Source organism: Metabacillus herbersteinensis (genome assembly GCF_042433335.1).
Lineage (GTDB): Bacteria > Bacillota > Bacilli > Bacillales > Bacillaceae > Metabacillus > Metabacillus herbersteinensis.
This window is the reverse complement of record NZ_JBHLVO010000008.1, coordinates 1-115,343: the sequence shown is the minus strand read 5'-3', so window position 1 is coordinate 115,343 and position 115,343 is coordinate 1. Positions and strand designations below refer to the sequence as shown.

Below are 115,343 nucleotides of genomic sequence, written 5' to 3'. Positions count from 1 at the left end.
TCCTTTGATATTTCAAGCTTTGAAGACAAAAGTGTACCATCTAAATCAATTGCAATTAGTTTTCTCATAATGTACTCCTTTTACTGAATTTATTTCCAGTATTTATTATGCCATATATCACCTCTGTAAATCATTAAAAGGACACTAAGATTAGACGGTTTTGGAAGATTGTTTTATTTCATAAAGATATATATACTTTCTATATAGATTAGGAGGTTTTGCAGTTGATACGTTTTGGTGTTATTGGGACCAATTGGATTACAGAAAGCTTTATTGATGGGGCCAGAGAAGTAGAAGATTTCTCCTTAACAGCTGTTTACTCTAGAACAGAGGAAACAGCAATGAAATTTGCAGAAAAACATGATATTCCTTTTACCTTTACTGATTTGAATAGCATGGCAAGTAGTCAAGAAATTGATGCAGTCTATATTGCAAGCCCAAACTCATTACATTCAGAACAATCGATCCTTTTGATGAATAAAGGAAAGCATGTAATTTGTGAAAAGCCGATTGCTTCTAATTCCGCAGAATTGAAGGTTATGATTGAGGTAGCGAAAAAGAATAAAGTTGTGTTAATGGAAGCAATGAAAACGACATTATTACCGAATTTTAACGCCATAAAAGAAAATTTACATAAACTAGGGAAGGTTCGTCGATACGTTGCAAGCTTTTGTCAATATTCCTCAAGGTATGATGCGTATAAACAAGGAACTGTACTAAATGCATTTAATCCAGCCTTTTCAAATGGCGCTTTAATGGACATTGGAATCTATTGTGTGTATCCGTTGGTCGTTTTATTCGGAGAGCCTGATAGTGTGAAAGCAAATGGCATTATGCTAGATTCGGGTGTAGATGGGCAAGGAAGTGTCCTATTAAATTATAGAGACATGGAAGCAGCGGTTATGTATTCGAAAATAACGAATTCATATACTCCGTCTGAAATTCAAGGTGAAAATGGAAGTATCATTATTGATAAAATCAGTACACCAACAAACATTCAAATTCGTTACAAAGATGGCACAACAGAAGACATCACACAGGAACAAAAAAGTAAAAGTATGTATTATGAGGCAAAAGAATTTATGGAGTTAATCAAAAATGGAGAGTTAGAGTCCACGGTTAATTCCTACGAAAATTCAATGATTACTGCTGCAATCTTAGATGAAACAAGAAAGCAGATCGGGCTCACCTTTCCAGCAGATCGAAAGGAATAGAATCAAAATGAATGGCGCCTCTGGCGTCATTTTTTTGATTCGTCAATTGTTGAAACCATTAAATATCTACAATTACAAAATATTCCGAGTATTAATTAAAAACCCTGCCTATGATCCATTTTCTATTTCCGTACGTTAGCTTTTTAATCAACAAGTCATATCAAATTTTCCTACCTTTTCGATTGTATGATATTCTTATAATTAGCTAATTACAAAAGATAAAGGGGATCTGTATGCTCGAGAAGGATGATGCACTACTTTATGAAGAAGTCATGATTAAAGATCGAGTCGCTTTTGAAGCATTGTATGATCGTTATGAAAAGCTTTTATTTTCATTTGCATACCGAATGGCAAAAGATGCAACTGTCGCTGAAGAAGTGGTTCAAGATGTGTTTATGAAACTATGGAACGGCTCAAATTTATACGATCCAAGTAAAGGTAAGTTTTCTTCATGGCTCTTAACGATAACGAGAAATAAAGTAATTGATGAAATTCGCAAACGTGGGCGACATGATGCTGTTGATATTATGGAAAAAGATGGCCTGGTACAAGACGGGAAATCTGTTGAAGAAAAGATTGAATGGGCTGAACAGAAAGAAGTCATTCGAAAAGCAATGTCTCAATTAAAAGAAGATCAACAACATATAATCGAGTTGTTTTACTTTAAAGGATTAAGTCAACAAAAAATATCAGATCAATGCGATTTGCCACTGGGAACTGTGAAAGGCCGAATCCGCATTGCCCTAAAACATCTAAGGAAAATGCTCGATCAAGAAGGGAGGTCATCTCATGTCTAAAGTACAATGTCATCTTTTAATTGACTATTTTAACCAGACATTAACACCAGAAGAAGCGTCAGTATTTAAAAAGCATCTTGTGGATTGCCCAGAATGTCGGGAAGAATTAGATGAATTAAACGAGTTAACACTTGACCTTCCTTATTTGTCAGAATCGGTTCCTGTCCCAGAAGGTATGAAAGCGCGCATCCTAGAAGCAGCTTATCATGAGGATACATTGAAGGAGAAATCGAGTGATTACAGACAAAACGTCGTATCATTAGACACTATCACAGATCAGCAAAATAAACCTAAGCTAGAACAAAATACGTCTGTAGAAGAATTTAGATCACGTAGAAAACGAACATTTTTAATACCAAGTTTAGCTGCTGCTCTCTTTTTATCGTTGGCATCTAATGCGTATTTGTATTATGAAGGAACAAAGCAAAATGCGCCTGTAGAGGTAGGATTAATTCAAAATCAAGTAACGTTAACTCCAGCTGATCAAGTCGGAGAACATATTGCAATCGCATCCTTAATCAAGGAAAACAACAACGATATTTTACAATTACAAGCTTCAAAGCTTCCTGAACTAGAAAATGGTGAATATTATCAAGTGTGGTTAATTGAAGGTGATCAACCGTACCCAACAGGTTATTTTCAACCAGACAAGTTAGGTCAAGGTACAGTTAATTACCAAATTGAACTCGAAGATAAAAAATGGGATACCATTGCGATTACGATTGAAAAAGAACCGAACCTACCAGCCCCAGAAGGTCAAATTGTACTTGCGGGGAAAATCTAGACAGAGGGGATTGTGACCTTTGTCTTTTTTTAAGAAAAAAATAAAGAAGGTGCTATGATGTTTAAATCAAAAAAACGTGTTGTATATATGAAGCTGTTTCTTAGTATGCTGTTTTTATTCCTGTTTTTAACCTTTCCTAACGCAACTAATGCACATACGTACTTAAAAGACTCAACTCCCGCAGAGGGTGAGGTCGTAAAAGAGGATCTTAAAGAGATTAATTTACAATTCGAAACGAAAATTGAATCTTTAAGTAAAATGAAGCTGCTGATTGATGGAGTAGAAATACCATTGAGTGTAGAGGTAAATGAATCAGAAATGATTGGTACGTTAGAAGAACAGATAGAAAATGGCGCTTATCTTATTCAATGGGATATTGTTGGAGAAGATGGTCACCCAATTTCAGGCGAGGTTTCTTTTACAGTTGAAAAAGACGAAGTAGAAGAGGAAAAAGTGGAAGGAAATTCTGAGGGTGAAGAATCGACAACAGAAGAAGATGAGAACACTTCGACAGAAAATGAAGATAACTCAACAGAAGATGAGCAATCAGCGCCTACTGAAACGGAAGGCGACCTCAATGAACAAACTGAAAACAATGAAACAGTGAACGAATCTTCAGGAATATTTACGACGCTATTAATTGTTGTTCTTGCAGTCATTTTAATAGCAGGGATTTTATTAGTATTTAAGAAAAAGAGGTAGGCTATGAGTGCGCTTATTCCAATTACTGAGTATTTAAATTACGTTTTGTTTTCAATTCTTGTTGGTCATATTGTCTTGCAATTTATACCGGAATCTAAGAAGCCTACGATTGTTATTCCGAAATCGACCCTGTTACTTTCAATACTAGGAATTATTCTTTGTTCTTTTGCTCCAGCACTACAGGTAATTTTATATTTTTCAGAAGGACTAGGATATAGGGCGGCATTCTCCATATTGACTGATTTTCAAGTGGGGATTTCATGGATTTTTATCGGCTTTATGGCAACCTTTCTTTGGATGACGATCTATGTTGAGGGTTCTAAATATCTTCAAGCTGTCTGGATACTGCTAATGATTTTGGCAGTCGGCTATTCAAGTCATGTTGCGTCCCTCTATTTTTGGGAAGGTTTAATTACACATTCTCTGCACTTTTTAGCTGTAACTCTTTGGACCGGGCTGCTTTTGCATGTGGCTTGGTTGTCCAAGGACTTAAAAAATTGGTTTTCTTTCTTAAAATGGTTTACTCCATTTGCAATTGGCTGCTTTGTTTTATTAATCACAACCGGACTTCTTGTCATGTTTTATGTAGTTGAACCTAGAGATTATATGAATTCGTGGGCACTACCTTACGGCCAAATGTTATTACTAAAGCATATTAGCATTATTCCACTCTTGTTGTTTGCGTTTATAAATGGTTTTCTAGCAAAAAGATCACTTCAAGACGAAACATTTAAACCACGTCCTTGGCTTCAAGCTGAAAGCATACTATTAATGATCGTGTTTTTTATAACTGGTGTCTTAGGAACCCAATCTCCACCGCACCAAGTGAATTTTACCGTTAAATCAGAAGGTGCTGCGACTTGGGTAGAATCGTTGATTGGAAAAGAAATAATTCCACCATTCTTGATTCAAGTAGCCCCGTCTTTGCAGGGTATTTTATTGGTGATCTTTAGTTTTATGTTTTTGATACTAATTATCATCAGTTTTAATAAAAAAATTAAATCAACTGTCGCATTGCTCTTTGCCAGCTGTTTTATTGTTTCACTTTATTTAGGATTAATGATGAACGTTACATCTGTTACACAGTAATGAAATATTAGGAAAGACGTCAATTAAATGGCGTCTTTTTTGTACTTAGAATCGCTTACTCTCTTCGTGTTTCCTTTCTTCTTACGTCGCTAAACGGGCGCTTGCTCCTTTTTTAAAAAACTTGTCCCAACAACGTTTGTAAGCCCTTGGATAAGCATTTTTTTGAGTTATTAGGTATAATAAAGTTCCATTCAGATTGGATTAACCATCGATAACACTATATACGTGCTCGGTTTAATTATAAATCAAAAAGGGGGAGTATTATGACAGAGATACCATTAGCTGGGAAAGAGGAAATGAAAAAACATCAAGCACAGCCAAAATCAAAGGTTTTTCGAAGAGGCTTGTTTATTTTTATTGGTGCTGTACTTATGGCTGTAGGTTTAGAAATCTTTTTAGTACCCAATAAAGTCATTGATGGTGGAATTGTTGGAATTTCGATCATGCTATCCCATCTCACTGGAGTCGGACTTGGACTTTTCATCTTCTTATTAAATATTCCATTTTTCTTTATAGGATATAAACAAATAGGAAAAACGTTTGCATTTTCTACCGTTTTTGGCATCACGATTTTATCGATCGCGACTGCACTCCTTCATCCAGTCCCAGCGTTTACAGAGGATCTTCTTTTAGCGACTGTATTTGGAGGAATTGTATTAGGGGTTGGTGTTGGAATCGTCATTCGTTACGGTGGTTCTTTAGATGGTACAGAAATCCTCGCAATACTAGCAAATAAAAAACTACCATTCTCCGTTGGTGAAATCATTATGTTTTTTAATCTTTTTATCTTAGGAAGCGCTGGATTTGTGTTTAGCTGGAATCGGGCAATGTATTCGCTCATCGCTTATTTTATTGCGTTTAAAACAATAGACGTTGTGATTCAAGGTCTTGATGAATCAAAGGCTGCTTGGATCATTAGCGATCAGCATGACGAAATCGGGGACGCCATTTTAGCGAGACTTGGTCGTGGAGTTACGTACTTAAAAGGTGAAGGTGCCTATACAGGTGACGATAAAAAAGTCATTTTCTGTATCATTACTCGACTCGAAGAAGCAAAACTGAAAACAATTGTTGAAGATATAGATTCTACAGCGTTTCTGGCAGTAGGCAATATAGCCGAAGTGAGGGGCGGAAGATTTAAGAAGCGAGATATTCATTAAAATAGAGGGTTAATTTTCCTTTACACATCATACAAATGAAGTAATGGACAAGTAAAATGGTTGTGTAAAGGAGTAAGGGATGAAAGAACTTTTATTTTCATTTTTAGAAAATCTCTCAGATCTCGGTTATGTTGGGATTGCTCTTGGTCTCATGATTGAAGTGATTCCAAGTGAAATTGTCCTTGGTTACGGTGGCTATTTAATTCTGCTAGGTAAAATTCATTTTTTTAGTGCATTTCTTGCTGGTGTCGTTGGCGGAACGCTTGCACAGCTTTTCTTATATTGGATGGGTTATTATGGTGGTCGGCCGTTTCTTGAGAAATACGGAAAATACCTACTCATTGATCAAAAACATCTCGATGTTTCAGAAAAGTGGTTTAAAAAGTATGGAACGGGTGTGATCTTTGGTGCAAGGTTTATCCCTGTTGTGAGGCATGCGATCTCAATTCCAGCAGGTGTGGCAAAAATGCCTCTTTGGAAATTTACAGTTTACACGGTTGCAGCAATGATACCCTGGACGTTGTTCTTTTTATACCTAGGAGTCGAGTTGGGAAGCAATTGGATGACAATAAAAGAAGTCGCGCAACCTTACCTCATACCGCTAGCAAGCATTGCACTAGTAGCAGGGGTTATGTATGTACTAGTGAAAAAGCATAGTAAACCGAAATATAGTTAATTAAGTATAAAGAGGTTCTAAGAAGTCAAACTGACTTTTTAGGGCTTTTTTTTAAAAGAAAAACTATGCCAACTAACGTTTTCCTTCTTTCAAACTTAATCTGAAAATTTGGGCACATTATAATTGACAAAATATTTATAACAACATAAACTAATAATCAAATAAGTATTTGAATGAAGTTGGTGAAGCGATGAAAAATGAGGATGTTTGTGAAGTAGTGTGTGTTGATGCTGAAAAGGTATCAAGAGTAAAAAGTGAGATTGAAACGATACAGACTCAGGAAGTGGCAAAAATATTCAAAGCATTATCAGATGATACGAGGGTGAAGATAGCTTATTCATTACTACAAGAATATGAACTATGTGTATGCGATGTGGCGAATATTGTGAAGTGTACAACAGCTACAGCTTCACACCATTTAAGGCTACTACGGAATCTAGGTTTAGCGAAGTATCGAAAAGAAGGTAAGCTCGTTTATTACTCTTTAGATGACGATCATGTAAAACAGCTAATCTCAATTGCATTTGCTCATCAAAAGGAGGTCGAACTTCGTGCAGGAAGCTGAAAAAACGGTATATCGTATTCAAGGTTTCACTTGTGCTGGGTGTGCGACAACGTTCGAAAAAAATGTGAAATCCTTGAATGGTGTAGCAGATGCAAAAGTAAACTTTGGTGCAGCAAAATTAACGGTTTATGGAGAGGCAACCATTCAACAACTTGAAAAAGCAGGTTCATTTGAAGGTTTAAAAGTTACCTCTGAACATGAGAAGATTGAGTATAAAAAAGAACCCTTTTATAAAAGGCATGGAGCTATTTTAATATCGGCCTTGTTTCTATTAGCTGGGTGGTTTGTAGCTTATCAATCAGGCGAAGAGAGCACCTCGTCTAATCTACTGTTCGCTGCGTCAATTGTCGTGGGGGGATATCGTTTATTTCAGACGGGAATTATTAATCTTATTCGTTTTCAGTTTGATATGAAAACACTGATGACTGTTGCGATTATTGGTGCAGCGATTATTGGAGAATGGGGGGAAGGTGCGACGGTTGTCATCCTTTTCGCGATTAGTGAGGCGCTGGAATCTTACTCGATGGACAAAGCAAGGCAATCCATTCGTTCTTTAATGGATGTTGCACCAACAGTAGCATTAGTCAAAAGAAACAATCAGGAATTTTTGTTAGATGTAGATGAGATTGTAGTAGGAGATATAATTATTGTAAAGCCTGGTCAGAAAATTGCCATGGACGGTGTGGTCGTAAACGGAGCATCGACAATAAATCAAGCCGCGATCACAGGAGAATCAGTACCAATTTTAAAAGAACAAAACGATGAGGTTTTTGCAGGAACACTAAATGAAGAAGGTCTACTTGAAATTAAAGTAACAAAACGTGCGGAAGATGCTACAATCGCGAAAATCATTCATTTAGTAGAAGAGGCACAGGCAGAACGAGCACCTTCTCAAGCCTTTGTTGATAAATTTGCTAAGTACTACACCCCAGCAATTATGTTTGTGGCACTATGTGTTGCCATTTTGCCACCCCTTTTCCTTGGAGCTGCATGGAGTACTTGGATTTACCAAGGCCTTGCCGTATTAGTTGTAGGTTGTCCTTGTGCACTTGTCATTTCCACCCCAGTCGCGATTGTAACTGCAATTGGAAATGCAGCAAGAAATGGCGTTTTAATTAAAGGTGGTATTCACCTTGAAGAAACAGGTCAATTAAGAGCAATTGCTTTTGACAAGACGGGAACTCTAACAAAGGGTTTACCTATTGTAACTGATTTTCAAACACTAAGTAACCACAGTGAATCGGAGCTGTTAACGATTATTGCAGCCTTTGAAAATCGATCCGCACACCCTCTGGCATCAGCGATTGTAAAAAGAGCGGATTTGGAAAAATTGAATTACCAGAGCATAAATGTAGAGGACTTTTCATCAATTACAGGCAAAGGAATAAAGGGACTTGTGAATGGTGAACTCTATCTTATAGGTAGTCCTTCTTTCATAAAAGAAGCATTGGGTGAACTTTTGTTAGAAAAGGTATACCACGATATAACTGAATTACAAGAACAGGGAAAAACCGTAATTGTAACAGCGAATACTAAGGAGATTGTCGCAATTATGGCAGTCGCGGATGAAGTAAGAGAGAGCAGCAGGGACGTCGTTAAAAGATTAACTGAATTAGGTATTGAAAAAACAATTATGTTAACTGGTGATAATCAGGCAACTGCTTTAGCGATTGGAAACCAGGTGGGTGTTTCTAATATTGAATCTGAGTTATTACCGCAAGATAAATTAACGTATATAAAAGATCTAAGAAGTCGCTTTGGGAAGGTTGGCATGGTTGGTGATGGAGTAAACGACGCGCCAGCAATGGCTGCATCTACTGTCGGAATTGCAATGGGTGGAGCTGGAACAGATACTGCGCTTGAAACAGCTGATATTGCTCTAATGGGAGATGATCTAAAAAAACTACCATTCACAATAAAACTCAGTCGCCAAGCCTTAAAGATTATTAAGCAAAATATCACCTTTTCGCTAGGAATCAAGTTAGTTGCATTATTACTAGTTGTACCTGGCTGGTTAACACTCTGGATTGCAATCTTTGCGGATATGGGTGCAACACTTCTGGTTACCTTAAATGCCTTGCGATTGTTAAAGTTGAAAGATTAATTTACATCGAAAAAACACCTCATAACTGTGGTGTTTTTTTGATTTGATTTATCCTTATATTTACAATGTATTTACAGGGCTGAAATCCCTGTTATATAGATTTCGATTTAGTAACATTGCACGAAGAAGGATTGCTTTTTTAATAAAAAAGACATATAATCTTTATTGTTAAGTATCTTTACTATCAAGATATTACTTTAGTGAAGCATTGCAAGAAAGAAGGTTGACAATGAATGAGCAACGAAAAGAATTGATTGAAGCTCTTGCCGGGTCTTTCTTTAAAATAGGACGTTCTGTAAATCAGCAACTTTTTCAATCGAAAAATAGTCACTCTCTAACTCCACCACAATTTTATATTCTCTTTGTTTTGAAAAAACAAGGTAGGATGACCGTTTCACAGCTTGGCCAGCTATTGGAATTAACATCTGGAGCGACAACTACAGCCACTAATCGATTAGAGGAAGTTGGCTATATTTTGCGTACACGTGACCTTGAAGACCGTCGTGTTGTGTGGTTAGAAATTACGAGAGAGGGTATCGTAATGATTGAGTCCTCATTAGATAAGAGAAATGAAATATGGGGAGAGTTTTTGGATGAGCTTGACCTTTCTGAACTTAAATCATTGCAATCGTTACTCGGTAAAGTAAAAAAGGAATTGTAGATTGAAGGGAGAGATATTTGTGCCATCTATCGACGAAATCACGAAGCGATTAAGAGAAAAAGGATTACGCGTACAAAAGGTATTGTCTCGAAAAGAGCTTGTTGAAAAGTTAACAAAAACCATTTATCTTCGTCCCACAACTACATTTACGTCAGATATTAAGAAGATATAAGTGCTAGAGGTTGTTCAAAAAAGTCACCAAACGATAAGTTTCTAATCTCTACTGTGTTGTTGTTTGAACACCATTTCTAGTGGATATTCATCTAATGAAATCCGCTTTTTATTTTAATATCACCAGAATTTATATAATTTTAGACTCAGTATGCGTTTCTGAATCCAGCTCCAGCGCCTAGCCCCTCGAGGTCATAAGTCAATTATAAATTGAAGGCAAAGAACGCCTTCTATTTATAATCGTCTTATGCTTGTCGGGGCTGAACAAGGCACTTGCGCTTTTTTTATTGTATATACTTAACAAGATTAACCGTTTACAAGATTAATATACTACCAAATGAAGATGATAACAGAGGTGAAAGTATTGGAACATTTAAGTTATAAAGAAAAAGTGACAATTATGATTGCGATAATAGGAGCGATGTTTTTTGCAGCTGTAAACCAAACGATCGTTGGGAATGCGCTACCAAAGATAATTGCAGATCTTGGTGGGTTGGATTACTATAGCTGGGTATTTACAATTTATATGTTAACTTCAGCCATTACAACAATTTTAGTTGGAAAACTTTCTGATATATATGGACGGAAACCATTTATATTAACAGGAATTTTCATTTTTATGATCGGAGCATTTCTATCAGGCCTGTCAACAGATATTTTTCAATTGATTACTTATCGAGGCATACAGGGATTAGGTGCAGGTATGATTATGTCAACAGCATTTACAGCTGTTGGTGACTTGTTTGCTCCTCGTGAGCGTGGTAAGTGGCAGGGAGCAATGAGTGCAGTTTTTGGACTTTCAAGTGTTTTTGGTCCAGCGCTTGGGGGGTATATTGTTGATAATCTTGAGTGGAAATGGGTATTTTGGGTATTCCTCCCGCTAGGCATAGTTGCTGCGGCCTTGATTTGGAAACTTTTTCCTAAGCAAGAGAAAAAGCAAGGGGAGACGGTGGATTATTTAGGATCTATCTTTCTGACTATAACGCTAGTTGCGACATTGCTAGGCTTTTCTTGGGCTGGCTCAAAATATGCTTGGAGTTCAATCGAAACTATTGGTTTGTTTAGTGGGGCAATTCTTTCGCTATTGCTTTTTATATTTGTCGAGAAAAAGGCGAAGAGCCCAATCTTACCCCTGTATTTATTTAAAAACAGCATTTTCACGATTTCAAATGTGATTGGCTTTGCGATTGGTGTGGCGATGTTCGGTGGAGCGATGTATATTCCTTACTTTGTTCAAGGGGTTTTAGGATTTACCGCTACACATTCAAGTTTTATTACGATGACAATGACGCTAGGATTAGTTTTTGCTAGTGCAATTGGCGGACAAATTATTAGTAAAACTGGCAAGTATAAATTGCAGGCAATTATTGGGTTAATGATCACAACGGCTGGCATGTTTTTATTTTCAACAATGAATGCTGACACATCCCAATGGCTTTTAATTGTTTATTTAGTTCTTGTTGGTGTAGGTTTAGGTGTGGGAATGACTGTGTTCACTTTAACGGTCCAAAATGCTGTAGATCAAAGTCTTCTAGGTGTTGCTACTGCTACGACACAGTTATTCAGATCAATTGGTGGTACAGTTGGTGTTGCTATTATGGGAACCGTTTTAAATCAACGTATGAGCGATAAAATGGCGGAATCATTTGAGGCAGCCAGTGGGCAAACTGCTGTGCCAGAAGGAATGCAAAGTCAAATGCAAGCACTACAAAATCCACAACTACTGTTAGATCATACGAAGCTTGAGCAAATTAAGCAAAGCTTGCCACCTGAAATGGTAGAGTTATTTGAAAAAATGGTTGTAATGCTTCAAGATTCTTTAAGCTTTGCGTTATCTGGAGTTTTCTTAACTGCAACATTTATTATGATTGTAGCTGTTGTGTTAACGTTCTTCCTGAGAGAGATACCACTTAGAAGTGCGTATGATGGGAAAGAAGAGGAGAAGACAGGTGCTGTGAGAGCTAGATTGAACAAGAAACCAGCAGTGGAGTAGGTGGCGGCGTTTGAGAGATAATTTAAATTCTCGACAAATTAACAGCCTTTTTCGCTTAATTCACTTTGAATTTAAATTAATAATCGCTAAAAACCTAAAATTTGGAGAGAATTCTTTCCTTCTTTCATAGGACAGACTAAGAAAGGAAGAAAGGATGATACTCGTGACTGAAGAAGATAATAATTTCTACCAAGATGACGTTTTCAAGCAAGCACAAGTTGTTCAGCATCCAAAGGAAGCAACTGGGTCCGCATTACTACTGACTCAATCCTTCAATTTGTTATCTGGAAAAGATTTATCGAGTAGAGTTGATGAAGAATAAAAATAGACCCAGTGATTTCAAATCACTGGGTCTATTTTTTAATGATTCGCCATTTTAGCGTTTGGTTTATCATAAACGGCTAATTTTTTTACTAAATGTGAGCTATCATGATTTAGGCCAACTATGTTAACAATCGTATCGTTTTTCTTGAACTTCATAACGATTTTATCAACAGCACCTACAGCTGAGTCATCCCATAGATGAGTATGACTGAAATCAATTTCGACGTGCTCAATTTCTTCTTTAAAATCGAACTTTGCAACTAAATCTGTTACGGATGCAAAGAATAATTGTCCCTTAACTATATAAATCTTCTTGTTATCATTTTGATCATAAGTTGTATCAACTGCAACCTTTGAAATTTTAGCTGCAAAGAAAATGGCACTTAATAATACTCCAGCTAAAACACCTTTAGAAAGGTCATGTGTAACGACAACTGTTGCTACGGTTACAATCATAACAGCAGTATCTGTGATTGGCATCACAGGTAGCTTCTTCAATGAAGACCAATCAAAGGTTCCAATTGAAACCATAATCATTACTCCGACTAAAGCTGCCATTGGAATTTGAATTAAGATATTATTTAATAGAAGTATGAGGACCATTAAAAAGGCACCAGCAACTAGTGTGGATAACCTTCCACGTCCTCCTGATTTAACATTAATGACAGATTGACCAATCATCGCGCAACCGGCCATGCCACCGAAGAAACCTGAAACGATGTTTGCAATTCCTTGCCCTTTTGCTTCTCTATTTTTATCACTTTCTGTATCTGTCATATCATCAACAATTTGAGCAGTTAACAGAGATTCTAGTAACCCAACTAATGCTAATGCAATAGAGTAAGGTAAGATAATTTGTAGTGTTTCAAAATTCAAAGGAATTTCAGGAATGAGAAACAACGGTAAAGCTTGCGTTAATTCTCCCATATCTCCAACTGTACGAACCGAAACTCCTGAAATAACTGCAAAGATCGTCATCACGACAATTGCAACGAGTGGTGATGGGACTACTTTTGTAAAACGAGGTAAAATATAAATAATAGCTAATGAACCAACAACCATTGCATACATCACCCAAGTTTCGCCAACAAAGTGAGGCAATTGGGCCATGAAAATTAATATGGCAAGTGCATTCACAAACCCAACCATAACCGATCTAGGGATGAATTTCATCAGCTTCCCAAGCTTTAATACGCCCATAATAATTTGGATAATACCGGTTAAAATCGTAGCAGCAAGTAAATATTGTAAGCCGTGATCCGCGACTAATGTTACCATTACTAACGCCATTGCACCTGTAGCAGCTGAAATCATCCCAGGTCTGCCACCAATAAAAGCAATTACAACGGCAATACAAAATGAAGCGTATAATCCAACCATTGGATCTACCCCTGCAATAATAGAAAAGGCAATCGCTTCAGGAATTAAAGCTAAAGCTACGACGATTCCAGCTAAAACATCGCCTCGCACATTTCCAAACCATTCTTGTTTAATTGTTTGTACGTTCAAAACAGCACCTCTTTCTCCAATATTTTATGATGATGACTTTCAACTCTCATGAAAGTCGGGTCCGTTATTAACGTAGATGATTATACCACCGATTTTCATTTTTATGTAGTCTTATGTAAGCGCATAAAACATACGGATGCTTTAAATAGCGGATAAATGCTTAAACTATGTGGAAGATTGTCACAAAGGAAAAATAAAAAACGATGCATTGTTAAGCATCGTTTTCTCAACTATTCCTGATGATGTAAATCCTTTTCCTTAAGTGTAGTAATAATACTATAGGAGATATGTTCCCATAATGATTCATCTTGGCTATAGGTTTTTGTTAACCGTTGAATAAACTCCAGTTGTTTTTCTTTAAAGTTTTGTGCATCACTTGGAGGGAGAGTAGCTTTTTCTTGTTCAACTAGCTTTTGAACTTTTTGAGCTCGCGGTCCCCATACAGCTTTTTCATTACCTTCTTGATCAATGAAGATGAAAATTGGAATCGAACGCGCAGTTCCGTTTGTTAAGTATTGATCCATGAGTTCTAAATTTTGATCGCGGAGTAGGAAGCGAACCGCCATGTTAGCAGCTTCAGCAATTCGAACTAAAATCGGATTATTTACAAGTGCATCTCCACACCAATCCTCAGTTAAAACAATCACCTTTAATTGTCTTGCTTGAATTTTTTCTAGAAATGAAATGTCATCTTCATTTAACGTGAATCGTTCATATATTGAAAGCATAACTTCTTTGTTAACGGTCATTTTTTCACGGTATTGTTCAAATGTTAGTCCTTTTGAATACCAATCATTAAGGTTCATCTCTTTCACCTCGTAAAGTTAGAATATGTTCTACTTAAAATATCAAATCTTGATTAGAAAAGCGAGAAAGATGCCTGATAAATTGCTTTTTGCTCATTCTTCCTTCAAGAGGATAGAATAATGTGTAATTCGTAAAAGATAAAAAAGGGAGTTTGGATAATTGTGAAGAAGTGTACTTTAAAAACTCACATAATTAAACAAGTGGAACCCGTATCTTTTTACGTTCGTAAATCGTTACTATATTGAGAGCTCTCACAAGGGGTGTTATAAATGACTACCAAGCTTGGTCAAAAATTGGTTAAAGGAAATACTCACCAGTCATTGGATATGAATGAGTTTTATCCTTCATTGATGAAATATTGTTATTGGTTAACAAAAAACAGTTGGGATGCTGAGGATTTAGTTCAGGATACGATGGTAAAAGTTTTCAAGAAATTGGACCGTGAAAACGTGGGTGAAACAACAGTGACTAAATCCTTCCTACGTAAAGTAGCTTATCACCAGTGGATTGACACATTAAAAAAGGTCAAAAAAGAAACACTTCAAGCCGAAATTCCTGAATTGTTTTTTCAAGAATCGACTCAATTTGAAGAGATCGTTGAAGCAATCGAAACACTAACGAATTGTTTAACACCAAAACAATGTACGGTTTTTTTACTAAAAGAGTTCTTTGGTAATCAGCTAGATGAAATTGCTGAAACTTTGAAAATAAACGAAACAGCCGTAAAAACGTTACTATTTCGATCTCGTCAAAAGCTGAAAAAATACTCGGAAGTAGAAAATCCAGAAATCAAAAGCGTTGATTCTTACTGGATTGATACTGATAAGAAGCAATTTATTGATTTGACAATAGAGTCAATTAAACAAAATAATCCGAACATCATTCTTAGAAAAGTGCGTGGTTCAAAACAGACGATAAGAGCAAGAGGCATTCAACCTTACGCTCAATCTAGTATGAAGGTAATGTCTCTTGCTTCTTAAAAATAGGAGGCAATACCATGACAACCATTCCTTATGTAATCGAACAAACAAAATCAGGTGAGCGATCATACGATATTTACTCAAGACTTCTGAAGGATCGGATCATCATGATTGGCTCAGAAATAAACGATCAAATTGCCAACACAGTTGTTGCACAGCTGTTATTTTTAGCTGCTGAAGATCCAGAAAAAGATATTTCTCTCTATATTAATAGCCCAGGTGGTTCGACTTCAGCAGGGTTTGCTATTATGGATACGATGCACTATATCAAGCCTGACGTGCGAACAATCTGCACGGGAATGTCTGCTTCAATGGGTGCAATGCTGTTGCTCGCAGGAAAGAAAGGTAAGCGATATGCATTACCAAATAGTGAGATCATGATTCATCAACCTCTAGGTGGTGCACGTGGGCAAGCGACAGATATTGAAATCTCAGCAAAACGAATTATAAAGCTAAGAGAGCATATCAACTCGATCATCTCCGAACGAACAGGTCAACCACTGGAGCGAATCGCGATAGATACGGACCGAGATTATTTTATGTCTGCACAAGAAGCCAAGGAATACGGGATTATTGATGAGATAATCGAATAGCTTTAACTGAAAAAACCTAAAAGGTGATACGCAGGCCTTCTAGGTTTTTTTCGTTATTTAAAGGAAAATGAACACAACAAGTAGAATTTAATGATCTTACAACTTTACATAAAGGAATGATCTAGCATGATTCAAAGAAACCTCGTCTTAAAAGGGGAGCGTGTTGAGTTAATTCCAATGGAAACCTCACATGCACACGACCTATTCGAAGCGTCTCAGGATGACAATATTTGGACTTACTTACCAGCGAAGGTGACAACCTTAGAACAAATGCATGATGTAGTTGAACAAGCAATTATTGAACGAGAAAAACGTACACAGTACCCGTTCACGATAAAGGATCTTAAAACCAATAAAATAGTAGGAAGCACTCGTTATCTCGTGCTCTCTCCTGAAAACAAAAGTCTTGAAATAGGTTCGACATGGTTAAACTCAAGCGTGTGGAGAACGAGAGTGAATACTGAAAGTAAATATTTACTGTTGAAGCACTGCTTTGAAACTCTTGACCTTAATCGAGTGGAAATCAAAACAGATGCGAGAAACCAGAGGTCACAACAAGCAATTGCAAGATTAGGAGCACAGAAAGAAGGAACATTACGAAAAAATAGGATTCTACCGAATGGTTTTGTTCGAGATTCAGTTATTTTCAGTGTTATTGCAAAAGAATGGCCAGATGTGAAGCATAGATTGGAAGGTTTTTTACATCGTTAATAGAAAAAGTAGCCAAAGTCTCGACGAAAGCTACTTTTTTTAAATATCGAAAGTATATAATTTGATACTAAGTCTGTGTTGCTGAATCCAGCTCTAGCGCCTAGACCCTAGACCCGCTTCCTTTCTAACTAAGCCTTCAGAAACTATATATATTCGGTTACTAAATGTAAATTCCTGTAAATTAATGATGGGAGTTAGCAAGATGTTAATTGTTTTCTATAAAATAGTACAAATTTCATGTTTACATAAGATTCAGATAACTTATAATGAGGGTAACTTTTCAGAAGGAGGGATACCACAATGGGAAAAGGTAGAATCCGAGTAGAAGAGAGAATTAAGGCTGAAACAGACGAAGAAATGTATGAAGCACAATTATTAGCTGATGATCATAAAGACGAGAGAGAGTGATTTTTCGCTCTCTTTTTTTAAATTGAAAAAAGAGAGAGGCATAACCCTCCCTACTTAAAGATCATCAAACCCATTATCTACTGAGTTCACCTTCGTATATTGTCTGGACTTTTGCTCGAAAAAGTCAGATTTACCAAGATCAACATCTTCGTACGCTTTAATCCACTTTAAAGGATTAGTACGATATCCTTCAAAAGGTCTGTCATAGCCAAGCTGAACACACCTAACATTTGCATAAAACTTAATATAGTCCTCTACATCCTTCATGTTGATGCCATCGATTTTATTTCCAAGTATAGAACGGCCCCATTCGATTTCTAATTCCGCTGCTTTTCTAAATGTTTGTTGGATGAAATAGGCTAGCTCAGGTGTATCATATTCTGGATATTCATTTAGAATTTCTTTGAAAATTTTTACGAATAAATCCACATGGATCTGTTCATCACGATTAATGTAGTTAATCATTGTGCTTGTTGCGACCATTTTTTGATTTCTGGCCAGATTGTAGAAAAAAGCAAAGCCGGAATAAAAGAATAATCCTTCTAAAATGACATCATAGACGATCGACTTTAATAGGTTTTCGACATTAGCCTCTTCCGCAAAAGCTTGATAGCCGTTCGTGACAAAGTCATTGCGATCTCGTAAAGTCTGGTCAGATCGCCAATAATTAAATACCTCGTCTTGAATATGCTTCGGAACGATGCTTGATAAAACATAGGAATAGGAATGGTTATGGACCACTTCCTGCTGTGCGAGAATAATCATCAGCGCATTTACACTGGAATCAGTAAGGTAGTCGGCAACTTTTCCAGCATAATCTGTTTGAATGCTGTCGAGTAATGCGAGCAGTCCAATGACTTTTAAAAAGGCATCTCGCTCATCGACACTTAGCTCTTTGAACTGCTTAATATCTTGAGACATATTAATCTCAAATGGTGTCCAAAAATTCGAAAGCATTTTTTTGTATTTTGGATATGCCCATCCGTAGGCAGTATCATCCCAGTTAAGAATATTTGAACTTTTTCCGTTAATGATCCTTGTCGAACGATTTGGAGCGGTTGGATCCATGAGAACGCGTTTTGTTAACGCCGTTTTTGTCATTGTGTTACCTCCCTTTTGATCAACTAGCACAGGATTCGCATTCTTCAATCGCACTGGAAGTAGAACGGACGTAATATGTCGTTTTTAAGTCTGCTTTCCAGGCGGCAAGGTGCAGGTCTAGGAGCTCTACTGCTTTAATCGTATTTTGAACATAAAAGTTAAAGGAAATAGATTGATCAATATGACGTTGTCTTGCTGCATTTTGTTTGATACTCCAGTGTTGGTCGATAAAATAAGCTGATTTATAATACCATGTTGTTTCTGCGTTTAAGTCAGGCGCTGTGACTGGAATTTTGTAATCCTTTTTTTCTTCGGAGTACACTTTTTGAAATATAGGGTCGATGCTTGCTGTGCTTCCTGCGATAATTGAAGTAGAAGCATTTGGTGCAACAGCCATCAAGTAGCCGTTGCGAACGCCAAACGTTTTTACTTTATCGCGAAGTTCATCCCATGGGAGGCTACTCCCTGCTGTTTTGTAATTTCTCTTTGTAAAATAGGAACCATTTTCCCAATCTGAACCATGAAAAACAGAGTAAGCACCCTTTTCTTTTGCTAATTCCATGCTAGCTTGGATCGTATAATAAGAGATTTCCTCATAAAGCTTGTCCGCATAAGCGACTGCTTCATCACTTTCCCATTTTAGTTGCCTTAATGCTAGAAGGTGATGCCATCCGAAGGTTCCCAACCCAATCGAACGGTATTTCTGATTGGTTAGTTTTGCTTGTAAAACTGGGATGTTATTGAGATCAATGACATTGTCTAACATCCGAACTTGAATAGGAATTAATCTCTTTAGAACGGAATCGGTTACAGCTTTGGCGAGATTAATAGATGAGAGATTGCAAACAACAAAATCACCAGGTGTTTTCACTGTGATAATTTTCCCGTCTTCTGTGTACTGCTCGTCCTGAATCGTTGGGCTTTGATTTTGAGTAATTTCGGTACAAAGGTTGCTACAGTAGATCACTCCAACATGAGAATTTGTATTTTTTCGATTTACTTCATCGCGGTAAAACATATAAGGTGTGCCTGCCTCAAGTTGACTAATCATAATCCGCTTCATGATATCAATGGCCGGAATAGTTTCTCTTGAAAGAGTAGGGGTGTTCACACAATCCCAGTATTTTTCTCTAAAGCTTCCATTGCCTTTTTCCTCATCGAAATAGTCTTCTAAGCTGTATCCCATTACTCGACGAACTTCATGGGGATCAAATAAATGCCATTCACCACGCTTTTCGACCTGTTCCATAAATAAATCAGGAATACAAACGCCTGTAAACAAATCATGGGTCCTTAGACGTTCATCACCATTGTTCAATTTTGCATCTAAAAAGGAAAAGATATCTTTGTGCCAAACATCAAGATAAACCGCGATTGCTCCTTTTCGTTGCCCAAGCTGATCAACACTTACAGCTGTGTTGTTTAATTGCTTCATCCAAGGAATGACACCAGAAGATACTCCTTTGAAACCTTTAATATCACTGCCACGACTTCTCAGCTTACCTAGATACGTGCCAATTCCGCCACCTGCTTTTGATAAATTCGCAATATCAGTGTTGCTATCAAAGATTCCTTGTAAACTATCATCGATCGTATCGATAAAACAGCTTGATAGCTGTCCGATTGGTTTTCCTGCGTTGGAGAGAGTAGGAGTTGCGACAGTCATATATAGATTGCTCATCGCCCAATATGCTTCTTTAACTAGGTATAAGCGTTTTTCTCTCTCCTCATTTGCAAGCAAAGTCATCGCAATGATTAAAAACCGTTCCTGTGGGAGCTCGTACACTTGCTTGTTGAAATCTCGGGCTAAATAACGGTCGCTTAAGGTACGAAGTCCAATGTATGTAAATAGCTTGTCGTTGTCGGGGTTGATGATTGCACCTAGCTCTTCAATTTCATCCTTCGAATAGGAGGTTGTTAAGAATGTGCTATAGATTCCTTTTGATTCCAAAGCTGTGAGAAGCTCATAAAAGGGGCCGTATTTTTCTTCCTTTGGATAGTGACGAGCGTGTGCAGACTCTGCATAAAGTTTTTTCAGAAAAAGCTGTGCACAAAAGTACGTCCAATCGGGTTCTGTTTCACTAATATGTGATAAACCTTCTAAGATTAGTAGATTGGTTATTTGTTCGGAGGAATACATTTCCCTTTGTGAGATGGATAGAAGAACTCGTTCAATGAAGTTCTCTAATGGGAGAGCAAGGAAGTCTTGTCCAAGGTTTTCGAGAGAGCGCTGCAATTTTAAAGAATCAAATTGAGTTACAGTTCCATCGTTACTATTTTTTATCAACGTCTGGGTCAATTGTGTTGTCATTGTCATCCTCCTGTTTAACAAAAATAAAAAATCCACTCGTAGATTGAGTGGATCAAACGATAGCACAATGAAGAAGGTAACCCAAATAACCTTCATTTTATCCCATCGTTTCATCTTCTCAGGTCCCCGAAGAATTCGAAACTTTGCAAGTTACAGGCAGGTCTACTGACTTGTGCTTAATCCTACTTAGAGTCCTTCCCATACGATATCTTGATGTATTGTACAGTGGCTTTTCTCAGTTCGTCACACTTACAGTTGCGGGGACAGCTCTGGAATTTCACCAGATTCCCTATTATGCCAACTTGGCACCTGTTCTTACAGTTAATACTATATATAGTTACTAACGTTATTGTTAATTCAATATGTAGTGTGTATCTTATATAAACATCATATAGGACTAGTCGTTTCTTTTCAACTAAAAAGTGATGATTGTCGAAAAGAATTGAATATGATCATTCTAAAAAGTTCTCAGGGTTAGCTCTTTAATAAAATCTGTAACCATGTCATACTAGGGAAAAGATTGTTAAAATTCCGATTCGAAAGGGAGTAGAATATGCGCGTTTTATTACAAGATCAACTGTTGAATAGAGATGAAGTGGCAATTGATATAGAAGACCGGGGTTATCAATTTGGCGATGGCGTTTACGAAGTGATGCGGGTGTATGAAGGACAACTGTTCACTATAAATGAGCACTTAGAAAGACTTGCGAGAAGTGCAGATCAAATTAGAATGAAACTACCACTACGTCTTGATGTATTAAAAGAGAGACTTATAGAGTTAGTGAGTGAAAACTCAGTGCAAAATGGTGCTGTATATGTACAGGTTTCTCGAGGTGTAAGTTTAAGAAATCATTCATTTCCGGGCGATAAGGTTACACCTGTATTAATCGCGTATCCGTTACCTGGAAAAAAACCTGCTCAAGAGCAACAAAATGGTGTTCAAGTGAACCTTGTTGATGACATGCGCTGGCTTCGCTGTGATATAAAGAGTTTAAATTTATTGTGGAATGTTATGGCAAAGCAAGAGGCCTTAGATAAAGGGACATATGAGGCACTTCTGCATCGTGATGGCACAATCACTGAAGGATCTTCAACAAATTTCTATGCAGTGAAGGATGGAACTGTTTATACACATCCAGCGAATAACCTGATTTTGAATGGAATTACAAGAATGAAAATTATAGAGCTTTGTAGTGAAAATGGAATACCTTTTATGGAAAAAGAACTCTACATTAATGAGCGAACTTCTTTTGATGAAGCATTTATTTCTTCAACAACGATTGAAATTGTTCCTGTAACAAAAATTGAGGAAGATGTAATTGGTGAAGGGAAGCCTGGTGAAGTAACTAAAAGGCTCCAGGAGTTGTTTCGGAAAATCACACCTTAGGGAAAATTTAATAAAAAGAGCCGCATAAAAATCATTTCAACGATTTTTACGCGGCTCTTTTTGTATTATCCTTTCGCTCTAAATCCAAACAAAATCGTAAATAAAGGAGAGATATATAGAAAAAAGGCGAATGGCAAGTAGTCGATAACTGAGACACCTAATGTTTGAGCGAAAAATGCTCCGCTAACGCCCCAAGGAACGAGCGGGTTAATAAGTGTGCCCGAATCTTCGAGGGATCGAGATAAGTATTTACGATCAATCGCCATTTTTTCGTACAATGGTTTAAATGTTTGTCCAGGTATTAAGATCGATAAGTATTGTTCTCCTGTTAAGAGATTTACACCTAAAGAGGAGGCGACAGTTGAGAGAATCAGTTGGCCACGAGACTGAATTCGTTCAAAAAGCCCAGTTAATAACGTTGTAATGATCTGTAATTTTTCTAAAAGTCCACCTAAAGCAAATGCGATCATAATCAGCGAGATCGACCACATCATCGATTGTAATCCACCGCGATTTAAAATATTGCTTACCTGTTCGTTCTCAACGGTGAAGGTTGTGCCGTTTTGTAAGGTTGTTAAAAATTGTCCTATACTCGCATCCTGAACGAGTATGCCTGTTATCCCAGCAGAAATAATTCCAATTGTAAAAGCAGGGATAACAGGAAACTTCCGAACAGCTAACACTATGACGAGTAGAGGAGAAAGTAGTGTCCACATACTAACTGCCACATGCTGATTTATGACGGCTACCATTTCACTCATTACTAAGAGTGATGCTTCATTAATAGGAGTTGAAAACCCAAGCATTAAAAATATGATCGCAGTAATGATAATGGCTGGGACAGTGGTTTTTGTCATGTGCCTAATATGAGTAAACAAAGGAACCGAAGATACACCAGATGCGAAATTTGTTGTGTCAGACATCGGTGACATTTTATCACCAAAGCATGCCCCACAAATTACAGCCCCTGCTACCCACTCAAGTGGTAACCCAGTTGCAATTCCAACACCCATTAGTGCTACACCAATCGTACTAACTGTTGTAAATGAACTACCAACTAATGAAGAGATGACCATACATGAAAATAATGCTGTAATTAATAGATAGGTAGGATTTATCACAGACAAAGCATAGACAATAACAGTTGGAATTGTCCCACTGAACATCCATGCTCCAATTAAAAGACCAATGAGTGCTAAAAGAATAATTGGCTGTACACCACTTTGTATTCCTTTTACCATTCCATCTTCTAGCTCTTTCCATGCGACTCGTTTCGTTATTCCAACGAATGACACCATTAGAATACAAGCAAGAAGAGGAATATGCGGCTCGGTCTTAAAAATAAACAAACTGATGAAAATAATTCCTAGAATGCCTATTGTCGTCAAGATTGCTTGACGGTATGTGAAAAGATTCTGGTTGTTTTGCACTGTTTATACCATCCTTAAACCCTCTTTGGGAGCTAGAAGCTAGCATTAGAGGGAAATTAATTTATCACTTAAACGCTTTTATGCTTTTGTGTATAAAAGTATTATATCAATCTAATATTCTGTGTCAATGAGTGAGAGAGTAGTTTAATTATTCTGGAGAATTCAATGTGGGTGTTCGGATTTATCTAAGAGCCTGTGGCTTCAGAAGTTTTTTTTTAGGGAAGAAAAAAAGACTACTAAAAGCAGTCTTTTCATTTAGCAATTAATACTGGAATGTTGGAGTGCTTTGAAACCTTCTCACTTACACTTCCATAGAGTAATTTCTTTAATCCACTGATGTCGCGACTACCCATTACGATAAGATCTGCTTTATGTTCCTCAGCGAAAAAGACAATGGCTTCAGAGGCATCACCTTCGAGTAGCTTGATATCTGCGGCGCTATTATTATTTTCTAATATTTGTCTAGCTTCAGACGTTAACTGTATGGCCGTATTTTCAGTGATGTCAACATTCTCTTGTTCGACATTATCATGAACGTATCCAGTTGTAGGGGAATTCAGAAGTCCATCTGTACCATAACCACCTATTGGTATTACCTGGATATTATCAGCTGATCGGTATGCAGATCGTTTCTTTTCTTGAAGTACATGAACGACTGATAAAGTAGAAGATAATTGTTTGCTCACATTTATGGCAAGTTTTAATGCATCCTTACTGTTTTCTGTTCCATCATATGCACATACGACATGTTCAAAGGTACTCATAGTTTTCAATCCCTTCATAATAAGAGTTTACTATTTTATACCCTAAATTTAGCACCATAATCATTTCCTTGAGAAAAGCCCATTAATCAGCTCCACCGCCGTCACCTCCACCACCACTGTCACCACCGTATGAGTCTCCATCACTTGAAGATGAAGAGCTGCTAGTTGGCAGGGCGCTCCATTTCCATGTGTTGACTAAATATTCCACGGTTTCCTCGTCAATTAATAAGAGACTGGTAAGTGGTAGGGAGGAAACAACTAAATCTTTTCCAGACTGCTGATAGGAGTGTACTGCGCGTTTAAAAGGAACTTTTACTTTAAGTAATAATGCGCGTGTCGCCCATTGCTCAAGTTCGCTGCTTGATACATGTTTGGGAATGCCCTCTTTTTTCTGAAAAGACACCGGAAGATAGTGCACTTGTGCCCTTTGCAACAATAAATAAAAAACTCAGCTGTTTAACACAGCTGAGTGAAAGGTTAGTTGAACATTGGTAAAATATAACTGATTAAGAACCATATAATTCCGAAAAAAATGACTAGATATGCTGCATATTTGATAAAAGTTGCACCAACTAAACTATGATTTGTTTTATTTTCCTCTTTTTGTTCTACATTAACTCGCTTATATTCTGCCATGATGATGCTCTCCCTTCATCACATTTTCGTGCACTTTACGATTTTAAAATAAGCTAATTAACCAACCGATCACAACAATTGCTCCAACGACCATTAAGATTGTACGTAACATAAGACATACTCCTTTTTGACTAATATTTTTTTAAAATTCATAGGTGACCAAACATTTGTTATATTTTCACCTTAACTGCAGGGTGCCATACTTGTTTTGAAAATCTTACTGATCTTATAGCATATATTTCTTCTAACTCCTGCATCATGCTTGCTGGGTTGTAGCCATCAATAATAATTTTTAATGGCTGTCCATTTTTTAGTGTAAGTAGAAATGCCATAAGAGAAGGTAATTTTGAGGCATCAACAATGTGTTTTTTGTTAGTTAGCAAATAGATCTGCCCACTATAGGATTTTGCTAACTGATTAATTTTTAATACTTGTTCCATTCTTAATTGCTTTTGAATATGTAAGTCAGTTGTCATTAATTCACTCATTGTTTTCCCCTCCAAAGTTATACGTTGTTTTGTTACTTCTTAATTACCTCCCCTTATGAAATTCGAAACTCTTTAGCTGATAAATAGTGAGATAGTCCTTCTTCATCATCGATTTAAAATAAAAAAACTATTCATTTGAAAAATAAACTAGTCTTTTTGGACTGAAATTAGCTTTGAGATACTTAATTGGAAAAAGGTATACTATTAATAAAGGATAGAAGAAAAGGAGTACGAGGATGGAAGCACTGAAATATCTTTGTTTAATTACGGCTGTTGTGACCCAATTGACTGGTATTCTTTTTTTGTTTATTAACATTCATATAGCAGCAATTTTGTTTATAATTTATGGAATAGCACTTATTGGACTACTGATTGTGTTCATAAAAAATCGGTACGATGAAAAAAAGGAGGATGATGAACATGATTATCGTGACTACTGAATCTGTTCCAGGAAAAGAAACAAAGGAATACAAAGGGTTTGTAAGAGGGAGTACTGTTCAATCGAAACACATAGGCCGTGACATAATGGCTGGGTTAAAAACAATTGTCGGTGGAGAAATCAAGGAATACACGGAAATGATGGAAGAGGCAAGGCAGAAAGCGATCGGTAGAATGGTGGATGATGCAAAGTCAAAAGGCGCCAACGCGATTGTATGTATGCGACTAGAATCTTCAGCTGTAATGCAGAATGCTTCAGAAATCATTGCGTATGGTACTGCTGTTACAATTGGTGAATAACTCACTTTATTGCTAGTTCAAGCTTAGAAAAATTTGTAAAATATCAAATGTGCTAATTGACAAAATAATGAAAATAGTGGTAATCTAGCTAAGAGTTTAAAACTACAATAATTTGGTAAAGGAGGTTGCGTTATGAAAAAATTAATTGTTGATACAGTTGTTCGTTCAATCGTTAAAAATACTAACGTGGCCCTTCCTTGCCTTTCAATGATTTAAGTTTGCATTAAATCACCAAGGCACAGGTCACGTTTCCACGCGTGATTTGTGCCTTTTTTGTGTTAATTAGGCATATCGCTAAGGGCGGTATGCCTTTTTATATAAGAAAAAACAAGGAGGAAAAATTATGATTGTATTCATAAACAATAAGACAACTCTTACACAAGGAGATCCAGAAAGCGGCTAGTGAACGTTATTAAGAAGACAACAGGGAGATGTATATATGTTTTCAGTTTTGAAAAAGTTAGGCTGGTTTTTTAGACAGTATTGGAAGAGGTATTTGATTGTAATCATCCTGTTACTTATTGTAAACGTCATTGAAATCCTTCCACCTAAGCTACTTGGAACGGTGATAGACCACATACAAGTTGGAAATTTAACAAGCGAATTACTTCTTCAATACATTATTTCGTTTATTGTTTTAGGGGTTGTGGCATATACGCTTACGTATTATTGGATGTACAATCTTTTCGGTGGTTCACATCTGATTGAGAAGATCCTTCGTTCAAAATTCATGGGTCAGCTTTTACTGATGACACCGCGCTTTTATGAAAAAAATCGCACCGGGGACTTAATGGCAAGAGCTACCAATGACTTAAAAGCCATCTCTTTAACAACGGGTTTTGGAATTTTAACACTAGTGGATTCGAGTATGTATATGCTAACCATTCTTTTAACGATGGGAATTCTCATTAGTTGGAAGCTTACCTTAGCGGCAATTATTCCACTTCCAATAATGGCAATAGCTATGAAAATCTATGGGAAAAGAATTCATAAGCTCTATACAGAAGCACAGGATTCATTTGGTGATTTGAATGATCAGGTGCTTGAATCGGTTGCAGGTGTTCGCGTTATCCGTGCATATGTGCAGGAGCGAGAAGATGTGAATCGCTTTAACAAATTAACTGATACAGTTTACAAAAAAAATGTCGCAGTAGCGAAAATTGATGCGCTGTTTGAGCCAACGATCAAGCTACTAGTTGGAATTAGTTATTTAATTGGACTTGGATATGGTGCCTATCTTGTATTCCATAAAGAAATCACGTTAGGTGAGCTTGTTTCATTTAATGTCTATTTAGGGATGATGATTTGGCCAATGTTTGCAATAGGTGAATTAATTAATATCATGCAACGAGGAAACGCGTCCTTAGATCGTGTAAATGAAACACTCTCATATGAACCAGATGTCAAGGATTCGTCTACACCAAAAGATGTAAAGGTTCCAGAAACAATTTCTTTTAACTCAGTAACCTTCCAATATCCAACATCTGAAGTAAAGAACTTAACTAATGTTTCTCTTACTGTTAAACAAGGTGAAACAATAGGGATTGTCGGAAAAACAGGTAGTGGAAAAACGACGATTATCAAGCAGCTTCTTAGACAATATCCCAATGGGATGGGGAATATTACTATTTCGGATGTGCCAATTGAGAACATTCCAATGAATACATTACAAAGATGGATCGGTTATGTGCCTCAGGATCATGTTCTTTTCTCGCGAACTGTGCAAGAAAATATCCTCTTTGGAAAAAGTGATGGCAGTGAACTCGAACTGAACAAGGCGATTGATCTGGCATTTTTCAGAAAAGATCTAGAGCTTCTCCCAGAGGGATTGAACACACTTGTCGGTGAAAAGGGTGTTGCCTTATCAGGGGGTCAAAAACAACGGATCTCAATTGCTAGGGCACTACTTATTAATCCTGAAATTCTTATTTTAGATGATGCGTTATCAGCGGTTGATGCGAAAACAGAAACGAATATCATTAACAATATTCGAGGCGAGCGTTTTGGAAAAACAACGTTTATCACAACTCATCGTTTATCAGCAGTCGAACATGCGGACTGGATTATTGTCATGGATAACGGTGCAATTGTCGAAGAAGGAACACATGAACAGCTATTAGCACAAAAGGGTTGGTATAAAGAACAATTTGTACGTCAACAAATTGAATCAGAGAATGAAGGGGGCGTGTCAGCATGAGTACAGGCCGAAAGTTACTAAATTATGCCCTTCAATATAAGAAAACGCTCATTATCGCACTCGTTATGCTTACAGCTGCGGTAGCCGCTGAATTAACGGGACCGTTTATAGCAAAAAAAATGATTGATGATCACATTTTAGGAATTGAACGAACATGGTATGAAACGGATGAAACATCAAATGCCGTCTCATATAATGGGTCTTGGTACACACGTACGGATTATCTTGAATCATCAGAAGAAAAACAAGATCCAATTCGCATTCTGCAGGTCGATAGAGAATATTTCTTTATCCCAGAGCAGATTGAGTTTGATGGCGAACGAAGCTTTAATGATGGAAGCATGATTATTAAGCGTGGAGAGGAAGAAACAAGCTACGCTGCAACACCATTGTCAACTGAAGAGTTAGTTCAGTTTTATGAGCCAGGAATAAGAGGGCTCATCCAATTAATTTCGATTTATTTTGGACTATTAGTGGTTGCATCACTTTTCCATTATGGACAGAGCTATTATTTACAGGTTACTTCAAACCGAATCATCCAAAAAATGCGTCAAGATGTGTTTGAGCACATTCAGCGTTTACCGGTTAAGTATTTTGATAATTTGCCTGCTGGAAAAGTCGTCGCTAGAGTAACCAATGATACAGAAGCAATTCGTGAACTATATGTCGCAGTACTTGCAACATTTTTCACAAGTGCCATTTACATTACTGGAATTTATGTTGCTTTATTTCTACTAGATGTAAAAATGGCGTTGATCTGTATGACGATATTACCTTTACTCGTCGTTTGGATGATTGTCTATCGAAAGTATGCTTCAACATATAATCACAAAATTCGTTCACTAGTGAGTGATCTAAATGGAATGATTAATGAGTCCATTCAAGGAATGACGATTATTCAAGCATTCCGTCGACAAAAAGAATCAAAAGCAGAATTTGAAGCGATAAATGAATCGCATTTTCATTTTCAAAACAAGTTATTGAACTTGAATTCACTACTTTCGCATAATCTTGTTGGGTTGCTTCGAAATATTACGTTTGTCGCGTTAATTTGGTATTTTGGAGGCGCTTCAATAGGTGTTGGATCAATCGTTTCACTAGGTGTACTTTATGCATTTGTCGACTATTTAAACCGCTTATTCCAACCAATCACAGGCATCGTTAATCAGCTTGCACAGCTTGAGCAAGCAAGAGTGGCATCCGAACGAGTTTTTGAGCTCCTGAATGTAGAGGGTACACCTGTTAATGAAGAAAGATTGCCTCGTTATCAAGGGAATGTAACATTCGAAAATGTTTGGTTTGGCTATAAAGAAGGAGAGTATGTGTTAAAAAATATTAACTTTGAAGCTAAGCAAGGAGAAACAATAGCCCTTATTGGTCACACGGGTTCCGGGAAGAGCTCAATTATGAATTTGCTTTTCCGTTTTTATGATATAGAAGAAGGAAAAATATCAATAGATGGAAAGAGCATTATGGAGATGCCAAGACAGGCGGTCCGTCAGCATATGGGAATTGTTTTGCAGGATCCGTTTTTATTCACCGGTACGATTGCTTCAAATGTTAGTCTTGAAAATGAACATATTTCTAGAGAAGAGATCGAAAAAGCGTTAAAAGATGTAGGTGCGGAAACATTATTGAAGCATTTACCAAAAGGATTTGATGAACCGGTTATTGAAAAAGGAAGCACACTTTCCTCTGGTCAACGTCAGCTCATTTCCTTTGCTCGTGCACTTGCTTTTAACCCGGCTATCCTAATTTTAGATGAAGCAACAGCGAGTATCGATACAGAAACTGAAGCAATTATTCAAGATGCACTTGAAGTGCTGAAAAAAGGAAGAACAACCTTTATTATTGCTCACCGTTTATCAACGATTAAAAATGCGGATCAAATATTAGTCTTAGACCGAGGAGAAATCGTTGAACGTGGTAACCATAACGAATTGATGAAGGAAAAAGGCAAGTATTATCAGATGTATGAGTTGCAAAAAGGGAAGCAGAATTCTTTAGCAATGTGAAAGTAGAAGAGGCTAATCATTTGATTTGGCCTCTTTTTTCTGGAATTATTAATAGGACAACCCAACTCGCTGACGGTTAAATTTACTTAATATAAGCTGAGAAAAAGCAAAATGTGCAGTATCCTGAACAGAAATGCTCTTTCCTTCAAAAGGAAGAAATGTCACTTCGTATCGATAATTTTTGGTTAATATACCGTCTGGCAGATAAGTTGGACAAATGATTGTCCAGTCGAGATTGCTTTCCTTCAGTGCTTCGTACATTTTTAAATGTTCTTCTGCAGCTCTCGTGCTTCTCTGTTTTGATTCAGACGATTGAAAGCGATATATACTTGGGTCGGTACGAGACTGAAGAATCCCTGCAGTTCCAATAGTAATGATTCTTTGGACGCGCTGTTCTTGCATCGCTTTAATAATATGCAAAATTGACACCGACAACGTATCATCGCTGTCGGTGTTTAGTGCACTTACAACAAGATCACAGTCTTCAATGGTTGGCAAAACATCATGAAATTCACGAGCGTTACCTTTATGTAATTCCAACAAAGCAGAGTTAAATTCAATTTTCTCAGGTGAACGAACGAGTGCTTTCACTTGGTATCCATCGCTTATTACAAAGTTTAAAAACTCTTTCCCGACTCGTCCTGTACTTCCAAATAGGGCAATTTTCATTGAACATTCCACCTTTATTTTTCTCTAATTCATCTTACTTGATAATAATGAAAGAATAAAATAATATTACGCTCTAGAAGGGTTAAACTATGCGTAAACAACTTAATTGACTTAAAAAGCGTTCTCGTATAATATTCATACATGTTAAAATCAATTCCGATAGAATTAGTGGGGGCTATAATAATGAAGAAACTTGGATTATTATTTACAATGATTATGAGTATTGTATTTGTGATTGCAGCATGTGGGACAGCTGAAAAAAACGACCAAACAACGCAAGAAAATACATCAGGTAGTAATGATGAAACAGCCGAACTATACGACAAAGTAAAAGAAGATGGTGTATTAACAGTTGGTACAGAAGGAACCTACCCTCCCTTCACATTCCATGATGATAGTGGGAAATTAACTGGCTTTGATGTTGAAATCGCTGAAGAGGTTGCAAAGCGTTTAGATGTTAAAATTGAATTTAAAGAAACGCAATGGGACGCAATGTTTGCTGGTTTAGATGCTAAGCGTTTTGATATGATTGCGAACCAAGTAGGAATTAAACCTGAGCGAGAAGAGAAGTATGATTTTTCGGATCCGTATATTTCTTCAGCAGCTGTGCTGGTCACACACGCAGAAGACGACACAGTTAAGAGCTTTGAGGATATTAAAGGGAAAAAATCTGCACAATCACTCACAAGTAACTACGGTGAAATTGCAAAAGAATATGGTGCCGAATTGGTTGGGGTAGAAGGCTTTAACCAGGCAATCGAGCTAATCAACTCAAAGCGTGTTGATGTAACTATTAACGATAAGCTTTCTGTATTGGATTTTAAAAAACAACGTGAAAATGCTGCCATCAAAATTGTTGACGAAAGTGAAGATGCAGCTCATAGTGGCTTAATGTTTAGAAAAGATAGCGGCAAATTAATTGAAGAGGTTAACAAAGCATTACAAAAAATGAAAGACGACGGTACGTACACAAAAATTTCTGAGAAATGGTTTGGTGAAGATGTATCTAAATAATATTTTTGCCGATCCAGAACGTTTAGAAAGGTTAATGACAATTGCACAAAGTTCCCTGCTCCCTTTGGTGAAGGGAGCTTTGTATTATACATTGCCATTAACCCTTATTTCTTTCGTAATCGGCATCATACTCGCTATTTTAACGGCATTGGCTAGAATTTCGTCCACAACGGTACTGCAAATGATTGCACGAATTTATGTGTCAATTATCCGTGGAACGCCATTGCTTGTGCAATTATTTATTATTTTCTATGGACTGCCTAGTGTAGGAATTACAATTAACCCGTTTATTTCAGCGGTTATTGGTTTTTCTTTAAATGTTGGTGCATATGCCTCTGAAATTATTCGAGCTGCTATCTTGTCCATTCCAAAAGGTCAGTGGGAAGCAGGCTATTCAATCGGTATGAACTATAGACAGGCACTAAAGAGAATTATTTTGCCACAAGCGGCAAGGGTATCGATACCACCGTTATCGAATACGTTTATTAGCCTAGTAAAAGATACATCACTGGCTTCACTAATATTAGTTACAGAAATGTTCAGAAAAGCACAGGAAATCGCAGCAACAAACTATGAGTTTTTGTTACTTTATACTGAGGCGGCATTATTGTATTGGATCATATGCTTCATACTATCAATCGGACAGCAGAAAATTGAAGGAAAACTTGATCGCTATGTATCAAAATAATTGATATGGGCGACCAAAGGAGTAATTAAATGATTACTATAAAAGGTTTAACAAAAAAGTTTGGAGACCTAGAAGTCTTAAAGGGTATTGACCTTGAGATTGAAAAAGGAAAAGTTGTTGTGGTTATTGGCCCTTCTGGCTCGGGGAAAACCACTTTATTAAGATGCTTAAACATATTAGAAACGCCTACAACAGGTGAAATACGAATTGACACACAAGGACTTGATTTTAACACAAAGGTCATAAAAAAAGAGATTGGTGCCTTTCGTAAGTTGACCGGTATGGTGTTTCAAAACTATAATTTATTTCCACATAAAACCGCACTTGAAAATGTCACAGAAGGTCCAATTATTGTAAAACAAGAGTCGAAACATAATGCGATTGAAAAAGCAAAGTTGCTTTTGTCAAAAGTGGGATTAGCGGAAAAAGAAGACTTTTACCCACATCAATTATCAGGTGGACAGCAACAGCGTGTAGGAATTGCTAGAGCACTAGCGATGGAACCGAGTGTGATGCTGTTTGATGAGCCCACCTCGGCACTAGATCCAGAATTAGTCGGCGAAGTTCTTCGTGTCATGAAAGACCTAGCGAACGAAGGAATGACAATGGTCGTTGTTACACATGAAATGAGATTTGCAAAAGAAGCCGCAGATGAAGTGATTTTTATAGACAATGGTGTAATTGTCGAAAGAGGAAAACCAAAAGAACTTTTTGTTCAACCAAAAGAAGAAAGAACAAAACAATTTTTACGGATGATTCAAGAGTAGGCTAAATGATAGCTTGCTTTTTTTTGTTGTGGGGGAATATATAGTCAGACGAATCTATTCCTTCATACTCTTTTTCGCAGCTTGGTTCCAATAATAAATCTGTGGATAACGAATATGGACAATATATTCATGAAATAGGGAATAGCTAATAAATGTAATTAATCTCCAGTCAATTGCATCAAACATACTTATCCTCTCCTTTCCATACTATATGGTGTGAGGGGCTTGTTTGATACAAATAAAGAACAAAAACACGACGTGTCAATCGCCATGACTGCACTAGCACGTCCTGTGCGTCGGGGCTAGGGGCGGTAGTTGGATGCAAATACGGACACTTATTCCCAATAAAATTTTGGATATAAAAGAGACCTCAGCAATACTGAGGTCTCAGAGCCAGTTGTATAAAGTTGTTATTGTTGGTATCCGCCCATAGATTGTTGAGCCATTGATACTAAACGCTTAGTTATTTCTCCACCAACAGATCCGTTAGCACGAGAAGTTGTTTCTGGTCCTAGGTTTACACCGAACTCAGAAGCAATCTCATACTTCATTTGATCAATTGCTTGTTGTGCTCCTGGTACTAGAAGTTGGTTAGACGAATTGCTGCCTGAACTGTTTTGTGCCATCTGACATTCATCTCCTCATAATAGTTTAATGGTTGGGTTAGTTGGAATTGCACCAACAAATGAGTTCGCTATGGAATCATCGCCTGCTCGGCTTAACCCAGTGTCAGTAGTTGCTTTTTAAAAGTGTGTTGCATTGTGTTGTTGTTACTAGGTATTATGGATCTTTTTTAGGTTTCTATACTTTTTTAGTTTGGTAATTTTTTCATTGTGCTTTTATTACTTACATAAATCATTTTTTGATGAGAAAGATAGAGGTATGAAGATGAAAAGGGGTTGGTGAGATGAATGTTTGTCCGTTATGTAATGGTTTAGATGCATGGAGCGTTCAATGTCCCAATTGTCGTACAATCATGGAGGATAAGGGGAAGATTACGGATTATTTGGATGATTATAGTGCTTATATGGATATTGATAGTATGAAGCTATTTGATGGGGCCAAGCAATCATTAGAAGAGAATCAATGTGTCCATTATTACTATTGCACATCTTGTATGCATGAAGAAGTGAAATCAATAAATGAGTAAAAAAGCGCAATATAATTCTGATACGATAAAAAAACGACATTGGAGCATGAAACTCCAACGTCGCTTTTAACAGATTATCTCTCTCCAGCAGGGCGAATACGTTGCTCACTATCTTTATCAAAGAAATGAGCTTTGTTCATATCTAGTGCTAGTTTAATCGTTTGTTGAGGTTTGATGTCTGAACGAGAATCAACACGTGCAACAAACTCTTGACCATCAATTTGCGAGTAAAGCATTGTTTCAGCACCCATTAATTCAGCTACTTCAATTGTAGCGTCGATTACAGAGCCTTGAGATGCATCAATGAATACTGGCTCGTCATGCATTTCTTCCGGACGAATTCCCATGATAACTTCTTTGTTTACATAGCCTTGTTCACGAAGATATTTCATTTTCCCTTCAGGAACTGCTACGGATATATTACCAATCTGGAATTTACCTTCTGTAAGAGTACCTGTGAAGAAGTTCATTGAAGGTGATCCGATAAATCCTCCAACAAAAACAGTTTCAGGTTTTTCATATACTTCTTTTGGTGCTCCAACTTGTTGAATAACACCGTCTTTCATTACAACAAGACGAGTTGCCATTGTCATAGCTTCTGTTTGGTCATGTGTAACATAAATTGTTGTTGTTTGAAGACGTTGGTGAAGTTTAGAAATTTCAGCACGCATTTGTACACGTAGTTTTGCATCTAAGTTTGATAACGGCTCATCCATTAAGAATACTTTTGCATCACGAACGATTGCACGTCCTAATGCAACACGTTGACGTTGTCCACCAGAAAGTGCTTTTGGTTTACGGTCTAAATATTGATCAAGACCTAAGATACGCGCAGCATCTTTTACACGACGATCAATCTCATCCTTAGGGAATTTACGTAGCTTTAATCCAAATGCCATATTGTCATAAACGTTCATATGTGGATATAGGGCATAGTTTTGGAAAACCATTGCGATGTCGCGATCTTTTGGTGCAACATCATTCATACGTTTGCCGTCGATACTGAAATCACCTTTTGAGATTTCTTCTAAACCAGCTACCATACGAAGTGTCGTCGATTTACCGCAACCAGAAGGACCAACAAATACGATAAATTCCTTGTCTTCAATATGAAGGTTAAAATCTGTTACTGCTGTAACTTTATTATCATAAATTTTATATATATTTTCTAAGCGTAATTCAGCCATTGACTAATTCCTCCCTTAAAATGAAAGCGTTTAACTTGTGTCTAGTGTAATGCATCTCACTAAGGAAAGTATATGTACAGGTTGCACAAAAAAAAGGATGAGACTTTCGTGCAACACATACAAAAGTGTTCTATGAATTAGCCAGCATCTGTTTCAGAAACATGGATTGCAAGATATGCAAAGGTTGCATTTGAAAATATTCGAATATCCAAGCCTGTTTTTTCGATAAACTTATCAATCCGATATTGCAGACTATTTCGGTGGATATATAACCTTTTGGCTGCGAGTGAAGCATTAAGATTGCATTGCAAGAAAACATTTATGGTATGCACCAATTCATGATCTTGAAAGCTCTCAAGCAAATATTCAGAAAGTCCCCTTTTGGAAATCATTGTTGATGCTTTGACAAGTAGTAAGGGGAAAGCTTCATAAAAAGTGACAGACTTTTCACGATAAGTAGGTTGGAAGGTTTGAAAACAAGAATATTCGAGTATGAATTTTTCTTTTAGTGACGTGTCGTTCTTATGCAGCTGCCCCACATATGTACATATATCCACAAAAAAGTCGCTCGTAATTGTATCTATCATTTGTTCAAATGCGGCTTGTTCAAAAATAGAAAAGGGTTGTTCTTCAATAATTACGCCATGTGTTTCATTGATCCAAAGAATGATAGAATCCTGAATCGTCCCTTGAATGGCCTCCTCGAAGCTGACTTTTTCCTCAACGGCTTGCTTCAAAAAGAAATAATAAAAGCGGCAAGACTCTTTGTAAAAAGGTACTTCTGTCGACGATTTAAATAAATAACGATGCCACTTCTTTTCTTTTTCTGTAAAGGATTCGCCGGAGTCAGACAATTGGATGTGTTCAAATAAGGATAGTAAAAGGTGTTTTTCACTTTCTGTTAAAACACTCTTCAATACCCCGAAAAGTTCTCCACTTTCTGTTTTAAACCATTCGTATGAAGTGTTGGCTGATTCGTATTCTCTGCAGAAAGCATCTTGATAGTGTGCTGATAGTTTATCTAGCATTCGTTTCTCCTTTATGGAAGTTCAAATATGTCTGTAACTTTATTATAAGGAAAAGAGTTAGGATATTAAAGAATTAACATGAGCGAGTTTGACAAGTTTGTAAGGAAGAGTAATAAGAGGTGAGGATTATTGTGAATATTCCGTTAATTATGTCCGGGGAATAAGGAAGATGTTCCAACAGAGGGAGAACTGAATAAGATTGCTAATTCAGTTCAGTTAAACGTGAAGGATTGACGAAAAGCAAATTCAGCCAAACAGTGAAATATTATTTATCAACCGTATGTGGAGGTTCTTCATTTTCAAGTGGCCGCGCTTCTTCAATATTGGTGTGCTCTTCTCGCATATGAACTGAGCCCCCAGATAAGCCTTCATTGATGATTCGATCAATATCCTGATAGGACTCATCACGACCTTCATAGCTTACATCTTGTTTTGCTGCTTTTTTATGCTTTGTCAAAAGTATCCCTCCTTACTAATAGTATGTGAAGGAGGGCTCGCTTTCATACGTAATACCAGTTTTCTCAGTCATAAACATGAAAAAGCATCAATTCATGAATCTTGGAATGAATAGAGTTTTCTTCTTCTTTCGGTGGAGCGGTGGTTCCCCATTCAATTTGTCCTGTTTTATGGTAGAGACCATCGTAGTGAGTTCCATTGAAGTAAAAAGAAATTTGCCAGCCTGGCAGATTCGCTTGTTTAAATAGTGGCTTGAATTGAAAATGTGTGATCATTTTATTGCTCCTTTCCTGCTTGTATCTCTTTAAAAATAATTGGTGTATGAATAAGCATTTCATACAAGTTAAATACGGCAACCAAGCAGGAAATTCCTCTATCTCATTTTTGGTAGTTTATAGAAGACTTCTGCTGAAAAAGTGAGACAAGGTGATGAAGTCTGGGTTGTTGGATATCCTCTTCATCAAAAACCATCGGCTTTGAGTTGACTTCAAACAGGTAAGGTGTGCCAAATAAGTCAATTCCAATGTCCATAGAAAACTCTCCAATAAATCCGTAATACTTCTCTAAAATTTTTCCAACTTTATCAGCAAGCCATTCTAGTTGCACCTGATCAAATTTATCTTTTACAAGATGTAAGGGAACAATGCTTCCACCATTTGGGACATGTGTTGTAATCCGTCCAGCACTTGCCACCCTAACACCAATCCCTCTAATAACATAAATTCCATCGTTGTAAATGCAGAGAACTCGTAAATCATATTTGTGACCTTCAATAGTATCGGTATGAATTTCTTCTTGAAGAAGATAGGGTTCGTTTTCTGCCAATTGGGTGATATTTCGTAAAAAATTGGCTTTAGATAACGAGAGTCGCTTTCCAGTTTTATCAATTATAATATACTGTTGTTTTTGACAGGAAAGCTTATAGATTCCTTTTCCCTTCGAACCTTGATGTGGTTTAAAGTAAATAGCAGGAAAAGTGTTTAACATATATAGAAGTGATTGCTCTCCTGAATAGTGAATGGTTTTCGGCAAGTATGGTTTTAGTGCCTCGTTTTCACTTAAAAGTTTGTAGGTATCCCATTTATTAAAAAAAGATGGATTGGTGATTGTAATCTGCTTTTTTATAGCGATTTTTGAGATTCTCTGAAAATCTGTACTCTGTTCTTCTTGCCTAGTTGAGAGTCGATTATAGATAATCTGCGGCAAAGGTAAAACAATTTTGGCCCACTTACTTTGACCTTTAATAAAAACATAGCCATCTACATATGTTGAGTGGAAATCCTCTAGTGTAAAAATAAAAGACAAACCACCTTCATTATGAAGTAAAAACTGTAGTTGTTTAAAAGTATGGGAATCGCCTCGAAATGTATTTTCTTTATTCCCTTTGCTCGCAAGAATTCCGACTAAGGGAAAAAGGTCATCTGCTTTCATTCGTTGAATTCCTCGGGTTCTTTAATGGCTTTTTCTGATAAAAATAATCCATATAATAGTGAGAGTTTTCTAGAAGTAAGATCGGCTTCTTTTAGTTCAGGATGTGAAAAGATCGATCTTCCTGGTTTCGAGTTCGCTTCAAACATCCATACTTTTCCATTTTGATCTATTCCAAAATCAAAGCCAATTTCACCAACAAACCCTTTAATTTTGCTATCAATTGTTTCACTTAGCATAATGGCAGCTTCTGTTAAATCATGAAGAGCTTTAATTCGATCACGTGAATCTTCATATATCTCTTCAAGTGTTTTTACAACACCTCCGTTATTCAAATGTGTCGTTACACTGCCTTTTCCTGCAACCTTGGCCCCGATGGCCGTTACCTTCCATTCACCATTTTGATCTTTATTGGTATGAACTCGAAAATCAATTGGATTTTGATCTAAGCGGATTAGTTTAATTCCTTGTTGCGCGAGATAGTCCGAGAGTTTTCTGCCTTTAAAAGTATTTTTAAAAAAATGCTCAAGAGAAGGATATTTACGTAGTCGATTCATTTCATCGTCATCTCTGTAGCGGAAATAGTATTGGTTTTCTTCTCGAGAGTACATGAGCTGAAAAACTCCTAAACCTAAGCTGCCATTTGCAGGCTTTAAGTAGACACTTTGATAGGTGCTTAACATCTGCTCCATTTGTTGAATAGAAGGTGTGTGATAGGTTTCTGGTAAAAACTTTGCTACTTTTTCATCACCAATTAATAGCTGATGAATCGACCATTTATTAAAGAATCCAGGGTTATACCAAGGAATTGAATACTCATTGATTAACCGATTCTTAACCGTTTTTAATGCAGAGTGATTTTCAATTCGTCGGTTAGGCAATCGATCATAAACAACGTTAGGAAAAGGAAAGATCATCTGCTTCCAGCCTTCTTTTCCATAAACAAGCCCCTCAATTGTTCCCTCATCCCAATTAATATGATGAGCACCAAATACAAACGTGAAAATGCCAATCGTGCGCTCAACTGTTAGGAATTTTGCAAAAAACAAAGATCGTTCACCAATCGGTCTGAGAGTGGATTCAGTAAATCCTGCTGTGAAAATTCCAACAAGTGGACCGAGATGAAGAGTTTCTTCATGAATAATTAAATGGGTTTTTCCATTTTGCGGGAGCTTGAGAAGAGCACGAACATTCTCTGGGATGACGATTTCCTGCTCCATTTCTTCTCTATATTCAACCTCACAAGGAAGGATCATTGTGCCAAAAGCAACAGAGGTGATCGTGCCGTAAGCCTTTTTTGCTAACGGAAGGAGAATAGTAGGTTCGCTTCTAGTTGATGTTTGAATGGTGTATAAATTATTCAATAGGTTCGACTCCTTTTAGACTGGATTGCTTTTTTAAAAATCTGCAGTAAGTAAGAGGTGCTTCGTACAACGTATCTTCTAAGTTAGGCTTCGTTTGAAGGATTACTTTTCTTCCAGGCTTGGAGTTTATGTCCAGTATCCATAGAGAACCATCTTTGGCAAAACCGATATCCACACCGAGCTCGAATAAATTCGGGAAATTGCCCTCAAGGATAGTTGGCAATCGATCACTGATTGTTTTTAGTTCATCATTTACCAAAACTTGATTGTGTGCAGTTAAAGAGTTAAACCAGTCTTCAAATATAAGACTTTCACCACCAGTATTTAAGTTTGATAGAAAAGATCCATAGTATCCCTTACGAATTCCTTTTCCTCGTAAACACCAGTTGCCTTCTTCGTTCTTTTGGAGAAGTAACCGAATATCAAATGGATAGCCTTGTGTATCTTGCAGAGAGAGAAACGGCTGTAGTAAGTAATCATTTTGTTGTAAAAGCTTCTGACACCAATCTCCAAATTCTTGAAGTGAGGGGAATTTTCTATTTTGTTTGTCACGGCCAATATGATAGGTTAGCAAAATGAATTTTTTTTCGAGTTTTACTGCAAATATTCCAAGTCCTTTAGAGCCATTTATTGGCTTTAGTAGACAAGCGCCTTGTGCTGCTAATTGCTGTTGAATTTGAACGGAATCTTTAACTAAGATAGTTTGAGGAAGATAGCATGATAGAATTGAATCCTTTTGAAGTGCTTTGTGAATTTTCCATTTATCGGGCAATCCCTGACCTAAAAAGGTCGTTTTATGATAGTTTTTCAACCATTCAACGATGGGTTTACTTTTTTGAGAAAGCTGATTTTTTTGATAAAAGCAGCGATCATAAATGAATGGAGGAATGCTGAAAACAGAAGACATCCACTCCTTGGCACTGTGATCATAGTGCTCACCTTTAACCTCTAAATTAGCTGGTGAGATCGAAGTAGGTTCAAACCGAACGCACTCAATTTTATAATGAAGACTTCGTTTCGCAATTTCAGTGACATATTTGTTTTCGTGATTAAGGTTCAGAGTTAAAAAGCCTAATGTAGTTGAGTCCATTTGTTCACTCCTTTTTTGTGGAACGAATTTGCACGCCTATATACTGGGTGTTTAGAATTTACAGCTCGTTAATGCGGGCCAGGAATTCACAATAATCAATCACTGCACGAGCGGATGGTCGGGTTGTTTTTTCTTGGCGATCTTCATCTGACTTCGATGGTTTTGTATTGACTTCGATAATCCAAGGTTGACCATTTTCGTCTAGTGCCAGGTCTATTCCAAATTCACCAAATTCACCGCCTGCATGTAAGCAAATCACATTGACAATTTCTATGGATAGTTCTGCTAGTAACTTTTGAATGTGACGACCTTTGTCTGTTCCGTAAAGATCTGTAAGAACTTCTTTTATTTTTTGCAGTTCACCACCGCGAGCTAAGTTCGCCACAAACTGATCTACACCAGATACTCTTGCAATAGAGGATGAAACCTTCCAGCTGTAGAAGTTTTTTTTATGACATAAAAACCTGAAGTCCATTGGTCGATTTTTATAAGGTTGTAAAGGAATTGTTTCTTGAACGAGAAATCCTTCTTTTTTTACCCTCGGGTATAGTGTGAGAAACAAGTCATGAAATGTTTTGAAATGTTTTTCGAGATTACCTGAAAATGTTGTGTAATCAAGCTTATAAGAATCAGCTTCTTTAATGACTCTGAAAATTCGTTTTCCTTGACTACCATGTAATGGTTTGATGAATATGTCCTCTTTTATTTGTAGAAAGTTTTCTAATTGCGTCTTTGAATGAAGGCGTTCGCTATCAGGTAAGTAGGGGTGCAAGTGCTCATTTGCAAGTAGAATTTGATGAATTTCCCATTTGTTTAAAAACCGGTCGTTAAAATAGGGTACTTTTTCTTCAATAAAATCCGATGTTACATCTGAAAAAGCCTTTGAACGTTCTGTTACACGTGAATGAATGCGGTTGTGTACAACATCAGGGTATGGAACGCGGAACTTCTCCCATTGTTCCTCCTCTGTAAAAAAATACCCCATCATCTCATCTTTATTGTAAGTTGAAAGGGAAAATACATAAAAGAGTAGCGCTTTTGAATGGCAATAACGTGCAAGTTCAACGCAATAGTCATGGATAGATCCAAAGTAAGCCTGCTGATTTCTATTTTTTATTTCAGTTAAAACACCAAAGATTGGACCAAGCTTGAGATGCTTTATTTGTTTCAAACATCCTTGAATGTTAAATGCGATGGAAGGAAGCTGTAAGGCATCAAGTGCATCTTCACTAATCGATAATGCCAGACGATCCTCGTTTATAAATACGAGATAACATGTCACACTATGCCTCCCGCAACTAATTTTCAATGAATTAAGTGAGGTCGGAATTTCAAGACGCAGTCGCAAAGCTTCACTCATTTCACAATAAATAGACCTCTGAATATCTGAATCAGTAGGGGTGATTTCTATTTTTACATAATCCAAATTGAATCCCTCATTTGATCGATGTGCTATCAAGCACTATAATGTTTTCATAGGCAAATACTGATATGGCATCGTATGTTTTGACTTAAAATAAGGTGAAGTTTGGAAGGTTGATTTAGCATGGATAGTTTAGTAATGGTTTTGTTTATGATTGCAATTGGGGCAGCAATTGGTGGGGTTACGAATTCATTGGCAATTAAGATGCTCTTTAGGCCTTATAAGCCCTTATACATAGCAGGGAAAAGAGTCCCATTTACACCTGGTCTGATTCCGAAAAGACGCGATGAACTGGCTAAGCAAATGGGACGGATGGTTGTCGAACATTTGCTAACACCAGAAGGGATTAAGAAGAAGTTTCAACAGGAGACATTCCGTAAACAGCTTCTGGATTGGGGATCCGTTGAAACGAAGAAGCTCATTCATACAGAAAAGACAGCAGAACAGCTATTAGGTGCGTTTGGTTATCATGATGCTTCAGTTCGTGTTGAAGGACAGCTACGAACGTTTTTAAACAAAAAGTATGAAACACTTCTATCTGAATACAGTGATAAAACCATCACAGAAACCCTTCCAATAGATGTTCTAGAAAATGTGAAGCTGTATCTTCCAAAAATGGCCGATATTATTACAGAAAAAGGCATTCAATACTTTGAGAGCAGTGAAGGAAAGCAACGACTGCGTAACATGATTGACGATTTCTTAGCAACTCGAGGCATGCTTGGAAACATGGTTCAAATGTTTTTAGGAAATAGTAGCTTGATTGATAAAGTACAACCCGAGGTAACAAAGTTTTTACGTAACGAAGAAACAAAGCGCTTGCTTGTCTCATTATTAGAGAAGGAATGGATAAATGCGCAAGAGCTGACTGTCAATAAACTGACTTCAACATTGAATTTTTCTAAGCTAGGAGCAGTTGTAATCGATGCTGCTGTAAAAAACGTGCAAGTAGGGGAGCTGCTAGGCAGGCCGTTATCGAACTTTTTGAAGCCTAAAGAGCACCATATTCTTGAGGAAATACTTCCGATGCTGCTAAATAAAGTAAGTGAATATCTGGAAACACATCTTGAAGAAATGATGAAAAAGCTGAGGCTTGAAGAAATAGTCACAGAGCAGGTTGGAACATTTGGGGTTGATCGCCTAGAAGATATGATTTTGTCAATTTCTCGAAAAGAATTTAAAATGATTACCTATTTAGGTGCCCTTCTTGGGGGTATAATTGGTGGGTTTCAAGGTTTTATCGTGTTGTTATTTTCGTAATGTTATCATTATAAGTGATAGATTATAAGAGCACACTCTAATGCAATCTTTCATATAGTTTGTTATAGTTGGATAGTGCCTACACGGGTTAAAACTAGAAAGGAGGCTCATCATATGTCTGACAATTTATATGATGTTGCATACAATTTAGAAAAAGCACTACGTGAGAGCGATGATTACAAAAATTTAAAACAACTTTATAGTGATGTAAATTCTGATGAATCTGCTAGTAAAATGTTTGAAAACTTTCGTAATCTTCAATTGAACTTACAACAAAAACAAATGTCTGGGGAAGAAATTACCCAAGAAGAAATTGAACAAGCACAAAAGTCCGTACAGCTTGTTCAGCAACACGAAAAAATTGCACAGCTTATGGACGCTGAACAACGCATGAGCATGCTGATTACAGAGCTCAATAAAATTATCATGAAACCATTAGAAGATATGTACGGAAGTATGCAGTAAATCTTAAATTGATATCGGAGTAGGAAGGAGCAGAGTGAACCCAAGTGGTTGCTCTGCTTTTTTGCATGAATTTAAAGCTTCGCAAGGTGTTCTTTGCTCGCTGAGTACGCTGTGTTCTAATTTTTCTAAAAAGGACATATTCTCATAGTAGGTAAGGCATCAGCAGAAGGGGGACCCACTGTGACTTTATATCGGTTACTTGCTTTAAATATTGACGGCACATTGCTTCGATCGAATGGTCGCCTCCAACCCTCAACAAAGGAAGCGATTGAATTTGTTCTAGAGAAGGAAGTGTATGTGACTCTTGTGACAAACAGGCACTTTCAATCTGCGAAAAAGCTTGCAAAAGCTTTGAAATTAGATTCCTTGTTAATCACACATGGTGGCGCATTTATTACAAACAATCTTGATAAGCCTTTTTACGAAAACAGACTATCTGAAGAAAAAACGTTTAATCTAATTCAGGTGCTAGAAAATTACAAATGTAATGTTAGGGTTGTACATGAACGATTTTCTATAGGAAATCGCAAAAAGATATCTCCTTCCATTCTTAGTAAAACTCTTATAAATACATCAGACTCGATCTTTTATCCAGTGCAGTTTGTAGATTCATTAAGTGATACATTAAGAGATGAGCCTGTAGCGGCTACTCGGGTAGAAGCGTATTTTTCACAAGAAGAAGACAAGGAAGAGGCGGCAAGCACCATTCGAGACGCATTTGAAGGTCTTGAGGTGAAAAGTAATCAACCACATAAGCTTGAGCTTATATCAAAGGGAGTTTCAAAAGAAAACGGATTGCGCATGTTAGCTAAGCATTTGAAGATTCCATTAGAACAAGTAGTCGCCATTGGTGACTCAACAGATGATGTGGAGATGATTGCCTCTGTTGGTTTAGGTGTGGCGATGGGTAATTCAACTTTCGAAGTAAAGCACGCTGCCGATTGGGTAACTCGTTCAAACAATGAGCAAGGCGTTGCTTATATGGTGAAGGAGCATTTCAGGAAACAGCAACGAATAGACTTTTTGCGGAAGATTAAAGTAGATCAATAAAAGTGAAATAAAGAGGTTGAGCTTGCATTTCTGTGTGAATCAACCTCTTTATTGCTGGGTTTGTTCTGTTTTAGTTTCAACATTAAAGAGTCTTTTATTTAATACTTGAATTTGGCTTTCTTTCGTCTCGACTTGCTTTTTTATATGGATTAACATTCCCAGAACAACTTCTTCTTGGGTGTTTTCAATACGATGCACATTTTCTTTAATGGTAGAGACATCACTTTGCAATGAGTTTAATTGCTTTTCAGTTCTGTCTTGGACACTTTGCATTGAATATAATTGCTTTTCAGTTCTGTCTAGTCCATCAAGAATTCTTTCAATAGTATCTATTCACTTAAATCTCAACATTAAAACATCAATTCCCTCGATATAGTTTGACCTACACCCAGTCATTCTGTACACTTGGTTTGACTAAAAGAAACTAAGGATGATCATGATGAAAATTTATATAAAAGGAATTAACGATGAGCGTTTTCATCGACCAATCCGTCTGATTTCAAATTTATTTTTTGAAGAAACCGAACTGTCATTTACGCCAGAGGATACAGAGTTTGAAGTGGAATTTTTGATTGAAGATACTCTGGATTCTGTTGTCATCACTACTCGGTTAATTGGAGCAGATGATCAAGTTTTTCAAGCAAAGAGACAAAAGAACTTACAACAGATTCAGGATGAAAAAGAGCGCTTTAAGCAAATAAAAAACACGGTCTCATATGTTTATTTAACGATTCTTCAAAACTATACCGGTATTATTCAAAAGTGGGGGATTTTAACAGGTATTCGCCCAACAAAGCTTTATCACAAAAAGCGCCAAGAAGGGTTAACAGAACAGGAAATTCACCGTATGTTCAAAGAAGAGTACCTCATTCATGACGAAAAAATAAGTCTAATGCAGCAAATAGTTAATCGCCAACTTGATGTTATTCCAGATCTATATTCTTTAAAAAATGAAGTAAGCATCTATATCGGAATACCGTTTTGCCCTACAAAATGTGCGTACTGTACATTTCCAGCATATGCAATTAACGGTAGACAAGGTTCTGTTGAATCGTTTCTAGGTGGACTTCATTTTGAAATGAGAGAGATTGGTCTTTGGCTTAAGGAAAAGGGAATTAAAATAACAACTGTCTATTATGGGGGAGGAACTCCTACTAGTATTTCCGCTGAAGAAATGGACATGTTGTATGAGGAAATGGTTCAGTCTTTCCCTGATGTTGAAAATATACGTGAAATTACAGTTGAAGCAGGTCGCCCAGATACAATCACCCCTGAAAAACTAGACGTATTAAACAAGTATAAAATTGACCGTATCAGCATTAATCCACAGTCCTACATTCAAGAAACGTTAAAAGCGATAGGACGTCATCATACCGTCGAAGAAACAATTGAAAAATATCACCTTGCAAGAAGCATGGGTATGAACAACATTAATATGGATTTAATTATTGGCCTACCTGGTGAAGGTATTGACGAATTTGATTATACGTTAGCAGAATCAAAAAAACTGATGCCAGAATCACTTACGGTTCATACTCTTTCCTTTAAACGAGCATCTGAGATGACGAAAAACAAACATAAATACAAAGTGGCAAACAGAGAAGAAATTACCACGATGATGGATCATGCCGTGGAGTGGATGAAGAAACACGAGTATGCTCCATATTATCTGTATCGTCAAAAAAACATCCTTGGAAATCTTGAAAACGTAGGGTATGCCTTAAAAGGTCAGGATAGCATTTATAACATTATGATTATGGAAGAACAGCAATCAATCATTGGCATAGGCTGTGGTGCTGCAAGTAAATTTATCGATCCTAAGTTCGGAAAAATAACGCACTTTGCAAATCCGAAAGACCCTAAATCCTATAATGACGGCTTTAAGCATTATACAGATGAGAAGATTAGAATATTAGACGAGCTTTTTGCCAGTTCACCCTCCCTCTAATTAAGTGGGAGTTTTTTTGTCCTTAGGCAGGATTTTAACGTCTTTTGAAGGAATAGTAGGGGGACAAGAAAAAAGCGCAAGCGCCTTGTTCAGCCCCGACAAGCATAAGGCGATTCTAAATAGAAGGCGTTCTTTGACTTCAATTTAGAATTGACTTATGACCTCGAGGGGCTAGGCGCTGGAGCTGGATTCAGAAACGCAGACTTAATATAAAATTATATACGTTCTGATAAAAGAACAAGGGGGGAAAAGGATGAACTATCAAACTGTAGAATTACATGTAGACGGTCAGGCAGCTTATTTATATTTAAATCGACCAAATTCATTGAACGCAATGGATGTTCAAATGATTTCTGAATTAACTGGTGCATTGAAGGAAGTCGTCACTTCAGGTGCAAAGGTATTATTTATCAGTGGTCGAGGACGAGCGTTTTCATCTGGTGGAGACATTAAAACAATGCTCTCAAACAATGACCCAGAAGCATTTTTCCCGATTATGGAAAAGATTAAAGAATTAATTTTAACTCTATACACAATGCCAGCCATAACAGTAAGTCTTATTCATGGTGCAGCAGCAGGATTAGGACTAAGCTTTGCATTAGCAAGTGACTATGTATATGTACAAACGAACTCAAAGGTTGCGATGAACTTCATTAAGATTGGTCTTCTTCCTGACGGCGGTGGTCACTATTTCATGAAAAAGAGATTAGGTGAGCATCAGGCTAAGCACGTCATTTGGGAAGGTGAAAATCTAACACCCGAAAAAGCTCTTCAAATAGGTTTGGTTGATGCAGTTTTTGAAGGAGAACTAGAAGATCAAATTCAAGAAGCGAAACAACGTATCGAAACACGACCATTACAAGCAATGATTGCAACGAAAGAAATTTACACGAAACAGGGTTTAGCAGAATTAAAAGAAACACTTGATCTCGAAACAGTCAACCAATCGAATATGCGAAAAACAGCAGACCATCTAGAAGGTGTAAAGGCCTTTATTGAAAAGAGACAGCCTGTGTTTAATGCGAGATAGATTGGAAGATTTGTAGATTTTTCAATGTGACAAAATGCTGTATCAATAACTGAAACTTGTTTTTGGATCCATTCAAAAACAGGTTTTTTCTTTTGTATTCAAAAATCAGGGCAGACCGCTAGAAATGAATTATCACTATCATTATGTTAGAATTGAAACAAAATTCATCAAAATAGGGGCATTCGCATTGATTACTTTAAAATCAGAAAGAGAAATTAACTTGATGCATGAAGCAGGAAAGTTGCTGGCAGCTTGTCATAAAGAAATTGCAAAATTGATACAACCAGGTATAACTACGTTAGAGATTGATACCTTTGTCGAACAGTATTTAAAAAAACATGGAGCAACACCTGAACAGAAAGGTTTTAAAGGGTATAAATATGCCACATGTGCATCAGTTAACGATGAAATATGTCATGGCTTTCCTAGAAAAACTGCACTAAAAGATGGCGACATTGTAACCATTGATACGGTGTTTAACTTACACGATGGACTTGCAGACTCTGCTTGGACATACGCGGTAGGAAACATTCCTGAAAAAACTCAAAAATTGTTAGAAGTAACGCAGAATTCCTTATATAAAGGCATTGAAAAAGCATGCATAGGAAACCGTATTGGAGATATTGGGCATGCAATTCAAACCTATGCTGAATCTGAAGGATTTTCAGTTGTCCGAGATTTTACAGGACATGGGGTTGGACCAACACTTCATGAAGACCCACAAATTCCTCATTTCGGTACACAAGGAAAAGGACTGCGTTTGAAAGAAGGCATGGTCATTACAATTGAACCGATGATAAACGAAGGTACATGGCATAGAAAAATGGACTCAAATGGTTGGACCGCTAGAACTGTCGACGGAAAATTGTCAGCACAGTATGAGCATACATTAGCTATTACTAAAAATGGACCGATTATTTTGACTCAACAGTAGTTAACTTGAAGTAGTTCCGTTTTTGTGGAGAAACATCGTATATATTTAACTTAACAAGAGCAACAATAAAAGCAACGCTCAGAGCGATAATTCTCTGAGCGTTTTTGTTCGTTAATTGATATGGGACTTCCACTATGAATTAAAATGATATTTGATATGTTTTTTAAGGTTTTCTCCACATTATCGGAACTACTTAGTTAAAGTAACTCCTCTTTAATAAGATGCAAAAAATGAGTCTTTACAAATGATAGCGTTGTTCTAACATCGATACTAATGGTATCTATTACTCCTCATCATTCACTTCTCCATCACCAATCTCGTCCTCACCAGGTGCATCATCACAAGCAACCATCGTTGTAGCAAGAAGAGCAGCAAGCATGATTGTTAATAGTTTTTTCCACATTGTTAATTCCTCCTTTTCTATTCAAGATAGACGTATAATTCCTCAATCATAGAGTGGGTATACATATTCCTGAGAAACCCGAAAATTATTTAATTTAAAAAATAGTGATCCAACTTGTCTTTTCTTCTAAGGGGTAGCAAAAGTGGAAAAAACGGACATTAATTTATCCTCCGCAGAGATTTCGGCACTATGGGCAACTTATATACAGAGTTCTGCAACAACTTGTTTTTATAAAAACTTCTTACAACATATGAAGGACCAGCAGATAAAACCATTAATTGAAGAAGCTCTGTTATTAAACGAAAATACGTTGAAACGTATTACGGAGATATTCAATAATGAGGAATTTCCAATACCCATTGGATTCTCTGCTAAAGATATAGATTTATCAGCCCCAGCTATACTCCGAAACAACAACTCCACGTTCATTTAAAGTGTCCATGATTTCTTTCCGATTCTTGTGCTTTAAAACGAAGTTATCCAACATATGGCAAGACGTCTATGCCACGGTTTTTTGTTCGCATTTTTTCACCATCATTATGAATTAAATTTCTATATTTTACCACAATTGAGAGTGTTGTAGTGTATTAGCAGTTTAAGAAAAAATTGTTGGCATTGGAGCTTTTTAAACGAAAAAAATATTTTTTTCATAAAAATCAAAACAATAGTATTCACTTATCTTTACATTATGTCGCAAATAAGAGATTATCATAATAATTAGAAAATTTAAAGGCATCTAGGGGGCAAAGAATTGAAAACGTTAACACTAGCACAGAAAAACGAAGAGTTAGGTCGTATATTAACAGAGATGGGAACATGTTTAGTTGCATTTTCAGGTGGTGTGGACTCTGCTTTTTTACTTGCAAGAGCAAAACAGGAATTAGGTAATAGAGTACTAGCTGTAACCGCTGCCTCAGAGACATTTCCTGACCGTGAGTTTAGAGCCGCTGTCTTACTTGCTCAGGAATTGGATGTTCTATTTATGTCCATAGAAATTAAAGAGTTTGAAAATGAAAACTTTGTTTCAAATCCGACAAACCGCTGTTATTTCTGCAAGTTTGGATTGTATGACTCACTTACAAAATTAGCACAGGAAAAAGGGTATCCATTTATTCTGGATGGAACAAATGCTAGTGATATGAACGACTATCGCCCTGGGATGAAAGCTACAAAAGAAAAAGGAGTCCGCAGCCCACTAAAAGAAGCGGGTTTAACAAAAGATGAAATTCGCCAGCTATCACAGGATATGAATTTAAAAACTTGGAACAAACCATCATTTGCCTGTCTATCTTCTCGCATCCCTTATGGAACGAGAATTACGGCTGAGAAAATAAACCAGCTTGATCTAGGTGAGGATTACCTTATCGGACTAGGTTTCTACGATGTAAGGGTAAGACATCATGATAAAATTGCTAGAATTGAAGTAGGTGAAGATGAGTTTGAAAAAGCTCTTTTTTACAGAGAACAAATTAATAAAAAGTTTAAAGAGCTCGGCTTTACATATACGGCTCTTGATTTACAAGGCTACAGAACAGGTAGCATGAATGAGGTTCTGAAGGTGAAGACAAATGGGTGACAATCTTGAGGAGCTTTTAATTCGCTTACAGAATCAGGAAATAAGTATACAAGAAGCAAAGACAAGTATTATGGCGTACGAAGAACTAAATTTTGCAAAGCTCGATATCGAACGAGAAAAAAGAACAGGTTTTCCAGAAGTTGTTTTTGGAGAAGGGAAAACCGCAGAGCAAATGGTGATTATACTAAAGCGTCTTCAGCAATACGCGAAACGGGCAATGGCAACTAGGGTGGACGAACAAAAGGCAGCAACTATTTTAAAAGACCTCCCACAATTCACCTATCATCCTATCGCACGAACATTGTACTGGAAACATGAATCAGAGCCTGATGTTTTATATGGCGGATATGTTGCAGTGGTTTGTGCAGGTACATCGGATTTGTCTGTTGCAGAGGAAGCAGCTATTACAGCAGAATCAATGGGATGTGAAGTAAAGCGAGTTTATGATGTAGGTGTTGCCGGCATTCACCGTCTATTTGACCAATTACCTTTAATACAAGGAGCCTCCTCCATTGTTGTTGTTGCAGGAATGGAAGGAGCTCTTGGCAGTGTGCTCGGTGGATTGGTTACCTGCCCAGTGATTGCTGTGCCGACGAGTGTTGGATACGGAGCAAATTTTAATGGATTATCAGCTCTATTGTCCATGTTGAATTCCTGTGCTCCTGGAATTAGTACTGTTAATATCGATAATGGTTTTGGAGGAGGCTACAATGCGGCCTTAATTACATCTCTAATCCACAGAAAGGAAGAGAAAGTTGAAAACCTTATACTTTGATTGCTTCTCAGGAATAAGCGGCGACATGGTGATTGGGGCACTTCTTGACGCTGGTGCTGATCAGGATGTTCTTCAAAATGAGCTAAAGAAACTAGGTATTGAACAAGAATATGCTTTACATATGAATAAAGTAATAAAGAAAGGATTGTCAGCTACTAAATTTGATGTGGAGTTAAGTCCAGCGAAGAGTGCACCTTCATCGAAACTGGAATTACAGCTGCATGGCCACCATCATGAGGATCACGCTGAATACAATCACTCACACAGCCATCAGCATCATGAAGATCATAAACAAGATCACCATCACGAAGGTCATCATGAACACAATCACTTTCATAATCATGATCATCAACACCGGCATTATCAGGATATTATTACGATGATTCAGAGCTCTTCGCTTTCAGAAAAAGTAAAAGAAACTGCATTGAATATTTTTGATCAAATAGGAAGGGCAGAAGCTAAGATGCACCAGGTTCCAGTGGAAACGGTACATTTTCATGAAGTAGGAGCTGTAGATTCTATTATTGATATTGTGGGAGCTGCAATTCTTGTTCATGACCTTGGTATTGAGAAATTTGAGTCTTCACCTGTTCCGGTCGGGAGTGGACATATCCATATTGATCATGGAATCTATCCGATACCAGCACCAGCTACTTTAGATATTTTAAGAGAGGTTCCTCTTAGGCAAAGTGATATAAAAGGAGAATTAACAACACCAACAGGAGCAGCGATCATAAAAGCGCTTTGTGATGAATACGGAACGATCCCATCCATGACTGTTCAATCTGTGGGTTATGGAGCGGGAACGAAAGACTTTGCACAACATCCAAATGTGCTTCGTGTACTGATTGGAAGAAGAAAATAGGAGGGTAAAGAGAGTGGATGCTGTAAATGTTCTATTGCTTGCGATGTTGTTTGGACTGAAGCATGCGCTAGATCTAGATCATGTTATCGCTGTTAGCAATATTGTAAGTGAAAAGAGAAAAGTCAGGTTTTCAGCTCTTGTCGGCGCGTGGTGGGGAGCAGGACATATGACTACCATACTGGTTATTGGCTGTGCCATTATTTATTTCAACCTGCTAATTCTAAAAAATGTAGAAAAGTTACTTGAGGGATTTGTTGGTGTGATGTTTATTGTGCTAGGAATACAGGCTGTTTTCTCCATTTACAAAAGAAAGAGTGAAGTAGCTGTAAGCAAGGCAAAAAGCCCCTACATGTTAAAGTCCTTTACTGTAGGGTTGCTTCATGGACTAGCTGGTAGCTCTGCTGTTGCATATGTATTTTTAAGTACAATTGAAGATAAAAGCTTAGTATTTTTATATTTAATACTGTTTGGAGTAGGCACTTTACTTAGCATGGTTCTGGCAACTTTGATTATTGGACTTCCGTATTCCTTGGCTTCCAATCATAAACGTGTCAATACAGTTTTAGCATGTGGAACTGGGTTCCTTAGTATAGGATTTGGTATTTTCTACATTTACGAAATCTTGATGCAATAATTAAAGGTGGGATAGTATATGCCACAAGTACAAGTGGCACAAGAAATAACTAATCGTGAGCAAATTAAAAATCACTTGATAATTTCGTTGTGTCTAACCTATATACTAAGTTTTTTCATTCATTCTTTTGTTGTAGAAGTGTTTTTATCCTTTTTAAGTGTAATCGCCTTTTTGATCAGTCTTTATTCTGCGAAATTAATACCGAGATTGTTATCGTTGATGATGTTTTCATCAGGTATTATCATCATGATATCTAAAGGGATTGACTTTCACGAACTGTCAAATGGAATAACTGCTAATTTACCTTTGTTAACACTGGTAATATTAGTTCCATTGCTAGCAATACCTTTAAAATTGGAGGGCTACTTTCAAACGGTTGAATATTACTTAAAGAAAGTAATCAATGATTCTGGTAAGTTGTTTGGGGGTATTTCATTTTTGATTTTTTGTCTTGGCCCCATTCTGAATCTAGGATCTATACGTCTATTACATGAAACAATCAAAGACATGAAATTACCTTCGTTTTTATTGGCAAAATCTTATTTAGTCGGTTTTTCAACTGTCATATTATGGTCACCTTATTTTGCATCAGTTGCCTTAGTTCTCTATTACTTAAACGTCCCAGTATCGGAATATTTGCCTCTAGGTTTATCACTTGCCTTTATTCAATTACTAGTAGGGAATATTCTCTTCAGAATTTATATAAAACAGAAATGTCCTACGGAACTAGCAACTATTAAATTGAATCATCGAGAATTTCCAATCGAGCAAGAACAGAAGAAAAAGGTATTGCAGTTGTGTGTGACTCTGATTTTTTTAATGGGTACTATCTTCTTTTTTGAACATCTTACAAAATGGCCCATGATGTTATTAGTCAGCTTAATATCCATTATTTATCCGTTAATATGGTGTACGATAAAAAAAAGATGGGTTCCAGCAAAGAAGTCCTTTGCAGACTTTAGGAACCATTCCCTTCCGAACATGAACAATGAAACCATTCTATTCATAAGTGCTGGTTTATTCGGAAAAGCTTTGACAGGAACACAATTTTCTAATGAATTACGGACAGCATTGAATCAATTGGCGGGAATTTCATTTTTTCTGTTTACGGTAACCATCATTGGTGTTGTGGTACTCCTATGTTTTATTGGTATACATCAAATCGTTGTGATCACCGCTTTGGCTACTCAGATGGATCCTTATGTCATTGGTACTACACCACCAGTTATTGCACTGCTTCTTATGGTTTCATGGTCAATATCTGCTGTTCTAAGTCCAGTTAATCCATTAAATTTACTTGTAAGCGGATCAGTTCAGCGTACAGGTTTGTCAGTGGGATTTAAATGGAATGGCCTTTATCTTCTCACGATGTTTGTTATTGGCGTCTTGTATGTTAATCTTATTCACTAGCAAAGTTATTAAGGTGTTATACGATCAAAAAATTCAAGCAAAGTTTGTCGGTCTTTTTTGTAAAAGGCAATCTTTAATTCATTGATTTCAATGTCTAGCTTAATGTCTGTAAAATAATTCTTTTCTTCAAGTAAGGGGAAGATGGTATTCCATAATGCTAAATAATAGTCATTTGAAAGCTGCTGGCCCAATTCATTTATCCAGGCAGAGAACTCATTCCAAGTGTCTGTTGTATGTCTTTCTTGAAGGTTGACGGATATTTTTTGCTCTAAGGAAAGCAAAATGATCTGTTTAGCATTTAGAAGAGACATTTCAAAGTACTTTTGTAATGTGGACAATTCTATGCTTTGATTAATCAGACGATAGGGTATAAGAAAGGGGGCAGGGGTTGATACAAATGTTCCACCACCCTGACGCGAATCTAAATATTTTAAAAGCTCTAATATTCGAAGACCTTCTCTGACAGAAGATCGACTGACTCCTAACAGCTCACTTAGTTCTCTTTCGGGGGGAAGCTTATCACCCTTCTCAAGATCTTCATCATGTATATAGTTGATAATGGAGCGTGTAACTTCTTCAAACATTCTTGGAACAGATCGTATATTATACTTATTATCCATAAAAAACTCCCTTTATTGTTTGGAATAGTCTTATTTTAGCAAAAAGGATTTAATAAAAGAATAGAATATGTATTGACTAATTTTTAGAATTTACTTAAAATTCAATTAGAGGGATATATAGCTCATGCATTTTTGGTCAGACCATATGATAAAAATAAGAACAAAACATTGATTAGATTAAAAGAAATGGTGATTAAATGGCTTTAAAACCGATTAAAAAAAGAAGATTATTTGAAGAAATTATAATTGCCATAGAAGAATATATTGAGGAGGAGGAAATTTCAGCGGGCGAAAGGCTTCCATCTGAAAATGAATTAGCCTCTCTTTTTCAAGTAAGTAAAACGGCGGTTCGTGAAGCAATGAGTGTTTTACAAGCGAATGGCATCATTGAAAAAAGATCTGGTGCGGGTATCTTTTTGAAAGATCTTCATGGGGAAAGTATAGCAGGGCGTGTAACTAATCATCTGTTAAATCAAAAGGATTATAGAGAAATTCTGGAGTTTAGACGGGGACTTGAAGTAGAGGCTGCCGCACTAGCAGCAGTTAATGCCACAGATGAAGATATTAGAATGATTCGTGAGGCCCAGAAAAAACTGTTAGAAGCTCATACAAATGGTGCGTTAGGGTTAGAGGAAGATTATATGTTCCATTATTCAATTATCCTTGCTTCTCATAATTCAATTTACAAACAAGTATTTGATAATGTAGCTGAAAAATTTGAAGAGGGTATGCGTATTAGTAAGTTGCAATCTTCAAAAGTACCTGGTCGATTTGTAGAAGTTTATGAGGAACATAATGATATTTTAGATAGTCTAAAAAGTAAAAATCCCAAAAAGGCTGCTGAAGCTATGCGGAATCACCTCGTCAAAAATGAAAGAAAAATTTGGTCTAATCATAAAACAAATGAAGAACCTATTTAAAAGGTTCTTTTACCTAAAATGGTCAGACCATATTAATTTATTAATATATTAGGAGGAAACATAATGGGGAATGTTGGTGATGTAATGGGCAGACTTTGGACTTTGGAATATAGAATTAAACCAGTAAATCAACCAGGTATCCATGTAGATGATGTTTTAAATAAAAAAGGATGTGAGATTCTTGATTAATCATGCGGAGGAGCGTGTTCAAAGTAACCATTTAAAAGATATGGTTGAAGAAATATTTTTAAAAGCAGGGCTCGATCAAAAACAAGCCCATTCCATAACGAAGCACTTGGTTAAAGCTAATTTAAGAGGCGTTGATTCTCATGGGGTTAGCCGTGTAGGTATTTATACAAAAAGACTTGAGCTAGGTCTTGTCAATAAAGAGTTTAAACCGATTCATTTAAAAGAAACACCTGTTAGCCTTCTTATTGATGCTCAAAATTGCTCCGGTATTCCTGTTGCACATTATGGGATGAAAAGAGCCATTGAAAAGGCAAAAAGCTCAGGAATAGGAATGGTGGGAATCCAAAATTCAAACCATTGTGGAATGTTAGCTGATTATACCCGTTTAGCTGTAGAAGAGGATTGTATTGCTATTGCAACCACAAATGCTCCATCAACTATGCCACCATGGGGTGCGAAAGAACGATTCTTTGGGACAAATCCTATATCCTATGGTATTCCAGCCGGCCAGGAAAAAGATATTATTTTTGATATGGCTACAAGTAAGGTAGCTAGAGGGAAAATTATTTTGGCAGAAAAAAGAAACCAACAAATCCCTATAGGGTGGGCTCTTTCGTCCGAAGGAACTCCAACCACCGATCCAAAGCAAGCAATTAATGGGGTTGTGTTACCAGTTGGAGACCATAAGGGGTATGGAATTGCATTTCTTGTAGAGTGTTTGTCTTCTTTATTTACTGGTGCTGCATATGGTCCTTTTATTGGAGACCTTTACAACAACTTCATCGATAAACAAAATGTAGGGCAGTTTTTTATGGTAATGCGTGCAGATTTGTTTCAGGACTTAGACGTGTTTAAACATCGGATAGATCAAATGATTCAAGAGATACGTGCACTCCCCTTAATGGATGGAGTAGAGAAAATCTATCTACCAGGCGAAATTGAAATGGAAACCGAATTAGACCGACAGAAAAATGGTATCCCTCTAGGAAAAGAGATCGTAACAGAATTAGTAACCCTAGCGAAAAAATACAATATAAATGAATCTTTTATAGTTCAAAGTTAAATAAGGAAATAAAAAAATTAAAATAAAAAGGAGAATGAACATGCGATTAGCTACTATTGTAACAAACGGAAACGAAAAGGCAGCGGTTATAACAAAGAGTGGGGCAGTTCTTGTAGAATCTATTAATCAACAGTTTGAGCTGAATTTTGAAACAACACTTTTTGAAATCATAAAGTCAGACCAGCTTAATAGATTAAAAGAATGGTATGAGACAAAGGGAAGTCAAGATTTAGAACAAGCAGCAGAAGTTATCGCTAAAGAACAAATTGAATATGCACCATTGTACAGACAACCAAGAAAAATATGGGGAATTGGATTGAACTATGTGGAACATGCTTCAGATCTAAGCGAAAAAGCACCCAACACGGAGCCTGCAAGCTTTATGAAACCAGATACGTCTATAATCGGACTAAATGATACGATCCAAGTCCCATTACAATCTGACAGAACAACAGCTGAAGCTGAGTTAGGAATTATTATAGGGAAAGAATGTAAAGATGTATCTGAAGAGGATGCACCAAATGTGGTTGCAGGGTTAACGACTATCATCGACATGACTGCTGAAGATATTTTACAGAGAAATCCGCGGTATTTAACACGATCTAAAAGTTTTGATACATTCTTTAGTTTTGGTCCTGAACTTGTAACGTTGGATGAAGTCAAAGATATTCTGAATCTGAATGTAGCAACTGTCAGTAATGGAAAACTTCACAGAGAAAATGTAGTTGCAAACATGACGTTTCGCCCTTGGGAATTAGTTTCATTTCATTCTAAAGTAATGACCTTGTTACCTGGAGATATAATTTCCACAGGAACCCCGGGTGCTGTTGTTATCCGAGATGGCGATGTTGTAGAATGCCAGATTGATGGTTTTGAAACACTAGTAAATAAGGTACAGGACTTAAAAGTAAAGAAAAGCAAAGATCAAGAAGAACAAGTAGCCTCTAAAAATTAACATCAAAAAAGCCGCCATTTAAAATATGGCGGCTTTTATTTATCTAACTTTTTCCTTTTGGGGAGCTAGGAGGAAATCGAAGTCACAGCCTTTATCGGCCTGCATGACGTGTTTTTGGTACATCTGAACATAACCTCTAGCAGCAATGGTCGGAGGAGTCCAGCTTGCTTTCCGGTTTGCTAATTCCTCATCAGACACAAGAAGTTCTAGCTTTCGGTTATCAACATCTACCACAATGATATCTCCTGTTTGTATAAGTCCAATAGGTCCGCCTACTGCTGCTTCAGGTGCCACATGGAGAATAACTGTTCCAAATGCGGTACCACTCATTCGTGCGTCCGAAATCCGAATCATATCTCTAACACCCTTTTTTAGTAGATATTGAGGAATCGGCAGCATACCTGCTTCTGGCATACCAGGTGCTCCAACGGGGCCTGCATTTTGCAATATCAATATATCATCAGCTTGAATATCCAAAGTTGGATCATCAATCATTTTTTCAAGTTCTTTGGTAGAAGAAAAAACAACAGCTCTCCCTCTATGATTCAGTAAATCTTTTGATGCAGCTTTAGGCTTGATGACCGCACCATTAGGGGCAAGGTTCCCTTTTAATACAGCTATTCCACCTTCTTTATGTAAGGGCTGTTCAAACGGATAAACGATATCCCGGTAAACATCTGAAATGGTAACGTCTCTTATATTTTCTTTCAATGTAGTTCCTGTTACTGTTAATTCATCTAAATGAAGAAGGGATTCGAGCTCTTTCAGTACAGCAGGTGTACCTCCAGCATTAAAGAAATCCTCCATTTGGTATTTGCCCGCTGGACGTAGATTAGCTATAAAAGGTGTTGTTTTGCTTAATTCATCAAATCGGTCAAGAGGCAACTTTATACCGAGACGACCTGCAATTGCAATCAAATGGATGACAGCATTTGTAGAACCACCAACGGCCATAAGCGCTCTGATTGCGTTATCAAGGGATTTCTCTGTAATAATCTGCGAAGGTGTTATTCCTTTGTTTACAAGTTCTACAATCTTTTTGCCTGTTTCAATAGCATGCTTCAAACGGGCATTATGAGTAGCTGGGATTGCTGCACCACCAGGTAGCATCATGCCCATGGCTTCGGCACAAACTGCCATCGTGCTGGCACTGCCCATTACCATGCAGTGACCGGCGGTTGGAGCCAAAGCTTCATTTATAGCATCCTTTTCCTGTTCAGTTATGTTATCACCGCGATATTCTTGCCAGAAAAAACGACAGTCGGAACAAGCCCCAAGCGTTCGTCCTTCATACTCACCGTTATTCATTGGTCCTCCTGTAATAATAATTGAAGGAATATCAGCACTTGCAGCTCCCATTAATTGTGAAGGGGTTACCTTATCACATCCACCAATCAACACAACTCCGTCCATAGGCTGAGCACGAATCATTTCCTCTGTATCCATCGCAGCTAGGTTACGAAATAACATAGTAGTAGGACTTGTATTGATTTCACCAAGTGATATGGTCGGAAACTCTAACGGAATTCCTCCTGCCATTAAGACTCCTTTTTTAATAGCTTCTACAAGTGGTCCGATATGGGTATGACACCGATTAATCTCGCTTTTCGTATTGCATATGCCGATTACGGGCTTTTGGAAATCCTCCTCATCAAACCCGAGGTGTCTGTTAAATGCTTGGCGTATAAATTGGCTAAAGCCAGCATCGCCATAGGAGGTAAGCTTTTTGTTCGCAGGTTCCTTCATATAAACCGCCCTTTCGTTAATTAAATATTATGGTAAGACCAATTAAATTTTGAATATTCTATTACTTACAAAAGTATCATAGCATGAAAGATATTTTTCAACAAACAAAATATGGATCAAAATGAAAAAGTTATAAATAAATACGAAATGCATGTTGACAAAATTTTCAGACTTATTATACACTTGGTTTATATATATCCCTCTATGAAATTCTGTAAACAAGTTATCGGTGTTTAAATTGGTCAGACCATACTAATATATTAAATAATTGCTGATTGGAGAGCTAAAATGTTTGAAATGTTCGAGATTAAACAGCATTTTCAATCTAAATCCTTAAACGATATTGAAGCAAAAATTAAAGAAGAAATAGACACAAATCTTTCCCTGGCTTCTTTGCCTGAAAAAGCATCTGTTGCAATTACAGCAGGAAGCAGAGGTATTTCAAACATTGCATTTATTTTGAAGGTAATTGTTGAAACTTTGAAGGAAAAAAGACTGAATCCCTTTGTAGTTCCAGCAATGGGGAGCCATGGTGGAGCGACCGCCATTGGTCAGGTCGAAGTATTAGAGCATTTAGGAATTACTGAAGAAACGATTGGAGCACCGATACATTCATCCATGGAAGTTGTAGCCATTGGGACAACAACTAAAGGGGTACCGGTCTACATGGATCAGCATGCGTTCAATGCTGATGGAATTATAGTCGTTAATCGAATAAAAGCGCATACAGCATTTCGTGGGAATGTAGAAAGTGGACTCAGTAAAATGATTGCCATAGGTCTTGGGAAAATAAAGGGAGCAACTTATATACACCAGGGCGGAGCATTAAAAATGGCGGAAACGATTGAAAATGTATCCAAAGTTGCTCTCAATCACTCTCCCATTCTTTTCGGACTTGCCATTATTGAAAGCGGTTACGATGAAACAGCGGATATTATAGGAGTTTCTAAAAACGAATGGCATAAGAGAGAGTCTGAATTACTAACTTGGTCAAAAGAAATGATGCCTAGTTTACCAGTTGAAGACGTTGATTTACTCATTGTTGAAGAGATGGGCAAGTGTTTCAGCGGTACTGGAATGGATCCTAATATCATTGGAAGGTGGAGAATAGAAGGAGTACCAGAACCTGAAAGCCCGAGAATAAAGAGAATAGCTGTTATGGACCTGGCAGAACAATCCTTTGGAAATGCTCAAGGTGTAGGACTTGCCGATTTTATGACAGAAAAGCTATACAACAAGATTGATAGAATCTCTACTTATACAAACGCATTAACAAGTACTTATTTACAAAGAGCGATGTTTCCTTTTATATATAAATCCGAAAAAGAAGTAATTAACACTGCCATACGAAGCTTAGGACCAGAGATAGACTACGAGAAGCTTAAAGTCATTCAAATTCCAAATACGCTTCATTTAGGGAGAGTATTAGTTTCAAAAAGGATTATAAAGGAACTTGAAGAATTAAATAAATCATTTGAAATCGTCCGAACTTATCAACTGTCATTTGATGAAATGGAAAACTTGGCTGTAAAAGTAACGAATGCGGAATAAGGAGGAGATAGAGTGAAAGAAGTTGCAGCAAAGGCGCAAAAATCTGCATTGATCATAGATGCTACTGATAACGTCGCAGTAGCTTTGCAGGATTTTAAAAAAGGAGACCAATGCCAAATAAGTTCAAATGGAAGAGAAGAAAAGATCCAACTTTTAGAAGATATTCCATTCGGTCATAAATTGGCTATTCAATTCATTGAAGAAAATGAAAGCGTTTTAAAATATGGTGAAGAAATAGGAAAGATGAAAACCGCAGTAAAAAAGGGTGGATGGATACATGTCCACAACATGTTTTGTGAAAGGGGGGGTGGAAAATGAGTCAAACATTTATGGGTTTTTTACGGAAAGATGGAAAAGTCGGTGTTCGAAATCATATCGCTATTATTCCTTCCGTATTCTGTTCAGCGAAAGTAGCAGAACGGATAGCCTACCAAGTTCCAGGAAGTGTATATTTCCGGCATCCTGTAGGCTGCAGTCAAGTGGGTGAAGATCTTGAAGTCACTGCAAAAACACTGATCGCGATTGGAAATAATCCGAATTTCGCAGGAGTTGTGGTCGTCGGATTAGGATGTGAACGATTTTCACCATATGAACTGGCAGATGGAATCGCACCATCCAATAAAATGTTGGACACAGTGGTCATTCAAGAAGAAGGTGATTCTTTAGCTGCCATTCAAAAAGGGAGCAGAATAGCCAGAGAAATGCAGCAAATGGCTTCAAAACAAGTAAGAGAGGAATTTCCGGTTAGTAAGCTAATCATTGGTTTAAATTGCGGAGGTTCTGATATGACTTCTGGACTAATCGCTAACCCAGCTCTTGGACATGCTTCGGACAAGCTTGTTAAGCATGGAGGCTCTTCAATCTTAAGTGAAATCACCGAACTGTTAGGAACAGAAGAAATTCTTGCAAGAAGAGCAGTAAATGATGAAGTTGCCCAAGACATTATGAACACTGTTCGTCACACGGAAGATAAATTGCTAAAGCAAACACAGCAATCGAGTAACAAGGCAAGAACACACCTTATTTCTACTGGTAATTATGATGGTGGATTGTCTAGTGTGGTTGAAAAATCGTTAGGAAGTATGAAAAAATCGGGAAATGCTCAATTTAGTGGAGTGATTCAATATGGTCATCAGCCAAAATCACAGGGATTATTTTTACTAGATTCACCTGGGCATGATGGGGAAGTTTCAACAGGACAGGTGGCAGCAGGAGCCCAGATTATTTTATTCCCGACTGGAAGAGGAACACCAACAGGTTTTCCAGGTGTACCCGTTATAAAAATTACAGGAAACCCCAAGACATATGGGCGAATGAAAGAAAACATAGATATCAATGCCGGTGAAGTTTTATTAGGAAATCGGACATTAGAGCAAATGGGAGAAGAAATCTATCAAGATATTCTAGAGGTTGCTTCAGGTAAACAAGTGAAAGCAGAAATTTTAGGCCATGATGAACAGTTTTGCATTACGCGTCTTCCATAAAGAAGATGCTTAATCATAAAATAAAAACTGGGGGTAAAGGGAAATGAAAAAATTAATGTCAGTCCTTTTAGTAATGGTAATGGGATTAATGCTAGTAGGTTGTGCGAGTAGTCAAACATCATCAGAAAGTGATAAAGAAGAGTCGTCGGATAAGGCTGAGGGATATCCGGAAAAAGCAATTACTGTCATAGTAGCCTATGAAGCAGGTGGAGGAACGGATTCAGGAGCACGAATCATGCTGCCTTATGTAGAAGAAGCACTAGGTGTACCAGTGAATATTGTTAACAAGCCAGGTGGAGGCGGTTGGATTGGGTGGTCAGAATTGGCGAACGCTAAACCAGATGGTTACACAATCGGATATATTAACACTCCTAATTTTATGACAGGATACCTTGATCCAAAGTTCAAACGTAAAGAAAACTTAGAAAGCTTTACACCGATAGCAAATCACGTAACGGATCCAGGTGTAATTGCAATTCGTACGGATGAAGATCGTTTTACAAATATAGAAGAATTGGTTGAGTACGCTAAAGAGAACAGATTAACCGCTACTTCTACAGGAGTAGGCAGTGATGATCATTATGCATCACTGAAAATGAATGATCAATTAGGTACACAATTTGATCCAGTACACAACAAGGGTGCCGCAGATAGTGTTACATCCGTTTTAGGTGGACACGTTGATGTAATGTTCGCAAATGTTGGAGAAGTAACTAATCTGCATAAAGAAGGGAAAGTAAAAATCATTGGTGTTATGGGGGAAGAAAAATCTCAATTCCTTCCTGATGTACCGACGCTTGCTGAAAGTGGATTTGATGTTTACTCCTGGTCGGCACGTGGACTTGCAGCGCCAAAGGGAATGGATCCAGAACAGCTTAAAATCCTTCAGGAAGCATTTGATGAAGGTATAAAAAACAAAGAACATGTAGAGAAAATGGGTAAATTAGGTCTCGAAGTTAATTACCTCGCTGGACAGGATTATATGAATCTGCTTAAAAACGATGAAGATGAGGTTCGAAAACTAGGCAAGTTAATGGGATGGTAAGTCACAGTTTATTTGATAATTAGGAGGCTCGACAGTGAATCATTCGAAAATCATTTATTTTGATCATGTCTTTCCAGAATTCAAGAAAATCATAAATGAACACTTGCCTCAGGGGTTCGAACTCTTATTCTGGCAAGATTTAAATGAAAAAGAACAAAAAGAATACTTGCCTGAAGCAGATTATTTAATCGTAGCAACTGAAAAATTAGGGGAAGAGATTTTCTCTCAAGCAAAAAATCTAAAACTTATACAAAAAACAGGTATTGGTGTTGATAATATCGATTTAGATGCTGCGAGAAGGTTTTCTTTGCCTGTAGCAAATACGCCTGGTGCAAATGCTACCGGGGTAGCCGAGCTTACAATATTGTTAATTCTTGCTTTATATCGAAAACTACCAAAGGTGAACATTGAAACGAAAAAAGGAAACTGGTTAATGTGGGAGCTCCGACCTTTTTCATTTGAAATGGAAGGAAAAACTCATGGATTTATTGGGTTTGGAAATATTGGAAGAGAAGCCGCAAAACGTTCAAAAGCATTTGGAACAAATATTATTTATTACGATTTATTTCGTACTAAACCAGAAGTTGAAGAACAACTTCAGGCAAATTATGTGCCTTTAGAAGAATTACTACGTAAGTCAAATATAGTGAGCCTTCATCTTCCATTGTTACCCGAGACAAAAGGGTTACTAGGAGAAAAGGAACTCTCAATCATGAAACAAAATGCTGTTTTAATTAATGTTTCAAGAGGCGGAATTGTTAAGGAAGATGCATTATATCAAGCATTAAAGTCAGATCAAATTGCTGGAGCTGGAATTGATGTTTGGGAAAGTGAACCAACAGAGAGTGATAACCCTCTGTTATCACTTGAAAATGTAATTGCTTCCCCACATATTGGTGCAGGAACCCGAGACACACTCAATCGTGTATTACGTACTGCATTTCAAAATATAAAATCGGTAAATGAAGGGGAAGTTCCAAGTCATCTAGTTTTGGATGTCAAAGTTAATGTGTAAATCGTTTTATTAAAAGAATCCACCAGGAGGAGAGAAAAAAATGAACTTAAACTTGGAAGGCAAAACAGCGCTTGTTGTAGCTTCTAGCCAGGGATTGGGGAAAGCTATAGCCGCTCAACTAGTCATGGAAGGCGCTAATGTCATGTTAACGAGTCGAAATAAAGAAAAGCTACAAGAAGTTCAGGAAGAGCTTCAACAGTTAGGAGGAGGGAAAGTCGCCTATTTTCCATCGGATATTACTAAGGAAGAAGAAATCAAAGCATTAGTACAGCATACAAGAGAGACCTTGGGCGACATTCATATATTAATAAATAACTCCGGAGGTCCTCCAGGCGGAACGTTTGAAAACTTTGAGGATAAGGATTGGTATCAAGCCTTTGAATTAAATCTACTAAGCTATGTTCGTTTAATTCGGGAAGTCCTTCCAGACCTGAAGAAAGAAGGGGGTAGAATTATTAATATTGCTTCTTCTTCTATTAAGCAACCCATACCAGGTTTGATTTTATCAAATACTTTCCGTTTAGGAGTTTTAGGACTAGCGAAAAGCCTTGCTGAAGAGCTCGGGCCATATAATATCTTAGTAAATACAGTGGCACCTGGAAGAATTGCAACAGATCGGGTAGCTTTTCTAGATCAACTCAAAGCAGACAAGCAGGGGGTTTCCCGTGACCAGGTTGAGGAGTCTTCCAAAAAGACAATCCCTCTTGGCCGTTATGGTAAACCTGAAGAGTTTGCTAAAATAGTAACCTTTTTAGCATCAGATGCAAATACGTATGTTACCGGAAGTTCATTGCTGGTGGACGGTGGAATGGTTAAATCACTTTAAGGTATGTATGAATGACATAATGGAAGGTTCCTTCATAAGTAAAGTGAAGGAACTATTCTATTATTCTTGCAAGATATGACCATCGATAAACCAAAATTGTAAAAGGCAGGTGATTCTCGTGAAAAATCTAAACATGTGGGTAGGCTTTGCTATTCTCGCATTCGCAGGGTTTATTTTTTGGCAGGCGCTTTACTTTGACTATTACAGTAATATAGGACCCGGACCTGGTTTATTTCCCATTTGGTTAAGTGGCCTACTCATCATTCTTTCGCTGCTCTTTATTGTAAGTGCTTTCAGAACGGATAAAATCTATTTTTCTGATGTTTTTCCAAAAGGCAAGCAGAGAACTAAGATTATCAGGATATTGGGATCAATTCTCTTGTTTATCCTAATTTCACCTTACGCAGGATTTACGATCGCTGGAATATTGATACTATTCATTCTGTTTTTTGGTGAGATGAAATGGTATACAGCGATAGGTACATCTGTTGTTACAACTCTAGTAATATTTCTCGTATTCAAATCTTTCTTGGGTGTTCCATTACCTGTCAATATATTCGGATGGTAAGGAGGTAAGCAAATGGAGTCTTTAGAATTTTTATTATCAGGATTTGAAACGGCCCTTACTTGGCAGAATTTAATGTACTGTTTCATCGGGGTAACGGTTGGAATGCTTGTAGGTGTATTACCTGGATTAGGACCGAGTGCTGGAACGGCAGTCCTCATTCCTCTTACATTTGCGATGGAACCAATGTCTGCCATTGTTATGCTCTCAGGTATTTATTACGGGGCCATGTACGGCGGAACTATTACTTCAGTACTGATTAATACACCGGGTGAAGCCTCTTCTGTTATCACTTGTTTGGATGGGCACCCGATGGCAAAGCAAGGAAGGGCTGGCACAGCACTAGGAATTTCAGCCATTGGATCATTTATTGGCGGAACGTTTGCTATTTTAGGTCTAGTACTTGTCGGTCCGCCATTAGCCAACATGGCACTTAAGTTTGGTCCACCGGAGTTCTTTGCACTTATGTTATTGGGAATGACGATGGTTATTGGATTAATCGGTAAATCCATCATAAAAGGAATGATGGCTGCCGTAATTGGTCTGATTTTAGCACTTGTAGGGTTAGATCCAGTTACGGGGATTCCTCGATTTGCATTTGGTCAGCCATACTTGATGGATGGATTTGACTTTGTTGTTATTGCTATGGGTTTATTTGGATTATCAGAAATACTAATAAGCGCAGAGCAAAATATGAAGGCTGAAAAACCACCTAAGGTTAAAGGTCTCTTCCCTACACGCGCTGAGTGGAGTCCTGCATTAAAATCGATTGGAAGGGGAACAGGACTTGGTTTCTTAATTGGTTTAATACCTGGTACCAATTCCGTAATCCCGCCAATCCTCTCTTATTCAATGGAGAAAAAAATTGCGAAGGATCCGTCTCGTTTTGGAAAGGGAGCGATTGAAGGAGTTGCAGGTCCAGAAACGGCAAACAACTCATTCTGTGGAGGGGCATTAATTCCTTTGTTCACACTTGGTATTCCAAGTTCACCAACGATTGCTATTCTTCTTGGGGCTTTTATTATGCATGGTCTCACACCGGGTCCTACTTTATTTAAGGAAAACCCTGACTTTGTTTGGGGCGTTATCGCAAGTATGTTTATCGGTAACTTTATTTTGCTCTTCATGAACCTACCAATGGCTGGATTATGGGCCAAGGTTACCTTGATACCATTCAAGTTGTTATTTCCGATCATTTTAATGGTCTTGATTGCTGGAACATACACAATTAATAACAGTCTTTGGGATGTTGGCGCAATGTTGGTGTTCGGAGTAATGGGCTATATCTTCAAAAAGGTGGATATTCCAATTGCTCCAATTGTTCTGACGTTTGTTCTAGGGGCATTAATGGAAAATGCGTTGATGCAATCATTAACTATTTTTCAAGGAGATTTCTTGGCATTGTTCCGACGTCCGCTTTCCGGAACTCTTTTAGTATTATCGATTGTAATTCTACTAATTAGTTTAGTTGCAGGCTTCCGTAAGAAAAAGGATTTCCTAGCAAGTGATATTGATATGTAAAGAAAGAAGCTATGAGGAGGGTTAAGATTTGAAAAAGATAATGATGGTACTATTGATTCTGACTTTTGCTCTTTCTTTAGCTGCCTGTAACTCTGGTGGTCAAACAGCTTCCTCAAAAAAGGAGGCTGGGAGCGGCGAGGACAATTTCCCTAATAAACCGATCACTTTGATTGTTTCATATGATGCAGGTGGAGGAACTGACTCGGGTGCAAGAGTTTTAATGCCTTATGTGGAAAAGGAACTTGGAGTTGCAGTTAACGTTGTGAATAAGCCAGGCGGTAGTGGATGGATTGGCTGGGGAGAATTGGCCAGAGCAAAACCAGATGGATATACGATCGGCTATATAAACTCACCTAACATTATAACAGGGTACCTTGATCCGAAATTTAAGCGTGAAGAAAACCTGGATAGTTTCTCCATGATCGCTAACCATGTTACAGATCCTGGAGTTATTGCTATACGATCTGACGAGGACCGGTTTAGTAATATTAAGGAACTAATTGAATATGCCAAGACACATAAGCTGACAGCTACCACTTCGGGAGTTGGAAGTAATGATCACTTTGCTATATTAGGCCTTAATGAAGAATTCGGCACACAAATTACCCCAGTTCATACGAAGGGTGCTGCCGATGGATCAACAAAGGTAATGGGTGGTCATGTTGACATTTTTGTAGCAAAAGTTGGAGAAGCGGTGAAGCTTCATGAAAGTAAACAACTAAAGGCCATTTCTGTACTAACTAAGGAACGATCACCGTTTTTAACTGACGTACCAACGTTAGAAGAAAGTGGTTTTGACGGAGTAAGCTCATGGTCTTCCAGAGGAATTGCTGCACCAAAAGGTGTAGATGAAGAGAAAATCGAAATTATTCTTGCTGCTCTTGAAAAAGGTATAAAAAATAAAGAACAAGTAGACAAGATGGCAAACATGGGTCTCCAAGTTGACTTTAAAGCTGGAAATGAATATATGAAGGTTCTAAAAGAAGATGAGCAACGTGTTAAAGACCAGGGACATTTATTAGGTTGGTAAATTAAGTGAAGGTTACAATTTTAAAAGAAATTCATTGAAAAGGTGTGTTTGACTTAATGGGAAACAATGGTCCGTTATCTGGTGTTAAGGTTCTTGAGTTTACACATTGGTTATCTGCACCATACTGCGGTAATATTCTTTCCGATTTAGGTGCAGAAGTAATAAAAGTAGAGTCACCTTCAGGGGACCAAGTCAGGAAAACAGGTTCCTATTATAAAGATGGAGAGAGCTATCTCTATTTAGTGTATAACCATGGCAAAAAAGGTTTGGTTCTTGATTTAAAAAAAGAAAAGGGAATACAAATTGCATTAGATTTAATTAAAAAATCCGATGTGTTGATTGAAAATTTCCGTCCTGGCAAAATGGACAAGTTAGGTCTTGGCTATGAACAGGCAAGGAAGAATAACGAGAAAATTATTTATTGCAGTATATCAGCGTTTGGAAACACACCAGAATATATTGACAGGCCAGGAATGGATCCTATTATTCAAGGTATGGGAGCAGCCATGAGCATGACAGCAAATGACGAAAATTCTCCTCCTTTACTACCGGGTGTTCCGATTGCGGATAATTCGACTGCGATGATGGCGTTTGGTGCCATCTCTGCAGCATTATACGAACGTGAAAAGAGCGGAATCGGGCAAAAAATAGATCTAAACCTAATTGATATGATGGTATTCAATCTTTCAACAAGATTTGGTCAGTATCTTGCCACAGGAGAAAATCCAACACCGATGGGGAATCAGCATTCCCAGGTAGTTCCATATCAAGCATTTTCAACAAAAAACGGCTGGATAATGGCTGGAGCGCAAGCCGATCATGCTTGGGAACCCTTTTGTCGGGCTATTAAAAGGGAAGATTTAATTAGCATAGAAAAATTTAGTACGAATCAGAAACGAGTCGTCCACCGTGAAGAATTAACAAATCTATTAAACACTGTATTTAAAGATAGAACGACTGAAGAATGGTGCGAAACGCTAGAACAAAATAATATACTTCATGGTCCTATCTGGGGAATTCACGAACTCATAAACAGCGATTTAATTAAGGATCATGAGGTTATTGTGGAAGCAAAGCATAGTAAAATAGGGAATATCCCTGTCATTAAGTCGCCCATTTCCTATTCCAGGACAAAGGTAGAGGTTCAATCCGCTGCCAATCTGCTGGGAGAACATACGTATCAAGTATTAGAGGAGTTAGGCTATAGTGATCAGGAAATCGATGATCTATTAAACCATGGGGTGGTGAGCGCAAGTGAGCGACCTGTTGTTTGAAGTTCATGAGCATATTGGAATAATAACGCTAAACCGTCCTGATTCACTAAATTCATTCAGTCAGGAAATGATTACACAGTGGATCGAAGCACTGGAGCAAATCAAGAATAACGATTCAATATATGTTGGAGTGGTTACAGGCAATGGAAGAGCTTTTTGTGCAGGAGGAGATACGAAAGCATTAAGAAATGGCGAAGGGTTTATGGCCAAAACGGCCGGGGAAGATGACGATTTTGTTGACTTGCCACTTAATGTGAAAAACGGTCTATGGAAACATATTCAACGCATCCCTTTACTGATGGAAAATATTGATAAGCCAATGATTGCTGCAATTAATGGTCCTGCTATCGGAGCAGGTTTGGATATGGCGCTCATGTGTGATATTCGCTATGCATCAGATCGTGCTAAACTCGGGGAAGGTTATGTGAACGCTGGTATCGTACCAGGAGATGGTGGAGGTTATTATCTCCCCCGTCTTGTGGGAGTGGACAAGGCGTTGGAACTGCTCTGGACTGGGAAAATTCTAAACGCGGATGAAGCAAAGGCCATCGGGTTGGTAACACATGTCATTCCAGATGATCAATTAATGAATGAAGTCTTGGCTTTTGCAAAAAGACTAACAAATGGTCCACAAGAAGTAATAAAAATGACTAAACGAATTGTTTACGAAAGTAGGACAATGTCATTAAAACAATCATTAGATCTGGTTTCATCATTTATGGCAATTGCAGTACACCATCCGGACCACCAAGAAGCCGTTAAGGCTATGAATGAAAAAAGAAAACCTCAATACAACTAATACATAAAACCCCGTTCAATAGTGACGGGGCTTTTCTTATTCGGTTCATTCCTTTTCTAAAACAATGGATTTAGCTTGGTCATAAACCTTATGTAAAGGAATGTTATGCTTGTCTGCTAATTGTTTGCAATCTTCGTATTCAGGGGAGATTTGAACTATTTCATCCTTGTAAATTCCTATTTTTACAGAAACCGTTCCCCATTCTGTTTTAGCATTATAAAAGTTCCTTCCCATTCGGTGACAGGCAATTGGATAAAATCTAAAACCAAAACTTGATGTTTCATGGAAAATGATACTCTCAATTTTCTCCTGTATTTCTTTACTCGTTAAAATGGACAGCTTATACGCAGGGCGATTTTTCTTCATGAAAATCGGTGTGTAAAAAACATCATTTGCCCCCGCTTTTAATAACTTCTCCATCGTAAACCCCAATGTTTCTCCGGTACAATCATCGAGATTTACTTCAATCATTAACATCTCAAAATCTACATGTTCAACTGAGTGGTCGTAAGTTTCGGAGTTTTTTTCAAGGAATAGAGCCGTTTTTTGTGTGTTAAAGCTTCCATATGAATGACAATCAAAGGTTAGTGAGGAAGCAGAATGTACACCTACTTTCTTAATAAATTGTAATGCCTGTAGAGAAAAATGGTACTCTGATAATTCTCCCTTAAATAGTTGCCAAGGGATATTTTTAAATAGTGAACTAGTTTCTGGAGTGAGTAGCATGCTCTTCGTTACTTCTATAGGATCGGCAAGCTGAATCTCCATACCAAGTTCCTGGACCATCCATAAACCGAACAAAAAGAAAGCATCCTCATCTTCAAAATTGCTGGAACTATTGGAATGGAACTTTTTAAAGAAGGGACCAAAAAATGATCCCTCGGAGAATGATAGAGAAGATGTGGAATAAGTTCCGATCTTTTCTGTTTTTTCATATAAAAAATAGCCAGCATTGTTTTTACCAAGCTGGGAATTAAGGTCTGTGATTTTTTCTTGGACGAAAGAAAACTGACACAAAGCTTCACAAAAGCTTTTCATAGTTATGCCATTATTACAAATCATGACTAGTCTCATGTTTCACTCCATTCCAATTAATAAATTCGGATTTATTCTTATAATCTCTCTAAATGAGGTTAAGACTCTTAGACACATTACCTCGCAAATAAAATTAGCTTTCCAGTCGAAGAAGTACAACGGTGAGTTTTCTTAGAAAAGTCCTTCTCCTCCAACCTTTGCTCTCCGATTGCTTTTGCTTCTGCTTCAGTTGCCGCCTCAAAGCTTTCATCCAATAACTTTTCCCCACTTTTATCAAAAACTGTTAAATAGTAATTTCCCATAATAGTTGACCCCTTTCTATATTAGATGCCTGGTCCCCGGCACTTTAATGGAGGGATAGCGCTTCTTTAATATCTTCTTAATACACAGTCAATTTTCCTGCAAAAAGATGAAACAATTCTGTTTGTGAGTCGTATAATTAGTGTGAATAAAGGAGGACGACTGAAATGGCATTACATATTAATAAGGTGACGAAGAAGTTTGGTAGTTTTACAGCTGTGGATGATCTATCTTTAAAGATACCAGAACAAGAAATCTTTGGATTTTTAGGGGCTAATGGGGCAGGGAAAACAACGACATTTCGAATGGCGCTTGGCCTTTTAAATCCTACAAAAGGGAGTATTACATGGAAGGAGAAGCCGATTACTTACGATCTGAGTGATGAAATTGGCTATCTTCCTGAAGAACGTGGGCTTTATCCGAAGCTAAAAGTGCAGGAACAGCTTATATACTTAGGTCGACTAAAGGGTATGAAGAAACAAAACGTTATTGCGGAAATGACTAACTGGTTAGAGCGCTTCAAAATTCCTGAATACGCTAATAAAAAGGTTGAGGAACTATCCAAAGGGAATCAACAAAAAATACAGTTCATTGCGTCTGTGATTCACCAGCCACGACTGCTTATCCTAGATGAACCATTTAGTGGGCTAGATCCTATTAATGTTGAATTAGTAAAAAAAGCAGTGATTGATCTAAAAGACAATGGCACGTCAATTATATTTTCAAGTCACCGAATGGAACATGTTGAAGAACTTTGTAATCATTTGTGTATCATCCATCATGGAAAACCCGTTGTACATGGTTCACTACGTGACATCAAGCGCTCCTTTGGTAAGAAAAATGTTAGTATTCAAGGAGACTTTGATCTTCAATACCTGGAAAACATTAACGGTATTACAAAGTCAAAACGAACGATGGAAGGAATTGAGCTTCAAGTTGAAAATGAGGAAGTGTCTCAAGTTATTTTTCAGGAGCTTCATCAAAAAGGATTTGTTCGTAAGTTTGAACTTGAAGAGCCGTCTCTACATGATATTTTTATAGAAAAAGTGGGTGAATCCTATGAATAAATTTTGGATCATTATCGGACACACATACTTGAATAAAATAAAAACCAAATCGTTTATTATTACGACAGCAATTACTCTGCTTTTTATCTTCGGTATAACAAATATGAATACAATTATTGATTTTTTCAATAAAGAGGATGAAGTGAAGAGAGTAGTCGTAATTGATGAAACGGACTCACTCTACCCTGCATTCGCCGAAAATATTAAAGCGATCGATACGAAAATTAAGATTGAGGGATCCGAGTTATCGGAGGGGGGGCTTGATCAACAAGTGGTAGAAGAAAAGATTGACGGTTATATGATTCTATCACTGGATGAAAATCAGCTACCTATTGGTACATATAAATCGATGGCATTGACAAACAATGAAACATCATTACAGCTAGAGCAAGCTCTGCAACAAACAAAAATTGCGGTGGGGACCACTCAATTGGGAATAGATCAACAAGCATTAACACAGCTTTTTGCTCCAGTTGAACTTAATAAGATTGCCTTAGAAGAAGATGCAAAAACAGAAGAAGAATTAAACCAGGCAAGAGGATTGGTTTATGTTTTACTGTTTGTCATCTATTTTTCAGTCATTTTATATGCAAGTATGATTGCAATGGAAGTAGCGACTGAAAAGTCATCAAGAGTCATGGAGATTTTGATTTCAAGTGTTTCACCTGTTAAACAAATGTTTGCTAAATTACTAGGAATTGGATTATTAAGTTTAACTCAACTAGGACTCATCTTAGGGCTAGGGTATGGATCGATGCAGGCTAATATGAATCGAATGGAAGCGATGGGTGGCAGCTTTTTCGGTTTCTCAGAAGTACCTACTGCGACATTTGTCTATGCAGGAGTGTTTTTCATTTTAGGTTATTTCTTATTTGCAACGTTAGCGGCCTTTTTAGGATCACTCGTTAGTCGAATAGAAGACGTTCAACAATTAATTTCACCAATGACGCTCATGATTGTTGCAGCCTTTTTAATTGCCATGTTTGGCCTAGGAAACCCTGAGGCACCTTTCATCACAGTTACGTCATACTTTCCATTTTTCACACCAATGATTATGTTTCTAAGAGTAGGAATGCTAAACGTGCCATTTTGGGAAATCGGCTTATCGATCCTATTGCTTCTCGCCACAATAGTCGCACTCGCAATCTTCGGAGCCCGGGTATATAAAGGTGGTGTCCTTATGTATGGAAAAACATCTTCATTTAAGGACTTGAAAAAAGCACTGCAGCTAACAAAGAAAGATTAAGGTTCTAATTAAACAATAGAACACAAAGAGAGTCGTGCAACTTGCCGACTCTCTTTGTGTTGATGAAATGGACAAGTCGGAAGGGGATGCAGAACTTTGAATTTGAGGATGCATCAGCCAACTCTCAATTTCACTCAGAACGTGCATTCGTATTTCAGCCGTGATAAAATAAAAGTAGCTTATTTAACAAGGAAGGAACCTATGAAACCATTAAAATTCATTCATGCTGCTGACTTGCATATAGATAGTCCATTTGTTGGATTGAAGCATTTACCCGGACCTCTTTTTGATCGAATTCGTGAAAGTACGTTTGTTGCTTTTAAAAAATTAATTGATTGTGCAATTGAAGAAAAAGTTGATTTTGTTTTACTTGTTGGTGACTTGTATGACGGAGAGGAAAGAAGTCTTAAGGCCCAATTAAAGCTAAAAAATGAGTTTCAACGTTTGCATGCTGTTGGAATCCCTGTTTATATTATCCATGGAAATCATGATCATATGAGTGGAAAATGGATTGACCTCGATTGGTCAAGTAATGTTCATATTTTTTCTAGTGAAGAAGTCGAAACAAAACTGTTCTTTAAAGATGAAGTACATACCGCAAGTCTATACGGGTATAGTTATCCGACTCGAGCTGTTCATGAGAGAATAATCAGTAATTTCAAGAAACAACAAACAGAAGAGAAAGTATATCACATAGGGCTATTGCATGGTTCTATAGAAGGAAATCATGAACACGATACATACTGTCCGTTTAAACTCACTGAGTTAGTAGAGAAGGATTTCGATTACTGGGCGTTAGGGCATATTCATAAGCGTCAGAACCTTCAAGAACAAGAGCCTATGATCGTATACCCTGGCAATCTTCAAGGAAGACATAGAAAAGAAAATGGTGAAAAGGGTTTTTACATTACACGTATAAATGAGAACAAAACCTCACTTGAATTTATCTCTGCTTCGGACGTGATTTGGGAAGAAGTCGAAATTAAAATAGATGAAATGAAAGACTTCTCTCAGTTTATCAAAGAATGTGAGTTAAAATTAGCGCATCTTCGTAAAGAAAAGCAAGGGACCTTGCTCACCATTATCGTAAAAGGTGTTGGCCCTGTGGCAGAACACATTCAAAATGAACAAGCGGTCTTAGATCTAATTGAACGATTAAACGAATCAGAGGACCTAAATGAGAACTTTGTCTGGACAGCGTCATTGAAAAATTACTCAAATCGAGAGCTAACAGAGCAGGAATTGAGTACATCTTTTTTCAAGGATTTAAAAAATACAGTAGAAGAGTTTCACGATTATAGCCGTGCGCTTGAACCATTAACACAACACTCACTTTATCGGAGATATATTCAGGCTTTTACGGAAGAAGAAAAAAAAGATATGTTGAAAGACGCGGAGTTACTGCTCTTTTATGGGCTTCTTTATCATCAAGAAAAGTGAGGTGAAGCTTGGGTGAGAATTCAGGAGCTGACCATCTATGGCTATGGGAAATTTGAAAACAAAACGATTTCTTTTGCAGGTTCGTTTCAAGTTATATATGGAGAAAATGAAGCAGGAAAATCAACAATCATGTCCTTTATTCATAGTATTTTTTTCGGTTTTCCGACGAAACAACAAGGGGTTAATCGCTACGAACCTAAAGCAGGAACAAAATATGGAGGCAATATAGTAGTTCATACAAAAGAGCATGGAAGATTAAAGATTGAAAGACTGCCAGGAAAAGCTGTCGGAGATGTTACCGTTTTTATGGAGGATGGAACAGCACGCGATGAACTTTTTTTAAACAAGCTCTTAGAAGGACTGGATAAAAACACCTACCAATCAATTTTTTCATTTAATATCCATGGTCTCCAAGACATAAAGAAATTGAGTGGAGATCAGATCGGAAAGTTCATGTTTTTTTCGAGTATGTATGGCTCGGATGCTCTTTATCAAATGGAAAATAAGCTTACGAAAGAGCAAGATTTGCTTTTTAAACCAAACGGAAAAAAACCAATATTAAATGAGGCACTAACTCAGCTAAAAGAAAAAAATGAACAGGTGATAGAGGCAAAGCAGAAGATTAGCTCGTACCAACAACTTTTGCACTCAAAAGACACCATTGAACAAAAGATTGAAGAAATAGAATCAAAGAAAAACACCCTAGTAAAAAAAATAAAGCAATCTGAAAAATTAGAAATTATTCTTCCGTTACTTCGTGAAAAAGAGTGGGGTATTCAACAATTAAACACTCTTTCTGATTCATCCGATTTTCCAGAGAACGGGTTAAGTAAGTTAGAACAACTATCAACCTCTCTTCAGCCACTAAATGCCCAACTGCATTCTTATCAAGTAAAGAGGCAACAGCTTGAGGAAAAGGATCTTGAACTAAAAGTTAGAGAGGAAGTCATCAACTCTAGTGAAGAAATTCTTTTCTTGAAAGAAAATCTTCAAATGTATCGTGAAAGAAAGGAAAAGAGAAATGACCGAGCACAAAAAATAGCATCAATTCAACAAGAAATAAATCTTTGCAAACAACGTTTACTACCGCATCTAACTGAATCTGAAATTACACATATTCATGCAACTCTTCCTTTAAAGGAAGAGTTAAGAACACAAGTTTCTCACTATCAACAGCTGAAGCAAAAAAGACAACTATTGGACGATCAATTTTTGCGCACAAAGGAAGCACTTGAAGAAAGTGAATGGAAGGCGAACGAGCTTAAGGGGAAATTACTTACAGAAGTGGAGCGTCTTCAATTAGAAAAAGAAGAACAAAATGCAGGTACTTCAATTAATCTTGATCAACTTCAAGAAGAAGAACAGCAGCTATCAAATGAAATTGAGCATAGAAAAGCTGTTAATTTCCAACATCGGAAATCTCGTCTTATGATGCTAAGCTTGATTGCGCTAATTTTTGTGACTGGGATGGGGTGGTCACTAGTTGAACAGCTATGGCCGCTATCAGGAATCCTTTTAATAACACTAGGGTTTGTGCTTTTTCAAGTTAAAGTTGCTCTTAAACAAGATGAGCCACTTATTGAACATCTACAAAAACGGAAAATATCTTTACAAGCTAAAATGAGCCAAGCAAGAGGGGAATCGATGTCTGTTTCTCATCAATCCGAATTAAAGGCAAGACGCTGGAAAGACGATCAACTAAAGCAAAGCTATGAACTTGAAACCATGCAAATCAGCCAGAATGGAAGAGCCTATGATCGAGTATTGAAGCTTTTTGAAGAGTGGGAGCAGCAGAATTTTAATGTCGTGGGTAAGATTGAAAAAGTTGCAGAGAAATTAAATTTTCAAAGGGGCTTATCACCTGAAGCAATTTTAGAAGGACTGGACTTATTACTTCAATTACAAAATCTACTACTTATTAAACAACAATTACATCAAGAGATCGAACAGATAACAACTGACTTAAGGATTCTTGAGGATAAAACATCTACCCTTGCAGTCCTGTTCAATTTGAGAGAAGTAACTGTTGAAGAAGTTGTCTTAACTGCAACTAAAACCCTTGAGAAGGAGCAAGAGAAACAAGCGAGAAAAATACAGTATGAAGAGCGCTTAAGCGAGCTGAATGAGGAAATTGTGCTCTTAGAAGATAAGATTAGCTTTTTTCAAAAAGAGAGAGTGTGGTTGTTTCAAAAAGCAAGAACCAACAATGAAGAAGAATTCCTATATAGAGCAAAAGCTTATCAGGAGAGCGAAGAAATAAAGAAACAACTAAATTGGATTGAAAAAAAGTTGAAAGTAGAATCTGGCTTTAAGATTGATGAAAAATTCCTCAATGATGACATGTTTCTGGAAACAGAACGAAAAGAGTTAGAAAAAGAACTTGAAGGATTAAGAATAGAAGAAAAGGATTTGCAAAAGCAATCTTCCACGGTATCTGTTCAGCTATCCGAACTAGCACAATCAGGAACGTACTCACAACTGCGTCATTCATATGAACAGAATCGTTCAGAAGTAAAAGAAGTAGCAAAGAAATGGGCTGTGCTAGCAATTGCAAAAGATCTTCTTTTAAAAACAATTGAGTTTCATCGAGAGGTTCGGCTACCACAACTTTTAAGAAAAGCGGAGCAATATTTTGAACGGCTTACTTCCGGACAGTATTTAAGCCTCTATTTACCAGAACACGGTCAAACCTTTATCGTTGAACGAAAAGATGGACTGCGCTTTTTTGCAGAAGAATTAAGTCAAGCAACAGCAGAACAACTATACGTTGCCATTCGGTTTGCGTTATCTCACGCGATTACACAATCAGAAAACAAGCTACCAATTATCATTGATGATAGCTTCGTCAATTTTGACCAAACGAGAACAATAAAAATACTGTCACTCCTTCGCGAGATGTCAGCGGATCAACAGATTATCTTCTTTACATGTCACAAGCATTATCTCTCTAGTTTTTCTGCAGAATCGGTGATTTTTTTAGAAAATAAAGACGTAGATGAACAGACTACTTAGTTGGTTATCTAATTGGATTTTTAAAGGAGGGTGCGGTAGAATAGACAAAGTTATAAAGGGCAGGCTTGAAAGGAAGCTAGTGGATGAAAAGGGAACGGAAAAGGAAAAAGGAAGTCGGAACACCGTTATTTTTATTAAGCTTTAATTTGTTTATTGTCATGGTAGGAATTGGTTTAGTTATACCCATTTTACCTTTTTACATTGAACGTTTTGGAGCCGACGCTTCAGTGCTTGGATTCTTAGTTGCTATTTTTGCGTTTATGCAATTTATATTTGCGCCAATTTGGGGCAGGATGTCTGATCGAGTTGGTCGTAAACCACTCATTACTTTAGGTCTGTTTGGCTTCGCTGCGGCTGAGTTTGTATTTGGTTTTGCTACCGATTTGTGGATGCTCTTTTTATCTAGAATTCTTGCAGGTGTTTTTGGTGCAGCGATTATGCCAACTGCAATGGCGTATGTTTCGGATGTAACGACACCAGAGAACCGTGGACAAGGAATGGGAATTCTAGGAGCTGCCATGGGGCTTGGAATTGTAGTAGGCCCAGGAATTGGTGGGTGGCTAGCTGAATATGATTTATCCTATCCATTTATCTTTGCTGGTGGTGCCGCGTTAATTGCTGCTCTTGTTTCCATTTTTGTTCTACCTGAATCATTAACAGAAGAAGCGAAGCAGGAAACGCTTAACAGAAATGAGAAGCGTGAAAATCAATTTGTATTAATGAAAAAGGCCTTAGCTAGTCCAGTTGGTTTTTTACTCATCTTGGTATTTTTAATGAGCTTTGGACTAGCAAATTTTCAGGCGATTTTCAGTTACTATTCACTCGAAAAGTTTGGATACAGTCCGCAGCAAGTGGGACTTATCATTTTATTAACTGGTCTAATTGGTACTCTTGCTCAAGGGTTATTAGTTGGAAGGCTTGTCAAGAGATTTGGAGATGAGAAAGTTGTAACTGGAGCGTTTTTCTTAAGTGCAACTGGATTTCTAATTATGCTTTTGGCTAACTCGTTTGCAACGGTTCTTCTAACAACAGCGATTTTCTTTTTGGGGAATTCCTTATTAAGACCATCGCTTAACACCTTTATATCCAAGCTAGCAGGTAGCCAGCAAGGAATGGTGATGGGGATGAATAATTCGTTTTTAAGTCTTGGCAACGTAGCTGGACCAATTTTGGCTGGATACTTTTTTGAGTTTAATATTCATTTACCTTATTTGTTCGGAGCACTCGTCATGTTCGTTGGGTTGCTTTCAACGAGAGTGTGGATTACTAAACGTAAAACGCAAGAAGCTGTATAATTGTAGTGGAATTTCTACTTCAATCCTAATATTTAGGTGATTATGCTATACTAGATACTAAAAAAGCGGGAGGGCAACGGTTATGGCGAAAGGAATACTTCATTATGAAGTTGGGGAACAAGTCGATATTCACTTACTAGTTAAGTCCTCGACTAAAGGAATTGCTAGTAACGGTAAGGCATTTTTAACGTTATTTTTACAAGATCAATCAGGTGAAATTGAAGCAAAGCTGTGGGATGTGAACCAAGGTGATGAAACGATTTATGGTGCGCAAAACATCGTAAAAATCTTTGGTGATATCCATCATTACCGAGGGAGAAATCAGCTTAAGATTCGTAACATTCGTCCTGCAAATAAGGAAGAAGAAGTTAATATCTCGGACTTTCTAGAAACAGCTCCATTAGACAAAGAAGAGATGAACGATAAAATTACTCAGTATATTTTTGAAATGAAAAATCCCAATATCCAGCGAATTACTCGTCATCTTCTAAAGAAACATGGTGCTGAGTTTATGGAATATCCAGCAGCTACAAGAAATCATCATGAATTTGTATCTGGATTAGCTTACCATGTCGTATCCATGCTTGATTTAGCTAAAGCAATTGCAAGTCTCTATCCTAGCTTGGACACAGATCTTCTTTATTCAGGTGTCATTTTACATGATCTTGGGAAAGTTATTGAATTATCAGGACCAATCAGTACGACCTATACAGTCGAAGGGAACTTGATTGGACATATCTCGATTATGGTAAATGAAATTGCTAAAGCAGCAGAACATTTACATATTGAGGGTGAAGAAGTTGTCATCCTTCAGCATCTTGTTTTAAGTCACCATGGGAAAGCTGAGTGGGGGAGTCCAAAACCCCCAATGATTAAAGAAGCTGAAATTCTCCATTATATTGATAATTTAGATGCAAAAATGAATATGCTCGATCGTGCTCTAGAACGCGTAAAACCTGGGGAATTTTCAGAGCGAATCTTTGCTCTTGAAAATCGTAATTTCTATAAACCTCTTTTTCTGAAGTAAATTGGAATAGATGACAAGCTCCTTGCATATAGTTGCTTTAAACAGGCTTGTCAGCTGCTTTGCAGCCTGAGGAGCGACTATAAGGGGGAAACGAAGTTGATCTTGCTACCTTGGTGGGTCTATTTATGTATTATTGGTATTATTTATAGTGGGTATATGGCATTTCAGACAGCAAGACAGGATCGTGTAGTAGACGAGGAATTCATCGAAAATGAAGGAAGAATCTTCATTGAACGCATTGAAAAAGAGCGTGAAAAACGAGACAAAGAAAAACAATTAAAAGTGATTAGTGTTGATGAAAATCTAGATGAAGATGACACGCAAAAAGATAAGACAGCTGTATAAAAAAACGGTGGTTACTCATAAAAAATGAGTGACCACCGCTTTTTTTATATGGGAAATTACTAAATTTTTGAACTGTAGATAGCGTTTCTACACCTAGCTCCAGTGCTTTTGTTATTACTTTGCTTCTACTTCTGCTTCTTCTTGTTTAAATAAGTCTTTTAACTTTTCATCATTTACTTTAACATCTGCATCTTTAATTGCTTTGTCTAATGCTTTTTGGATGGCATCAGGTTGTTGAGTTTTTTGCAGACGAACTTCTTCTGTTAGTTTTTCTTTCATCTCTTCATAAGGTTTTACAGTTTCGGTTACTTTGATGATATGGAAGCCAAACTCAGATTTTACAGGTTCGCTTACTTCACCTTCTTTTAGTTTGAATGCAGTTTCTTCAAATTCTTTGACCATTCGTCCTTCACCAAACCAGCCTAAGTCACCGCCGTTTTGTGCAGAACCATCTTGAGAGTACTCTGCTGCAAGTGCTTCAAACTTTTCTCCAGCTTTAAGCTTGTCCTGTACTTCTTTTGCTGTTGCTTCATCTTGAACCAGGATATGGCTAGCACGAATTTGACCTTCGAGCGTGTCGTAATATTCTTTAACTTCCGCATCGGTTACTTTGACTTCTTTTTCAGCTGCTTTCTTTCTAAGAAGATCAACTTTAACCATAGAGTTCACAACTTCTTCACCTTGTTGTTCAATCATTGCATCTAGTTGTTCACCGTATTGACTTCTTAAGTTCTCAACTTCTTTTTCTAACTCTTCATCTGAAACTTTATATTCTTGGCTAAGCACTTTATCATGAACTAGTTCAGTTAAAACGTCTTGTCCAAATCGAATCTTCATCGCTTCGTAAAATTCATCCTTTGTAATATCCCCTGCTTTTGTTTCAGCTACTATTTCAGAGTCACCGCCATCATTTGTACATGCGCCAAGCGCTAAAATACTTGTCGCTGCTGCGACTGCAATTGCGAATTTTTTCATTTCTAAATACAACTCCTACTATTTTTTTCGTTATCGATACTAAAAATATTTGCAATGTAGATATCAATTTAGACATCTTTTCATAACAAGTACTATACCACATTGTGCCATGAACTAAAAACTTTTTCAACAGCCGAAAGCCGCATGAATTATGGGAAATTGTTAAATGGGGTGCGTAGAAAGTAAGGAGAGTTAAGAATTAGTAAAGTAAATTGAACGAGTTAAAAGAATCGTGAAAGCATCACAATTTAAGTTCATTTCTTTTAGATGAAAACATCGATTATTTTTAATAAACTGGGCGAACGTCCAACCAAAACAGTATCAGTCTAAATAGAATAAAGGGAAACACATAAGGGAGGTTAATGATTATGGGTGGAGGATACTCGAACAGTTTTGCATTACTAGTTGTTTTGTTCATATTGCTAATCATTATTGGAGCTTCTTATATTTCTTAAGAAGTAGCTGAAAAACTTTGTAAAGTACACATCTTGCGTGATAGGAGCCTATTCGCTTTAGGTCAATCATGCATAGTATAAAGTATCTTCTGGCTAAAGGAGGTGTCATCATGGGCGGTTCATACGGTGGAGGATTTGCGTTAATCGTTGTCTTGTTCATCTTGTTAATCATTGTTGGCGCTGCGTGGTTATAAAATAAAAAGCGAAAGCGACTTGGTAGACCCGACAAGCATAAGGCGCTTATAAATAGAAGGCGTTCTTTGCCTTCAATTTATAAGTGACTTATGACCTCGAGGGGCTAGGCGCTGGAGCTGGATTCAGAAACGCACGCTTATTCTTTAAGTTTATATCAATTCTAAATGTTTAAAAAAACATAGCTGACAGTTTAACTGTCAGCTATGAATCTGTTAAGCTATAGATCGATGGGATTAAGTAAATAAGATTTCTATGTATGACGAAATTAATAAGATAGTAATTAAAACATTAATGGTGCGAAACACCTTTGTCTGTCGTTCTTCAGGAATCTCACGAACTAAACATAATGTGTTTGTAAGCTTGTTTATGTAAAACAAGATAAAGACGGCAAACAAAATAAAAAACGTGATCATCTGAGATCCCCCTTCCCTCACTCATACATATTACATTACCAAATTTTTTATGAAAAAGATAGCGAAGAACATTGGAAAAAGCATCCTCACGGGATGCTTTTGTGGACAAGTATCTCAAATCCATCTTCAAATTCTTCAATATAGGAGGTTTTTGGAGCTTGGAGGATCAGTTTTGCAAAAATAAGATCAGGTACACACATTCCAATGTGATAGGCTATCAATATACAAAAATAATGGATATAGGGTAAAAATGACGTTCCAGCTATTACTAATAGTGGAGTTATGAATAGTAAAGGGAAGAGCAATGAACAAAGCATCGACGATTTCTTGATACTATAACAAGCCTTAATTTGTAGGGATGGAATAAAGGTTAGATATTTCACTCGGAAGTTCACGCGGTTTCCACTTAGTATAAGAGGAAGAACGTGAAATAATTTATGAATTGGAATAAGTGTGACTAAGACAAGTATAAAAAAGAAAAATTGGCCTTCTTTAAATTCAACTTGTGGGTATACAAAATGAATAGGCAAATAAATGATGATAAATGTAATAATCATTGTTAGCATGGAAAAAATGTAGATTCGATGAAGGCCAAAATCTTTTGAAAGATTTATGGTTTTCCAACAGTTCATCAGTTCACCACCCAAATCTCAGGATACTTCTATGTTTTAAACACTCCCATACTTTACGACGATCAGAACCAAAAATCAATATGTAAAAAGGAAATAATAATGCTACATCAAAAAAAAATTTCATTTACAAGGTTTTTAGTCAGTTTACTTTCAGAAACAGACTAAATCATATAAAATAGTTTTCAATGGCTAAAAAAGAATAAAGATAGGAGGAGCGGCGCATGAATACGATCGAAGAGAGATTGCAAAGGCTGGAATATTATCAATCCTTATTGGTTGAAATAATTGATTCGACTCAACACTCGTTCACGTTACTAGTCATCAAAAGTCAATTATCAAAAGAGGAAGTTAAGGAAATTCATCAGTTATGTAGAGCTCTTAGTGAGCAGCATGAAGAACAAAAAGCGCAAGGGCTTGTCATCTTTACAGACCTCCTCACGCTTTTTGCAGGACAGTTAAATTCTAAAGTAAATGTATCTCAAACCATTAAAGCTCTACATAATCAAAATTTATATAAGCCATTAATGCAGGCCTTTTTAAAATATCTATAAGGTACTAAAAGCTAAGATTACTTTGCAGGAGTACCTTCTTCTTGTGTAAGCTCTTTTTTTCTTAAGCTTCCATCTTCTTCTTGAAACTCTTCTTCAATATTGTTGAATGACCTTTCAAAAATCTCCATAAAGTCATCACCGTAAATATTTCGAATAATCGACATCATCTCAATAATTTCCGGGAATTTTCCGTAAAGGTTTTGTAGAGGAAGCGCCCCTTTTAGTACAGAATTACGAGTTGGGTCAAAGTCTTCTAACAATTTTAGCAGAATTTCTTCGCCTTTGTCAGTAAGCTTAATGTAAGTGTTGCGCTTGTCATTAAGCTTCTTAGAAAACTCTAAATAGCCGCGCTCTTCTAATTTTTTGGAAAAGTTAAAAGCCGTTGATACATGCATTACACCAAACTTAGCGATCTCAGAAATAGAGGCACCCTTTAAATGATAAGCAATCCATAAAATATGGTGTTCATTGATATTCAAGTCGTAAGGCTTTATCCACTGCTGCCAATCTTTCTCAATTGACTTCCAAAGCGCTTTACTAAGCTGGGCCACTCGTTGACTAAAAAGTAGAGCTTCTTTTATCGTATAATCGTTTTCATTATGTTTCATCCACAGTCACCTACTTCTCTCAAATACTATTATTTCTATTATGCCAATAAAGTAAAGATTAATAAAGATATAAATTTACGAAATTTTAAAATAATTTACTTGAAGCCTTGTTTTCTACCATTTAAAATAGAAAAAAGTGCGATGAGGTTAAAGATTCATCGCACTTTTTATGAATTTGTTTTTGCTATTTAAATATTCTATTTTTCTTCTAACGCTTGCTCAAGCTGTTTAATCTTTAACTCAATTTCTTCAATCTCTTTTTGTAAATCATTTTTATGCGGTTCAATTTCCATTTGCCATTGTTTAATTGAGTTTTGTAAGTCAGCAGAAACTTCTTTAATAACCCCAGCGCTTTCTTTAGCAGTCTGTACAACTTGATCTTTTAAAGAAACGCCTTCGCTTTTTAACTGATTAACTGTTTCTTCTAACCTTTGGCGATTAAAACGAATTTGTCCGCGTAGATCCCTACCAGAAGATGGTGCACTAAGCAAAGTTGCCATGCTCCCAACTAAACCACCAACAAGCAACCCGTACATAAGAGATTTATTATTCGACATGATCATCACTCCATAATAGAATAGTTTAATTACTTAAAATTCCTTTTAATTCGTATTCCCTTTTGGCTCCTAATTAAACACTATACATAGCATATCAAAAAATCGCATACATTTGAACAAAGGGGGGAGGAGCTTGTCAGGGGTGATATTTCTATTTTTTGTTATTAGTTTATTGTTATTCATTGGAACGTTTCATTATTTAAAGCTTATTGGGCAATCGGCAGCCTATCCGCCTAAAAAGGTATTAAAACAAAAGGCAACTGTGCTAGGCACAGGGGGAGCCATTTCGCTATTATTAGGAAGTTTGCTTTATTTTTTTCAGTGACAAAAAAAACCCGATCGAATAGGATCGGGTCATTTGTGTTTTAGATTATGATTGCACACTCACAATGTTGGAGCGTTTTAGTATTGACTGAACAATTGGATAAAGGATGACCATCGCAACCGTATTCAGTACTGTTGCAGGTATTACGACTGCTAAGAACAGGGCAGTGAATCCAGCTCCACCAGGAAGTCCAACAATTAATAAAGCAGCGGTAAGGAAAATAACACCTGAGATAACGGTACCCACAGCGGTGAGAACTGCTGCTGACACTGTATTCTGTGCGAATTTTTTTACTGCTAAAAACAATAGGTAAAAAATAAACGCAGTTAAAATTTTGTCGATAATGTTTGGAAGCTGTCCTGCAGGAAATTGTGTAGTTAACGCGGAAAGTACTCCAGTTAATACACCCAGTAGTGATACATATTTAATGCTTGGAAAAAGGATGATACCAAGGAACATCATTAACAGCATCATATCCGGTTTCATTCCGTTAAAAAATCCTGGGATAGCAGCATGTAATGCAACCCCCATTGCGACAAATAAAGATAGTGTAACTAAAATTCTCGTATTCATTTCTCATCTCTCCTCTACTAATCTCTTCATTTTATTCTCCCCAATCGTGAGCTAGGTTCCGATTGCGGAAGAACTTAAGATTCATTATAACAAGTTTTAAACCAAATTTAAAGGATAAGTTTTCAGTTAATTCTGCTTCCTAAAAGCTGTCATAAATTTGGCAAGTGCCTCACACGCTTCTAAAGGCACGGCATTATAAGTAGAAGCACGACATCCACCAATTGAGCGATGACCTGCAAGACCCACGAAATGCTGTTCCGCAGACTGTTGCAAAAATTTCTTCGTTAATTCTTCATCTGGCAGTGTGTAAGTGATGTTCATAAGAGAACGACTGTTTTTCTCCGCATGTGGTGTATAAAATCCGTCGCTCTCGTCGATTGCTGAGTAAATAAGGTTTGCTTTTTCTTCATTGTTTTGCTGAATAATGTTTAGTCCACCTTGTTCCACTGCCCATTCTAAAACAAGAGAAAGCATGTATATCGAAAAGGTTGGTGGTGTATGGTAAAGAGAATTGTTTTTAATATGTGTTTCATAGTTTAACAGTGTAGGAATGTTTGAGCTTGTTGTTGCAAGGAGTTCTTTTTTTACTATGACGACTGTCACACCTGAAGGACCAAGATTCTTCTGAGCACCTGCATAGATTAATGAGAACTTCTCTATGTTGAGCGGCTTACTTAATATATCACTAGACATATCAGCGATTAATGGAATAGAACTATCCGGATATTCATGCCATTGTGTTCCATAAATTGTATTGTTCGACGTAATATGCATATACGCTCCGTCATCTTGCCCATCCTCAAACGAGGCAATCTGCGGAATATGGGAATAATTGTTACTTTTACTTGATGCTAAAACGTTGGTTTTACCAAATAGCTTTGCCTCAGCTAAAGCCTTTTCTGACCAAGAACCTGACAGCACAAAGTGAGCCGTTTTTTGGTTAACAAGAAAATTCATCGGGATCATCGTAAATTGAAGACTTGCCCCACCTTGCAAAAATAAAATCTCATGAGTATCTGGAATAGCGAGCAATTCAGTAAGCAGGCTTTTTGCATGATTATGAACTCGTTCATATTCTTTACTTCGGTGACTTAATTCCATAATGGACATACCAGTATTCTGGAAATTTACTAACTCTTTTTGAGCACGTTCAAGAACGGATAAAGGGATAGCAGCAGGCCCAGCATTAAAATTGAAAGTTCGATTCATCGTATTCCTCCTAGTTTGACGCTTTAAATAGATAAAATTATCCTAACATGAATAGAAGAGGAAATATAGACTGAATATTAGTGAAAATAATGCAAGTCAATTAGAAATGAAAAAACGGCATAATTTTTTAAGGGACATGCATAAAATAATTAATATAATAGGATGGGGGACGGTGCTGGGTATGGAAAATAACTCAAAGATTGGAAACGTTGGTATTGCAGTATTTTTAGTTATTTTTATTGGAATATTGGCATTTCTTGAATCACCTCAAATGCTGGAAAAAGAAGACATATCTGCAAGCTTTCCTGTTGTTGCTTCTGAGACAGATACGCCTGTTAGTGATGAAACTGAGGAAGAAAAAGTAATTTCTTCACATATTCCGATATTGGAGTCGAGGCTAGTAGATCGGACAGAGGTAGATGGGTATATCGTTGAGACTTTTCAGGAATATGAAGTCTACAAGAATGAAAATGGCGAGGTGTTAGAAAGCGTTGCAACGGAGAACTTTGATTATATAAGATATAAGAAATAGAGTAAATTTGGAAAAAAGGGTTATGTAAGAGGAGATGACCCTTAAGTTAACTCCTTTTTTCCAGTATCCCTTGGCTAGTAGCATTTGTTAAACATTAGCCTTCTATTTAGAATCGCCTTATGCCTGTTGGGGCTGACCAAGGCGCCCCGCGCTTTTGTTCTTTATTTAATGGTAAGTTTGTAAAGAAAAGAGGGAGTGGAATTTCCACCTCCCTCAATTTCTTTTAAATTTCTTCCCTAATATCTTTCGCAATTTCCTGGAGGTTCTCAGGTGTATACTCTTCTGCATGTGACTTCCACACTGCTCCAAAACCGTCTCCTTTTCCGTAGCGTGGAAGAAGATGAAGGTGATAATGAAAAACAGCTTGTCCAGCACTTTCACCGTTATTATTTAAGATATTCATCCCAACTGGACTTAACTTCTTTTTGATTCCGTTGGCTATCTTAGGCACTACTTCAAAGAGTTTTTCCGCAACTTCCGGTGTTAATTCAAAGATGTTTTCTTGATGGACTTTAGGGATTACAAGAGTGTGCCCTCTTGTTACTTGGCTGATATCTAAAAACGCTAATACATGTTCATTTTCAAATACCTTAGCACTTGGAATTTCTCCATTAACAATTTTACAAAAAATACAGTCACTCATGATTGTCATCCTTTCTGCATAACTTTATAAATAGAACGAGCATATCTGTAGTAATAACATTATGTAATATCCGTATTTTACCATAGTTGAACATAATAAAAAACAGGGTAGATCGAATGATCACCCTGTTCCTGAGGAAGGGAATACTGCCTTCATATATTGGAAACGTCTTTTACATTCATCTCAAGCGTGTGAGAGATGAATGTTAGCGTAAATGTGCATCACCATTGTTCAAAACGACCATCCCCTAGTTAAGAAATATTAGCTAAAAACCAATATAGGCTTAACAACGAAAAGAATTGTCTTTGACGAACACCTCATCTACAAAATGATTAAACCTACCGCTGCGATTACAATAAGTAACGGCCCGCAGACACCTCATTTCGTAAGTGTACTTAAATGGATAACAACTTTACTGACAAAATTCCATAAAGTGAAAAGCTAGACTGTCTTTGACGAACACCTCATTTTAAGGTTTTTGAAAAGAACAACCTTTCCCTTCCTCAATAATTATGATATCCACTTATCAAATGTTTATGTAATGTAAATCAAAAGTTCCTGAAAAAGTTTTGGGTTTGTAAAGTAGGAGGAGACGAAATTGAGAAATCGCTGATTTGTGTGTAAATGTTTCATGTCAGTTAAAACTAGTGCAAAAAGGACAAAGACAGTTCTTTTTGATAAAATAAAGAAAACGGTTGGAAAGGGAAACGGACATGACACTGCTAAAAGTAGACCAATTAACAGGTGGATATACAAGAAATCCTGTTTTAAAAGATGTTTCATTAGAAGTAAAAAAATCACAAATTGTTGGTTTGATTGGGCTAAATGGTGCTGGTAAAAGTACAACAATTAAGCATGTTATCGGTTTGATGGAGCCACATAAAGGCTCAATTGCCATCAATAATCGTACGTTTGCAGAGGATCCCGAAGCCTATCGTTCACAGTTTAGTTTTATTCCAGAAACGCCAATTCTTTATGAAGAATTAACGCTTTACGAGCATTTAGAATTAACGGCAATGGCTTATGGCATCGAAAAAGATACCTTCGAGGCACGTCTTCAAATACTGTTAAAAGAATTTCGAATGGAAAAGCGTCTTAAATGGTTTCCCGCTCACTTTTCAAAGGGCATGAAGCAAAAGGTTATGATTATGTGTGCGTTTCTTGTAGAGCCTGCACTATATATTATTGATGAGCCTTTTGTTGGGTTAGATCCTTTAGCAATTAATGCGTTGCTTGAATTAATGAATAAAGCTAAGCAGCAGGGTTCAGGGATATTAATGTCCACACATATTTTAGCAACAGCTGAACGGTATTGTGATGCGTTTATCATTTTACATAATGGCAAGGTACGAGCAGAGGGTACTTTAGCTCAATTACGTGAACAATTTAACATGAGAGATGCGACTCTAGACGATTTATATATTCAGTTAACAAAGGAAGAACAAGATGAAGAGCATTGAGGGAATTTGGCAAAGTAGACTCAATCATCATATTACTGAATTAAGATCCTATCTCAAATACATGTTAAATGACCATTTACTGTTTGTGTTCATTTTCCTATCAGCAGGAGGAGCGCTTGCATATCAAGACTGGTTAGAAAATATGCCTGAAAATTTTCCTGCAATTTTTATAATGACAGCTGTTTTTACAATTCTGTTATTAGGCTCTAGTGTAAGAACATTGTTAAAAGAACCAGATGTTGTTTTTCTACTTCCGATGGAAAAAAAGATGAGTACGTATTTTAAACAAGCTTTTGTTTATAGTTTTTTTAGTCAAATGTTTGTAATAGTTGTCATGATAATTGTCTTTGCACCATTATATTTCAAAGTAAGCGATGCAACGGGATCAACACTCCTACTATGTTTAATACTTTTGCTCCTTATAAAAGCATGGAATTTAACGGTGAGCTGGAGGCTTTCATTTTATACAGACTCACTCGTAAAGAAAACAGATTTAGCGGTTCGATTCGCACTAAACTTTATTGCGATTTTTTTCACTCTTTCAGAAGCTTATCTTTTTGCAGGAGTGGTTTTTGTGATCATGGTTCTCTACCTCGCATATTTTACAAAAGCGGTTACGGGAAAAGGAGTAAAGTGGGAAGAACTAATTGATCAAGAAGCAAGAAAAAAACAATTTTTTTATCAGTTAGCCAACTTATTTACTGATGTGCCAAAACTTAAAAAGTCCGCAAAGAGACGCAGGTATCTAGATTGGTGGCTACGTTTTGGACGATATGGCTCTGAGCATGTGTATTCCTATTTATTCAGTAGAGCATTTCTTCGTTCCGGTGATTACCTTGGTATTTTTGTAAGGTTAACAGTAATCGGGGGTGTCATCACATACTATACAGCAGATAATACGTATGGAAGCCTAGCGGTAGGGTTGTTGGTTATTTTTTTAACTGGGATTCAATTAATGAGTCTTATGAAGCATTACGATTTATTAGAGCTTCCAACTCTTTACCCTAAAGGTGAACAACAGAAATTAATGCAATTCCTACTGTTGATCCAAAAGCTACTCGTTACTCAAGCTGTTCTGTTGTCACTTGTATTATTAATGACGATGAATGTACAAGGATTTGTCATTACATTGGCAGTTAACCTCGCTTTTGCCCTGCTTTTTGTGGTGATTTATATGAAAAAGCGGCTAAGTAACAGTAAAGGAAGTTGAAATATGACCTATGAAAAAGATATGGCTGAAGAAGTTATTCGTTGGAAAAGGCACTTAGTTCGACGCCCATCACTTTTTGAGAGAACGTCGAAAAAAGCACAAAATAAACTCAATGGATTGATTCCAGAAAAAGTTCATACGGTTATGACAGAAAGCATCAAGAAAATGGTCCAAGCAACACTAGTTGGTTCAAACATTACAACGTTCAAAAAAGATATTGTTCATCTTTCATTAGAGGAAAGAGAAAAACTTGTTAAAGAGTCCATAAAAACATTTCAAAAAACGGCAGCTGTTGAGGGCGCGGGTACTGGAGCTGGAGGGATCTTTCTTGGGTTAGCCGATTTCCCTTTGCTGTTAAGCATTAAGATGAAGTTTTTATTCGAAGCGGCTAATCTCTACGGTTACGACACGAAGGAGTATGAAGAAAGACTATTTCTACTGTATGTTTTTCAATTAGCCTTCTCAAGTGAAGAACACCGGGAGAGTCTTTTAGAGTTGATTGAGAACTGGGACGAACGTAAAGACGAGTTAAAGGAAATGGATTGGCGTGTTTTTCAGCAGGAGTATCGGGATTATATCGATTTAGTTAAGATGTTGCAACTGATGCCAGGAATTGGAGCGGTTGTTGGAGGTATTGCTAATTATAAATTGCTTCAACACTTAGGCGAGTGTGCAATGAACGCCTATCGTATAAGGAAATTAAAAGAGATAGACTGATGTTTTATAATCAGTTACATCTCTTTTTTTATCGTTGCATCCTGCAGGCCTCTGTATGAGATCAAGGAAAAACATAGCCTCGGTAATAGTCAAACTAGTCACTTGCGTCATTCATTAGAAAGGTTGCGTGATTCTCTTTCCCTTTCAGTTCAATTCTGGTATTATAAATCGCTTATATTCAATTCCTTATCCTCTAGTTTGTTTTTTCTTCGTAATTTTCTTTTTTATCATTACGATGACAACCAATAAAAAAGGAATGACCATAAATAAAGGTATAAAGAGTATGTATGGTACAATGTCAAGGCCAATTTTAATATGTTCTACATAATTGTCGGCCATTAAAATTGCCATGACTATTACGGCTATAGCCATTATGGGAATAGAGAACTTAGTCAGATTTGGCTTTTTAACAAGACTAGAAAACCCTTCAACAGCCCCGCAGAAAAAGACAGTAATTTTAAAAAATCCTCCAATTATCAATAGAATAAGGGCGATAGGATCAAGCCGTTGAAAAACTTCTCCAATATTGACTTTTCCTACACTTTCCAATAAGGGAAATGTAATTTTCGTGACAAAAAAAGGACCAAAAACGCTGATCATAATGGTAGTAATAGAGGTTAAAAGAATGCCACTAAAGATAATTGCTGAAAAACCTGCAGTAATTACCTGCTTTTTATGATTTAAATAGGGAAAAAAAATTGCAAATACGATTGTTTCTCCGAATGGAAAAGATACTATCGTAGGGAATGCAGCTTGAAATACAGGCTTCCATCCAGATTCAAGAACTGGTTGTAAGTTTTCAACTTTAGGTAGTCCGCTGATAAATATAAATAGTAAAAACAGAAACCCGAAAAATAAAACCCAAGGGAAAAAAATTTCAGCAGTTCTAGCAATGACCTCAAACCCTAAGTAACAACCAAAACTGATTGCAAGCATCATCATTATAGCTACTGCCAATATTGGTGTTTCATATAATACGTTTGTCAATAAGAGATCACATAAATCTCTTAAAACCCTTGCTGCAATGTATAGGAAAAGGCAAATATATACAGTAGCAAGAATTCTTCCAATAAATTTTCCTACTATTTTTTCGAGATAATTTGTTAACGGCAAGGTTGGATATTGTGTGTATAGATAAACATATAGAGAGAATAAGACTATTCCTCCTGTCATCCCCAATAAAATTGCTATCCAAGCATCCTGTTTCGCTTCCAAGCCTAATCCAACCACCACGGCACTTCCAAGTTCAAATAAAACCATTAAGACAAAAAGTTGAATCGGTTGTATCTTGCTTTGGACCAATGTAAGTACCCCCCCTTTTTAAATACTTTGATGAATAAGGTTTAAAGTTGTTTAGATGCTTTGGAAGCAGACTTTTTTTTTCTAATTTTCCCAATGACTAATAATAACAAGGGCAGAAAAAAACATATGGTTAAGGAATAAGGTGTCCACGTTTTAAGAATAAAGTTTTGCAAATGTACAATATCCGGATGTGCAATGATGGAAAAGGTAATGATTAAAAATGCTAACGGATAAAGCAGAATTTGATAATTTTTTAGTCCAAATAATTGAGCTAGTCCAAGTGATAGCACATAATAGAAAATAGTCAGCTTAAAATACATTGTAAAAAACCAAATGATTGCCACAATGACTTCGATCCGTTCTATAAAATCTGCAAGTCTTATTTTTTTCCCTAATATATAGGAAGGATAGGCATGTCTTGAGGTAAAGTCAGAACCCAATATTAACGTACTGAAAGTAATTAGAATAGTTATGATGATACCACCGATTATTGTTCCTTTATAAAATGCATTTTTTATTTTTGCTTTTTCAGTAACATACGGTGTGATCATTAAAAATACAATAAGCTCCAAATAAGGGAGTCCTAAATTGCTAAAAGAGCCCTTCATAATTGGTTTTATGCCTTCTCCAAAAATAGGTTGTATATTCTCAAATTTGATTTCAGGGATTAGTAAAAAAAATAACATGAAAAGCAGTATTATGATCCAAGGGAAAAATATCACTGCAGTACGGCAGATGACTTCTATTCCTAACCGTACACCGATTAAGCTCACGAACAAGAACATGATCATAATCATTTGGATCGGTGTTTCAACCATTACTTGAGTAGTTAAAAAATCCCCAATTTCCCTAAGTAAAGCAGCACAAAGGTGATAAACATAAAAAAGATATAGAAGCGCTGTTATTTTGCCAATCCATTTTCCAAATAGTTTTTCATTACATTCAACATAAGTCATAGATGGATAAAGGGAGGCTAATTGATTATAGATGAATATAAAAAGCAAACCGATTATAATCGTTAAGACAGAAGCAATCCAGGCATCCTGCTTAGCTAACGTTGCAAGTAAAGAAGGTGCAACAAGTATCGAACTTCCTACAGTAATTGTGATTACGATTATTTGAAATTCACCGGCAGTAATTTTCCCCTTCTCGAGCATAATTTGTGAGTCGCCTCCCTAAGACAGAATCCGTTCGAAGAAAGAAGTTACAGGACTATAAATTTTCGTTATCATATCTAAAGGAGTTGGAATGGAAACATCTTTGATTAATAGAATACTCAAAACGAGACCAGGTGTAAGCAACAGGAAATAGACAATGATTTCTCTCCAATATTTCTTTTTCACAAGGGGAGGTATTTCAAACAAAGAAATGATAGACCCGGTAAACAAAATTCCGATTATTGCCCACATAGATCATTACTCCTCGATTTCTTTTTGAAAGGATTCTGTAATGGTACCTAAACGACGAATTTTTGCTTTCACTTTAACGGATACTTCCAAACTTTCAAATTCTTGATCCCAATTTGTTTCAATTCGTTTCCAAGCTTTAGGATCAGTTCGATGAATCACTTCTCCAAAGCCGAAGATATCACTTTGATAATCCTCCTGTACTTTTTTTATCACTGCTTCTATTTCATCTTTAATCTCATTTTTGTATTTATCTTCTATTTCTTTGATTGTTTCCTCTTTAGATAAATCAACTTTGCACTGAACATCACCGACATTTCCTTCTGAAGAGACATTAATCTCAATTTTAGGTTTTCCTTTTTCCATTTTTCCCTTGACTTTTGTTTTAGAGCGAATCGTTTCAATCGAAATTTTCCCGTCTTCACAGGGCACATTGACGATTGTACTGGACACATTATCTGTTGCATAGTTAAAGCCTTTGCTTTCATTTGTATTTAACCAACCTACAAGTTTATCACTTTTAAATACTCCAATAGAGTCGATTCTTAAACCAGTTTCTGGGGAAACATCTTGTACATTTTTGAAGTTACTACCAGTTTCAGGATCGCCATATAGGTAAATTCCCGTTAGAATAGGTTCTTTCCCTTTGCTGACAATGCTGCTGATTAACTCATCCAAACTAACGGTCTTTGTCGGTGCCCAGTTTTTCTCTGAATTTTCTAATGCGTCAAAAAGTTTATTTGCCGGCACTTTCTCAAGAGCAGTTTGGACATTTAGAATATCGGAAGCGGTAGACCCCTTTGCAACAGTAATATAGAAATCAGTACGCATTTCATGATCCCGGGAAAGAATATCAAGGACTTTTCCAATTCCTTCACTGGCAAGTTCCTCTCCAATTACAACTTCCCGAAGATGGGCTACATATATTTTTCTAGGTGAATCAGTTGATATTTTTCTTATAGCTTCAAAAACTGTGTCCCCGCTTTTCATAAATCTTACAACTTCCGTGCGGCCAGTACTGCCTTTCCCGGCAATTTCGCCGGGATTAAGGATTTGGACGGAAACAAGATATCCATCCTCCGTTTTATCAATACCTAAGGCAGTGGCAATTGCGAGTTCATTGAGCTCTTTTCTGCTCCAGCAGCCGGTTAAAATATTGATCATTAATAGGAACATAAAGAAAAAGCTTATTGTTTTTTTCATCTTAATACCTCTCGGATAAGACTTCCATTTTAACTAGATGGTTTTGGAGAAGGTGTGTCTTCTCTGTCTGTGTCTTTTTGATTGATCAAGCGAGGCCGAGAAAACAATGACCAATGCGGCATTCGAATAATGTTGTCTTTTTGATCCTGTAGAATAAATGGTGCGTTTGGAGCTAAATAGGGTATTCCAAAAGATCTTAAACTGTTAAGATGAAGGACCATCACGATTAGTCCTAAAATAATCCCAAATAATCCAAACGTAGCAGCAAGAAACATAAACAAGAAACGAAGGATCCGAATCGCAATGGACATATTAAACGATGGAAACACAAAGCTGCAGATTGCTGTTAAGGAAACGATGATGACCATAGTCGCGGTAACAATTCCAGCTTCAACTGCCGCTTGTCCTATAACTAATGCACCAACAATAGAAATAGATGAACCTATTGCTCTAGGCATTCTTACCCCTGCTTCACGCAAGATTTCAAAGGTTAACTCCATCATCATCGCCTCGACAATAGCGGGAAATGGAACGCCTTCTCGTTGCGAGGCCAGACTTATAAGCAGTTGTGTTGGCAGCATTTCCTGATGAAACGTTGTGACTGCTATAAAGGCTGACGGAGTCAGCAAGGAAAGGAACAAAGCTAAATACCGGAGTAAACGAATTAATGTTGCAATGTCAGCCCGTTGATAGTAATCTTCACTTGATTGGAAAAAATGGACAAAAAGAGCGGGAACGACAAGAACAAATGGTGTTCCGTCAACAAGAATTGCTATTCTTCCTTCTAAAATTGCGGCAGCTACAGAATCAGGACGTTCAGTATTATATACAGTTGGAAATGGAGTAAATACCTCATCTTGTATGAGCTCTTCAATATAGCCGCTTTCAAGAATCGCATCTATGTTGATTCGATTTAATCGACTTTGTACTTCTGTTACCGTTTTTTCATTGACAACCCCTTTTAAGTACATAATAGCGACGTCTGTTTGTGTCTTTTTTCCAATTTGTTTTGTTTCAAGCCACAAGTTGGGATCTTTAATTCTACGGCGTATTAAAGCTGTATTCGTCCGCAGAGTTTCTGAAAATCCATCTTTTGGTCCTCTTACAACAGTTTGCGAGGAAGGCTCCTGCACACCTCGATCGGCCCAACCTCTTGAACTGAGAGCAATTCCCTTTGGAAAACCATCAATCAAAATGATTGTATCTCCTGATAATACATGTAAAAAAAGTTTTTGAAATTCACTTATTTCCTCAATATCTCCTACAGGAAGAGAGTGTGATTTTATCACATCAAACATATTGATTGTATTTACAACATTGGAGTCTAAGTCCGCATTTCGAATTTCAACCATAAGAGTTTCAAGGATAAAATCTTGAATAAAGGCTTTGTCAGATAATCCATCAGTATAAATAATGCCTAAATTAATTTCTCCATTTTTACCGGCTTGAAAATCCCTTACGACAATGTCTGAACTATTTCCCAACGTTTTCTTTATATGCTCTATATTGTATTTAAGTTCTGAAGAGATGAGGTTTATTTGTTGTTTCAGTGTTTGGTCTAGGGATTTATTTTTATATTGATCTTGAGTATACTTTTTACTCTGGCTAGGTTTTGGATTTTCCCTCTGATTTTGATTTGCAGATTGCTCTTTGGATTTTTCAGCCTGTTTATCTTTTAATAATTTCTGTAAAGGTATAGGGATTCGGGTTTTCAATGCCAACCTCCTAAAAATCATACTAACTTTACATACTTTTCCACAATAGATGGTAATTTATCCATTTAAGCTAAAATAATGTAAAAAATGAGTACCCCTAGAATGCATCCATGCTGGATGCAAAAAAATAAGCTACTTAAAATAAGCAGCTTATTATCTATTCATTGTTCAATTTGATCCACAGTGCTATCTTATTACTAATTCGAGGCATCAGTTCAGCAGGAATATTGGTATTGTATAGACTTAGTAAAGATGTTGCAAATGATACCAGGGAACCATAGCGGGGGTATTGCAAATTACAAGTTGCTGGTGCATCTAGGTAAGTATGCAATGAATGCTTACCGATTAAGAAAACTAAAAGAGATGGGCTGATTTTTGTCAGTCGCATCTCTTTTTTTGGTCATTGTTTAGACATTTAGCTCAGCTTTGGTTAGGTCTTTATGCTCTTGGTATTGAATAACAGCTGAACAAAGAGTTTTCGCTGCGATTAATAGAGCTTTTTCATCAATATCAAATTTAGGATGATGATGTGGATAGACGTTTTCTGGTTGAGCAGGCATTGCACCTGTGTAAAAGAATGTTCCTTTTATGTGTTGTAAGTAGTATGCAAAGTCCTCTCCGCCCATTTGAAGAGGGCTTTCTTCAACTTCATATACTCCTGGGACATCAGTTGCAATCCGTACTAGAAAGTTTGTTTCATCGGGATGGTTAACAACCGCAGGATAACCACGGTAATAGTCAAACTGGTAGCCAGCGTCGTTCATTAAACATGTGGCATGAATAATCCGTTCTAGATCAGCTTCAATCTGTGTTCGGACATCGTCATTAAATGTTCGAACAGTGCCAATTAACTTGGCAGAATCAGCAATGACGTTAAATGCATTATCAGCTACAAATGATCCTATCGAGACAACTGCTGATTGAACGGGGTCGACTTTACGGCTAACAATTTGCTGAACATTTGTGACGAGCTGTGCACCTATAACAATTGCATCCTTTGTTTTATGGGGCTGTGCACCATGGCCACCCTTACCTTGAATCGTAACTTCAAAGCGATCAGCTGCCGCCATAATTGGTCCAACTCGGTACTGAATCTTTCCAACCGGCTCATTTGCCCATAAGTGTGTTCCGAAAATCACATCAACATTTTCTAGGCAGCCATCTTCAATCATCGATTTAGCTCCACCTGGTGCATACTCCTCAGCATGCTGGTGAATCAGGACGACATCACCCTGTAGCAGCTCTCGATTCTCATGGAGAACCTTAGCAAGCACCAATAATGTGGCGGTATGGCCATCATGTCCGCAAGCATGCATCACACCAGGAACCTTTGATTTATAAGGAACATTTTTTTCATCTTGAATTGGTAAGGCATCAAAATCTGCACGAAGAGCAACTGTTTTGCCGGGATGTCCTCCTTTTATTGTCGCAACAACTCCGTTTCCACCCACATTCGAACGAACAGAGACACCAAGCTGATTGTAATAATCAACAATATATCCGGCGGTTTTTACTTCTTGAAAAGAAACCTCAGGATGCATGTGTAAATATCTTCTGATTTCCACCATTTCAGGAAAAAGTGCATCAAGTTCAGACCACAAAACCTCGGACATATATCGTTCCTCCTCTAAAAAATACTTTTAAAAAACATATGTAAGTATCTCTGAATGTATTAAACTATTAATGAAATAGGTTGTTTTGATTGTAGTCAAAATTGTTTAAAATTTCAAGTAATTATATAGGTAGGAGGAAGATACTTTGAAAAGGCTTATCATCAGCGGGAGTTCATTTTTCGTGGTCATTGCCCTTATTATTTCGCTACATACTTCTTTCATAGCAAAGCTTGATCAAATGATTGGAGCATTCTTTCAATCGATTAAACAACCAACAATTCTCTTGTTTTTAGAAGCAGTAGGTACTTTAGGTTCGACCGTTGGTATTATTATTGGTTTGCTCGTTTCTATGGTCATTGTGTTTATTATCTTTAAAAAGCCGTTGCCTTCTGTCATCTTATTTATTGGGGTTATCGTAGGAAACGTTCTTAACAAATTTTTAAAAGAAGTTACAGAAAAGGAACGTCCAATTGTGCCAGGACATCTTAATGAAGGCTTTAGCTTTCCAAGTGGCCATGTCATGGTTGGGACGGTGCTTTATGGTTTATTTGTATACTTTCTTCTTTTAAAGGTTAGATCTCAGGGCGAAGCGTTTGGTGATTAACCTCCTCTTCGTATTTATCTTAGCAGTTATAGGAATTAGCCGCTTAGTTGAAGGGGCCCATTATTCAACAGATGTTATCGGTGGCTTTATGTGTGGAATCATCTTGTTGTTCGGCATGCAATTTTTATATGAGTTTATTAACGAGAAGTGGTTGGAGAGAAGTAGTAAACGGAATGTTTCATTGTAAGGTAATTAGGAAGAAGTATGGAGGAAACCGGTAAATATTTAATAGTCGTGTAACTCAGATTCAAGGTAATAGAGAAATCGCCTCACTTCTACTGCGGACATGCAGAGTAGTGAGGCGATTTTTTATTGGGAAATTCAAGTCGAATTATGTGGATTATTGTCAGAGATCGATATATTGTGATACTTTATCGATATATATGGAAACTTGATTGATATAATTAAATACTTGATCGATACATTCGATAAAAGTGGAAAACTCTATCTCTTAAATCAAAAACATCGCAACAATCGTCGTGACAACTAAGCCAATTCCAACGGGAATTAAATTGCGTCTTGCAAGTTCAAATGGATCAACCCCACAAATCGCAGCAGCTGGTATTAATGCCCATGGAACAAGCGTACCACCACCAACCCAAATCGCTGCGATTTGACCTAATGCGGTTAGGGTAGCGGCTCCTGCACCAATTGCAGTGGCGAATAATTGAGCGATAGATCCTGCAAGTGAAATACCAGAAAACCCTGATCCATCGAGTCCTGTTACAATACCTACACTTGTTAATGTAATCGCACCAACCTCAGGAGTTAAAGGAACAACTGTAGCCAATGCTAACCCAAGATCGTTGACAATTCCCTGAGATTCAGAAGGTAAGAAGTCACCAACAATCTTCTGAAATCCTGCATCACCTAAATAGAAAAAAGCTGCAATTGGGATCACTGGACCAAACACTCTAAATCCAAATTGAAAACCTTCAATTAAATAAGCAGTCGTTTTTTCTAAGCCTTTTTTCTTGTGAGAAAAGCAAGTAATGACAATTAGAATAATGATTGAGGTTCCGCCAATTAACGCAGTGGCGTCCCCACCTTGTAAATTGAGAGAATACATGATCCAAACATCAAGCAGGAAAATTAGAGGAATAAGGAAAGCAAACCATTTCTTCGAAGTGTTAGATAAGAGGTCTTTCTTTTTTTCTTGAAGTGGTGAGGATGTGGTTGATAGCACAGGAAATGGTTTATTTGCTTTCATATCTCTCATTAAAAAAATGTAAGCGACAATCGTTGTGACAGCCCCCATAACGAAAACCAATGGAATGCTAGCTTGAATAACCTCACCAACAGGAATTCCTGCTGCATCTGCTGTTAGTTTTGGTGCAGCCTGAATAATAAAGTCTCCGGATAAAGCAATTCCATGTCCAAATAAGTTCATACTCATGGCAACGCCTAATGCAGGCAGTCCAGCACGAATAGCCACTGGTAACAACACTGCGCCAATTAAAGCAACAGCAGGCGAAGGCCAGAAAAACCAAGAAATGAACATCATCACAAAGCCTATTGTCCAATAGGCAAGCGTTGGGGTGCGGATAATCTTAGAAAATGGTGAAATCATCACTTCATTCACACCTGAAATGGTGAGGATTTTACTCATGGCAACAATGATTGAAATCACAAGAATTGTCGGCATGAGTTCTGTTACGGCAAAAATAAAGCTATTAAAAAGACTACTAACAGACTCACTTAGTGAGAAGCTCGCAGCGAGAGAAATTGCAAAAATCCCTACGATTGAAACAATTGTTGTGTCACGTCGAAACAACATAAAACCGACAATTCCAAAGATAAATAAAACATAGGTCCAATGAATAAACGTTAGCTCTACCCCATTTTCATCACTCCCCGGCATTAGCCTATATAACTTCATATAGGGTATGTTGGAAAGGGTGATAATGTGATGAAATGGTTCAGAATTACTAGTACTATGAACTAAAGCGCCCACATAATAAGGAGTGCGGGTATTTTACCTCCCAAAATTGTAGAAGTACGGTGTCATTTCCAAGGAAATATTGTCATATTTACAATAGGTTTGTCCGAATAAGGAGCCAGCACCTAGCTGGCTTTCCCAATCTACTCTATATCCACACTATAATATGTCGTAACATAAGAAGGACGTGGGAAAATTGACTTTTGATCAACTCCGTCAGAGGTGCCTCTTTTTTTGTGTGCCTGATTGTATGCTTGGGATTGCTGCCAATCCTTAAAGTATTGTTCAGTATCCCAAAATGTTAAAATAATATATGTGTCGCTGTTTGCTGGTCGTAAAACCCGAATTGACGCGAATCCTGGTTCCTTTTCTATTAACTTCGCTCTTTCCTTAAAGCGAGTCTCAAATAATGGTCGACCCTCGTCGGAAACAGGAATATTATTCAAAACAGCAAACCCGTTTTTAGGTAAACCACCAGTAGAATCTATAACTTCATAACGTTTTGGTTCTTTAAATATTGAATTGTCTTCTGTTTCGTGAAAAAGAATCCCAGTGTCGTTATTACTCATGAGTAGCAGCTGCTCATTTGGGTGACGAGTAACGGTCTTATGCAAATAATCAACAGTACCAAAGGTCATATAGAAATTCATTTGCTTCCACCTCATTTTTTCTTCATTATATATTCAAATTCAACTCTTTTCCAATTTTAAAAGTATTACACATATACATGCCTATTATTAACAATACTAAGCTAAGGTTATAAAATATTTTATACATATATAAAAGGGGTGGTGAAATGAAGAAAAAACTACTTTATTCTGTCATTATTCTTTCACTAACTATTGTGGTGGCAATCAGTGGCTATATGTTTATTATTTTTATGGGCAATTATGTAATCGACGAAGAAAAATTAGTGATGAATTCAGCTTCAAAACTCGTTGATGAAGAAGGGAATGACCTTACGAGGTTGTATTTAGAGAATCGAGAGCTTGTTTCAATAGAGACCATTCCAACACATGTTCAAGAAGCATTCATCGCAGTTGAAGATCAGCGGTTTTATGATCATCATGGAATAGATGCAAAGGCTATTGCTAGGGCTCTATATCGAGATATTTTAGCAGGAGGAAAGGTGGAGGGTGGAAGTACAATCACTCAACAGCTTGCTAAAAATATTTTTCTAACAAATGATAAAACGCTTTTGAGAAAAACAAAGGAAGCAATCATTGCCATTAATTTAGAAGATAGATATACAAAACCCAAATTACTTGAGATGTATTTAAATCATGTCTACTTTGGACATGGAGCATATGGAGTACAAGCTGCTTCAAATTTTTATTTCAACAAAGATGTATCAGAGCTGACTCTTGAAGAAGGGGCTCTTTTAGCGGCCCTACCTAAGGCGCCAACAACTTATTCTCCCATAAACAATCCTGAAAAAAGTAAGCAACGAAGAGATTTAGTTATTAGCTTAATGGGCGATCAGGCGTTCATTTCCTATGAAGAAGTGATAAGAACACAAGGGAAAACGTTAAGCTTAAATATAAAAGAACAGCAAGAAAATTATTGGTTAGCAACTTATGTTGACATGGTGTTTGATGAAGCAAAGGAGCGTTATTCACTCTCAAATGAAGAGTTATTACGTGGGGGATATACGATTACAGTCCCACTAAATAGAGAAGTTCAAAAAACTGCCTTTGACTTATTCAAAGAAAATAATTATTTTCCGGGAACAGACGAAGGCGCACAAGGTGCATTTGTGTTAATGGACAACGAAACAGGTGGGGTTTTAGCTGCAATTGGAGGGAGAGACTATGTTCCTAAAGGATTGAATCGTTTAAATACGATAAGACAACCCGGATCGACTTTTAAACCTCTTGCAGTATATGGACCATCACTAGAAGAAAAAAAGTTCCAACCTTATTCTCTGCTTGTGGATGAGGCTTTATCTTATGGAGATTATTCTCCTAAAAATTATGATGGAAAGTATTCTGGAAAAGTGTCGATGTTTGATGCCGTTGTTGCTTCTAAAAATGCACCAGCTGTGTGGGCGTTAAATGAGCTAGGTGTTGATAAAAGCAAGGAATACTTAAGTAAGATAGGTATGGAAATCGATGATGAAGGGCTAGCTATTGCCTTGGGAGGACTAGAGAATGGAGTGGCTCCTTTACAAATTGCAAATGCCTACCGGACGTTTGCACAAAACGGAAACTATAGCGAGCCTTATCTCATTCAAAAAATCGTGAATCGCGATAACAAAGTAATTGCAGAAGTAAAGGAAGCGAACAAACAAATATATTCACCTCAAACAGCTTGGAACATGACGAGAATGCTTCAACATGTTGTTGAAGATGGCACGGCGCAATCAGGTGAATTTACGGGAGAATTAGCTGGTAAGACTGGAACGACCTCGTTTACAGGGAAAAGTGGAGCATCAAAGGATGCCTGGTTTGTAGGCTATACACCAAAGGTCGTAGGCACGGTCTGGATGGGGTATGACAAAACAGATGAAAAGCATCATCTTGTCCATGGTAGCTCTTATCCGACAAAACTCTTTAAAGAAATTTTGACTAAGTCTCAAGTATCCCAAAACCTTGCGTTTCAAGTTCCAGATGGAATTAATGATCTCGAAAGCCCCATTCGATTGAAGGATATTGAACGTATAGAGGCAAAATTTACATTTCAACCCTTTGGATTAATCACCGTTATGCTTAACTGGGAGCCTCAAGAAGATGACCGAGTCGTTTACAGAATTTACGAAAACGACCGTGGCACCGGGAAGCTGGTTGGTACTGTTACAGGAGAAGGTTCATATGAAATTCCATACGCAAATGTTTTTTCGGATTCAGTGTACCAAGTTGTTCCTTATAATGTTCAAACAAAACAGGAAGGCAAGGGCACAAGTCCCGTTAAGCCGAGTTTGTTTTCATCAAATCCCTAATTAAATTAAGACGAATTTTCGACATATTATGAGCGTATCTATACAACCCAATACCAAAACGTTATATTGATAATGACAGGATTAATCGGATAGCGAAATAAAAAAGGTGACTCTATACTTAAGATTACGACTTTAATAACTCAGCTTATGTTTTTAATAAGTGAAGTTGGCGAGATCAGAAACGTACGTATATGTCACCCGAATGTCTTGGCTTACAAAGAAATGGGCCTAGACTTTACATAGAAAGGTGGATTTTTTTTAATGGAAGAACCAAGAGTTATAAATGATACTTTTTTAAAAGCATGTCGTGGGGAAAAAACGGAGCATGTACCAGTTTGGTATATGAGACAAGCGGGACGTTCACAGCCTGAATATCGGAAAATAAAAGAGCAATATAGCTTGTTCGAAATTACTCATCAGCCTGAGCTTTGTGCGTATGTAACAAGGCTGCCAGTAGAGCAGTATGACGTAGATGCGGCGATTCTTTACAAAGATATTATGACTCCCCTGCCTGCAATTGGTGTAGATGTTGAAATCAAATCAGGAATAGGTCCGGTTATTGATGACCCGATCCGTTCGCTTTTGGATGTTGAAAAGCTTGGGGAGTTAAATCCTGAACAAGACATTCCATACGTACTAGATACAATAAAGCTATTAACAACCGAACAATTAAACGTTCCGTTAATTGGTTTTACAGGGGCACCTTTTACGTTAGCAAGCTATATGATTGAAGGCGGTCCATCGAAAAACTACAACAAGACAAAAGCGTTTATGTATGCTGAGCCTAAAGCATGGTTTGCACTTATGGACAAGCTTGCCACAATGTGTGTGACATACGTTAAATCGCAAATTAAAGCGGGTGTAAAAGCCGTCCAAGTGTTTGATTCATGGGTAGGAGCATTAAATGTAGCTGATTATCGCTATTACATAAAACCAACAATGGAGCGGATCTTTAGTGAACTTCGCGATGAAAATGTTCCGTTAATCATGTTTGGTGTAGGAGCTAGTCATTTAGCAAAAGAGTGGCATGATCTTCCGTTAGATGTAGTTGGTTTAGATTGGAGACTGCCCGTTGCAGAAGCAAGATCAATGGGACTTACAAAAACACTGCAGGGAAATCTAGATCCAGCAATTCTACTTGCTCCATGGGAAGTTATTGAAAGTAGAGCAAAGGAAATTTTAGATCAAGGCATGAAACAGGACGGCTATGTGTTCAACTTGGGACATGGTGTATTTCCATCAGTCAATCCAGAAATCCTTAAAAAATTGACAAGCTTTGTTCATGACTATTCCAAGCAGGTAGAGCAGGTGTAGAGCATTCAATTTGGAATTCTTGCGTCACTCATGTCAAAATAAGACCTTGAAGATAAAACAAGAGGTGAAAAAAGCATGTCAAAGAAAAAAATCGGCCTTCTGGTAATGGCTTATGGTACTCCTTATAAAGAAGAAGATATTGAACGTTATTACACACATATTCGTCACGGTCGAAAACCAGCGCCCGAAATGCTAAAAGATTTACAAGATCGCTATGAAGCAATTGGAGGGATTTCTCCACTTGCAAAAATCACATTAGACCAAGCAAAATCACTTGAAGAGCATTTAAATACCCTTCAAGATGAAGTGGAATTTAAAATGTATTTAGGTTTAAAGCATATCGAACCCTTTGTAGAAGATGCAGTAAAGCAAATGCATCAAGATGGAATTGAGGAGGCTGTCAGTATCGTACTGGCACCACATTTCTCTACCTTTAGTGTAAAGTCTTACAACGGACGAGCAAAAGAAGAGGCTGGAAAATTAGGCGCACCAACCATTACTTCTGTTGAAAGCTGGTATACAGAGGCTAAATTTATAAGCTATTGGTCAGATCGAGTAAAAGAAACGTTTGATAAAATGGAAGCATCTGAGCGGGAGAAGGCTGTGTTAGTTGTCTCTGCACATAGCTTACCTGAAAAAATAATCTCCCAAGGTGATCCATATCCACAGCAACTTCAAGAAACTGCGGACTTAATTGCAGAGGCTGCTGGAGTTGAGAACTATGTCATTGGCTGGCAAAGTGCGGGGAATACACCTGAACCTTGGTTAGGACCTGATGTTCAAGACTTAACACGCGATCTTTATGAACAAAAGGGTTTTAGATCCTTCGTGTATACACCCGTTGGCTTTGTAGCCGATCATCTTGAAGTTTTATTTGACAACGATTATGAATGTAAAGTTGTCACTGATGAAGTGGGCGCCAATTACTATCGTCCAGAAATGCCAAATGCACAACCAGAATTCATTGATTGTATGGCAACGGTTATTTTAAAACACTTAAAGCGTAACTGACCATTTGTTTATATGTTAGAATTTATTTTAAATTTAAAAGTAAGTTTGCGTTTCGTAAGTCCAGCTCCGACGCACAGGACGTGCTAGTGCGGTCAGTCCGACAGGACGTCGCGTCTTTGACTGCCAGCGCCTAGCCCCTCGAGGTCATAAGCCAATTATAAATTAAAGGAAGGCCACCTTTTATTTATAATTGTCTTATGCTTGTCGGGGCTGACCAAGGCGCTTGCGCTTTTTGTTTAAAACGTTAAAAAGAAGGCGATTTAATTGAGTACCAAGAAAAAAAAGGTTGTCATTATCGGCGGAGGGATTACAGGACTTTCTGCAGCCTTTTACTTGCAAAAAGAAATAATAGAAAAACAACTCTCAATTGAAATTACATTAATTGAAGCCAGCCCACGACTGGGTGGGAAAATTCAAACCATCCATCGTGATGGCTATGTGATTGAACGGGGACCTGACTCATTTTTAGAACGAAAAACAAGTGGTCCACAGCTAGTTAAAGATGTAGGGCTAAGTGATGAGCTCGTCAACAATGCGGTAGGTAGATCTTACGTGTTGGTGAAAGATCAGCTACATCCAATTCCAGCTGGGGCGGTAATGGGAATTCCAACGAAAATGAGTCCGTTTATTTCAACTGGTCTTTTTTCATTACCTGGGAAAATGAGAGCTGCAGCAGATTTTGTTTTACCTTCTAATAAAGTAACCGGCGACCAGTCACTTGGACAATTTTTCCGTAGACGCTTGGGTGATGAAGTCGTTGAGAATCTAATTGAGCCTTTATTATCTGGAATTTATGCAGGTGATATTGATAAACTTAGCCTTATGTCAACCTTTCCACAGTTTTACAAGGTGGAGCAAGAACATCGAAGCTTAATCCTAGGTATGCGAAAAACAACGCCATCAAATGCTGCGAAACATACACCAAGCAAAGGGATTTTTCAGACAGTAAAAGGTGGACTGCAGTCTTTAGTTGATGCGATCGAAAGCAAACTAGATCAAACGACGTTGATAAAAGGCACAAAGGTAGCCGATATTCACAAAATAGACAATCAATACGAGCTTAAATTAAGTAATGGAACTATTCAATTGGCAGATGCAGTCGTTATGACTACGCCACATTTTACAGTTCCGCAAATGCTCAACAATGAGCCTGAATTTGCTTACTTTAAAGAAATGCCGGCAACTTCAGTGGCAACGGTCGCAATGGCTTTTACAGAAGATGCAGTCAAAATGGACAAAGAAGGAACTGGCTTTGTCATATCTAGAAACGAAGATTACACGATGACAGCCTGTACATGGACACATAAGAAGTGGCCGCACTCGACCCCAAAAGGCAAAGTATTGCTTAGGGCTTATGTGGGAAAAGCGGGGCATGAAGCGATTGTTGAACAACCAGATGAAGAAATCATTCAAACCGTTTTACATGACTTAATGCAAAAAATGGAGATCACCGCAAAACCTGAATTCTCCTATGTCACCCGCTGGAAACAATCAATGCCGCAATACAATGTTGGACATATCGAAAAAATTAAGTCGATTCAAAAAACCTTAGATACACAGTACCCGGGTCTTTATTTAGCAGGATCTTCCTATGAGGGGATTGGCATACCCGATTGCATTGATCAAGGAAAACAGGCAGTACAAGAAGTATTGAAGCATATTGGTAAGTGAATCATGTTTTCAAAAAACTAAGTAACAATCAAGAATAGACTTTCATGAAGGAAGTTTTAAAGATAGTTTTTAACCATAAAAGAGACTGTTTTTGGAGTAGATCTTTATTGCTTCGAAAATTCAGTCTCTTTTTTTATTATTTTTGTATACTAATTTTCAGAACCTGTATATACAAATTAACTTGTATATACAGTTGTTAGATGGTTTTTTTCTTTCCTGCGATAATGGTAAGTAAAAATCTACTGAATTATCGAAAAATAACTGTTGAAAACCCTTACATTATTACATATAATTTGAAAGTGAGAACGATTTCATACTTTTATAGTAGGAGGTGCAAGCATTCGCAAGTAGGGAGGGAAACATTTGTCTACAATAGAAGATGTAGCAAGGTTGGCTGGACTTTCAAGAACAACCGTGTCTAGAGTCATCAATAATCATCCGTATGTTTCTGCAGGAAAGAAAAAACTAGTACAGGAAGCGATGGATATTTTGGGGTATGTGCCTAATTCATCGGCACGGAGTCTCCGAAACCAAAAAACTGATATTATTGCTGTTTTTATTCCAAGGGTGATGAACCCATTTTTCAGTCAATTTATTGAGTCATTTGAAAATGCCGCATCAGGTCAAAATTATCAACTAATTGTATGTCAAACTCAATATTCACAGGAGAAGGAACTGACCTATTTGAATCTATTAAAAACGAGACAAATAGACGGAGTGGTCATGGTTTCATTCGAAAACGATTGGGATGTAATAGAGCCCTTTTTAGAATATGGTCCTATTATTTTATGCAATGAAGTCGTTGAAAAAGCACAGGTTCCGATGATCTTTCTTGATCAACAATATGGAGGGTATATTGCGACAAAGCATTTAACTAGTCAAGGGCATAGTAAAATTGCTTATTGCTGCGGTGGTTACAGAAGCAGTGTTTCTATGGCAAGAGAACGCGGATTTAGACAAGCGTTAACTGAAGCAGGCGTACAATTTGAAGAACGCTATGCATTCCGAAACGCCTTTCATGTTGAAGATGGGAAACGAGTATTCAGAGAACTGAAAGAAATGACTTGCCCACCAACAGCTATTTTTACAGGTGGAGACGAAGTTGCAGCAGGTATGATCTCAGAAGCTAAAAAGTTTGGCTGGAATGTACCAGACGATTTGGCTGTTATCGGCTTTGATAACCAAGAAATCACAGAATTACTCGATCCGATGATTACGACAGTGTATCAACCAGTTGAAGAAATGGCTCATAAGGCATTGGAAGTAATGGTTCAACGAATTCAAAGTAAAAGGAATTACTCTCTCGAAAAGCACGAATTCCCTATGAAATTAGTGATTCGAGAATCTACTATTTCAAAAAAACTTGCAAATGTATAAGCACTAGGAATCGATTTCACAATGCTAGATTACCATTTTAGGGGGAAAATAGAATGATAAAAATGGGTAAATTTTTCGCGGTGTTCTTTGCTGCAGTATTACTACTTGCTGCATGCTCTGGTGGAGGTTCAACTACGAGTATCTCTTCCACAAACGAAGGGGAAGACAAAGAAGCAACAGAAGAAAAAACAGATGAAGTTGTAGAATTAGTTTTTGCAAGAGGGCAGGATTCCACTCAAGCTAGTGCAAAACTTGTAGAAGAGTTCAACAAAAATAATCCTAATATTCAAGTGAAACTAAAAGAAATGCCATCTGACACAGGTCAGCAGCATGATGCATATGTAACGATGCTAAATTCTGAATCAACTGAAATTGATGTCATGGATTTAGATGTTATCTGGCCAGCTGAGTTCGCACAAGCTGGATACTTATTAGAGCTTGATCGTTTTCTTGAAAAAGACGGTATTGATGTTAATGAATACAACCAAGGTGCACTTTCTGCTGCAAACTTCAATGGTAAGCAGTGGGCAATGCCTAAGTTCATCGACACAGGTATGCTTTTCTACCGTTCAGATATTATCTCTGCAGACGCAGTTCCGAAAACTTGGGAAGAGCTTTTAGCTGCTGCCAAAGAAAATAAGGGTAAAGAAGGAACGAAATTCGGTTACTTAATGCAAGCAAAGCAATATGAAGGTTTAGTATGTAATGCAGTTGAGTTTATTGCTGCTTACGGTGGTCAAATTTTAGATGAAACAGGTAAGGTTGCTGTAAACAGCCCAGAAACAATTAAAGGTCTTCAAATGTTAGTGGATATTGCAACTTCTGATGCAGTTCCTAGCAATATTACAACGTTTACTGAAGTAGAATCACACACAGCATTTATTGAAGGTCAATCACCGTTTATTCGTAACTGGCCTTATCAATGGAATTTAGCAAATGATGAAAACGAATCTAAAATTGTTGACAAAATTGGTGTAGCTCCACTTCCAGCTGGTGATGCAGGTTCAGGCGCAGCACTTGGTGGTTGGATGGCTGGAATTAACAAGTACTCTGAGCACAAAGAAGAAGCTTGGGAATTCGTTAAGTTCATGACAGGTCCAGAAGGTCAAAAAATCTCTGCAATCTATGGAGGATTAGCTCCAACGCTACCTTCAGTATTTGAAGATCAAGAAGTATTAGAGAAAAACCCATTCTTCGCTGAAGAAGGTTTCCAATCAGCTTTAGAAGCCGCAGTATCACGTCCAGTTGCTCCTAACTACCCAGAAGTTTCTGAAATCATCCAAATCAACGTTTCAAAAGCAATTGCTGGTGAGCAAACAGTTGAAGAAGCAGTTGTGAAAATGGAAGAAGAAATTAATGCAGTAATGCAGTAACAAAAACGCGACGTCCTGTCGCATTGACTGCACTAGCACGTCCTGTGCGTCGGAGCTGGAGTCAGAAACGCAATTTAAGTCAAAAAGTTTAGACTTACTTATGTAACAAGTAAAGAAAATAGCCTTCAGCTCTACCCTAGTTTCGGCTAGAGCTGAAGGCTATCCTTTTACCTGCAAAAGGAGGGAAATGCTTTGTCGAAACAAAAGAAACCTGAAAATTCAAGCAAAAGAAAAGAGCGGCGCTTAGCCTACATGCTTGTCGCCCCATCACTTATTTTAATCTTAGCAATCGCCATCTGGCCTGTTTTTCAATCCTTTTATTTTAGTCTTTTTGATTATCGTCTTAATGATCCAACCAAATCTGAGTTACATTTAGAGCATAGCTTAGATTTAGAAAAATACTTAAACAGCTATCCTTTTTTAATTAGTGCTCTTGAAAATGAACAAGCTGATGCTCCTGAAGACCTAAAAGGCTCACTTGAGAAAATTGTCGGTGAACTTGAGCAGGCAGATGGGGAAATTCAAAAAGATCATGGACAACGCTATACCGAAGTAAACGACATTTTAAACAATTATGAAGTCCCGAGTTCTGAATTAAGGTTGGTTGAGTTAGATGGAGAAACGGCAAATCAACTTGATGATACGTTAACTCTATTAAGCGACGAAGTAAACGAATTAGCAACAACTGCTGAATTTAAACAACAGGATAAAGTAACTGGACTTGCAAATGGACTAAGTGAATCAGTTATTAAACCAAATTTTATTGGCTTAGAACATTATCAAGAAAATATCAAAAGTAAACGAATGTGGTCTGCGATTTCAAATACAATGATTTTCACAGTGATTTCAGTTTCTGTGGAACTTGTTCTTGGATTAGCTATTGCGCTTTTAATAAATAAAGCCTTCTTTGGAAGAGGACTTGTACGCGCATCTATTTTAATTCCTTGGGCTATTCCCACTGCTGTATCCGCGTTAATGTGGAAGTTTTTATATGATGGCCAAAATGGAATTGTGGCAAAATATTTTGAAAACATAGGACTCGTCGAATCAATGGGGGATTTACTTACAACAAATGTTGGGGCAATGTTTGCGGTTATTTTCTCAGATGTGTGGAAAACAACACCCTACATGGCGTTGCTATTGCTAGCTGGTCTGCAAACAATTCCGAGCAGCTTATACGAAGCAGCATCCATCGATGGAGCTGGAAAATGGAAGCAATTTATTAACATTACACTTCCTTTAATTAAATCGAGCATTCTAGTGGCACTTTTATTTAGAACATTAGATGCATTCCGAGTTTTTGATTTAGTTTATGTTCTAACAGGTGGTGGGCCTGCTAACTCAACGGAAACGATTTCAATTCTCGCCTATAAAGTCATGTTCTCACAAACAAACTTCGGTGAAGGCTCTGCCCTTGCTGTTATTGTATTTATCTGTGTCGCAATCATTTCAGCCATCTTTATTAAGTTATTAGGTTCTGATTTACTATCTGACGGTGAAAAGAGATAGGAGGGTGAAAAAATGAATAAGAAAGCCGGACCAATGTTTTATGTATTTCTAGCTATATTTGTTTTTCTCGTCATGTTTCCATTTCTGTGGGTTCTGCTTGCATCAATTAAGCCAGCAACAGAGCTATTTGGTGATAAAGCATTTACTTGGATTACTGCGAATCCAACATTTGAAAATTATATTTCGGTATTTGTGAATCATCCATTTCTAAGATATCTATGGAACTCGACTGTCGTCGCGACAATTACAACCGTGTATACCGTTTTTGTTGCAGCATTTGCAGCCTATGCGATTGCAAGACTTCGATTTAGAGGTAAGGCGATTATATTAGGTACTGTTCTTTCGGTTTCAATGTTTCCGCAAATCGCAACAATATCGCCAATTTATATTTTCTTGAAGAATATCGGTTTAACAAATAGTTATTTAGGATTAATCATTCCTTATACAACATTTGCATTACCATTATCGATCTGGTTACTCGTCACCTTTTTCCGGAAAATTCCGTTTGACTTAGAGGAAGCTGCAAAAATCGATGGTGCGACGATGATGCAAACGTATTTTAAAGTCATTTTACCACTCGCATTACCGGGAATTTTCACAACGGCAATTCTTGTTTTCATTGCAGCCTGGAATGAGTTCCTCTTTGCTTTAACATTGAACACCGAAGAAGCGTACAAAACAGTTCCAGTTGGTATAGCTATGTTCCAAGGACAATTCACGATTCCTTGGGGAGAAATATCCGCTGCGACAGTTATCGTAACAGTTCCACTTGTGATTATGGTTTTAGTGTTCCAAAGAAGAATTGTTTCTGGCTTAACGTCAGGTTCGGTTAAAGAGTAAAAGGTGCCCCTATATTAATAGGGACACCTTACAGTTTGTAGACAAAAGGAGTTCGGAATGCCTCATTCCGAACTCCTTTTTGATTTTTTTATTGGATTTGAAGCAATTATAGAGAATAGTAGACCTCTCCGAGATCATCATTTAGGCCATTTTTGGACCTTGCCAAGTCCAGTT

General features: G+C 37.3%; 120 protein-coding genes, 1 pseudogene and 1 riboswitch (1 of these 122 running past the window's edge). Of the genes and pseudogenes, 79 read left to right on the top strand and 42 right to left on the bottom strand.

Annotated elements, in window-relative coordinates:
* Positions 1–68, bottom strand: the 5' end (the start) of a protein-coding gene (locus tag ACFFIX_RS11940) for a Cof-type HAD-IIB family hydrolase (RefSeq protein WP_378934171.1). 796 nt of this gene lie to the left of the window's left edge; only the first 68 of its 864 coding nucleotides appear in the window; it begins with the start codon at positions 66–68; its stop codon lies beyond the left edge, outside the window.
* A gap of 156 nt (positions 69–224) precedes the next feature.
* Between ACFFIX_RS11940 and ACFFIX_RS11935 the strand changes: the two genes are divergently transcribed.
* The 13 genes from ACFFIX_RS11935 (at position 225) to ACFFIX_RS11875 (ending at position 12,238) form a co-directional block, all read left to right on the top strand.
* Positions 225–1,214, top strand: coding sequence for a Gfo/Idh/MocA family protein (locus tag ACFFIX_RS11935; protein ID WP_378934169.1), 990 nt, complete (start codon positions 225–227; stop codon positions 1,212–1,214).
* A gap of 233 nt (positions 1,215–1,447) precedes the next feature.
* Positions 1,448–2,011, top strand: a complete 564-nt coding sequence (locus tag ACFFIX_RS11930; RefSeq protein ID WP_378934167.1) for an RNA polymerase sigma factor — start codon at positions 1,448–1,450, stop codon at positions 2,009–2,011.
* The gene (locus ACFFIX_RS11925) at positions 2,004–2,795 is read left to right on the top strand and encodes an anti-sigma factor domain-containing protein (protein ID WP_378934164.1); all 792 of its coding nucleotides are present in this window, start codon (positions 2,004–2,006) and stop codon (positions 2,793–2,795) included. Before ACFFIX_RS11930 ends, ACFFIX_RS11925 begins: the two co-directional genes overlap by 8 nt.
* A gap of 57 nt (positions 2,796–2,852) precedes the next feature.
* Positions 2,853–3,497, top strand: a complete 645-nt coding sequence (locus tag ACFFIX_RS11920; RefSeq protein ID WP_378934162.1) for a copper resistance CopC family protein — start codon at positions 2,853–2,855, stop codon at positions 3,495–3,497.
* A gap of 3 nt (positions 3,498–3,500) precedes the next feature.
* A complete protein-coding gene (locus tag ACFFIX_RS11915; protein ID WP_378934160.1) occupies positions 3,501–4,586 on the top strand; it encodes a CopD family protein in 1,086 nt (361 codons plus the stop codon).
* 296 nt (positions 4,587–4,882) lie between these two features.
* Entirely contained in the window at positions 4,883–5,746 is an 864-nt protein-coding gene (locus ACFFIX_RS11910) for a YitT family protein (protein WP_378934272.1), read from the top strand.
* A 79-nt stretch (positions 5,747–5,825) separates the two neighbouring features.
* The gene (gene uptA / locus ACFFIX_RS11905) at positions 5,826–6,422 is read left to right on the top strand and encodes an undecaprenyl phosphate transporter UptA (protein WP_378934158.1); all 597 of its coding nucleotides are present in this window, start codon (positions 5,826–5,828) and stop codon (positions 6,420–6,422) included.
* 190 nt (positions 6,423–6,612) lie between these two features.
* Positions 6,613–6,987: an ArsR/SmtB family transcription factor gene (locus ACFFIX_RS11900; protein WP_378934270.1), complete on the top strand. Its 375-nt coding sequence runs from the start codon at positions 6,613–6,615 to the stop codon at positions 6,985–6,987.
* Complete coding sequence (locus ACFFIX_RS11895) at positions 6,974–9,091, top strand: heavy metal translocating P-type ATPase (RefSeq protein ID WP_378934156.1); 2,118 nt, start codon at positions 6,974–6,976, stop codon at positions 9,089–9,091. The genes ACFFIX_RS11900 and ACFFIX_RS11895 overlap by 14 nt, the downstream gene beginning before the upstream one ends.
* A gap of 229 nt (positions 9,092–9,320) precedes the next feature.
* Positions 9,321–9,752, top strand: a complete 432-nt coding sequence (locus ACFFIX_RS11890) for a MarR family winged helix-turn-helix transcriptional regulator (RefSeq protein WP_378934154.1) — start codon at positions 9,321–9,323, stop codon at positions 9,750–9,752.
* A gap of 19 nt (positions 9,753–9,771) precedes the next feature.
* Positions 9,772–9,924 carry a hypothetical protein gene (locus tag ACFFIX_RS11885; RefSeq protein WP_378934152.1) on the top strand — a complete coding sequence of 51 codons (153 nt, stop codon included), beginning with the start codon at positions 9,772–9,774 and terminating at the stop codon, positions 9,922–9,924.
* 363 nt (positions 9,925–10,287) lie between these two features.
* Complete coding sequence (locus tag ACFFIX_RS11880) at positions 10,288–11,916, top strand: MDR family MFS transporter (protein ID WP_378934150.1); 1,629 nt, start codon at positions 10,288–10,290, stop codon at positions 11,914–11,916.
* Positions 11,917–12,079: 163 nt separating this feature from the next.
* Complete coding sequence (locus ACFFIX_RS11875) at positions 12,080–12,238, top strand: hypothetical protein (protein ID WP_378934148.1); 159 nt, start codon at positions 12,080–12,082, stop codon at positions 12,236–12,238.
* Positions 12,239–12,276: 38 nt separating this feature from the next.
* Here ACFFIX_RS11875 and ACFFIX_RS11870 read toward each other — a convergent pair whose 3' ends face one another.
* Both ACFFIX_RS11870 and ACFFIX_RS11865 read right to left on the bottom strand, forming a co-directional pair.
* The gene (locus ACFFIX_RS11870) at positions 12,277–13,749 is read right to left on the bottom strand and encodes a SulP family inorganic anion transporter (protein ID WP_378934146.1); all 1,473 of its coding nucleotides are present in this window, start codon (positions 13,747–13,749) and stop codon (positions 12,277–12,279) included.
* Positions 13,750–13,979: 230 nt separating this feature from the next.
* Complete coding sequence (locus ACFFIX_RS11865) at positions 13,980–14,555, bottom strand: thioredoxin family protein (RefSeq protein ID WP_378934144.1); 576 nt, start codon at positions 14,553–14,555, stop codon at positions 13,980–13,982.
* Between the two features lie 270 nt (positions 14,556–14,825).
* Between ACFFIX_RS11865 and ACFFIX_RS11860 the strand changes: the two genes are divergently transcribed.
* From ACFFIX_RS11860 to ACFFIX_RS11845, 4 genes are all read left to right on the top strand, one after another.
* A complete protein-coding gene (locus ACFFIX_RS11860; RefSeq protein WP_378934142.1) occupies positions 14,826–15,536 on the top strand; it encodes an RNA polymerase sigma factor in 711 nt (236 codons plus the stop codon).
* A 17-nt stretch (positions 15,537–15,553) separates the two neighbouring features.
* The gene (clpP, locus tag ACFFIX_RS11855) at positions 15,554–16,129 is read left to right on the top strand and encodes an ATP-dependent Clp endopeptidase proteolytic subunit ClpP (protein ID WP_378934140.1); all 576 of its coding nucleotides are present in this window, start codon (positions 15,554–15,556) and stop codon (positions 16,127–16,129) included.
* A 126-nt stretch (positions 16,130–16,255) separates the two neighbouring features.
* Positions 16,256–16,840, top strand: coding sequence for a GNAT family N-acetyltransferase (locus ACFFIX_RS11850; protein ID WP_378934138.1), 585 nt, complete (start codon positions 16,256–16,258; stop codon positions 16,838–16,840).
* 300 nt (positions 16,841–17,140) lie between these two features.
* A complete protein-coding gene (locus tag ACFFIX_RS11845; RefSeq protein WP_378934136.1) occupies positions 17,141–17,248 on the top strand; it encodes a YhdX family protein in 108 nt (35 codons plus the stop codon).
* Positions 17,249–17,302: 54 nt separating this feature from the next.
* On the opposite strand, the gene ACFFIX_RS11840 is transcribed toward ACFFIX_RS11845, so the two are convergent.
* Together ACFFIX_RS11840 and ACFFIX_RS11835 are read right to left on the bottom strand one after the other, a co-directional pair.
* Positions 17,303–18,349, bottom strand: a complete 1,047-nt coding sequence (locus ACFFIX_RS11840; RefSeq protein WP_378934133.1) for a ribonucleotide-diphosphate reductase subunit beta — start codon at positions 18,347–18,349, stop codon at positions 17,303–17,305.
* Between the two features lie 19 nt (positions 18,350–18,368).
* Positions 18,369–20,756, bottom strand: a complete 2,388-nt coding sequence (locus tag ACFFIX_RS11835) for a ribonucleoside-diphosphate reductase subunit alpha (protein WP_378934268.1) — start codon at positions 20,754–20,756, stop codon at positions 18,369–18,371.
* Between the two features lie 42 nt (positions 20,757–20,798).
* Positions 20,799–20,987: riboswitch (cobalamin riboswitch) on the bottom strand.
* A gap of 226 nt (positions 20,988–21,213) precedes the next feature.
* Between ACFFIX_RS11835 and dat the strand changes: the two genes are divergently transcribed.
* Positions 21,214–22,047 carry a D-amino-acid transaminase gene (dat, locus tag ACFFIX_RS11830; protein ID WP_378934131.1) on the top strand — a complete coding sequence of 278 codons (834 nt, stop codon included), beginning with the start codon at positions 21,214–21,216 and terminating at the stop codon, positions 22,045–22,047.
* 65 nt (positions 22,048–22,112) lie between these two features.
* On the opposite strand, the gene nhaC is transcribed toward dat, so the two are convergent.
* From nhaC to ACFFIX_RS11805, 5 genes are all read right to left on the bottom strand, one after another.
* Complete coding sequence (gene nhaC / locus ACFFIX_RS11825; protein WP_378934129.1) at positions 22,113–23,477, bottom strand: Na+/H+ antiporter NhaC; 1,365 nt, start codon at positions 23,475–23,477, stop codon at positions 22,113–22,115.
* 251 nt (positions 23,478–23,728) lie between these two features.
* Positions 23,729–24,241, bottom strand: coding sequence for a universal stress protein (locus ACFFIX_RS11820; RefSeq protein ID WP_378934127.1), 513 nt, complete (start codon positions 24,239–24,241; stop codon positions 23,729–23,731).
* An 82-nt stretch (positions 24,242–24,323) separates the two neighbouring features.
* Positions 24,324–24,644 (bottom strand): hypothetical protein, encoded by a 321-nt coding sequence (locus ACFFIX_RS11815; RefSeq protein ID WP_378934125.1) that lies wholly within the window; start codon positions 24,642–24,644, stop codon positions 24,324–24,326.
* A gap of 74 nt (positions 24,645–24,718) precedes the next feature.
* Positions 24,719–24,877, bottom strand: a complete 159-nt coding sequence (locus tag ACFFIX_RS11810; RefSeq protein ID WP_378934123.1) for a hypothetical protein — start codon at positions 24,875–24,877, stop codon at positions 24,719–24,721.
* A gap of 170 nt (positions 24,878–25,047) precedes the next feature.
* Positions 25,048–25,380 carry a hypothetical protein gene (locus tag ACFFIX_RS11805; RefSeq protein WP_378934121.1) on the bottom strand — a complete coding sequence of 111 codons (333 nt, stop codon included), beginning with the start codon at positions 25,378–25,380 and terminating at the stop codon, positions 25,048–25,050.
* A 221-nt stretch (positions 25,381–25,601) separates the two neighbouring features.
* Here ACFFIX_RS11805 and ACFFIX_RS11800 point away from each other — a divergent pair, with 221 nt between their 5' ends.
* The 4 genes from ACFFIX_RS11800 (at position 25,602) to ACFFIX_RS11785 (ending at position 30,315) form a co-directional block, all read left to right on the top strand.
* Positions 25,602–25,805 carry a hypothetical protein gene (locus tag ACFFIX_RS11800; protein WP_378934119.1) on the top strand — a complete coding sequence of 68 codons (204 nt, stop codon included), beginning with the start codon at positions 25,602–25,604 and terminating at the stop codon, positions 25,803–25,805.
* On the top strand, positions 25,786–26,103 hold the full coding sequence (locus tag ACFFIX_RS11795; RefSeq protein ID WP_378934117.1) for a YbjQ family protein: 318 nt from the start codon (positions 25,786–25,788) through the stop codon (positions 26,101–26,103). The genes ACFFIX_RS11800 and ACFFIX_RS11795 overlap by 20 nt, the downstream gene beginning before the upstream one ends.
* A 439-nt stretch (positions 26,104–26,542) precedes the next feature.
* The gene (gene bmrC, locus ACFFIX_RS11790; protein ID WP_378934115.1) at positions 26,543–28,300 is read left to right on the top strand and encodes a multidrug ABC transporter ATP-binding protein BmrC; all 1,758 of its coding nucleotides are present in this window, start codon (positions 26,543–26,545) and stop codon (positions 28,298–28,300) included.
* Positions 28,297–30,315, top strand: coding sequence for an ABC transporter ATP-binding protein (locus ACFFIX_RS11785; protein WP_378934112.1), 2,019 nt, complete (start codon positions 28,297–28,299; stop codon positions 30,313–30,315). Before bmrC ends, ACFFIX_RS11785 begins: the two co-directional genes overlap by 4 nt.
* 48 nt (positions 30,316–30,363) lie before the next feature.
* Here ACFFIX_RS11785 and ACFFIX_RS11780 read toward each other — a convergent pair whose 3' ends face one another.
* Positions 30,364–30,984, bottom strand: coding sequence for an NAD(P)-dependent oxidoreductase (locus tag ACFFIX_RS11780; protein WP_378934110.1), 621 nt, complete (start codon positions 30,982–30,984; stop codon positions 30,364–30,366).
* Between the two features lie 183 nt (positions 30,985–31,167).
* Between ACFFIX_RS11780 and ACFFIX_RS11775 the strand changes: the two genes are divergently transcribed.
* Genes ACFFIX_RS11775 through ACFFIX_RS11765 form a run of 3 tightly spaced genes read left to right on the top strand, consistent with a single transcriptional unit; the run spans position 31,168 to position 33,453 of the window.
* On the top strand, positions 31,168–31,998 hold the full coding sequence (locus ACFFIX_RS11775; protein WP_378934108.1) for an amino acid ABC transporter substrate-binding protein: 831 nt from the start codon (positions 31,168–31,170) through the stop codon (positions 31,996–31,998).
* On the top strand, positions 31,985–32,686 hold the full coding sequence (locus tag ACFFIX_RS11770) for an amino acid ABC transporter permease (protein ID WP_378934106.1): 702 nt from the start codon (positions 31,985–31,987) through the stop codon (positions 32,684–32,686). Before ACFFIX_RS11775 ends, ACFFIX_RS11770 begins: the two co-directional genes overlap by 14 nt.
* Positions 32,687–32,715: 29 nt before the next feature.
* Positions 32,716–33,453 (top strand): amino acid ABC transporter ATP-binding protein, encoded by a 738-nt coding sequence (locus ACFFIX_RS11765; protein ID WP_378934104.1) that lies wholly within the window; start codon positions 32,716–32,718, stop codon positions 33,451–33,453.
* Positions 33,454–33,507: 54 nt separating this feature from the next.
* Here ACFFIX_RS11765 and ACFFIX_RS11760 read toward each other — a convergent pair whose 3' ends face one another.
* Complete coding sequence (locus ACFFIX_RS11760) at positions 33,508–33,639, bottom strand: hypothetical protein (protein WP_378934102.1); 132 nt, start codon at positions 33,637–33,639, stop codon at positions 33,508–33,510.
* A gap of 224 nt (positions 33,640–33,863) precedes the next feature.
* Positions 33,864–34,079: an alpha/beta-type small acid-soluble spore protein gene (locus ACFFIX_RS11755; protein WP_378934100.1), complete on the bottom strand. Its 216-nt coding sequence runs from the start codon at positions 34,077–34,079 to the stop codon at positions 33,864–33,866.
* A 281-nt stretch (positions 34,080–34,360) separates the two neighbouring features.
* On the opposite strand from ACFFIX_RS11755, the gene ACFFIX_RS11750 reads away from it, so the two are divergent.
* Positions 34,361–34,603, top strand: a complete 243-nt coding sequence (locus ACFFIX_RS11750; RefSeq protein ID WP_378934098.1) for a hypothetical protein — start codon at positions 34,361–34,363, stop codon at positions 34,601–34,603.
* A 74-nt stretch (positions 34,604–34,677) separates the two neighbouring features.
* Here the strand turns inward: ACFFIX_RS11750 and ACFFIX_RS11745 are convergent, their stop codons facing one another.
* From ACFFIX_RS11745 to ACFFIX_RS11710, 8 genes are all read right to left on the bottom strand, one after another.
* Positions 34,678–35,790 carry an oligosaccharide ABC transporter ATP-binding protein MsmX gene (locus ACFFIX_RS11745; protein WP_378934096.1) on the bottom strand — a complete coding sequence of 371 codons (1,113 nt, stop codon included), beginning with the start codon at positions 35,788–35,790 and terminating at the stop codon, positions 34,678–34,680.
* Between the two features lie 137 nt (positions 35,791–35,927).
* The gene (locus tag ACFFIX_RS11740) at positions 35,928–36,818 is read right to left on the bottom strand and encodes a PucR family transcriptional regulator (RefSeq protein ID WP_378934094.1); all 891 of its coding nucleotides are present in this window, start codon (positions 36,816–36,818) and stop codon (positions 35,928–35,930) included.
* 265 nt (positions 36,819–37,083) lie between these two features.
* A complete protein-coding gene (locus ACFFIX_RS11735; protein WP_378934092.1) occupies positions 37,084–37,275 on the bottom strand; it encodes a hypothetical protein in 192 nt (63 codons plus the stop codon).
* A 64-nt stretch (positions 37,276–37,339) separates the two neighbouring features.
* Positions 37,340–37,549, bottom strand: coding sequence for a YheE family protein (locus ACFFIX_RS11730; protein ID WP_378934090.1), 210 nt, complete (start codon positions 37,547–37,549; stop codon positions 37,340–37,342).
* Between the two features lie 103 nt (positions 37,550–37,652).
* Positions 37,653–38,705 carry a YheC/YheD family endospore coat-associated protein gene (locus tag ACFFIX_RS11725; protein WP_378934088.1) on the bottom strand — a complete coding sequence of 351 codons (1,053 nt, stop codon included), beginning with the start codon at positions 38,703–38,705 and terminating at the stop codon, positions 37,653–37,655.
* A complete protein-coding gene (locus ACFFIX_RS11720; RefSeq protein WP_378934086.1) occupies positions 38,702–40,066 on the bottom strand; it encodes a YheC/YheD family endospore coat-associated protein in 1,365 nt (454 codons plus the stop codon). The genes ACFFIX_RS11725 and ACFFIX_RS11720 overlap by 4 nt, the downstream gene beginning before the upstream one ends.
* On the bottom strand, positions 40,059–41,156 hold the full coding sequence (locus tag ACFFIX_RS11715; RefSeq protein ID WP_378934084.1) for a YheC/YheD family endospore coat-associated protein: 1,098 nt from the start codon (positions 41,154–41,156) through the stop codon (positions 40,059–40,061). The genes ACFFIX_RS11720 and ACFFIX_RS11715 overlap by 8 nt, the downstream gene beginning before the upstream one ends.
* Before the next feature lie 58 nt (positions 41,157–41,214).
* Positions 41,215–42,582, bottom strand: a complete 1,368-nt coding sequence (locus tag ACFFIX_RS11710) for a YheC/YheD family endospore coat-associated protein (protein ID WP_378934082.1) — start codon at positions 42,580–42,582, stop codon at positions 41,215–41,217.
* Positions 42,583–42,702: 120 nt separating this feature from the next.
* Here ACFFIX_RS11710 and ACFFIX_RS11705 point away from each other — a divergent pair, with 120 nt between their 5' ends.
* The 3 genes from ACFFIX_RS11705 (at position 42,703) to ACFFIX_RS11695 (ending at position 45,354) form a co-directional block, all read left to right on the top strand.
* A complete protein-coding gene (locus ACFFIX_RS11705) occupies positions 42,703–43,839 on the top strand; it encodes a DUF445 domain-containing protein (RefSeq protein WP_378934080.1) in 1,137 nt (378 codons plus the stop codon).
* Between the two features lie 114 nt (positions 43,840–43,953).
* Positions 43,954–44,304: a YlbF/YmcA family competence regulator gene (locus ACFFIX_RS11700; RefSeq protein WP_378934078.1), complete on the top strand. Its 351-nt coding sequence runs from the start codon at positions 43,954–43,956 to the stop codon at positions 44,302–44,304.
* A 180-nt stretch (positions 44,305–44,484) separates the two neighbouring features.
* Positions 44,485–45,354 carry a Cof-type HAD-IIB family hydrolase gene (locus ACFFIX_RS11695; protein WP_378934076.1) on the top strand — a complete coding sequence of 290 codons (870 nt, stop codon included), beginning with the start codon at positions 44,485–44,487 and terminating at the stop codon, positions 45,352–45,354.
* A gap of 48 nt (positions 45,355–45,402) precedes the next feature.
* Here ACFFIX_RS11695 and ACFFIX_RS11690 read toward each other — a convergent pair whose 3' ends face one another.
* A complete protein-coding gene (locus ACFFIX_RS11690) occupies positions 45,403–45,627 on the bottom strand; it encodes a hypothetical protein (RefSeq protein WP_378934074.1) in 225 nt (74 codons plus the stop codon).
* Between the two features lie 166 nt (positions 45,628–45,793).
* Between ACFFIX_RS11690 and ACFFIX_RS11685 the strand changes: the two genes are divergently transcribed.
* From ACFFIX_RS11685 to ACFFIX_RS11645, 9 genes are all read left to right on the top strand, one after another.
* Positions 45,794–47,302 carry a coproporphyrinogen III oxidase gene (locus tag ACFFIX_RS11685; RefSeq protein WP_378934072.1) on the top strand — a complete coding sequence of 503 codons (1,509 nt, stop codon included), beginning with the start codon at positions 45,794–45,796 and terminating at the stop codon, positions 47,300–47,302.
* A gap of 253 nt (positions 47,303–47,555) precedes the next feature.
* The gene (locus tag ACFFIX_RS11680; protein WP_378934070.1) at positions 47,556–48,332 is read left to right on the top strand and encodes an enoyl-CoA hydratase; all 777 of its coding nucleotides are present in this window, start codon (positions 47,556–47,558) and stop codon (positions 48,330–48,332) included.
* Positions 48,333–48,519: 187 nt separating this feature from the next.
* Positions 48,520–49,266, top strand: coding sequence for a type I methionyl aminopeptidase (gene map, locus ACFFIX_RS11675; RefSeq protein WP_378934068.1), 747 nt, complete (start codon positions 48,520–48,522; stop codon positions 49,264–49,266).
* Positions 49,267–49,811: 545 nt separating this feature from the next.
* Positions 49,812–50,102 carry a DUF3231 family protein gene (locus ACFFIX_RS11670; RefSeq protein ID WP_378934066.1) on the top strand — a complete coding sequence of 97 codons (291 nt, stop codon included), beginning with the start codon at positions 49,812–49,814 and terminating at the stop codon, positions 50,100–50,102.
* Between the two features lie 318 nt (positions 50,103–50,420).
* On the top strand, positions 50,421–51,245 hold the full coding sequence (gene larE, locus ACFFIX_RS11665) for an ATP-dependent sacrificial sulfur transferase LarE (RefSeq protein ID WP_378934064.1): 825 nt from the start codon (positions 50,421–50,423) through the stop codon (positions 51,243–51,245).
* Positions 51,238–52,020, top strand: coding sequence for a nickel pincer cofactor biosynthesis protein LarB (larB, locus tag ACFFIX_RS11660; RefSeq protein WP_378934061.1), 783 nt, complete (start codon positions 51,238–51,240; stop codon positions 52,018–52,020). The genes larE and larB overlap by 8 nt, the downstream gene beginning before the upstream one ends.
* A complete protein-coding gene (gene larC, locus ACFFIX_RS11655; protein ID WP_378934059.1) occupies positions 52,001–52,885 on the top strand; it encodes a nickel pincer cofactor biosynthesis protein LarC in 885 nt (294 codons plus the stop codon). The genes larB and larC overlap by 20 nt, the downstream gene beginning before the upstream one ends.
* A gap of 13 nt (positions 52,886–52,898) precedes the next feature.
* Positions 52,899–53,519: a hypothetical protein gene (locus ACFFIX_RS11650; RefSeq protein WP_378934057.1), complete on the top strand. Its 621-nt coding sequence runs from the start codon at positions 52,899–52,901 to the stop codon at positions 53,517–53,519.
* Between the two features lie 18 nt (positions 53,520–53,537).
* Entirely contained in the window at positions 53,538–54,929 is a 1,392-nt protein-coding gene (locus ACFFIX_RS11645) for a hypothetical protein (RefSeq protein WP_378934055.1), read from the top strand.
* An 8-nt stretch (positions 54,930–54,937) separates the two neighbouring features.
* Here ACFFIX_RS11645 and ACFFIX_RS11640 read toward each other — a convergent pair whose 3' ends face one another.
* Positions 54,938–55,549: a FadR/GntR family transcriptional regulator gene (locus ACFFIX_RS11640; protein WP_378934053.1), complete on the bottom strand. Its 612-nt coding sequence runs from the start codon at positions 55,547–55,549 to the stop codon at positions 54,938–54,940.
* Positions 55,550–55,746: 197 nt separating this feature from the next.
* Between ACFFIX_RS11640 and ACFFIX_RS11635 the strand changes: the two genes are divergently transcribed.
* The 4 genes from ACFFIX_RS11635 (at position 55,747) to ACFFIX_RS11620 (ending at position 58,676) form a co-directional block, all read left to right on the top strand.
* Entirely contained in the window at positions 55,747–56,469 is a 723-nt protein-coding gene (locus ACFFIX_RS11635) for a FadR/GntR family transcriptional regulator (RefSeq protein WP_378934051.1), read from the top strand.
* A 63-nt stretch (positions 56,470–56,532) separates the two neighbouring features.
* Complete coding sequence (locus ACFFIX_RS11630) at positions 56,533–56,658, top strand: hypothetical protein (RefSeq protein ID WP_378934049.1); 126 nt, start codon at positions 56,533–56,535, stop codon at positions 56,656–56,658.
* Entirely contained in the window at positions 56,651–57,721 is a 1,071-nt protein-coding gene (locus ACFFIX_RS11625; protein WP_378934047.1) for an Ldh family oxidoreductase, read from the top strand. Before ACFFIX_RS11630 ends, ACFFIX_RS11625 begins: the two co-directional genes overlap by 8 nt.
* A 40-nt stretch (positions 57,722–57,761) precedes the next feature.
* Positions 57,762–58,676, top strand: coding sequence for a fumarylacetoacetate hydrolase family protein (locus ACFFIX_RS11620; protein ID WP_378934045.1), 915 nt, complete (start codon positions 57,762–57,764; stop codon positions 58,674–58,676).
* A 39-nt stretch (positions 58,677–58,715) separates the two neighbouring features.
* Here ACFFIX_RS11620 and ACFFIX_RS11615 read toward each other — a convergent pair whose 3' ends face one another.
* Positions 58,716–60,422: an IlvD/Edd family dehydratase gene (locus ACFFIX_RS11615; protein ID WP_378934043.1), complete on the bottom strand. Its 1,707-nt coding sequence runs from the start codon at positions 60,420–60,422 to the stop codon at positions 58,716–58,718.
* A gap of 288 nt (positions 60,423–60,710) precedes the next feature.
* Here ACFFIX_RS11615 and ACFFIX_RS11610 point away from each other — a divergent pair, with 288 nt between their 5' ends.
* The 11 genes from ACFFIX_RS11610 to ACFFIX_RS11560 all read left to right on the top strand — a co-directional run bounded on the left by ACFFIX_RS11610 (position 60,711) and on the right by ACFFIX_RS11560 (position 71,532).
* A complete protein-coding gene (locus tag ACFFIX_RS11610; RefSeq protein WP_378934041.1) occupies positions 60,711–61,973 on the top strand; it encodes a nickel pincer cofactor-dependent isomerase, group 22 in 1,263 nt (420 codons plus the stop codon).
* A 12-nt stretch (positions 61,974–61,985) separates the two neighbouring features.
* Complete coding sequence (locus ACFFIX_RS11605; RefSeq protein WP_378934039.1) at positions 61,986–62,291, top strand: UxaA family hydrolase; 306 nt, start codon at positions 61,986–61,988, stop codon at positions 62,289–62,291.
* Positions 62,288–63,457 carry a UxaA family hydrolase gene (locus ACFFIX_RS11600; RefSeq protein WP_378934037.1) on the top strand — a complete coding sequence of 390 codons (1,170 nt, stop codon included), beginning with the start codon at positions 62,288–62,290 and terminating at the stop codon, positions 63,455–63,457. The genes ACFFIX_RS11605 and ACFFIX_RS11600 overlap by 4 nt, the downstream gene beginning before the upstream one ends.
* Positions 63,458–63,500: 43 nt before the next feature.
* Complete coding sequence (locus ACFFIX_RS11595; protein WP_378934035.1) at positions 63,501–64,502, top strand: tripartite tricarboxylate transporter substrate binding protein; 1,002 nt, start codon at positions 63,501–63,503, stop codon at positions 64,500–64,502.
* A 34-nt stretch (positions 64,503–64,536) separates the two neighbouring features.
* Positions 64,537–65,517, top strand: coding sequence for a 2-hydroxyacid dehydrogenase (locus tag ACFFIX_RS11590; RefSeq protein WP_378934033.1), 981 nt, complete (start codon positions 64,537–64,539; stop codon positions 65,515–65,517).
* Between the two features lie 40 nt (positions 65,518–65,557).
* Complete coding sequence (locus ACFFIX_RS11585) at positions 65,558–66,343, top strand: SDR family oxidoreductase (RefSeq protein WP_378934031.1); 786 nt, start codon at positions 65,558–65,560, stop codon at positions 66,341–66,343.
* A gap of 118 nt (positions 66,344–66,461) precedes the next feature.
* On the top strand, positions 66,462–66,911 hold the full coding sequence (locus ACFFIX_RS11580; RefSeq protein ID WP_378934029.1) for a tripartite tricarboxylate transporter TctB family protein: 450 nt from the start codon (positions 66,462–66,464) through the stop codon (positions 66,909–66,911).
* Between the two features lie 12 nt (positions 66,912–66,923).
* Positions 66,924–68,429: a tripartite tricarboxylate transporter permease gene (locus ACFFIX_RS11575; RefSeq protein ID WP_378934027.1), complete on the top strand. Its 1,506-nt coding sequence runs from the start codon at positions 66,924–66,926 to the stop codon at positions 68,427–68,429.
* A 28-nt stretch (positions 68,430–68,457) separates the two neighbouring features.
* Positions 68,458–69,459 carry a tripartite tricarboxylate transporter substrate binding protein gene (locus ACFFIX_RS11570; protein WP_378934025.1) on the top strand — a complete coding sequence of 334 codons (1,002 nt, stop codon included), beginning with the start codon at positions 68,458–68,460 and terminating at the stop codon, positions 69,457–69,459.
* Between the two features lie 56 nt (positions 69,460–69,515).
* Positions 69,516–70,733 (top strand): CaiB/BaiF CoA transferase family protein, encoded by a 1,218-nt coding sequence (locus tag ACFFIX_RS11565; RefSeq protein WP_378934023.1) that lies wholly within the window; start codon positions 69,516–69,518, stop codon positions 70,731–70,733.
* A complete protein-coding gene (locus ACFFIX_RS11560) occupies positions 70,714–71,532 on the top strand; it encodes an enoyl-CoA hydratase/isomerase family protein (protein ID WP_378934021.1) in 819 nt (272 codons plus the stop codon). The genes ACFFIX_RS11565 and ACFFIX_RS11560 overlap by 20 nt, the downstream gene beginning before the upstream one ends.
* A gap of 45 nt (positions 71,533–71,577) precedes the next feature.
* Here the strand turns inward: ACFFIX_RS11560 and larC2 are convergent, their stop codons facing one another.
* Positions 71,578–72,606 carry a nickel pincer cofactor biosynthesis protein LarC2 gene (gene larC2 / locus ACFFIX_RS11555; protein ID WP_378934019.1) on the bottom strand — a complete coding sequence of 343 codons (1,029 nt, stop codon included), beginning with the start codon at positions 72,604–72,606 and terminating at the stop codon, positions 71,578–71,580.
* Between the two features lie 77 nt (positions 72,607–72,683).
* Positions 72,684–72,869 carry a YhzD family protein gene (locus tag ACFFIX_RS11550; protein WP_378934017.1) on the bottom strand — a complete coding sequence of 62 codons (186 nt, stop codon included), beginning with the start codon at positions 72,867–72,869 and terminating at the stop codon, positions 72,684–72,686.
* Positions 72,870–73,034: 165 nt separating this feature from the next.
* On the opposite strand from ACFFIX_RS11550, the gene ACFFIX_RS11545 reads away from it, so the two are divergent.
* The 7 genes from ACFFIX_RS11545 to ACFFIX_RS11515 all read left to right on the top strand — a co-directional run bounded on the left by ACFFIX_RS11545 (position 73,035) and on the right by ACFFIX_RS11515 (position 82,299).
* Positions 73,035–73,934, top strand: a complete 900-nt coding sequence (locus ACFFIX_RS11545) for an ABC transporter ATP-binding protein (protein WP_378934015.1) — start codon at positions 73,035–73,037, stop codon at positions 73,932–73,934.
* Complete coding sequence (locus ACFFIX_RS11540; RefSeq protein WP_378934013.1) at positions 73,927–75,180, top strand: ABC transporter permease; 1,254 nt, start codon at positions 73,927–73,929, stop codon at positions 75,178–75,180. The genes ACFFIX_RS11545 and ACFFIX_RS11540 overlap by 8 nt, the downstream gene beginning before the upstream one ends.
* A gap of 201 nt (positions 75,181–75,381) precedes the next feature.
* Positions 75,382–76,620, top strand: coding sequence for a metallophosphoesterase family protein (locus ACFFIX_RS11535; RefSeq protein ID WP_378934011.1), 1,239 nt, complete (start codon positions 75,382–75,384; stop codon positions 76,618–76,620).
* A gap of 12 nt (positions 76,621–76,632) precedes the next feature.
* A complete protein-coding gene (locus tag ACFFIX_RS11530) occupies positions 76,633–79,632 on the top strand; it encodes an ATP-binding protein (RefSeq protein ID WP_378934009.1) in 3,000 nt (999 codons plus the stop codon).
* Positions 79,633–79,715: 83 nt separating this feature from the next.
* Positions 79,716–80,927 carry an MFS transporter gene (locus ACFFIX_RS11525; protein WP_378934007.1) on the top strand — a complete coding sequence of 404 codons (1,212 nt, stop codon included), beginning with the start codon at positions 79,716–79,718 and terminating at the stop codon, positions 80,925–80,927.
* Positions 80,928–81,009: 82 nt separating this feature from the next.
* Positions 81,010–81,954, top strand: coding sequence for a 3'-5' exoribonuclease YhaM (gene yhaM, locus ACFFIX_RS11520; RefSeq protein WP_378934005.1), 945 nt, complete (start codon positions 81,010–81,012; stop codon positions 81,952–81,954).
* Positions 81,955–82,050: 96 nt separating this feature from the next.
* Positions 82,051–82,299: a sporulation YhaL family protein gene (locus tag ACFFIX_RS11515; RefSeq protein ID WP_378934004.1), complete on the top strand. Its 249-nt coding sequence runs from the start codon at positions 82,051–82,053 to the stop codon at positions 82,297–82,299.
* Positions 82,300–82,413: 114 nt separating this feature from the next.
* Here ACFFIX_RS11515 and ACFFIX_RS11510 read toward each other — a convergent pair whose 3' ends face one another.
* A complete protein-coding gene (locus ACFFIX_RS11510) occupies positions 82,414–83,274 on the bottom strand; it encodes a peptidylprolyl isomerase (RefSeq protein ID WP_378934002.1) in 861 nt (286 codons plus the stop codon).
* Between the two features lie 368 nt (positions 83,275–83,642).
* On the opposite strand from ACFFIX_RS11510, the gene ACFFIX_RS11505 reads away from it, so the two are divergent.
* Positions 83,643–83,729, top strand: a complete 87-nt coding sequence (locus tag ACFFIX_RS11505; protein WP_378934266.1) for a YjcZ family sporulation protein — start codon at positions 83,643–83,645, stop codon at positions 83,727–83,729.
* Between the two features lie 110 nt (positions 83,730–83,839).
* Positions 83,840–83,923 carry a YjcZ family sporulation protein gene (locus tag ACFFIX_RS11500; protein ID WP_035406457.1) on the top strand — a complete coding sequence of 28 codons (84 nt, stop codon included), beginning with the start codon at positions 83,840–83,842 and terminating at the stop codon, positions 83,921–83,923.
* 234 nt (positions 83,924–84,157) lie between these two features.
* Here ACFFIX_RS11500 and ACFFIX_RS11495 read toward each other — a convergent pair whose 3' ends face one another.
* Both ACFFIX_RS11495 and ACFFIX_RS11490 read right to left on the bottom strand, forming a co-directional pair.
* Complete coding sequence (locus ACFFIX_RS11495; protein ID WP_378934000.1) at positions 84,158–84,337, bottom strand: hypothetical protein; 180 nt, start codon at positions 84,335–84,337, stop codon at positions 84,158–84,160.
* An 86-nt stretch (positions 84,338–84,423) separates the two neighbouring features.
* Positions 84,424–84,969 carry a DUF3267 domain-containing protein gene (locus tag ACFFIX_RS11490; protein WP_378933998.1) on the bottom strand — a complete coding sequence of 182 codons (546 nt, stop codon included), beginning with the start codon at positions 84,967–84,969 and terminating at the stop codon, positions 84,424–84,426.
* Between the two features lie 221 nt (positions 84,970–85,190).
* On the opposite strand from ACFFIX_RS11490, the gene ACFFIX_RS11485 reads away from it, so the two are divergent.
* Positions 85,191–85,520: a DUF1878 family protein gene (locus ACFFIX_RS11485; protein ID WP_378933996.1), complete on the top strand. Its 330-nt coding sequence runs from the start codon at positions 85,191–85,193 to the stop codon at positions 85,518–85,520.
* A 17-nt stretch (positions 85,521–85,537) separates the two neighbouring features.
* On the opposite strand, the gene ACFFIX_RS11480 is transcribed toward ACFFIX_RS11485, so the two are convergent.
* Together ACFFIX_RS11480 and ACFFIX_RS11475 are read right to left on the bottom strand one after the other, a co-directional pair.
* A complete protein-coding gene (locus tag ACFFIX_RS11480) occupies positions 85,538–86,128 on the bottom strand; it encodes an HTH-type transcriptional regulator Hpr (protein ID WP_378933994.1) in 591 nt (196 codons plus the stop codon).
* 197 nt (positions 86,129–86,325) lie between these two features.
* Positions 86,326–86,685: a YtxH domain-containing protein gene (locus ACFFIX_RS11475; protein WP_378933992.1), complete on the bottom strand. Its 360-nt coding sequence runs from the start codon at positions 86,683–86,685 to the stop codon at positions 86,326–86,328.
* Positions 86,686–86,827: 142 nt separating this feature from the next.
* On the opposite strand from ACFFIX_RS11475, the gene yhzF reads away from it, so the two are divergent.
* Entirely contained in the window at positions 86,828–87,010 is a 183-nt protein-coding gene (gene yhzF, locus ACFFIX_RS11470) for a membrane protein YhzF (RefSeq protein ID WP_512700168.1), read from the top strand.
* Between the two features lie 45 nt (positions 87,011–87,055).
* Here yhzF and ACFFIX_RS11465 read toward each other — a convergent pair whose 3' ends face one another.
* Together ACFFIX_RS11465 and serC are read right to left on the bottom strand one after the other, a co-directional pair.
* On the bottom strand, positions 87,056–87,583 hold the full coding sequence (locus ACFFIX_RS11465; RefSeq protein ID WP_378933988.1) for a tryptophan transporter: 528 nt from the start codon (positions 87,581–87,583) through the stop codon (positions 87,056–87,058).
* A 126-nt stretch (positions 87,584–87,709) separates the two neighbouring features.
* The gene (gene serC, locus ACFFIX_RS11460; RefSeq protein WP_378933986.1) at positions 87,710–88,792 is read right to left on the bottom strand and encodes a 3-phosphoserine/phosphohydroxythreonine transaminase; all 1,083 of its coding nucleotides are present in this window, start codon (positions 88,790–88,792) and stop codon (positions 87,710–87,712) included.
* Between the two features lie 106 nt (positions 88,793–88,898).
* On the opposite strand from serC, the gene ACFFIX_RS11455 reads away from it, so the two are divergent.
* Entirely contained in the window at positions 88,899–89,324 is a 426-nt protein-coding gene (locus ACFFIX_RS11455) for a hypothetical protein (protein ID WP_378933984.1), read from the top strand.
* 223 nt (positions 89,325–89,547) lie between these two features.
* Here the strand turns inward: ACFFIX_RS11455 and ACFFIX_RS11450 are convergent, their stop codons facing one another.
* Positions 89,548–89,967 carry an HIT family protein gene (locus ACFFIX_RS11450; RefSeq protein WP_378933982.1) on the bottom strand — a complete coding sequence of 140 codons (420 nt, stop codon included), beginning with the start codon at positions 89,965–89,967 and terminating at the stop codon, positions 89,548–89,550.
* 713 nt (positions 89,968–90,680) lie between these two features.
* Here ACFFIX_RS11450 and ACFFIX_RS11445 point away from each other — a divergent pair.
* The 3 genes from ACFFIX_RS11445 to ACFFIX_RS11435 are packed head-to-tail and all read left to right on the top strand — an operon-like array spanning position 90,681 to position 93,354.
* Positions 90,681–91,427, top strand: coding sequence for an ABC transporter ATP-binding protein (locus ACFFIX_RS11445; protein ID WP_378933980.1), 747 nt, complete (start codon positions 90,681–90,683; stop codon positions 91,425–91,427).
* Positions 91,414–92,637 (top strand): ABC transporter permease, encoded by a 1,224-nt coding sequence (locus ACFFIX_RS11440; protein ID WP_378933978.1) that lies wholly within the window; start codon positions 91,414–91,416, stop codon positions 92,635–92,637. Before ACFFIX_RS11445 ends, ACFFIX_RS11440 begins: the two co-directional genes overlap by 14 nt.
* 3 nt (positions 92,638–92,640) lie before the next feature.
* On the top strand, positions 92,641–93,354 hold the full coding sequence (locus ACFFIX_RS11435) for an EcsC family protein (protein WP_378933976.1): 714 nt from the start codon (positions 92,641–92,643) through the stop codon (positions 93,352–93,354).
* A gap of 186 nt (positions 93,355–93,540) precedes the next feature.
* On the opposite strand, the gene ACFFIX_RS11430 is transcribed toward ACFFIX_RS11435, so the two are convergent.
* From ACFFIX_RS11430 to ACFFIX_RS11410, 5 genes are read right to left on the bottom strand one after another with little or no spacing between them, the layout of a single operon-like run.
* A complete protein-coding gene (locus ACFFIX_RS11430) occupies positions 93,541–94,656 on the bottom strand; it encodes a GerAB/ArcD/ProY family transporter (protein ID WP_378933974.1) in 1,116 nt (371 codons plus the stop codon).
* Between the two features lie 41 nt (positions 94,657–94,697).
* Positions 94,698–95,813 (bottom strand): GerAB/ArcD/ProY family transporter, encoded by a 1,116-nt coding sequence (locus ACFFIX_RS11425; RefSeq protein ID WP_378933972.1) that lies wholly within the window; start codon positions 95,811–95,813, stop codon positions 94,698–94,700.
* 18 nt (positions 95,814–95,831) lie between these two features.
* Positions 95,832–96,065, bottom strand: coding sequence for a hypothetical protein (locus tag ACFFIX_RS11420; protein WP_378933970.1), 234 nt, complete (start codon positions 96,063–96,065; stop codon positions 95,832–95,834).
* A 6-nt stretch (positions 96,066–96,071) separates the two neighbouring features.
* Positions 96,072–97,265 (bottom strand): Ger(x)C family spore germination protein, encoded by a 1,194-nt coding sequence (locus ACFFIX_RS11415; RefSeq protein ID WP_378933968.1) that lies wholly within the window; start codon positions 97,263–97,265, stop codon positions 96,072–96,074.
* A gap of 29 nt (positions 97,266–97,294) precedes the next feature.
* Positions 97,295–98,815: a spore germination protein gene (locus tag ACFFIX_RS11410; protein WP_378934263.1), complete on the bottom strand. Its 1,521-nt coding sequence runs from the start codon at positions 98,813–98,815 to the stop codon at positions 97,295–97,297.
* 387 nt (positions 98,816–99,202) lie between these two features.
* Between ACFFIX_RS11410 and ACFFIX_RS11405 the strand changes: the two are divergent.
* Positions 99,203–99,352 (top strand): annotated as a pseudogene (locus tag ACFFIX_RS11405) (EcsC family protein); the annotation flags it as partial.
* A gap of 35 nt (positions 99,353–99,387) precedes the next feature.
* Here ACFFIX_RS11405 and ACFFIX_RS11400 read toward each other — a convergent pair.
* A complete protein-coding gene (locus ACFFIX_RS11400; protein ID WP_378933966.1) occupies positions 99,388–100,593 on the bottom strand; it encodes a M20 family metallopeptidase in 1,206 nt (401 codons plus the stop codon).
* Positions 100,594–100,738: 145 nt separating this feature from the next.
* Between ACFFIX_RS11400 and ACFFIX_RS11395 the strand changes: the two genes are divergently transcribed.
* Both ACFFIX_RS11395 and ACFFIX_RS11390 read left to right on the top strand, forming a co-directional pair.
* Positions 100,739–101,197: a phosphatase PAP2 family protein gene (locus tag ACFFIX_RS11395; protein ID WP_378933965.1), complete on the top strand. Its 459-nt coding sequence runs from the start codon at positions 100,739–100,741 to the stop codon at positions 101,195–101,197.
* Positions 101,190–101,384 (top strand): phosphatase PAP2 family protein, encoded by a 195-nt coding sequence (locus ACFFIX_RS11390; protein WP_378934261.1) that lies wholly within the window; start codon positions 101,190–101,192, stop codon positions 101,382–101,384. Before ACFFIX_RS11395 ends, ACFFIX_RS11390 begins: the two co-directional genes overlap by 8 nt.
* Before the next feature lie 264 nt (positions 101,385–101,648).
* On the opposite strand, the gene ACFFIX_RS11385 is transcribed toward ACFFIX_RS11390, so the two are convergent.
* Both ACFFIX_RS11385 and ACFFIX_RS11380 read right to left on the bottom strand, forming a co-directional pair.
* Positions 101,649–103,058, bottom strand: a complete 1,410-nt coding sequence (locus ACFFIX_RS11385) for a hypothetical protein (protein WP_378934259.1) — start codon at positions 103,056–103,058, stop codon at positions 101,649–101,651.
* A 221-nt stretch (positions 103,059–103,279) separates the two neighbouring features.
* Positions 103,280–103,786 carry an antibiotic biosynthesis monooxygenase family protein gene (locus tag ACFFIX_RS11380; protein WP_378933963.1) on the bottom strand — a complete coding sequence of 169 codons (507 nt, stop codon included), beginning with the start codon at positions 103,784–103,786 and terminating at the stop codon, positions 103,280–103,282.
* Positions 103,787–103,932: 146 nt separating this feature from the next.
* Between ACFFIX_RS11380 and ACFFIX_RS11375 the strand changes: the two genes are divergently transcribed.
* From ACFFIX_RS11375 to ACFFIX_RS11340, 8 genes are all read left to right on the top strand, one after another.
* A complete protein-coding gene (locus ACFFIX_RS11375; RefSeq protein ID WP_378933961.1) occupies positions 103,933–106,074 on the top strand; it encodes a transglycosylase domain-containing protein in 2,142 nt (713 codons plus the stop codon).
* 261 nt (positions 106,075–106,335) lie between these two features.
* Positions 106,336–107,388, top strand: a complete 1,053-nt coding sequence (gene hemE / locus ACFFIX_RS11370) for a uroporphyrinogen decarboxylase (protein ID WP_378933959.1) — start codon at positions 106,336–106,338, stop codon at positions 107,386–107,388.
* Between the two features lie 75 nt (positions 107,389–107,463).
* Positions 107,464–108,399 carry a ferrochelatase gene (gene hemH / locus ACFFIX_RS11365; RefSeq protein WP_378933957.1) on the top strand — a complete coding sequence of 312 codons (936 nt, stop codon included), beginning with the start codon at positions 107,464–107,466 and terminating at the stop codon, positions 108,397–108,399.
* Between the two features lie 264 nt (positions 108,400–108,663).
* Positions 108,664–110,070 (top strand): protoporphyrinogen oxidase, encoded by a 1,407-nt coding sequence (hemY, locus tag ACFFIX_RS11360; RefSeq protein ID WP_378933955.1) that lies wholly within the window; start codon positions 108,664–108,666, stop codon positions 110,068–110,070.
* A gap of 363 nt (positions 110,071–110,433) precedes the next feature.
* On the top strand, positions 110,434–111,447 hold the full coding sequence (locus ACFFIX_RS11355; protein WP_378933953.1) for a LacI family DNA-binding transcriptional regulator: 1,014 nt from the start codon (positions 110,434–110,436) through the stop codon (positions 111,445–111,447).
* A 53-nt stretch (positions 111,448–111,500) separates the two neighbouring features.
* Positions 111,501–112,820 carry an ABC transporter substrate-binding protein gene (locus ACFFIX_RS11350; RefSeq protein WP_378933951.1) on the top strand — a complete coding sequence of 440 codons (1,320 nt, stop codon included), beginning with the start codon at positions 111,501–111,503 and terminating at the stop codon, positions 112,818–112,820.
* Positions 112,821–113,072: 252 nt separating this feature from the next.
* Entirely contained in the window at positions 113,073–114,329 is a 1,257-nt protein-coding gene (locus ACFFIX_RS11345) for a carbohydrate ABC transporter permease (RefSeq protein ID WP_378934257.1), read from the top strand.
* 12 nt (positions 114,330–114,341) lie between these two features.
* Positions 114,342–115,169: a carbohydrate ABC transporter permease gene (locus ACFFIX_RS11340; RefSeq protein ID WP_378933949.1), complete on the top strand. Its 828-nt coding sequence runs from the start codon at positions 114,342–114,344 to the stop codon at positions 115,167–115,169.
* Positions 115,170–115,343 lie beyond the last annotated feature (174 nt).

What these genes read in the sequence shown, in the direction of transcription:
- clpP (WP_378934140.1), top strand. Translation starts at nt 15,554, where the DNA reads ATGACAACCATTCCTTATGTAATCGAACAAACAAAATCAGGTGAGCGA.
- ACFFIX_RS11860 (WP_378934142.1), top strand. Translation starts at nt 14,826, where the DNA reads ATGACTACCAAGCTTGGTCAAAAATTGGTTAAAGGAAATACTCACCAG.
- ACFFIX_RS11420 (WP_378933970.1), bottom strand. Translation starts at nt 96,065, where the DNA reads ATGTGGGCAATAATCGGAATTTTGTTTACCGGGTCTATCATTTCTTTG.
- ACFFIX_RS11730 (WP_378934090.1), bottom strand. Translation starts at nt 37,549, where the DNA reads ATGATCACACATTTTCAATTCAAGCCACTATTTAAACAAGCGAATCTG.
- ACFFIX_RS11900 (WP_378934270.1), top strand. Translation starts at nt 6,613, where the DNA reads ATGAAAAATGAGGATGTTTGTGAAGTAGTGTGTGTTGATGCTGAAAAG.
- ACFFIX_RS11595 (WP_378934035.1), top strand. Translation starts at nt 63,501, where the DNA reads ATGAAAAAATTAATGTCAGTCCTTTTAGTAATGGTAATGGGATTAATG.
- ACFFIX_RS11435 (WP_378933976.1), top strand. Translation starts at nt 92,641, where the DNA reads ATGACCTATGAAAAAGATATGGCTGAAGAAGTTATTCGTTGGAAAAGG.
- ACFFIX_RS11820 (WP_378934127.1), bottom strand. Translation starts at nt 24,241, where the DNA reads ATGAGTACCTTTGAACATGTCGTATGTGCATATGATGGAACAGAAAAC.
- ACFFIX_RS11785 (WP_378934112.1), top strand. Translation starts at nt 28,297, where the DNA reads ATGAGTACAGGCCGAAAGTTACTAAATTATGCCCTTCAATATAAGAAA.
- ACFFIX_RS11765 (WP_378934104.1), top strand. Translation starts at nt 32,716, where the DNA reads ATGATTACTATAAAAGGTTTAACAAAAAAGTTTGGAGACCTAGAAGTC.
- ACFFIX_RS11455 (WP_378933984.1), top strand. Translation starts at nt 88,899, where the DNA reads ATGAAAAAACGGCATAATTTTTTAAGGGACATGCATAAAATAATTAAT.
- ACFFIX_RS11585 (WP_378934031.1), top strand. Translation starts at nt 65,558, where the DNA reads ATGAACTTAAACTTGGAAGGCAAAACAGCGCTTGTTGTAGCTTCTAGC.
- ACFFIX_RS11915 (WP_378934160.1), top strand. Translation starts at nt 3,501, where the DNA reads ATGAGTGCGCTTATTCCAATTACTGAGTATTTAAATTACGTTTTGTTT.
- hemE (WP_378933959.1), top strand. Translation starts at nt 106,336, where the DNA reads ATGGAAGAACCAAGAGTTATAAATGATACTTTTTTAAAAGCATGTCGT.
- ACFFIX_RS11415 (WP_378933968.1), bottom strand. Translation starts at nt 97,265, where the DNA reads ATGAAAAAAACAATAAGCTTTTTCTTTATGTTCCTATTAATGATCAAT.
- ACFFIX_RS11400 (WP_378933966.1), bottom strand. Translation starts at nt 100,593, where the DNA reads ATGTCCGAGGTTTTGTGGTCTGAACTTGATGCACTTTTTCCTGAAATG.
- ACFFIX_RS11920 (WP_378934162.1), top strand. Translation starts at nt 2,853, where the DNA reads ATGTTTAAATCAAAAAAACGTGTTGTATATATGAAGCTGTTTCTTAGT.
- ACFFIX_RS11425 (WP_378933972.1), bottom strand. Translation starts at nt 95,813, where the DNA reads ATGCTCGAGAAGGGGAAAATTACTGCCGGTGAATTTCAAATAATCGTA.
- ACFFIX_RS11350 (WP_378933951.1), top strand. Translation starts at nt 111,501, where the DNA reads ATGATAAAAATGGGTAAATTTTTCGCGGTGTTCTTTGCTGCAGTATTA.
- dat (WP_378934131.1), top strand. Translation starts at nt 21,214, where the DNA reads ATGCGCGTTTTATTACAAGATCAACTGTTGAATAGAGATGAAGTGGCA.
- ACFFIX_RS11480 (WP_378933994.1), bottom strand. Translation starts at nt 86,128, where the DNA reads ATGAAACATAATGAAAACGATTATACGATAAAAGAAGCTCTACTTTTT.
- ACFFIX_RS11540 (WP_378934013.1), top strand. Translation starts at nt 73,927, where the DNA reads ATGAATAAATTTTGGATCATTATCGGACACACATACTTGAATAAAATA.
- larC2 (WP_378934019.1), bottom strand. Translation starts at nt 72,606, where the DNA reads ATGAGACTAGTCATGATTTGTAATAATGGCATAACTATGAAAAGCTTT.
- ACFFIX_RS11760 (WP_378934102.1), bottom strand. Translation starts at nt 33,639, where the DNA reads ATGTTTGATGCAATTGACTGGAGATTAATTACATTTATTAGCTATTCC.
- ACFFIX_RS11690 (WP_378934074.1), bottom strand. Translation starts at nt 45,627, where the DNA reads ATGCAAAGTGTCCAAGACAGAACTGAAAAGCAATTAAACTCATTGCAA.
- larB (WP_378934061.1), top strand. Translation starts at nt 51,238, where the DNA reads ATGGGTGACAATCTTGAGGAGCTTTTAATTCGCTTACAGAATCAGGAA.
- ACFFIX_RS11380 (WP_378933963.1), bottom strand. Translation starts at nt 103,786, where the DNA reads ATGAATTTCTATATGACCTTTGGTACTGTTGATTATTTGCATAAGACC.
- ACFFIX_RS11445 (WP_378933980.1), top strand. Translation starts at nt 90,681, where the DNA reads ATGACACTGCTAAAAGTAGACCAATTAACAGGTGGATATACAAGAAAT.
- yhaM (WP_378934005.1), top strand. Translation starts at nt 81,010, where the DNA reads ATGGCGAAAGGAATACTTCATTATGAAGTTGGGGAACAAGTCGATATT.
- uptA (WP_378934158.1), top strand. Translation starts at nt 5,826, where the DNA reads ATGAAAGAACTTTTATTTTCATTTTTAGAAAATCTCTCAGATCTCGGT.
- ACFFIX_RS11385 (WP_378934259.1), bottom strand. Translation starts at nt 103,058, where the DNA reads ATGCCGGGGAGTGATGAAAATGGGGTAGAGCTAACGTTTATTCATTGG.
- ACFFIX_RS11450 (WP_378933982.1), bottom strand. Translation starts at nt 89,967, where the DNA reads ATGAGTGACTGTATTTTTTGTAAAATTGTTAATGGAGAAATTCCAAGT.
- ACFFIX_RS11550 (WP_378934017.1), bottom strand. Translation starts at nt 72,869, where the DNA reads ATGGGAAATTACTATTTAACAGTTTTTGATAAAAGTGGGGAAAAGTTA.
- ACFFIX_RS11475 (WP_378933992.1), bottom strand. Translation starts at nt 86,685, where the DNA reads ATGTCGAATAATAAATCTCTTATGTACGGGTTGCTTGTTGGTGGTTTA.
- ACFFIX_RS11775 (WP_378934108.1), top strand. Translation starts at nt 31,168, where the DNA reads ATGAAGAAACTTGGATTATTATTTACAATGATTATGAGTATTGTATTT.
- ACFFIX_RS11485 (WP_378933996.1), top strand. Translation starts at nt 85,191, where the DNA reads ATGAATACGATCGAAGAGAGATTGCAAAGGCTGGAATATTATCAATCC.
- ACFFIX_RS11630 (WP_378934049.1), top strand. Translation starts at nt 56,533, where the DNA reads ATGGGGAATGTTGGTGATGTAATGGGCAGACTTTGGACTTTGGAATAT.
- ACFFIX_RS11705 (WP_378934080.1), top strand. Translation starts at nt 42,703, where the DNA reads ATGGATAGTTTAGTAATGGTTTTGTTTATGATTGCAATTGGGGCAGCA.
- bmrC (WP_378934115.1), top strand. Translation starts at nt 26,543, where the DNA reads ATGTTTTCAGTTTTGAAAAAGTTAGGCTGGTTTTTTAGACAGTATTGG.
- serC (WP_378933986.1), bottom strand. Translation starts at nt 88,792, where the DNA reads ATGAATCGAACTTTCAATTTTAATGCTGGGCCTGCTGCTATCCCTTTA.
- ACFFIX_RS11930 (WP_378934167.1), top strand. Translation starts at nt 1,448, where the DNA reads ATGCTCGAGAAGGATGATGCACTACTTTATGAAGAAGTCATGATTAAA.
- ACFFIX_RS11340 (WP_378933949.1), top strand. Translation starts at nt 114,342, where the DNA reads ATGAATAAGAAAGCCGGACCAATGTTTTATGTATTTCTAGCTATATTT.
- ACFFIX_RS11575 (WP_378934027.1), top strand. Translation starts at nt 66,924, where the DNA reads ATGGAGTCTTTAGAATTTTTATTATCAGGATTTGAAACGGCCCTTACT.
- ACFFIX_RS11440 (WP_378933978.1), top strand. Translation starts at nt 91,414, where the DNA reads ATGAAGAGCATTGAGGGAATTTGGCAAAGTAGACTCAATCATCATATT.
- ACFFIX_RS11610 (WP_378934041.1), top strand. Translation starts at nt 60,711, where the DNA reads ATGTTTGAAATGTTCGAGATTAAACAGCATTTTCAATCTAAATCCTTA.
- ACFFIX_RS11465 (WP_378933988.1), bottom strand. Translation starts at nt 87,583, where the DNA reads ATGAATACGAGAATTTTAGTTACACTATCTTTATTTGTCGCAATGGGG.
- ACFFIX_RS11865 (WP_378934144.1), bottom strand. Translation starts at nt 14,555, where the DNA reads ATGAACCTTAATGATTGGTATTCAAAAGGACTAACATTTGAACAATAC.
- ACFFIX_RS11780 (WP_378934110.1), bottom strand. Translation starts at nt 30,984, where the DNA reads ATGAAAATTGCCCTATTTGGAAGTACAGGACGAGTCGGGAAAGAGTTT.
- ACFFIX_RS11375 (WP_378933961.1), top strand. Translation starts at nt 103,933, where the DNA reads ATGAAGAAAAAACTACTTTATTCTGTCATTATTCTTTCACTAACTATT.
- ACFFIX_RS11685 (WP_378934072.1), top strand. Translation starts at nt 45,794, where the DNA reads ATGAAAATTTATATAAAAGGAATTAACGATGAGCGTTTTCATCGACCA.
- ACFFIX_RS11740 (WP_378934094.1), bottom strand. Translation starts at nt 36,818, where the DNA reads ATGCTAGATAAACTATCAGCACACTATCAAGATGCTTTCTGCAGAGAA.
- ACFFIX_RS11700 (WP_378934078.1), top strand. Translation starts at nt 43,954, where the DNA reads ATGTCTGACAATTTATATGATGTTGCATACAATTTAGAAAAAGCACTA.
- ACFFIX_RS11640 (WP_378934053.1), bottom strand. Translation starts at nt 55,549, where the DNA reads ATGGATAATAAGTATAATATACGATCTGTTCCAAGAATGTTTGAAGAA.
- ACFFIX_RS11495 (WP_378934000.1), bottom strand. Translation starts at nt 84,337, where the DNA reads ATGATCACGTTTTTTATTTTGTTTGCCGTCTTTATCTTGTTTTACATA.
- ACFFIX_RS11810 (WP_378934123.1), bottom strand. Translation starts at nt 24,877, where the DNA reads ATGGCAGAATATAAGCGAGTTAATGTAGAACAAAAAGAGGAAAATAAA.
- ACFFIX_RS11510 (WP_378934002.1), bottom strand. Translation starts at nt 83,274, where the DNA reads ATGAAAAAATTCGCAATTGCAGTCGCAGCAGCGACAAGTATTTTAGCG.
- ACFFIX_RS11505 (WP_378934266.1), top strand. Translation starts at nt 83,643, where the DNA reads ATGGGTGGAGGATACTCGAACAGTTTTGCATTACTAGTTGTTTTGTTC.
- ACFFIX_RS11890 (WP_378934154.1), top strand. Translation starts at nt 9,321, where the DNA reads ATGAATGAGCAACGAAAAGAATTGATTGAAGCTCTTGCCGGGTCTTTC.
- ACFFIX_RS11835 (WP_378934268.1), bottom strand. Translation starts at nt 20,756, where the DNA reads ATGAAGGTTATTTGGGTTACCTTCTTCATTGTGCTATCGTTTGATCCA.
- ACFFIX_RS11545 (WP_378934015.1), top strand. Translation starts at nt 73,035, where the DNA reads ATGGCATTACATATTAATAAGGTGACGAAGAAGTTTGGTAGTTTTACA.
- ACFFIX_RS11925 (WP_378934164.1), top strand. Translation starts at nt 2,004, where the DNA reads ATGTCTAAAGTACAATGTCATCTTTTAATTGACTATTTTAACCAGACA.
- ACFFIX_RS11910 (WP_378934272.1), top strand. Translation starts at nt 4,883, where the DNA reads ATGAAAAAACATCAAGCACAGCCAAAATCAAAGGTTTTTCGAAGAGGC.
- ACFFIX_RS11795 (WP_378934117.1), top strand. Translation starts at nt 25,786, where the DNA reads ATGATTATCGTGACTACTGAATCTGTTCCAGGAAAAGAAACAAAGGAA.
- ACFFIX_RS11620 (WP_378934045.1), top strand. Translation starts at nt 57,762, where the DNA reads ATGCGATTAGCTACTATTGTAACAAACGGAAACGAAAAGGCAGCGGTT.
- ACFFIX_RS11725 (WP_378934088.1), bottom strand. Translation starts at nt 38,705, where the DNA reads ATGAAAGCAGATGACCTTTTTCCCTTAGTCGGAATTCTTGCGAGCAAA.
- ACFFIX_RS11600 (WP_378934037.1), top strand. Translation starts at nt 62,288, where the DNA reads ATGAGTCAAACATTTATGGGTTTTTTACGGAAAGATGGAAAAGTCGGT.
- ACFFIX_RS11715 (WP_378934084.1), bottom strand. Translation starts at nt 41,156, where the DNA reads ATGGACTCAACTACATTAGGCTTTTTAACTCTGAACCTTAATCACGAA.
- ACFFIX_RS11850 (WP_378934138.1), top strand. Translation starts at nt 16,256, where the DNA reads ATGATTCAAAGAAACCTCGTCTTAAAAGGGGAGCGTGTTGAGTTAATT.
- ACFFIX_RS11635 (WP_378934051.1), top strand. Translation starts at nt 55,747, where the DNA reads ATGGCTTTAAAACCGATTAAAAAAAGAAGATTATTTGAAGAAATTATA.
- ACFFIX_RS11345 (WP_378934257.1), top strand. Translation starts at nt 113,073, where the DNA reads ATGCTTGTCGCCCCATCACTTATTTTAATCTTAGCAATCGCCATCTGG.
- ACFFIX_RS11845 (WP_378934136.1), top strand. Translation starts at nt 17,141, where the DNA reads ATGGGAAAAGGTAGAATCCGAGTAGAAGAGAGAATTAAGGCTGAAACA.
- ACFFIX_RS11755 (WP_378934100.1), bottom strand. Translation starts at nt 34,079, where the DNA reads ATGGCACAAAACAGTTCAGGCAGCAATTCGTCTAACCAACTTCTAGTA.
- ACFFIX_RS11745 (WP_378934096.1), bottom strand. Translation starts at nt 35,790, where the DNA reads ATGGCTGAATTACGCTTAGAAAATATATATAAAATTTATGATAATAAA.
- ACFFIX_RS11840 (WP_378934133.1), bottom strand. Translation starts at nt 18,349, where the DNA reads ATGACAAAAACGGCGTTAACAAAACGCGTTCTCATGGATCCAACCGCT.
- ACFFIX_RS11770 (WP_378934106.1), top strand. Translation starts at nt 31,985, where the DNA reads ATGTATCTAAATAATATTTTTGCCGATCCAGAACGTTTAGAAAGGTTA.
- ACFFIX_RS11645 (WP_378934055.1), top strand. Translation starts at nt 53,538, where the DNA reads ATGCCACAAGTACAAGTGGCACAAGAAATAACTAATCGTGAGCAAATT.
- ACFFIX_RS11525 (WP_378934007.1), top strand. Translation starts at nt 79,716, where the DNA reads ATGAAAAGGGAACGGAAAAGGAAAAAGGAAGTCGGAACACCGTTATTT.
- ACFFIX_RS11500 (WP_035406457.1), top strand. Translation starts at nt 83,840, where the DNA reads ATGGGCGGTTCATACGGTGGAGGATTTGCGTTAATCGTTGTCTTGTTC.
- ACFFIX_RS11750 (WP_378934098.1), top strand. Translation starts at nt 34,361, where the DNA reads ATGAATGTTTGTCCGTTATGTAATGGTTTAGATGCATGGAGCGTTCAA.
- ACFFIX_RS11800 (WP_378934119.1), top strand. Translation starts at nt 25,602, where the DNA reads ATGGAAGCACTGAAATATCTTTGTTTAATTACGGCTGTTGTGACCCAA.
- ACFFIX_RS11615 (WP_378934043.1), bottom strand. Translation starts at nt 60,422, where the DNA reads ATGAAGGAACCTGCGAACAAAAAGCTTACCTCCTATGGCGATGCTGGC.
- hemH (WP_378933957.1), top strand. Translation starts at nt 107,464, where the DNA reads ATGTCAAAGAAAAAAATCGGCCTTCTGGTAATGGCTTATGGTACTCCT.
- ACFFIX_RS11680 (WP_378934070.1), top strand. Translation starts at nt 47,556, where the DNA reads ATGAACTATCAAACTGTAGAATTACATGTAGACGGTCAGGCAGCTTAT.
- ACFFIX_RS11490 (WP_378933998.1), bottom strand. Translation starts at nt 84,969, where the DNA reads ATGAACTGTTGGAAAACCATAAATCTTTCAAAAGATTTTGGCCTTCAT.
- ACFFIX_RS11535 (WP_378934011.1), top strand. Translation starts at nt 75,382, where the DNA reads ATGAAACCATTAAAATTCATTCATGCTGCTGACTTGCATATAGATAGT.
- ACFFIX_RS11565 (WP_378934023.1), top strand. Translation starts at nt 69,516, where the DNA reads ATGGGAAACAATGGTCCGTTATCTGGTGTTAAGGTTCTTGAGTTTACA.